98 protein-coding genes and 1 tRNA gene (1 of these 99 cut by a window edge) are annotated in these 98,886 nt (G+C 49.9%); 57 read left to right on the top strand and 42 right to left on the bottom strand.

Annotation, left to right across the window (positions count from 1 at the left end; translation table 11 throughout):
• The 5 genes from PsAD5_RS02350 to pdxR form a co-directional block, all read right to left on the bottom strand.
• Positions 1 to 613: the 5' portion of an SDR family oxidoreductase gene (locus PsAD5_RS02350; RefSeq protein ID WP_063290946.1), read on the bottom strand. The gene continues 257 nt to the left of window position 1, outside the view; only the first 613 of its 870 coding nucleotides appear in the window; its start codon is at positions 611 to 613; its stop codon lies beyond the left edge, outside the window.
• A gap of 327 nt (positions 614 to 940) precedes the next feature.
• Entirely contained in the window at positions 941 to 1,810 is an 870-nt protein-coding gene (locus PsAD5_RS02355) for an ABC transporter permease (protein ID WP_063290947.1), read from the bottom strand.
• Positions 1,811 to 1,819: 9 nt separating this feature from the next.
• The gene (locus PsAD5_RS02360) at positions 1,820 to 2,602 is read right to left on the bottom strand and encodes a taurine ABC transporter ATP-binding protein (protein WP_057464093.1); all 783 of its coding nucleotides are present in this window, start codon (positions 2,600 to 2,602) and stop codon (positions 1,820 to 1,822) included.
• Positions 2,603 to 2,725: 123 nt separating this feature from the next.
• Entirely contained in the window at positions 2,726 to 3,712 is a 987-nt protein-coding gene (locus PsAD5_RS02365; protein ID WP_063290948.1) for a taurine ABC transporter substrate-binding protein, read from the bottom strand.
• 292 nt (positions 3,713 to 4,004) lie between these two features.
• Positions 4,005 to 5,519 (bottom strand): MocR-like pyridoxine biosynthesis transcription factor PdxR, encoded by a 1,515-nt coding sequence (pdxR, locus tag PsAD5_RS02370; protein ID WP_063290949.1) that lies wholly within the window; start codon positions 5,517 to 5,519, stop codon positions 4,005 to 4,007.
• Between the two features lie 171 nt (positions 5,520 to 5,690).
• Here pdxR and PsAD5_RS02375 point away from each other — a divergent pair, with 171 nt between their 5' ends.
• Complete coding sequence (locus PsAD5_RS02375) at positions 5,691 to 7,028, top strand: aminotransferase class III-fold pyridoxal phosphate-dependent enzyme (RefSeq protein ID WP_063290950.1); 1,338 nt, start codon at positions 5,691 to 5,693, stop codon at positions 7,026 to 7,028.
• A gap of 79 nt (positions 7,029 to 7,107) precedes the next feature.
• Positions 7,108 to 9,582: a GcvT family protein gene (locus tag PsAD5_RS02380; RefSeq protein ID WP_063290951.1), complete on the top strand. Its 2,475-nt coding sequence runs from the start codon at positions 7,108 to 7,110 to the stop codon at positions 9,580 to 9,582.
• A gap of 174 nt (positions 9,583 to 9,756) precedes the next feature.
• On the opposite strand, the gene xsc is transcribed toward PsAD5_RS02380, so the two are convergent.
• From xsc to PsAD5_RS02410, 6 genes are all read right to left on the bottom strand, one after another.
• On the bottom strand, positions 9,757 to 11,535 hold the full coding sequence (xsc, locus tag PsAD5_RS02385) for a sulfoacetaldehyde acetyltransferase (protein WP_063290952.1): 1,779 nt from the start codon (positions 11,533 to 11,535) through the stop codon (positions 9,757 to 9,759).
• A 182-nt stretch (positions 11,536 to 11,717) separates the two neighbouring features.
• Positions 11,718 to 13,523, bottom strand: coding sequence for an aminodeoxychorismate synthase component I (gene pabB / locus PsAD5_RS02390; protein ID WP_063290953.1), 1,806 nt, complete (start codon positions 13,521 to 13,523; stop codon positions 11,718 to 11,720).
• 243 nt (positions 13,524 to 13,766) lie between these two features.
• Entirely contained in the window at positions 13,767 to 15,239 is a 1,473-nt protein-coding gene (locus tag PsAD5_RS02395) for a methyl-accepting chemotaxis protein (protein ID WP_063290954.1), read from the bottom strand.
• Between the two features lie 415 nt (positions 15,240 to 15,654).
• Positions 15,655 to 16,134: a MarR family winged helix-turn-helix transcriptional regulator gene (locus PsAD5_RS02400; RefSeq protein ID WP_063286691.1), complete on the bottom strand. Its 480-nt coding sequence runs from the start codon at positions 16,132 to 16,134 to the stop codon at positions 15,655 to 15,657.
• A 208-nt stretch (positions 16,135 to 16,342) separates the two neighbouring features.
• Positions 16,343 to 17,017 carry a peptide-methionine (S)-S-oxide reductase MsrA gene (gene msrA, locus PsAD5_RS02405; RefSeq protein ID WP_057464084.1) on the bottom strand — a complete coding sequence of 225 codons (675 nt, stop codon included), beginning with the start codon at positions 17,015 to 17,017 and terminating at the stop codon, positions 16,343 to 16,345.
• Positions 17,018 to 17,043: 26 nt separating this feature from the next.
• Entirely contained in the window at positions 17,044 to 17,361 is a 318-nt protein-coding gene (locus PsAD5_RS02410; protein ID WP_208860253.1) for a hypothetical protein, read from the bottom strand.
• A gap of 310 nt (positions 17,362 to 17,671) precedes the next feature.
• Between PsAD5_RS02410 and PsAD5_RS02415 the strand changes: the two genes are divergently transcribed.
• Both PsAD5_RS02415 and PsAD5_RS02420 read left to right on the top strand, forming a co-directional pair.
• Positions 17,672 to 17,761, top strand: a tRNA-Ser gene (locus PsAD5_RS02415).
• A 145-nt stretch (positions 17,762 to 17,906) separates the two neighbouring features.
• On the top strand, positions 17,907 to 19,205 hold the full coding sequence (locus PsAD5_RS02420; protein ID WP_063290955.1) for a DUF6538 domain-containing protein: 1,299 nt from the start codon (positions 17,907 to 17,909) through the stop codon (positions 19,203 to 19,205).
• Here the strand turns inward: PsAD5_RS02420 and PsAD5_RS02425 are convergent.
• From PsAD5_RS02425 to PsAD5_RS02470, 10 genes are all read right to left on the bottom strand, one after another.
• Positions 19,199 to 19,429: a hypothetical protein gene (locus tag PsAD5_RS02425; protein ID WP_063290956.1), complete on the bottom strand. Its 231-nt coding sequence runs from the start codon at positions 19,427 to 19,429 to the stop codon at positions 19,199 to 19,201. The two genes, PsAD5_RS02420 and PsAD5_RS02425, sit on opposite strands and share 7 nt — an antisense overlap.
• A 107-nt stretch (positions 19,430 to 19,536) precedes the next feature.
• Positions 19,537 to 19,830, bottom strand: a complete 294-nt coding sequence (locus PsAD5_RS02430; RefSeq protein ID WP_084405901.1) for a hypothetical protein — start codon at positions 19,828 to 19,830, stop codon at positions 19,537 to 19,539.
• Between the two features lie 148 nt (positions 19,831 to 19,978).
• Complete coding sequence (locus PsAD5_RS02435) at positions 19,979 to 20,182, bottom strand: hypothetical protein (RefSeq protein ID WP_063290958.1); 204 nt, start codon at positions 20,180 to 20,182, stop codon at positions 19,979 to 19,981.
• Positions 20,182 to 20,607, bottom strand: a complete 426-nt coding sequence (locus tag PsAD5_RS02440; RefSeq protein WP_063290959.1) for a DUF7694 domain-containing protein — start codon at positions 20,605 to 20,607, stop codon at positions 20,182 to 20,184. Before PsAD5_RS02440 ends, PsAD5_RS02435 begins: the two co-directional genes overlap by 1 nt.
• Positions 20,608 to 20,717: 110 nt before the next feature.
• Complete coding sequence (locus PsAD5_RS02445; protein ID WP_063290960.1) at positions 20,718 to 21,038, bottom strand: hypothetical protein; 321 nt, start codon at positions 21,036 to 21,038, stop codon at positions 20,718 to 20,720.
• A 109-nt stretch (positions 21,039 to 21,147) separates the two neighbouring features.
• On the bottom strand, positions 21,148 to 22,773 hold the full coding sequence (locus PsAD5_RS02450) for a DNA cytosine methyltransferase (RefSeq protein WP_063290961.1): 1,626 nt from the start codon (positions 22,771 to 22,773) through the stop codon (positions 21,148 to 21,150).
• A 1-nt stretch (position 22,774) separates the two neighbouring features.
• Positions 22,775 to 23,512, bottom strand: a complete 738-nt coding sequence (locus PsAD5_RS02455) for a hypothetical protein (protein ID WP_063290962.1) — start codon at positions 23,510 to 23,512, stop codon at positions 22,775 to 22,777.
• 15 nt (positions 23,513 to 23,527) lie between these two features.
• Entirely contained in the window at positions 23,528 to 23,746 is a 219-nt protein-coding gene (locus PsAD5_RS02460) for a hypothetical protein (RefSeq protein WP_063290963.1), read from the bottom strand.
• A 51-nt stretch (positions 23,747 to 23,797) separates the two neighbouring features.
• Positions 23,798 to 24,091 carry a hypothetical protein gene (locus tag PsAD5_RS02465; RefSeq protein ID WP_063290964.1) on the bottom strand — a complete coding sequence of 98 codons (294 nt, stop codon included), beginning with the start codon at positions 24,089 to 24,091 and terminating at the stop codon, positions 23,798 to 23,800.
• A gap of 535 nt (positions 24,092 to 24,626) precedes the next feature.
• On the bottom strand, positions 24,627 to 24,905 hold the full coding sequence (locus tag PsAD5_RS02470; protein ID WP_063290965.1) for a helix-turn-helix transcriptional regulator: 279 nt from the start codon (positions 24,903 to 24,905) through the stop codon (positions 24,627 to 24,629).
• Between the two features lie 86 nt (positions 24,906 to 24,991).
• Between PsAD5_RS02470 and PsAD5_RS02475 the strand changes: the two genes are divergently transcribed.
• Both PsAD5_RS02475 and PsAD5_RS02480 read left to right on the top strand, forming a co-directional pair.
• Complete coding sequence (locus PsAD5_RS02475; protein WP_063290966.1) at positions 24,992 to 25,234, top strand: hypothetical protein; 243 nt, start codon at positions 24,992 to 24,994, stop codon at positions 25,232 to 25,234.
• A 221-nt stretch (positions 25,235 to 25,455) separates the two neighbouring features.
• Positions 25,456 to 25,944: a hypothetical protein gene (locus PsAD5_RS02480; protein ID WP_063289135.1), complete on the top strand. Its 489-nt coding sequence runs from the start codon at positions 25,456 to 25,458 to the stop codon at positions 25,942 to 25,944.
• Between the two features lie 94 nt (positions 25,945 to 26,038).
• Here PsAD5_RS02480 and PsAD5_RS02485 read toward each other — a convergent pair whose 3' ends face one another.
• Entirely contained in the window at positions 26,039 to 26,596 is a 558-nt protein-coding gene (locus tag PsAD5_RS02485) for a hypothetical protein (RefSeq protein WP_153041327.1), read from the bottom strand.
• A gap of 48 nt (positions 26,597 to 26,644) precedes the next feature.
• On the opposite strand from PsAD5_RS02485, the gene PsAD5_RS02490 reads away from it, so the two are divergent.
• The 25 genes from PsAD5_RS02490 (at position 26,645) to PsAD5_RS02615 (ending at position 47,454) form a co-directional block, all read left to right on the top strand.
• Positions 26,645 to 27,787 carry a DNA-methyltransferase gene (locus PsAD5_RS02490; protein WP_063290968.1) on the top strand — a complete coding sequence of 381 codons (1,143 nt, stop codon included), beginning with the start codon at positions 26,645 to 26,647 and terminating at the stop codon, positions 27,785 to 27,787.
• A complete protein-coding gene (locus PsAD5_RS02495) occupies positions 27,780 to 28,088 on the top strand; it encodes a winged helix-turn-helix domain-containing protein (protein WP_063290969.1) in 309 nt (102 codons plus the stop codon). Before PsAD5_RS02490 ends, PsAD5_RS02495 begins: the two co-directional genes overlap by 8 nt.
• Positions 28,089 to 28,152: 64 nt before the next feature.
• Positions 28,153 to 29,049: a helix-turn-helix domain-containing protein gene (locus PsAD5_RS02500; protein ID WP_063289131.1), complete on the top strand. Its 897-nt coding sequence runs from the start codon at positions 28,153 to 28,155 to the stop codon at positions 29,047 to 29,049.
• Complete coding sequence (locus tag PsAD5_RS02505) at positions 29,046 to 29,738, top strand: hypothetical protein (protein ID WP_063290970.1); 693 nt, start codon at positions 29,046 to 29,048, stop codon at positions 29,736 to 29,738. The genes PsAD5_RS02500 and PsAD5_RS02505 overlap by 4 nt, the downstream gene beginning before the upstream one ends.
• Before the next feature lie 168 nt (positions 29,739 to 29,906).
• Positions 29,907 to 30,512: a transcription termination/antitermination NusG family protein gene (locus PsAD5_RS02515; RefSeq protein WP_063290971.1), complete on the top strand. Its 606-nt coding sequence runs from the start codon at positions 29,907 to 29,909 to the stop codon at positions 30,510 to 30,512.
• Between the two features lie 214 nt (positions 30,513 to 30,726).
• Positions 30,727 to 31,050, top strand: coding sequence for an HNH endonuclease (locus PsAD5_RS28430; protein WP_063290972.1), 324 nt, complete (start codon positions 30,727 to 30,729; stop codon positions 31,048 to 31,050).
• 176 nt (positions 31,051 to 31,226) lie between these two features.
• On the top strand, positions 31,227 to 31,703 hold the full coding sequence (locus PsAD5_RS02525) for a hypothetical protein (protein WP_063289126.1): 477 nt from the start codon (positions 31,227 to 31,229) through the stop codon (positions 31,701 to 31,703).
• Between the two features lie 13 nt (positions 31,704 to 31,716).
• Complete coding sequence (locus PsAD5_RS02530) at positions 31,717 to 33,432, top strand: terminase large subunit (protein ID WP_063290973.1); 1,716 nt, start codon at positions 31,717 to 31,719, stop codon at positions 33,430 to 33,432.
• On the top strand, positions 33,429 to 34,655 hold the full coding sequence (locus tag PsAD5_RS02535; RefSeq protein ID WP_063290974.1) for a phage portal protein: 1,227 nt from the start codon (positions 33,429 to 33,431) through the stop codon (positions 34,653 to 34,655). Before PsAD5_RS02530 ends, PsAD5_RS02535 begins: the two co-directional genes overlap by 4 nt.
• Positions 34,652 to 35,500 carry a head maturation protease, ClpP-related gene (locus PsAD5_RS02540; protein WP_063290975.1) on the top strand — a complete coding sequence of 283 codons (849 nt, stop codon included), beginning with the start codon at positions 34,652 to 34,654 and terminating at the stop codon, positions 35,498 to 35,500. The genes PsAD5_RS02535 and PsAD5_RS02540 overlap by 4 nt, the downstream gene beginning before the upstream one ends.
• Positions 35,501 to 35,514: 14 nt before the next feature.
• Positions 35,515 to 36,828: a phage major capsid protein gene (locus PsAD5_RS02545; RefSeq protein WP_063290976.1), complete on the top strand. Its 1,314-nt coding sequence runs from the start codon at positions 35,515 to 35,517 to the stop codon at positions 36,826 to 36,828.
• 70 nt (positions 36,829 to 36,898) lie between these two features.
• Positions 36,899 to 37,147: a hypothetical protein gene (locus tag PsAD5_RS02550; protein ID WP_063290977.1), complete on the top strand. Its 249-nt coding sequence runs from the start codon at positions 36,899 to 36,901 to the stop codon at positions 37,145 to 37,147.
• A gap of 2 nt (positions 37,148 to 37,149) precedes the next feature.
• Entirely contained in the window at positions 37,150 to 37,428 is a 279-nt protein-coding gene (locus PsAD5_RS02555; protein WP_063290978.1) for a head-tail connector protein, read from the top strand.
• Complete coding sequence (locus PsAD5_RS02560; RefSeq protein WP_063290979.1) at positions 37,425 to 37,763, top strand: head-tail adaptor protein; 339 nt, start codon at positions 37,425 to 37,427, stop codon at positions 37,761 to 37,763. The genes PsAD5_RS02555 and PsAD5_RS02560 overlap by 4 nt, the downstream gene beginning before the upstream one ends.
• A complete protein-coding gene (locus PsAD5_RS02565) occupies positions 37,756 to 38,199 on the top strand; it encodes an HK97-gp10 family putative phage morphogenesis protein (protein ID WP_153040015.1) in 444 nt (147 codons plus the stop codon). The genes PsAD5_RS02560 and PsAD5_RS02565 overlap by 8 nt, the downstream gene beginning before the upstream one ends.
• Positions 38,192 to 38,614: a DUF3168 domain-containing protein gene (locus PsAD5_RS02570; protein WP_193778127.1), complete on the top strand. Its 423-nt coding sequence runs from the start codon at positions 38,192 to 38,194 to the stop codon at positions 38,612 to 38,614. Before PsAD5_RS02565 ends, PsAD5_RS02570 begins: the two co-directional genes overlap by 8 nt.
• A 15-nt stretch (positions 38,615 to 38,629) precedes the next feature.
• The gene (locus PsAD5_RS02575; RefSeq protein ID WP_057462213.1) at positions 38,630 to 39,076 is read left to right on the top strand and encodes a phage tail tube protein; all 447 of its coding nucleotides are present in this window, start codon (positions 38,630 to 38,632) and stop codon (positions 39,074 to 39,076) included.
• 9 nt (positions 39,077 to 39,085) lie between these two features.
• Positions 39,086 to 39,472, top strand: a complete 387-nt coding sequence (locus PsAD5_RS02580) for a gene transfer agent family protein (RefSeq protein ID WP_063290981.1) — start codon at positions 39,086 to 39,088, stop codon at positions 39,470 to 39,472.
• A gap of 155 nt (positions 39,473 to 39,627) precedes the next feature.
• The gene (locus tag PsAD5_RS02585) at positions 39,628 to 41,874 is read left to right on the top strand and encodes a phage tail length tape measure family protein (protein ID WP_063290982.1); all 2,247 of its coding nucleotides are present in this window, start codon (positions 39,628 to 39,630) and stop codon (positions 41,872 to 41,874) included.
• Positions 41,867 to 42,580 (top strand): hypothetical protein, encoded by a 714-nt coding sequence (locus PsAD5_RS02590; protein ID WP_153041328.1) that lies wholly within the window; start codon positions 41,867 to 41,869, stop codon positions 42,578 to 42,580. The genes PsAD5_RS02585 and PsAD5_RS02590 overlap by 8 nt, the downstream gene beginning before the upstream one ends.
• The gene (locus PsAD5_RS02595) at positions 42,577 to 43,164 is read left to right on the top strand and encodes a hypothetical protein (RefSeq protein WP_063290984.1); all 588 of its coding nucleotides are present in this window, start codon (positions 42,577 to 42,579) and stop codon (positions 43,162 to 43,164) included. Before PsAD5_RS02590 ends, PsAD5_RS02595 begins: the two co-directional genes overlap by 4 nt.
• Positions 43,149 to 43,553 (top strand): DUF6950 family protein, encoded by a 405-nt coding sequence (locus tag PsAD5_RS02600; protein WP_063290985.1) that lies wholly within the window; start codon positions 43,149 to 43,151, stop codon positions 43,551 to 43,553. Before PsAD5_RS02595 ends, PsAD5_RS02600 begins: the two co-directional genes overlap by 16 nt.
• Positions 43,553 to 45,361, top strand: a complete 1,809-nt coding sequence (locus PsAD5_RS02605) for a fibronectin type III domain-containing protein (RefSeq protein ID WP_063290986.1) — start codon at positions 43,553 to 43,555, stop codon at positions 45,359 to 45,361. The genes PsAD5_RS02600 and PsAD5_RS02605 overlap by 1 nt, the downstream gene beginning before the upstream one ends.
• 24 nt (positions 45,362 to 45,385) lie before the next feature.
• Complete coding sequence (locus PsAD5_RS02610; RefSeq protein WP_063290987.1) at positions 45,386 to 46,708, top strand: hypothetical protein; 1,323 nt, start codon at positions 45,386 to 45,388, stop codon at positions 46,706 to 46,708.
• Between the two features lie 113 nt (positions 46,709 to 46,821).
• On the top strand, positions 46,822 to 47,454 hold the full coding sequence (locus tag PsAD5_RS02615) for an NlpC/P60 family protein (protein WP_063290988.1): 633 nt from the start codon (positions 46,822 to 46,824) through the stop codon (positions 47,452 to 47,454).
• A 478-nt stretch (positions 47,455 to 47,932) separates the two neighbouring features.
• Here PsAD5_RS02615 and PsAD5_RS02625 read toward each other — a convergent pair whose 3' ends face one another.
• Together PsAD5_RS02625 and PsAD5_RS02630 are read right to left on the bottom strand one after the other, a co-directional pair.
• Positions 47,933 to 50,617, bottom strand: coding sequence for a DEAD/DEAH box helicase (locus PsAD5_RS02625; RefSeq protein ID WP_063290990.1), 2,685 nt, complete (start codon positions 50,615 to 50,617; stop codon positions 47,933 to 47,935).
• Between the two features lie 3 nt (positions 50,618 to 50,620).
• Positions 50,621 to 52,240, bottom strand: coding sequence for a site-specific DNA-methyltransferase (locus PsAD5_RS02630; RefSeq protein WP_063290991.1), 1,620 nt, complete (start codon positions 52,238 to 52,240; stop codon positions 50,621 to 50,623).
• A 555-nt stretch (positions 52,241 to 52,795) separates the two neighbouring features.
• Here PsAD5_RS02630 and PsAD5_RS02635 point away from each other — a divergent pair.
• Positions 52,796 to 53,653: a hypothetical protein gene (locus PsAD5_RS02635; protein ID WP_063290992.1), complete on the top strand. Its 858-nt coding sequence runs from the start codon at positions 52,796 to 52,798 to the stop codon at positions 53,651 to 53,653.
• A gap of 104 nt (positions 53,654 to 53,757) precedes the next feature.
• On the opposite strand, the gene PsAD5_RS02640 is transcribed toward PsAD5_RS02635, so the two are convergent.
• Entirely contained in the window at positions 53,758 to 54,393 is a 636-nt protein-coding gene (locus PsAD5_RS02640) for a hypothetical protein (RefSeq protein WP_063290993.1), read from the bottom strand.
• Between the two features lie 585 nt (positions 54,394 to 54,978).
• Between PsAD5_RS02640 and PsAD5_RS02645 the strand changes: the two genes are divergently transcribed.
• A complete protein-coding gene (locus PsAD5_RS02645) occupies positions 54,979 to 55,779 on the top strand; it encodes a DNA adenine methylase (protein ID WP_063290994.1) in 801 nt (266 codons plus the stop codon).
• Between the two features lie 37 nt (positions 55,780 to 55,816).
• On the opposite strand, the gene PsAD5_RS02650 is transcribed toward PsAD5_RS02645, so the two are convergent.
• From PsAD5_RS02650 to PsAD5_RS02660, 3 genes are all read right to left on the bottom strand, one after another.
• The gene (locus tag PsAD5_RS02650; protein ID WP_063290995.1) at positions 55,817 to 56,164 is read right to left on the bottom strand and encodes a hypothetical protein; all 348 of its coding nucleotides are present in this window, start codon (positions 56,162 to 56,164) and stop codon (positions 55,817 to 55,819) included.
• 9 nt (positions 56,165 to 56,173) lie between these two features.
• Positions 56,174 to 56,839 carry a ParA family protein gene (locus PsAD5_RS02655; RefSeq protein WP_063290996.1) on the bottom strand — a complete coding sequence of 222 codons (666 nt, stop codon included), beginning with the start codon at positions 56,837 to 56,839 and terminating at the stop codon, positions 56,174 to 56,176.
• A 732-nt stretch (positions 56,840 to 57,571) separates the two neighbouring features.
• Positions 57,572 to 58,417: a LysR family transcriptional regulator gene (locus PsAD5_RS02660; protein ID WP_063290997.1), complete on the bottom strand. Its 846-nt coding sequence runs from the start codon at positions 58,415 to 58,417 to the stop codon at positions 57,572 to 57,574.
• Between the two features lie 92 nt (positions 58,418 to 58,509).
• On the opposite strand from PsAD5_RS02660, the gene PsAD5_RS27965 reads away from it, so the two are divergent.
• The 9 genes from PsAD5_RS27965 to pheT all read left to right on the top strand — a co-directional run bounded on the left by PsAD5_RS27965 (position 58,510) and on the right by pheT (position 70,783).
• On the top strand, positions 58,510 to 58,680 hold the full coding sequence (locus tag PsAD5_RS27965; protein WP_193758245.1) for a hypothetical protein: 171 nt from the start codon (positions 58,510 to 58,512) through the stop codon (positions 58,678 to 58,680).
• Between the two features lie 920 nt (positions 58,681 to 59,600).
• Positions 59,601 to 60,323, top strand: a complete 723-nt coding sequence (locus PsAD5_RS02665) for an IspD/TarI family cytidylyltransferase (protein ID WP_063290998.1) — start codon at positions 59,601 to 59,603, stop codon at positions 60,321 to 60,323.
• Positions 60,324 to 60,383: 60 nt separating this feature from the next.
• On the top strand, positions 60,384 to 61,679 hold the full coding sequence (locus PsAD5_RS02670; protein ID WP_063290999.1) for a CDP-glycerol glycerophosphotransferase family protein: 1,296 nt from the start codon (positions 60,384 to 60,386) through the stop codon (positions 61,677 to 61,679).
• Positions 61,676 to 62,713: a polysaccharide pyruvyl transferase family protein gene (locus PsAD5_RS02675; protein WP_063291000.1), complete on the top strand. Its 1,038-nt coding sequence runs from the start codon at positions 61,676 to 61,678 to the stop codon at positions 62,711 to 62,713. The genes PsAD5_RS02670 and PsAD5_RS02675 overlap by 4 nt, the downstream gene beginning before the upstream one ends.
• Positions 62,714 to 62,798: 85 nt before the next feature.
• Positions 62,799 to 64,112 carry a hypothetical protein gene (locus PsAD5_RS02680; RefSeq protein WP_153041329.1) on the top strand — a complete coding sequence of 438 codons (1,314 nt, stop codon included), beginning with the start codon at positions 62,799 to 62,801 and terminating at the stop codon, positions 64,110 to 64,112.
• Between the two features lie 128 nt (positions 64,113 to 64,240).
• Entirely contained in the window at positions 64,241 to 65,290 is a 1,050-nt protein-coding gene (locus PsAD5_RS02685) for an NAD-dependent epimerase/dehydratase family protein (protein ID WP_063291002.1), read from the top strand.
• 88 nt (positions 65,291 to 65,378) lie between these two features.
• Complete coding sequence (locus PsAD5_RS02690) at positions 65,379 to 66,518, top strand: hypothetical protein (protein WP_153040687.1); 1,140 nt, start codon at positions 65,379 to 65,381, stop codon at positions 66,516 to 66,518.
• Between the two features lie 730 nt (positions 66,519 to 67,248).
• On the top strand, positions 67,249 to 68,331 hold the full coding sequence (pheS, locus tag PsAD5_RS02700; protein ID WP_063291005.1) for a phenylalanine--tRNA ligase subunit alpha: 1,083 nt from the start codon (positions 67,249 to 67,251) through the stop codon (positions 68,329 to 68,331).
• A gap of 28 nt (positions 68,332 to 68,359) precedes the next feature.
• On the top strand, positions 68,360 to 70,783 hold the full coding sequence (gene pheT / locus PsAD5_RS02705) for a phenylalanine--tRNA ligase subunit beta (RefSeq protein ID WP_063291006.1): 2,424 nt from the start codon (positions 68,360 to 68,362) through the stop codon (positions 70,781 to 70,783).
• Positions 70,784 to 70,980: 197 nt separating this feature from the next.
• Here the strand turns inward: pheT and PsAD5_RS02710 are convergent, their stop codons facing one another.
• From PsAD5_RS02710 to PsAD5_RS02735, 5 genes are all read right to left on the bottom strand, one after another.
• Complete coding sequence (locus tag PsAD5_RS02710) at positions 70,981 to 71,418, bottom strand: DUF134 domain-containing protein (RefSeq protein ID WP_063291007.1); 438 nt, start codon at positions 71,416 to 71,418, stop codon at positions 70,981 to 70,983.
• A 297-nt stretch (positions 71,419 to 71,715) separates the two neighbouring features.
• Positions 71,716 to 72,105: an outer membrane protein assembly factor BamE domain-containing protein gene (gene bamE, locus PsAD5_RS02715; RefSeq protein ID WP_244271719.1), complete on the bottom strand. Its 390-nt coding sequence runs from the start codon at positions 72,103 to 72,105 to the stop codon at positions 71,716 to 71,718.
• Positions 72,106 to 72,609: 504 nt separating this feature from the next.
• On the bottom strand, positions 72,610 to 73,008 hold the full coding sequence (locus tag PsAD5_RS02725) for a hypothetical protein (protein WP_063291033.1): 399 nt from the start codon (positions 73,006 to 73,008) through the stop codon (positions 72,610 to 72,612).
• Positions 73,009 to 73,363: 355 nt separating this feature from the next.
• The gene (locus tag PsAD5_RS02730; protein ID WP_063291009.1) at positions 73,364 to 73,651 is read right to left on the bottom strand and encodes a GIY-YIG nuclease family protein; all 288 of its coding nucleotides are present in this window, start codon (positions 73,649 to 73,651) and stop codon (positions 73,364 to 73,366) included.
• 344 nt (positions 73,652 to 73,995) lie between these two features.
• Positions 73,996 to 74,844, bottom strand: a complete 849-nt coding sequence (locus tag PsAD5_RS02735; RefSeq protein WP_063291010.1) for a DUF4238 domain-containing protein — start codon at positions 74,842 to 74,844, stop codon at positions 73,996 to 73,998.
• A 455-nt stretch (positions 74,845 to 75,299) separates the two neighbouring features.
• Here PsAD5_RS02735 and PsAD5_RS02740 point away from each other — a divergent pair, with 455 nt between their 5' ends.
• The 10 genes from PsAD5_RS02740 to PsAD5_RS02785 all read left to right on the top strand — a co-directional run bounded on the left by PsAD5_RS02740 (position 75,300) and on the right by PsAD5_RS02785 (position 85,669).
• The gene (locus PsAD5_RS02740; protein WP_063291011.1) at positions 75,300 to 75,839 is read left to right on the top strand and encodes a hypothetical protein; all 540 of its coding nucleotides are present in this window, start codon (positions 75,300 to 75,302) and stop codon (positions 75,837 to 75,839) included.
• Between the two features lie 501 nt (positions 75,840 to 76,340).
• Positions 76,341 to 76,613, top strand: a complete 273-nt coding sequence (locus tag PsAD5_RS02745; protein ID WP_057463957.1) for a hypothetical protein — start codon at positions 76,341 to 76,343, stop codon at positions 76,611 to 76,613.
• Positions 76,614 to 77,919: 1,306 nt separating this feature from the next.
• Positions 77,920 to 79,296 carry a tyrosine phenol-lyase gene (locus tag PsAD5_RS02750; protein WP_063291012.1) on the top strand — a complete coding sequence of 459 codons (1,377 nt, stop codon included), beginning with the start codon at positions 77,920 to 77,922 and terminating at the stop codon, positions 79,294 to 79,296.
• A gap of 212 nt (positions 79,297 to 79,508) precedes the next feature.
• The gene (locus tag PsAD5_RS02755; protein WP_057464244.1) at positions 79,509 to 80,792 is read left to right on the top strand and encodes an amino acid permease; all 1,284 of its coding nucleotides are present in this window, start codon (positions 79,509 to 79,511) and stop codon (positions 80,790 to 80,792) included.
• A gap of 759 nt (positions 80,793 to 81,551) precedes the next feature.
• A complete protein-coding gene (locus PsAD5_RS02760; RefSeq protein WP_057464243.1) occupies positions 81,552 to 81,761 on the top strand; it encodes a cold-shock protein in 210 nt (69 codons plus the stop codon).
• A 58-nt stretch (positions 81,762 to 81,819) separates the two neighbouring features.
• Complete coding sequence (locus PsAD5_RS27775) at positions 81,820 to 82,002, top strand: hypothetical protein (protein ID WP_152986764.1); 183 nt, start codon at positions 81,820 to 81,822, stop codon at positions 82,000 to 82,002.
• Positions 82,003 to 82,290: 288 nt separating this feature from the next.
• Positions 82,291 to 82,500 carry a cold-shock protein gene (locus tag PsAD5_RS02765; protein WP_063291013.1) on the top strand — a complete coding sequence of 70 codons (210 nt, stop codon included), beginning with the start codon at positions 82,291 to 82,293 and terminating at the stop codon, positions 82,498 to 82,500.
• A 264-nt stretch (positions 82,501 to 82,764) separates the two neighbouring features.
• A complete protein-coding gene (locus PsAD5_RS02770; protein ID WP_193778128.1) occupies positions 82,765 to 83,907 on the top strand; it encodes a D-alanine--D-alanine ligase in 1,143 nt (380 codons plus the stop codon).
• Positions 83,908 to 84,401: 494 nt separating this feature from the next.
• A complete protein-coding gene (locus tag PsAD5_RS02780) occupies positions 84,402 to 84,773 on the top strand; it encodes a sulfatase-like hydrolase/transferase (RefSeq protein ID WP_063291016.1) in 372 nt (123 codons plus the stop codon).
• A 107-nt stretch (positions 84,774 to 84,880) separates the two neighbouring features.
• Positions 84,881 to 85,669 carry a hypothetical protein gene (locus tag PsAD5_RS02785; protein ID WP_063291017.1) on the top strand — a complete coding sequence of 263 codons (789 nt, stop codon included), beginning with the start codon at positions 84,881 to 84,883 and terminating at the stop codon, positions 85,667 to 85,669.
• A gap of 24 nt (positions 85,670 to 85,693) precedes the next feature.
• Here the strand turns inward: PsAD5_RS02785 and PsAD5_RS02790 are convergent, their stop codons facing one another.
• The 4 genes from PsAD5_RS02790 to PsAD5_RS02805 all read right to left on the bottom strand — a co-directional run bounded on the left by PsAD5_RS02790 (position 85,694) and on the right by PsAD5_RS02805 (position 88,683).
• Complete coding sequence (locus tag PsAD5_RS02790; protein ID WP_208988455.1) at positions 85,694 to 86,128, bottom strand: hypothetical protein; 435 nt, start codon at positions 86,126 to 86,128, stop codon at positions 85,694 to 85,696.
• 169 nt (positions 86,129 to 86,297) lie between these two features.
• Positions 86,298 to 86,786: a DUF2267 domain-containing protein gene (locus tag PsAD5_RS02795; RefSeq protein WP_063291018.1), complete on the bottom strand. Its 489-nt coding sequence runs from the start codon at positions 86,784 to 86,786 to the stop codon at positions 86,298 to 86,300.
• Between the two features lie 652 nt (positions 86,787 to 87,438).
• Positions 87,439 to 88,182, bottom strand: a complete 744-nt coding sequence (locus PsAD5_RS02800) for a VOC family protein (RefSeq protein WP_063291019.1) — start codon at positions 88,180 to 88,182, stop codon at positions 87,439 to 87,441.
• Positions 88,183 to 88,224: 42 nt separating this feature from the next.
• Positions 88,225 to 88,683, bottom strand: coding sequence for an SgcJ/EcaC family oxidoreductase (locus PsAD5_RS02805; protein WP_193778129.1), 459 nt, complete (start codon positions 88,681 to 88,683; stop codon positions 88,225 to 88,227).
• A 108-nt stretch (positions 88,684 to 88,791) separates the two neighbouring features.
• Here PsAD5_RS02805 and PsAD5_RS02810 point away from each other — a divergent pair, with 108 nt between their 5' ends.
• From PsAD5_RS02810 to PsAD5_RS02825, 4 genes are all read left to right on the top strand, one after another.
• Positions 88,792 to 89,697, top strand: a complete 906-nt coding sequence (locus tag PsAD5_RS02810) for a LysR family transcriptional regulator (protein WP_063291020.1) — start codon at positions 88,792 to 88,794, stop codon at positions 89,695 to 89,697.
• A 182-nt stretch (positions 89,698 to 89,879) separates the two neighbouring features.
• Complete coding sequence (locus PsAD5_RS02815) at positions 89,880 to 90,758, top strand: alpha/beta hydrolase family protein (RefSeq protein WP_063291021.1); 879 nt, start codon at positions 89,880 to 89,882, stop codon at positions 90,756 to 90,758.
• Positions 90,759 to 90,868: 110 nt separating this feature from the next.
• Positions 90,869 to 91,363 carry a DUF2165 domain-containing protein gene (locus tag PsAD5_RS02820; protein WP_063291022.1) on the top strand — a complete coding sequence of 165 codons (495 nt, stop codon included), beginning with the start codon at positions 90,869 to 90,871 and terminating at the stop codon, positions 91,361 to 91,363.
• Positions 91,364 to 91,500: 137 nt separating this feature from the next.
• Complete coding sequence (locus PsAD5_RS02825; RefSeq protein WP_063291023.1) at positions 91,501 to 92,160, top strand: hypothetical protein; 660 nt, start codon at positions 91,501 to 91,503, stop codon at positions 92,158 to 92,160.
• Between the two features lie 130 nt (positions 92,161 to 92,290).
• Here the strand turns inward: PsAD5_RS02825 and PsAD5_RS02830 are convergent, their stop codons facing one another.
• The 4 genes from PsAD5_RS02830 to PsAD5_RS02845 all read right to left on the bottom strand — a co-directional run bounded on the left by PsAD5_RS02830 (position 92,291) and on the right by PsAD5_RS02845 (position 96,588).
• Positions 92,291 to 92,869 (bottom strand): PhnA domain-containing protein, encoded by a 579-nt coding sequence (locus PsAD5_RS02830; protein WP_057464233.1) that lies wholly within the window; start codon positions 92,867 to 92,869, stop codon positions 92,291 to 92,293.
• Positions 92,870 to 92,967: 98 nt separating this feature from the next.
• Positions 92,968 to 94,773, bottom strand: a complete 1,806-nt coding sequence (gene lepA, locus PsAD5_RS02835; protein ID WP_063291024.1) for a translation elongation factor 4 — start codon at positions 94,771 to 94,773, stop codon at positions 92,968 to 92,970.
• A 129-nt stretch (positions 94,774 to 94,902) separates the two neighbouring features.
• Entirely contained in the window at positions 94,903 to 95,646 is a 744-nt protein-coding gene (locus tag PsAD5_RS02840) for an outer membrane protein (RefSeq protein WP_057464232.1), read from the bottom strand.
• Between the two features lie 240 nt (positions 95,647 to 95,886).
• Entirely contained in the window at positions 95,887 to 96,588 is a 702-nt protein-coding gene (locus PsAD5_RS02845; RefSeq protein WP_161831370.1) for an outer membrane protein, read from the bottom strand.
• Positions 96,589 to 97,021: 433 nt separating this feature from the next.
• Between PsAD5_RS02845 and PsAD5_RS02850 the strand changes: the two genes are divergently transcribed.
• Entirely contained in the window at positions 97,022 to 97,549 is a 528-nt protein-coding gene (locus PsAD5_RS02850) for a GNAT family N-acetyltransferase (protein ID WP_063291025.1), read from the top strand.
• A 67-nt stretch (positions 97,550 to 97,616) separates the two neighbouring features.
• On the opposite strand, the gene PsAD5_RS02855 is transcribed toward PsAD5_RS02850, so the two are convergent.
• Entirely contained in the window at positions 97,617 to 98,339 is a 723-nt protein-coding gene (locus tag PsAD5_RS02855) for a hypothetical protein (RefSeq protein WP_063291026.1), read from the bottom strand.
• Between the last annotated feature and the right edge of the window lie 547 nt (positions 98,340 to 98,886).

Genomic DNA, 98,886 nt, shown 5'->3' on the forward strand with positions numbered 1-98,886 from the left:
TCACCGGACCACCAACCTCGGCGTAGGCTTGGCCTTCCTCGATAATCTCAAAGCAAGCTGCGGCGAGGTCTGCCCCGTGGATCGGATTGATGCGAAAGTCTCCAGAACCAAACATGTAAACCCGGCCAGATTTCGCCATGCCCCGGAATTCCTCAATATCTGAGAAGTACCCGCTTGGAGAAATAACTGTACTTTTGATTGGAGCGGATTGAAGCACTTCAACAAAGTGCTGTTTGGCGCGCACGAGTTTCACATTCAGCAGTTTACTCGCGTTCAGCACATGGACATACGCAAAATGAGGGACGCTGTTTTCTACTGCGAGATCAAGCAGGTTTTTGTTGGCCTGATAATCCACGTCGTTGTAACTCAAGCCGTCTTTCTGGCGGGTAATACCAAGCGCAGAGACGACAAGGTCAACATCATCCATCAGCCCGATCAAGCTGTTTGGGTGAGTAACTTCCCCCTCAAAAAACTCACTGGCTTCAAGGCCTTTCGTGCGGGCTGCTTGCTCATTGCGCACAAGAGCACGAACGCACCAGCCCTGCCGCTGATAATAGGAGGTGAGATAAGAACCCAGATAGCCGGTTGCGCCTGCAATTACGACGGTCTTCATGACAATTCCTCAAACGATCAGGTGCCGCAAAAGGTCTGCTGCCAATGAAAATACGAGGCGCCGAGTACCTTTTGGGTATTCCGCCCCGGAAGTGCTTGCGTCGAGTAATGGCTCTTCAAAGGCGGGAGGTCTCTAAGTTTGTAGGGGATGAGGTCGCGCAGAAATTTGCTCAAGCAACGCTTATTCCCGCTTTCAAAAATGAGAGCTTCCGCGGATAAAATCAACCGCTATTTGTGCATAGTCAAGGTTTCAGGACAAAGTGGATAAACAAAAAGGGAAGAGCCTTTCAGCTCTCCCCTTCTGGTGTTGAGTGGCCTTTTACTGCAATCAGCCTTTGCCTTGCCATGGAATGAGCAAGCGTTCCAGATATCGCATACCAAGTTCAATGGTGTAACCAATAAGCCCGATGACCATGATTCCGATCACCACCGTATCTGTTTGCAAAAAGTTCTTTGCAATCATGATCATGGAACCGATGCCCTTGTCTGCAGCAACCAGCTCTGCAGCAACAACAGTACCCCAGCAAACACCCATGGCTGTTCTGAGGCCGGTGAAAATCTCCGGCAGTGCATTTGGCAAAATCACATGAAACAAGATCTGTGTGCGAGACGCTCCAAGTGAATAAGCGGCATGCACCTTGGTGATCTTGACGCTGTTCACGCCAGACCGCGCTGCAATGGTCATGATAAACAAGGACGCTAGGAACAGCAGGAAGATCTTTGCGGTCTCATCAATACCAAACCACAGGATAATCAGTGGTATCAGAGCAAGCGGCGGAATTGGGCGCATGAACTCCACGATTGGATCGAATAATCCGCGCGCAATTGAGGATAGGCCCATGGCTAACCCAAGTGGAATGCCAACAAGTGCCCCTAACAGCACGCCTCCAAGGACGCGGAACACCGAAATACCAATGTGATCCCAGAAGGCGACATTACGGAACCCTTCCGAAAGCAGCTTGCCCATCCGGGTAAGAGTTGCATTGACAGACGGCCAGTAGAAGCTCTCCAGCATGCCGAGTGCGCTGGCAATCCCCCAGGCAGATAGTAAAATGACAACAGTCAGGATCGAATAAAACCGACCTGAATTAACCGCGCTGGCATCGCCAAAGCGAACGGTCTTCTGCTGCGTGAAAACATTGTCTTTAAGCCCGAGCCAGACGGAGACTCCTGAAGGCGGTGTATGGTGTTTGCTCATGTTGGCCTCCTATGCTGGTTCAAGTGCTTGGTCGTTGCCCATAATCTCTTCTTCCATGCCCCAAATAAGGGACAGGACTTCCTCACGCGTCTCCACAAATTCATGGGAAGCTTTGATCTGGCGTGGGCTCTCCACCAATCCGCGGTCCGCAAACGGCAGCTCGTACTCACGTAAAATACGGCCTGGGCGAGGGGCCATCACAATAAGCCGCTCCCCAAGGAACAAGGCTTCTTCAACAGAGTGTGTGATGAGAATGATGGTTTTGCGGGTCTCTTTCCAAAGCTTCAACACAAGGCTCTGCATTTTCTCGCGGGTCAAAGCATCCAGCGCACCAAGAGGCTCATCCATCAGGATCACTTCCGGATCATTAGCAAGGCAACGGGCTAAAGCGACGCGTTGCTGCATGCCACCGGAGAGCTGATAGACTGGCTTTTTGCCAAAATCCTGCAAACCGACAATCTGCAAAAGCTCGTCCACTTTGCGTTTGGTCTCCGCCGCAGGTCGCCCTGCCATTTTTGGTCCGAATGCAATGTTTTTTTCAACCGTCATCCATTCAAACAAAGCGCCCTGCTGAAACACCATTCCGCGGTCAGAGCCAGGGCCAGTCACATCCACATTCTCACGGATGATTTTACCCGAGGTGGGGCGAAGAAAGCCTGCAATGATGTTGAGAAGAGTAGTTTTACCGCATCCCGATGGACCAAGAACGGAGACGATTTCACCGTCCTTCACATTCAAATTGACGTTGTTGAGAGCATGGACTTGATCACCGTTGGGAAGGGTGAACACCATAGAGATATTGTCGGCAACTATTCCACTCAAAGCGCTTCTCCCGGTTCTTTGGAAAATGCCTGGTTCGCCCGGTCTTTTTATTGGAAGAATGGCGGGACATTGCCCGCCATTTTCAAAAGTTTTTTATTTAAGATAGCTGGCGTCGACGAACTGGGAGTAATCATCCAGTGCTTCATCAAGCCCGCCAGCAGAAACCATGACATCCGCCACGCCTTTTGCTGCAGCCTGAATGCCACCGCCGAGCCAGTTCTCACTCAACTGCTCTTCATTGCTTGGAAAGCCAAAGTTCGCGATCATTCTCTTTGCAGGCTCAATGTCCATACCCGCAGCACGCGCAATCTTGTCGTACATGGCGTTAGGGTCTGTATTGTAAGCTGTGTTGGCCTGATTGGTGACTTCCATGAACTTCTTCACCAGCTCAGGATGTTCAGCTGCAAAGTCGCTGGTCACGTTCACTACATCAAAGGTATTGATGCCAACGGCCTCCTGCTCTGCACCAGTCATCAGCGGAGTGCCAACCGTTTTCATCCGGTCGAGCGCACCACCAAAGGCGCAGCCCATCGCCACATCACCACGCAAAACAGCAACTGCTGCATCAGCCGGGTTCATTTGCACAAGGTTCACCTTTGCGAGGTCAACGCCCAGATGGTCCAGCGTGCGGATCAGCTTGTAATGGGTGACGTTGCCAATCGGAGTGGCAACCTTCTTGCCTTCCAACTCCTTGGCATTTGCCTTGGTAATACCGGTGTCATTGCGCACAATGCAAAGGTCGTTCTCAGCATAAGTCACGGCGACGCCGACAAGTTTGATTGGAGCACCGGAGGAAACACCAACAACGAAAGGCACGAACCCATTGCTGTACGCAATTTGCACATCACCGGAAACCATGGCCTGAACCATCTCGTTTCCGTTGCCAAACGCCCGCCACTCAACTTCCAGACCCAGCGCTTCATCGTAGGTCTTGTCAATCTGGGCTTCTTGGTTCGCGGTGGGCCATTCCAGAAAATAGGCTACGGTGATTTTATCAAGCGCGTGAGCAGAGCTCATACCAAGGCTCACGACCATACCTGCTGCAAGAGCCAGTTTTCCTGCAAGCTTCTTCAATGCCATCTCTATTCCCCCTCTGCGGTGCTAAGTTCTTATTCCCTCGTTATTTTTACGCGTTCCCTATTCTTGGGACTTCCTTAAACCTAAGCTTTCAGCAATTGAGGACACTATGAAACCGCAGGTCCCGGTAGTGCCAGTTGGTGAAACCCGATGGAACCAGACAGTATTTCTCGACTCGTATTCATTTATAAGTGCCCAATCTGCCAATATTATTCTCTATATCTCTGCGGAAGATTGGGTCGGAGCTTCTCAATAACAGTGATTCTTCTGTATAAATAAACGAAGAATCCTATGTTCATGCTGATGTATATAAGCAATCGCTACTTTTTGTGCTGCGACGCAGCAATTTATCTGCGACCTCCGATAGTAATTCTATGCCCTTTGGAATTTTATCGGTGTGGATTGAAGAAAAGCCAAGACGGAAATAGTTTTTACCTTGGTTCGCATCTGCAAAGAACACGTTCCCCGGTTCAATCAATACGCCCTGCTTCAGCGCCTCTTGAGCAAGAACTGTCGCATCCAATTCAGGTGGCCCGCTCACCCAGAAGGACGATCCACCAAACGCAGAAACCTGCGCCCAGCCAGGAAAGTGCGTTTCCATAGCTTCGCTCAGCGCATTCCAGCGGCTTGAATAGGCATGGTGCAGCTTGCTGATCAACGCATCTTGTGAGCCCTGTGCCAGAAACAACGCAACACTGCGCTGGTTGTTGCCCGGCGGATGGCGGAGCATCAGCCGCCGCATGGCGCGGATTTCCTTGATCACCGGCTTCGGTGCCACAATAAACCCAATCCTCAACCCCGGCATGATGGACTTGGAAAGACTTCCCACATAAAGCACCCGCCCAGATGCATCGACAGACCGCAAAGCAGCGGTCGGTTGCCCGCGATAGTTGGTCTCGTACTCGTAATCATCTTCAATAATCAGAGCGTCGGACTGGGCCGCCCATTCCAGCACCTCGCGACGTCGTTTCATCGTCATCGTGGTGTTGGTGGGGAACTGATGGCTCGGCGTCATATACACCAGCTTTGCATCCCCAAGCATGTCGGCCCGTATGCCTTCCTCATCCACAGGAATGGCCCTAATGTCGGAGCTCCTGAGACGCATGATGTTTCGCACATCGGGATATCCGGGGTCTTCCACTGCAACAGGTGTATCCGGTTTCACAAACAAGTGCGCGATCAGAAACAGAGCATTTTGCGCACCCATCGTCACCAGAATCTCGTCAGATTCGGCAATCACACCGCGCCGGATCAAGATGCGCCGCTGGATCTGTTCAATCAGCATCGGATCATCAGCCGTAAAGCGATCGTCCGTCCAGGCATCCAGCCATTTGATGCTCATTGTCTGACGTACACAATCCCGCCACGCACTGATTGGAAACAGTGTTGGGTCCACCTGACCGTAGATGAACGGGTAGGGATAGCTGTGCCAGTTCTCGGTCTTCAAAATATTGAATTGAGTGGACGGTGTAAGCCGCAACTTAGAAGCCCAATCCACACGATCACCGGGAACTTGTTCCTTGGGCTGGACCCGATCAGGCAGCTGTCCCAGATTCTCAATCACCTCTGGCGACACATAAAACCCGGATCGTTCACGGGTAATCAGATACCCATCCGCCGCCAGTGCCTGATAGGCCAGCATGACCGTGTTACGCGAAACACTCAACCGCTTCGCCAACGCACGCGTTGAAGGAACCGGTGTGTTTTCAGCAAGTTGGCCGGAAAGAATAGCAGAGACGAGCATCTCCCTGATCTGGCTTTGCAGCGTCGTACTGTCATCCCGGTCAACGGAAAACAAGCTGTATCTCATGGCTGGCCCCTCCCTCCAAATCACGAGTGAAGTATCAGCATGAGTTCATCTGGCTCTATGGTCAAGAACAACTGGACCTATCTGACCTATTATTTCGGCGACAAGATATTTCTCACAGTACCTCTGGGGAACTGTTGGCGAATAACTCAGTGTTCTAGGAGAAAGATCGAGATGAGTGTCCTTGCAGAGCCGATTGAACAAGCGAAAACCAATTCTCTTGAGCAACACTGGATGCCGTTTTCCGCAAACAAAGAATTTAAAAGCGCACCGCGTCTCATCATCCGTTCAGAGGGAATGTACCTTTGGAACCAGCATGGTGACAGATTGGTCGATGGCTCTTCCGGGCTGTTCAACGTGCCTGCAGGCCATGCGCGCAAGTCGATTGCGGATGCCGTTCATGCGCAGATGATGCAGAACGGATACACAGCGCCCTTCCAGCTGGGCCAGCCGACATCCTTTGAGTTTGCGGCAAAACTCACCAAAATTATGCCAGAGCCCTTCAATCACGTTTTTTTTGTGAACTCGGGATCGGAGGCCATCGATACTGCGTTGAAAATGGTCATGGCCTATCATCGTGCAAACGGTGATGCACAGCGCACTCGTTTTGTCTCCCGTGAGCGGGCATACCACGGCGTGAATATGGGCGGTGTCTCTTTGGCTGGTATGGTCAAAAACCGCGAAACTTTCCCGGTTGTCATGCCAAACATCGTCATGATGCGCCATACGTGGAACGAGGAAAACGCCTTCACAAGAGGCCAGCCGGAAACCGGTGTGGAACTGGCAAATGATCTGCAACGCTTCTGTGAGACCTACGGCGGTTCCACAATCGCAGCTGTGTTCATTGAACCAGTTGCAGGCTCCACTGGCACGCTCGTCCCGCCAAAAGGTTATCTGGAGCGTGTGCGCCAGATCTGTGATGAGCACGGCATTCTGCTGGTGTTTGATGAAGTAATCACTGGCTTCGGTCGTCTTGGCAAACCGTTTGCAGTGGATGCGTTCAACGTGATGCCAGACATCATCACATTGGCAAAAGCACTCACTAACGGAGCAATCCCGATGGGTGCCGTTGCAGCCTCAGATCAGGTTTATGAAACGATTACGGAAGCAGCGCCAGAAAATGCCATCGAGTTCTTCCATGGCTACACATATTCGGCACACCCAGCAGCCTGTGCAGCAGGTTTGGCAACGTTGAAGATTTATGATGAAGAAGGCCTGTTTGATCGGGCAGCCGAACTGAGCGATTACTTCCTTGATGCGATCTGGTCCCTGCAGGATATCCCGATTGTGAAGGATATCCGAGGCTACGGGCTTATGGGCGGCGTAGAGGTTCACCCGCTTCCCGGCAAGCCGGGCATCCGCGGCAACGAGATGCAAAAGCGATTGTTCTGGAACGGCTGTCACGCCAAATGGACGGGGGACACAGCCATCCTGGCGCCAGCGTTTATTGCAGAGCGAAGTCATGTCGATGAGATCGTAGATGCAATGAGGAAAACGCTCATAGCTGAATAGATCGAAGAAAGTATTGTTTTGAGAAGAGCACATTTGTGCTCTTCTTTTGTTTTTCAAATTGGTTGAGGGGAGGCGATCAATGACGAAGTCTATTCCGCAAAATGCGCGTGTCGTGATCATTGGTGGCGGTATTGCCGGGTGTTCTGTTGCGTATCATCTGGCAAAGTTTGGCTGGCAGGACATCGTGCTGTTGGAGCGCAAGCAGCTCACGTGCGGCACCACCTGGCATGCCGCAGGGCTGATTGCCCAATTACGCGCATCCAAAAACATGACGCGCCTCGCCAAATACTCGCAGGAGCTCTATGGCGATCTGGAAGCAGAAACCGAAATCGCGACAGGTTTTCGCCGCAACGGATCAATCACAGTTGCCTTAACCGAAGAACGCCGCAGTGAAATCCTGCGATCAGCCGCAATGGCGCGGGCGTTTGGGGTGGAAGTGGAAGAGATCACCACCTCAGAACTGTTGGACCGCTACCCCTATGTAAATGCGCAGGATGTAACAGCAGCTGTCTACCTGCCAAAGGATGGGCAGGGTGACCCGGGCAACATTGCATTAGCTCTTGCCAAAGGCGCCCGTCAACGTGGAGCACAGGTGTTTGAAGGTGTCAAAGTCACAGGCATCGCTAAGAAAAATGGAGCGGTCTCGGGAGTCTCTTGGCAGCGAGATGGAAGTGATGAGCAAGGTCATATCGCAGCTGACTATGTGGTCAATTGTGCAGGCATGTGGGCGCATCAACTGGGCAAAATGGCTGGCGTCAACGTGCCGTTACATGCCTGTGAGCATTTCTATATGGTCACAGATAATATCGCTGGCCTCCCACAACTCCCCACGCTGCGCGTGCCGGATGAATGTGCCTACTACAAGGAAGATGCCGGCAAAATCCTGCTGGGCGCGTTTGAGCCAACCGCCAAACCTTGGGGCATGCAGGGCATCTCGGATGATTTCTGTTTTGACCAGTTGCCAGAAGATATCGAGCACTTCGAACCCATTCTGGAACAAGCGGTCAACCGTTTCCCCGAGCTGGCCGTAACTGGCATTCACACCTTCTTCAACGGCCCTGAAAGTTTCACACCGGATGATGCCTATCATCTGGGCGAAGCGCCGGAACTCAAGAACTTCTTTGTCTGTGCTGGCTTCAACTCCATCGGTATTCAATCCGCTGGTGGCGCAGGCATGGCGCTCGCCCATTGGATGGAGCATGGCCATCCACCCTTTGATATTTCCGATGTTGATATCAGGCGTATGCAGCCGTTCATGGGCAACAAAACGTTCCTCTATCAACGTTCGAAAGAAACGCTCGGCCTTCTCTATGCCGATCACTTCCCCTTCCGCCAGAAAGCCACGGCACGCGGTGTCCGTCGCTCTCCGTTGCATGAGCATCTCAAACAAGCTGGCGCAGTCTTCGGTGAAGTTGCAGGCTGGGAGCGCGCTAATTGGTTTGCAAAGCAGGGGCAGGACCCAACCTACAAATACTCTTGGAAGCGCCAAAACTGGTTTGAGAACTCCAAGCGTGAGCACCTCGCCATCCGCAACAATGTCGGCCTCTATGACATGTCCTCCTTCGGCAAAATCCGCGTTGAAGGCCCGGATGCGGAAAGCCTGCTCAATCATATGTGCGGCGGAGACATGTCTGTGCCTGTCGGCAAAATTGTCTACACGCAGTTCCTCAATGAACGTGGTGGTATTGAAGCCGATCTCACCGTCACGCGCCTCTCAGAGACTGCTTATCTACTCGTAACTCCAGCAGCCACTGTTATCCGGGAACTCAGCTGGCTCAATAAGCACAAGGCTGGCGCCAATGTGGTCATCACCGACATTACAGCAGGCGAGGCTACACTGGTGGTGATGGGGCCAAACTCGCGAGAGCTGCTCTCCAAAGTCTCCAATCACGACTGGTCCAACGAAAACCATCCATTCGGAACCATGCAGGAGATCGAACTCGGCATGGGCCTCGCTCGTGCACACCGTGTTTCCTATGTGGGAGAGCTTGGCTGGGAGCTGTACGTCTCAACCGACATGGCCGCCCATGCCTATGAGACACTCGTGGAAGGAGGCGCCGATATCGACCTGAAACTCTGCGGTCTCCACGCAATGGATTCCCTGCGCATCGAAAAAGGCTTCCGACATTTCGGTCACGATATCACCGAGGAAGATCACGTTGTTGAAGCTGGCCTCGGCTTTGCTGTCAGCACCAAAAAACCATCCTTCATCGGCAGAGATGCGGTCTTACGTAAGAAGGAAGAAGGCCTCTCATCCCGCATGCTGCAGTTCAAGCTGAAAGATTCAGAACCGCTTCTGCATCACAACGAACCAGTCCTGCGCGATGGTGAGATCGTCGGTTACCTCACCTCCGGCAACTACGGCCACACTCTGGGCGGTGCCATTGGCCTTGGCTACGTGCCGTGCAAAGGCGAAGCAATCAAAGACATGCTCGCCTCCAGCTACCAGATCGACGTGGAAGGCACCCTGTGCGACGCAGAAGCATCCTTCAAGCCAATGTACGACCCCAAAAGCCTCCGCATGCGGGGACTGGAAGAGCTGGAAGACGCATAATTTAAGCCAACACCTCGCACGGCCTGCGAGGTGTTGTTCTAATCTGATGTTTGTGACGCCATTTCCCTAATCAGCAGACGCTTTAAAAGAAAAAAGCCCGGGCAGCTTTGCACTGCGCGGGCTTTAAGGTTCATGCCCCTCTCAGAGGAGGCGAGACGGGCACTGCTGGGGGACTTATGCGAGTTCTTGTTCGCGCATATCTTCCGCGTTGATGCCAGCGACAGCAACAGGTGCTTTCATGGCGTCTCTGCGGAAAGGCTCACCAAGTTCCTGGTTGAGGATCACCTCAATGAATGTAGTCTCGTTACGCTCCATCTGGCCTTCAATGGCGTCATTCAGGGTCTTGGTCAGCTCATCGGTGCCGAACACCTGAATGCCCTTCAGACCGCAAGCCTCTGCAATCTTGGCGTATTGCACTTCCAGATTAAGCTCGGTGCCAACGAAATTATCATCGTACCACAGTGTCGTGTTGCGCTTCTCCGCACCCCACTGATAGTTGCGGAAGATCACCATGGTGATGGGTGGCCAGTCATCACGACCACAAGCAGTCATCTCGTTCATGGAGATACCAAAGGCACCGTCACCGGCAAATCCAACTACTGGCACGTCAGGACGCCCAATCTTCGCGCCCAAAATGGCAGGCAAACCGTAGCCGCAAGGCCCGAACAAACCCGGAGCAAGATACTTCCGTCCCTCATCAAAACTCGGATAAGCATTGCCAATGGCGCAGTTGTTGCCAATGTCAGAGGAGATGATCGCCTCTTTCGGAAGTGCCGCCTGAATAGCCCGCCATGCCATGCGTGGAGACATTTTCTGAGGTTCGCGAGTACGGGCGCGCTCGTTCCAGCTTGTGCCCGGATCATCATCCTCGTGATCCATGGAAGAGAGCTCCTGCAACCAGGCTGATTTCGCATGGTGCACCAGTGCTTCCCGGTCTTCACGCCCTTCATTACCTGCGTGATCCGCCAGTTCTTCAAGGATCTGCTCCGCCACAGCACGAGCATCTCCTTGAATGCCGACACTTACCTTCTTGGTCAGCCCGATCCGGTCAGAATTGATGTCCACCTGAATGACCTTGGCGTCCTTCGGCCAGTAATCCATGTCGTAGCAAGGCAGGGTAGAAAACGGATTGAGCCGCGTCCCAAGAGCCAGCACCACGTCCGCTTTCGAGATCATTTCCATACCCGCTTTTGAGCCGTTATAGCCAAGCGGACCGACGGAAAGCGGGTGATTGCCGGGGAATGCATCATTGTGCTGATAGCCACAACAGACCGGTGCGCTCAGCTTCTCCGCCAAAACAGCAGACGCCTGAATAGCGCCACTCAACACAACACCCGCACCGTTCAAAATGACAGGGAACTTTGCATCAGACAGCAGCTCAGCAGCCTTCTTGATGGACTGCACACCACCACGCGGCTTTTCCATGCGCACGATCTGCGGCAGCTCGATGTCGATCACCTGTGTCCAGAAATCACGCGGTATGTTGATCTGGGCCGGAGCGCACCCACGCCAGGCTTTCTCAATCACACGGTTCAGCACTTCCGCAATACGGGAAGGATCACGAACCTCTTCCTGATAGCAAACCATATCTTCAAACAGAGCCATCTGCTCTATTTCCTGAAAGCCACCTTGTCCGATGGTCTTGTTGGCTGCCTGCGGGGTAACAAGCAGCAGGGGTGTATGGTTCCAGTAGGCTGTCTTGATCGGTGTTACAAAATTGGTAATGCCTGGACCGTTCTGAGCAATCGCCATGCTCATCTTACCGGTTGCGCGGGAGTATCCATCCGCGCTCATGCCTGCGTTACACTCGTGGGCGCAATCCCAAAACTTGACACCTGCGGCAGGAAAGAGATCCGAAACTGGCATCATGGCAGAACCGATAATGCCAAAGGCGTTATCAATTCCGTGCATCTGAAGCACTTTTACAAAGGCCTCTTCGGTCGTCATTTTCATGGCACAAGTCCTCCCCATCACGTCACAGGCACGGCTGTGATCTGCACATTCTGATATGCAGTCAAACCTAGCCTGAGCCAGCGGAGGGGTTTAGGGCCAGATTCCGCTATAGCATTGGTCAGTTGTGTAGAAGGTATTGAAGATGCAACGGAATGCCACCGCCCATGTCAAGCAGAGAAGCGCTAGCTTACATCAACGCTAACGGAAACGAGGCTGGCATTCATCAATCCTCGCAGGGAGTTACCAACATAGACAGCATCTGCTGAGCGCAAATCATGCACAGTCAGATCCGCTTCCTCTGCATATCCATGTTCCAGCAAACCAGCGCGGAAAACTCCCGGCAATAACCCATGCGTAAGAGCAGGGGTAAGCAACTTGCCGTCCTTGCGGATAAACAGATTGGTGAAGCTGCCTTCTGTCAGATATCCAGCTTCATTGAGGAAAATGACCTCGGAACATCCATAGTTAGCAGCATACTCTGCGCGGGTTTGATCGTAAAATCCGCGCTGGCTGGTTTTGTGGAACAGGAACCGGTCCTGTGAATGCACGCGCTCGTCTGCAAGGCAGATCCGCCAATCATAACCGCTTGCTGCCGGCATTTCCTGTGCCGTCAGCATGAACTGTCCGTCTTCATAAAGGTCAAGCCGAACCCGCATATCGCGATCAAACACCGCTGCATGGTCTGAAAGCACGCTCAACGCCTGATCCAGATTCCAGTTGAAACCGAAGTAAGATGCGCTGTCGGCCATCCGTTGCAAATGACGTTCCAGCAACGTGTAGCCTTCGTCAGGTGTCCAGCCCATAGTTTCAAACAAGGTGAAACGCTCTTCTGACGCCTTCAGGAAGTTCAGTTTCAGCAGACATTCATCATATTCAGGTGACGCACCGGAATCGAATACAACACCCGAGCCTGTCCCCATTTCAGCAGCGCCATCCTCGTCAATCACCAGCGTACGGATCGCCACATTGAAGGTGAAATCGCCATTGGGCTCAATCATTCCAATGGAGCCGGTGTAAATCCCACGCGGGCTCTTTTCCAGCTCATCAATGATCTCCATAGCCCAAAGCTTCGGTGCTCCGGTGATAGAACCACACGGAAACAGCTCTTCAATAATCTCGGGCAATTCAGCTCCATCCACCAGCTCGCCAGTGGTGGTAGAAGTCATCTGGAACAGGCTACGGTATTGCTCAACCTCACAGTGAGAAGGTACACAAACACTGCCTGCTTTGGTGATGCGAGAGAGGTCATTGCGCATCAGATCAAGGATCATGGTGTTCTCGGCGCGTGATTTCACATCACTCTGCAGCCAGTCCCGAACACGCGCATCTTCTTCGCTCGTGCGTCCACGTTGAGCTGTGCCCTTCATCGGGCGTGTCGTCAGTTGCTTGCCCTTGCGCTCCAAAAACAGTTCCGGAGAAATCGAGAGAACTTTCTGATCACCCAGATGCAAAAGGGCAGCATATCCAACCGGTTGCTGGAACAGCAGATTGTCAAACAAAGCAGCTGCGCTTCCAGTCTGCTCAAGCTCAGCACGCATGGTCAGGTTGATCTGGTAAATGTCACCTTGTGCCAGATGCTGCTGTGTTTTGGCAAAAGCGCTCTCATAGTCACCTTTACTCATGTCAAACCGGTTGATGTGAATGGAAGGGGCGGCTTCATTGCCTGCAGCCTTAACCAGCCATCGGGCTTCTTCATCTCGGGTCAAAAGCTGAGGTGCATCGTAGACGCCGAACCAGGCAAGAGGCACATTGCCTGTGCCCTTGAAGCGCTGCTTCAGCTTCTCTTCAAACGCAAAACCAAATTCATAGGAGAAGAAGCCAGCCAGATAGTGACCCGCTTTGCGCTCTTGTTCCAGTTGCTGAAGAAACTGAGGGACCTCAGAAAGAGTTTGGCAGGTCAGCACGTGCTTTGGGGCTTGGAAGAGACGCGCAGGCTCATGACTAAGCCTGTCGACAAAAAGTACTGTTCCAAACGCAAACTGCGCCATACCTGTCCATTCTTATTTGGGTTACCCTTATTAAGAATGCTCAATACCAGCCCGTCAGACCAAGGCAATCATAAAATTGTCTCCAAGTCCGTTTCTTGAGTAATTTTGCGTAAATTGTGATCAATTTCAGCCCAAATATCCGAAAATTCCCCTCAAGGCGGCCGTTTCAAAAGAGCAGAAGCGTCGCTCAAACGCAAAACGGGCCACCAAGGTGCCCCGTTTCATCAGAATTTGTAGCGCAGATTAAGCAACGTCGTGGAAGAAGCGCTCCAGCGTATCGTGAACTTCATTGAGATCACCATCAACCTTATTGGCTTTCTCAGTGACTTCGAAGACGGAGCCTGTTGCCTCGTTCATGGCTTCACTCAGGCTGGCAATGCTCTGGGAAACTGCCATGGTGCCGTCAGCTGCAGCTGCAATATTAGCTGAAATCTCATTGGTCGCATCACCCTGCTGGGTTATTGCCTCCGCAATGGCACCAGTGTGGGCGTTCACGTCATCCATGGTCAACGTGATGGAGCCAATTGCATCCACAGCTTCCCGGGTTCTGCCCTGAATTGCGGACACCTGAGATGCGATCTCTTCAGTCGCTTTAGAGGTCTGGTTGGCCAGCTCTTTCACTTCCGCGGCGACAACTGCAAAGCCTTTGCCTGCTTCTCCGGCGCGGGCAGCTTCAATGGTGGCGTTAAGGGCCAGCAGATTGGTTTGTTCAGCAATCGCCTGAATGAGTGTTACAACTTCGCCAATGCGACTTGCTGCTTCTGCAAGGCTGCCAATGGTGTCGTTGGTCTCCTGCGCACCACGGGTTGCAGCTTCAACCATGTCGTTGGCCTGCGCAATCTGGCGTGCGATCTCGGAAATGGAGGAGGAAAGCTCTTCGGAAGCAGCAGAAACGGTCTGAACATTGCCAGATGCTGAATCAGAGGAGGAGACAACTTCAGTGGTATGACCAGAGCATTTATGCGTCGCGTTCTCCAGGCCTTTGGAAGCAGATACGATGCTATGCGTGTTTTGTGAAAGGCTCTTCAGCTGCCCATCCACCACGTCACGCAGCCCGGAAATGTGCTTTTCAAAGAATGCGATACGTTCGGATTGCTCTGCAATCTTCTGTTCGTTTTCCGCAACTTCAGCTGCAGACACTGCTGCTTGTGCGGAAGCAGCAGTGTCTGCCGCGTTAGAAGCTTCAGCATCGTCCTGACCGCTCAGGAAGGCCATCGTCACGCCAGCGAGAAGAACCAGAATGATGAGGTTGCCAGACATGGTGCTCTGATCACTCACGAGGAAGTTTGGCAAAACGAATAGGCTGCCAAGAAGATAAATTGCGGAAATTACAAGGAAACTGCCAAGCGCGCCGCCATTGCGAGAAGATCCCAAAACAACCAGCGGGGCGAAGAACAGGATGTTGAAGTCCACTTGCCAGCCTTCTGCATATCCACCAAGAGCAGCAGCAATGCTTGCAACCGCGGCCAAAATGGCGAGGCAAATGCCAGAAGCTAGGTCAGCTGCACCGGATTCCTTGTCTTTCAGCCACAATGCGGTTGGAATAGCAGCAAGAAGGAAAGCTGATCCCGAAAGAATGCTCATTGTGCCGGTATCACCAGCCCAGCTCATCCCAAAGCTCAGGAGAGCAAGAACCCAACCCAAGGCAATCGGCCAACTGGTTGAACCCGTGTCAGATTGGCATACCTCTTCTTCAAATCCGACTGCAGCACTCATTTCAGGTCTTCCCTTAATTGTATTGGTGCATGACACACCCAAATACATCCACCCAATTATTAAACGCATTCTGGATTTATAACTCTCTGATAACAAAGAGGAATGCGCACAACCTCAAGCAGCCAGACAGCACAATTGCAGCCGTAACCACTTGGTTGAATGAAAGAAGTAACACGCACGAAAGGGCGAAATCACACAGCAATCGCCTCTAAAAGAGGCGGCCCTCAAAATTGAATTGCGTAAATTACTCCATTCAAATCTTAGTTGTAATTTGTATAAGATTTATGCTTAAGAGAAGCTTAATGGAGCGGAAGGGAAGTGTAAAAAGCAAAGAACACCGAAGCGTTCACTTCGGTGTTTCTGCGTTGAAAATAAACTGAAATCAATAAAAAAACTAAACCAGTAAAATTAAGCCTTAGGCTGGTTCGTTCTCTTCAACCTGTTCATCTTCCATTGGATCATCATAGCAAAAGCGTGTGCAAGCAGAGCTTTCCACGTCATTCAGGATGAACTTGAGGAGAGAGGAGAGGTTGTCCAATTGGCTCTCATCGATGTCACCGAGCAGCGCATGAGCTGCTTTCCGGCGCGCTTCAGCCACTTCAACGGCTTTACGCTTACCACGAACGGTGAGTTCTACCATAACTTCCCGGCCTCTGCGGCGAAGACGTCGGACCAACCAGTCTTTCTCAAGACGGTCAATCAGGCGCACGGTGGCGGAATGGCTTAAACGAACTTCTTTCGCAACTGTACCGATGGAGATGGCCGGAGAGCGTCGCATAATAAGAAGAGCCGCGACGGCACTTGTTGAAAGATCTCCGTAAGCATCAACACTCGCATCTTCAAGTGCTGTACTTACCGCGGAAAGTTGGTCTGCAATATGATTGGTTCTCATCATAAATTAAATCTCTAAAATACTGTCCTGACGATTCTGACTTAGCGTCATTAGAGTTAATCCTAAAACTGCAATTTAACAAATGCAAGTTTAATAAAATTGAAAATAATAAGTATTTCGAAACCATGCAACCTGCAAAATCAATAAAAACCACCGATTTGGTCCCTGATTATTAGCAGGTTGCAATTATCCATAAATTATTTTTGATCACCTATTGCTTAGGGGATTGGGGCGAAACCGGCAGTGGGCAGGTCGCACCTGTGCCCGAAAGGCCACAGTATCCATCTGGATTCTTTGCCAAATATTGTTGGTGATATTCTTCAGCGTAATAGAATACGTCGAGAGGACCGATTTCCGTGGTAATCCCTGCGTTTTTGCCGATTTCCTTAAGGGCATCCTGATAAGACTTGGCTGTTTCTTTAGCCGTCTCAATATCTGCCTCACTCATCAAATAAAGCGCAGATCTATACTGTGTCCCCACATCGTTGCCCTGCCGCATTCCTTGCGTTGGGTCGTGACGCTCCCAAAATACCTTCAAAAGTTGTTCCAGAGAAATTTCTTCTGGATTGTAGACCACTTTTACAATTTCGGTGTGACCGGTCTGACCAGTACACGTTTCGTGGTAGGTCGGATTCTTTGTAGCGCCACCTGCAAAGCCAACAGCTGTTACATACACACCCGGCAGTTCCCAGAAGGCGCGTTCCGCACCCCAGTAACATCCCATGCCCACATAGAGCTCTTTCATCCCTTCAGGATATGGCCCATTCAGATCATGACCATTCACGAAGTGCTTTCCGGGAGTCATGATTGGTGTATCCCGGCCTGGCAGCGCTGTACCTGTATCCGGCATTTTAAACTTGTTTGAGAGCATTCTGAGAAACGACATATTCACTTACCTGTAAGAACTCTGCATCACAGCAGGGTTGTGCTGATGCGACGCCGCTTGTCGCCATACCATAGCATAATTAGTCCGAGAGGTCCGAATATAACCCACGGCGGCATGAGCAAAAGGCTTTGAATAATCGGATCCCAGAGAAGAGGGCTCACGTACCGCTGGATGGCCGCCTGGGATGCATTGAGCGTTTCTGGTGACAGATCAAACCAGATCAGTCCCAGTGGTGAAGAGGTCCAGCTGGAGGTCGCAATGCTCTTAGTGGCATCCACGACAAATGAGACCAGCGCTATGGCGACAAACCACACACCTATAAAACGCAGTAAAAATCCAACCACGTGTCTGCTTCCTTTTTCTGTCAGCTATCTTTTAAACTCGCAATGAGCCTGCGTGTATCCACAGTACCTCATGCAATCTAAGGTGCAACCTATCAGAACAAGCATGCCAGACGCTCTTAAATTCCAGTCAAAACTGCGTAATGGATTGTGATTGGTTGCCCGTAGACAGGCAGAAAAATGCCTTTGTTTTCATTCTGGTTCCACAGAGTGGGGATACATGGCAAAAAAATCGAAAAGACCTCTTGCGCCCCCCAATAGTTTTGCATATACCCCCTCTCACGCCGCCGGGCATACCCGGTGAGCGGAATGCGGAGAGGTGGCCGAGTGGTCGAAGGCGCACGCCTGGAAAGTGTGTAGGCGGGGAACCGTCTCCAGGGTTCGAATCCCTGTCTCTCCGCCATTACTATTTCTCCCCCAAACGAAAATCAATCAATTAAACCAATGGTTTATGCTGGATATTTAGAGGCAACTTGACTCTGAATCCCTTCACTGCATAACATTCTACATAACAAACTACATAACATTTGTGTTTGGTGGAGTGTGGAATGGGATACTCGTTAAGTCGCGGCGTCTACTATTTTGTGAAGCGTGTCCCTAAGAGATATGCTGCTGTTGAGCCTCGCACTCGTGTTCAACTTTCCCTGAAAACCAAAAGTCCTGATGTCGCTGAGAAGAAGTCTCTCATGGTTGAGGAGAGGCTGATTGCATATTGGGAAGCTCTTCTCGCGAACAATGAAGAAAGCGCTCAGGCGCATTATGATGCTGCTTTGAACTTCGCAGGAGCACACGGGTTTACCTACCTCTCGCTTGAGGATGTGGTTGTGTCTCCGATTAACGATCTGCTTGGCAGGGTGGACGTGATACCGGATTCAGAGGTGCCGAAGAAGAACTCAGCTGCAATTGCGGGTGTCTTAGGTTCTGCAAAGCCGAAGCAGAAACTCTCAAAGGTATATGAAGAGTACCTGGAACTTACACCTGATCTTCGAGTGGGCATGAGTGATGACCAGATCCGGAAATGGAAGAACCCAAAGTTCAAAGCAATAAACAACTTCATCGCGGTGGTCGGGGATAAGGATGTGCGGGAGATTGCCCGCGAAGACGGGTTGAAGCTGCGGCAATGGTGGATGGATCGTATTCTGGATGAGGGAAAGAAGCCTAGTACAGCGAACAAGGACTTCACCCACCTGTCTAAAATCTTCTCAACATGGTGCGATCTCAAGCAGGAGAAGCTAGAGAATCCATTCTTGCGATTGCGTCTGAAGGAAGATGATACCCAAGATGAGCGACCTCCGTTTTCTCGTGACTGGATCGAGACGAAGTTGTTGGCTCCGGATGCATTCGGCGCGACCAATGAGGAGGCAGTTCTCATCTTCAAGATCCTAATCAATACCGGATTGAGACCCTCAGAGGTGATCGGGGCAAAGCTGGAGCACTTCAAGATCACTCACAATGTGCCTCATATCAGCATTGAAGAGTATCGAGCTGAAGGCTTCATGAGGAAGCTGAAAACCAAGTGGTCTGCGCGTGAAGTGCCGCTCGTGGGTGTTTCTCTGGAAGCTGCGCGGCGACTGGTGGCGCTTGGCGGGGTGCAGAAATACTACCTCAAGTCAGATCAGTGGTCGGCTCTCATCAATAAGGAGTTGGATAAGCACAAGCTCAGGGAGACTGAACAACACACGGCTTACTCACTGCGACACTCGTTTGAAGATAGCTTGTTGGAGGTTGGGGTGGATCATCGACTTCGCGTGGAGCTGATGGGGCATTCTTACGAGCGGCCAAAGTATGGGGAAGGTGGAAGCTTGCAGCTCAAGCGTGAGCAGATCGAGAAGGTTGCGTTTTATTGAGCGGCGATCTTAAGGGCCAGCTGCAGGGCGTCTTCTTTTTGCTGGAACTCTTCGACTTCCTTGGTCAGGCGTTGGAAGATGGGCAGGTATTGCGGATTGCCTGCGGCGATGATCCGGGCCACTTTCTTTTGAGCACCAAGAAGGCGCTTCAGCGTCACCTCCTTATTGTGAGGTGCTGAAGCTGCCAACTGCGCTACAGGTTTTCTGCGCGGGGCAACGTTCATTGGATTACTTTACCTTTTCGTGTCTAGCTGGTGGTCAGATAAGCTGGAGAAGCAGGGCTTTAAGTAGGTCTAGTGTGAGCCATGTAAGGGCGATGGTCAGTGCCAGTTTAAGCTCCATCTTGAGACCCGCTCGGCACTTGCTGAGAGACGTTCCAAGCCTCAATCATTTTGGGTTTTTGCCCTTCGGCTAAGATGAGTTCGTGCATTAGCTCAGAGCATACATATGCCATTGCTGTGCTCTGATCTTTGAAGCTCAGCGTAGGTTTGTGCTCTTTGCCCTTGCGCTCATCATAGATTTCCCATTCACCGGGGCCGCCACGTAGGCGAAACAAGCGACCATCTTTAGAGCTAACGTCCCAGTGGCCTATGTTCCGTCTATAAACTTGGAAATGAGGAACCATTCCCGCCTCCTGTTTGTTGGATTTGGCTAGATTGGGTCTGGAGTTTCTTAAGCTTAAGGCTATGTGCTGCCAGACCTCCTCAACCTCTGCTGAGGGTTCGTAGGACTTGTCATCTGGAAGATGTGTTTTCACTTTCACCTCGTCAGTTTCAGATGGTTATTGCGATCAGTAGCTTTTCAAGAAAGTTGGATGTGCGGTCTTGGAGGCCTTCTGGCATGTGCTCTTTGACTTGCTCTACAAGCTCTGGAGGAGCATTTACAGCAACAGCAGTCAGGATCTCTGCCAAGGCCTCAGGCTTGGTTGTGAGCTTGATGCCGATGTGAATGGGGGTCATGCCGGGCTCCAGCTGCATCACTCACTCCTACGGTTATCGAAGAGAGAAAAGGGGAGAGAGGTAGTCATGACCCAGAGGTGATACATGTTGGCACCGTCAACGATTTCTGCCAGTGGAGGGTAAACCTCGACGGCGGTGGCGGTTGGTCCGGCAAGCTCATCTTTAATGCGTTGCATTTCGGGCCATGATGGGCGGACTTCAGAGAGGCACGTGATTGCAAGGTGGCGGATGCCGTTGGATAGTGTGCGGTCTAGAACGCTAAACACATCATTCTTATGCGCTCTGGTGAACTCTGCCGCCCATCCGTGCCCAACGGTCCCCTCGGAAAACTCTTTGATCTGCCATAGCCCCCAGTCCTCACGTGCTCGATTGATTTTCTCGCGCTTTATAAGCTTTTGTTGCTCTCTCTTAGAGAGACCGTATGGAGTCAGGTCGATTGTCATTGCGGTGCCTTCCAGTGTTGAGAGAAGGGGTAGCGGCTCAGGTGCGCCTTTCCTGAGCCGCTACTGCCGAGGCGACGCTTTCGCGCTTGGGAGGAGTAACCTCGGCAATGCTAATGGGCGTGGGTGACGTGCTGGAATGTAGCCAGCTTGCTCTCTTCCTCGGTTAGAGGCTTGTTGTGTGTCTGGTATGCGAAAATGATTTTTGCTGCATGCCAAGCCAGGTTGATTTGATTGTCTGGCGTGAGAACATCAAAGGGCTGTTGTTCGCTCACGGGCAGGGTAGACCAGTAGGCTCGTGTTGCAGTCTTCAAGGCAGACGGATTCAGGTCTTCAATTGGGAGTGAACCGGTTCCGTTGCAGCGTTCGCACTCGCTTAATGCAAGGTGGAAATAGTCATCGCGTCCTGTTCCTACGCAAGTTGGGCACTTCATTGCTCGTTCTCCTGCTCTAGGGCTGTTCCATAGCGAGCCGGCTCCATTCCGAACCAGTAGAGCTGCCACATGCGGAGGGTGTTCATTGTGAAGATGAGAGGAAGGAAGGTCATGCTGCCTCCTCCATTGCCATGAGTTCGGGAACATTGGCCTCCACGATAGCTTTGGCGACAGGTGGGCATACGCTGTTACCGCATTTTCTGATTTGCTCGGTCTTCGGGAATGGCTTGCCTTGGTAATCGAAGTTGATGCGGTAATCCTCTGGAAAGCCTTGGGCTTTGTAGAGTTCTGAGGATGTAAGCATGCGCATGCCAATGTCAGTGACGACATAGGGCTCACCCGCAATCTCAATGGTAACCAGACCAAAGCGATCTTTGGTTGTCACTGTGCCCATGGGAGCGTTAATGGGCTGACCAATGGAAGCGCCATAGTAGGAAGTGAGGAAGGAATGAACGGCCTTCCTATGGTCGCTACTGTGGCTGATGCCCTTAAGCTTCTGAAGATGGCTGGTTACAATGTTCTGCTGTGTTGCGCGTGTGGTGATGGTTGAAAGAGGAGTGTCGGCGGGTCTTCCAGCTACATCGAAGTTATGTTGTGCAAGGAAGGCAGCAACAAGAGCATGTTTCCCTCCACCAGCGATAACTGTGCCAAGTGGGGTATTGATATCTAAAGCTCTAGGGGCTTGTCCTTGACGCTCTCCATATCCGGTCTGAACGAGGGTTGGGGTGACTAGCGCAGACTTTCTGCAGCCCTCGGTAGTCACCGTTCCGAGAGGGTCTTGGATCGAGGCGCAGTTAGAGTTGGTGAATTGTCGATCGACAAACGGGACGACTAATGCTCTGCATCCGCCTTTTTCGGTCTTGATGGTAGTCATCGGCTTGGAGAGTGGCTCAAAGCTACCGCTATGGCTCATGTTCACGATGAAAGGCTCTTTGGCATCAATCACAAACTTCTGAATACCTGTTGCGATCCGCTTAAGGGTGTTCTCCGCAAGATCTTTCTTGCGTTCAAAGATGGATGGGCAGGGGATTGACCAATCAATGCACTCTGCTGCAGTGCGCCAAGGGCGCAAGCCTGAGTCTTCGAAGCCAGATGCTCTTGGGTCTCCGTGTGTTGGAGAAGGCCAGACGATTTTTCTTCCATCCCTGCGCATGATAACAAAGAGGCGTGTCCGGATTGTTGGTGTCCCATAATCTGAAGCCTTCATCTTGCGATACTCGATTTTGTATCCAAGCTTGCTCAGCGCAGCACACCACTCTTTGAAGGTTTCGCCAGCACGCTCCTTGATTGGTCGGCCTTCGTTGTCTAGTGGTCCCCAGCCTAAGAATTCGATGACGTTCTCTAGCGCGATCACGCGTGGTCGGTTCCTACCTAGGTTCTGACAAAACTTCACGATCGCCCAAGCAAGCATGCGTACCTGGGGAGACAGGATTTTCTTTCCACTTGCTCTGGAGAAGTGGCGGCAGTCTGGCGATGCCCAAAGGAAGCCGACGGGGCGTCCGTTTGTGTAGGCTGGCAGATCGACCTCGAAAACGCTCTGAGGCAGGTGGATGGTGTCCGGGTGGTTCTGTTCATGCATGGCGAGGGCTTTGTCGCAATGGTTGATCGCGATATCTGGTGATCTGCCTAGCGCCATTTCGATGCCTGTTGAGGCACCACCGCCACCTGCGAAGGCGTCAATGATGAGTTCGTGAGAGGTCCGGCTGGCGGAAAGATTGAAGAGTTCTGTCTGCATTTTAGAGGCTCAACTGTTGGGACCAATCAGGAAAGAGCTGTTCCAGCTCTGCGTAGTTCGCTTCAAAGCCGTTCCGAAAATCGGGGAAGGTTCCGGTCTTCTGCCAGTGTCCTCGGGTGGAGCCTCGTTCCATCCAATTCTTGCCCGCGTAAATAAATAGCGTCGGGCTCAACTCCAGTTCTTTGAAGGTTTTGCGGGTCACAAATCCGTTCTTTTCGAGCAGAATGGAAAGTTTGATCGCTTTGATCTTCCAGTCTGTGAGGCGAGTAGGGCAGGGTTTGCCAGCTTCTACAGTTGGAACAATCTCAGGCAATGGCATTCTGGAAAGAGGAAAGAACTCAGGAAAATACGTGAAATTGTATTGATCAAGAACGGGGAGCGATGGCGAGAACCATTCGTCGTATTTGGGGCTCTTCACTTCGTCGCGCACTTCGATGATTTGCAGATTGAGTAGTCCGCAAATGAAGGCCAGATCGTTTCTGTGGCCCTCGGGAATGAGGATCGCACGGCAATCTGGTCCCGGCTTGGTGATCTCATAGGCGCGTTCTGCAGCTTGAGTGACGACCTTGGCGTTTAAGCGCAGCTTGGCTTCTATGCCGATTTGAAAGCCATCGCAGTCGCGGACCAAAACAATGTCCCAATTGTTCCATTCCGGGTAAGCGGTCCAGCCTTCCGGCAAGTTCTTTAGGAACACTGAGCACATCTCGGCTTCAGTCTGGAATTTCGCTTTACGTTTCATAGGCGCATGAACCTTCTAGCGTTTGTTTAGGACGTCAAAAGAGGAAAGCTGGGTGCTGATGAACTCAGAGGAGATGCTCTGTTTTGCCTCGATCACGGTTTCATCGAGGGCAGGGGCGAGGAGCAGTAGAACGATGGCGAAGGCCACCAGAACAGCGAGCTTTGCGGCCTCGTTCGCATGGAACAGGATCTCGTGGCAGAGATTACGAAATACGATTTTATCAATGCTATTCATGGGACTGTTCCTCGTGAATGAGGGAAGCGGAAGGTTGAGGAGTTGGAGGCGCTAAAGAGTGCCTGCTGGGGCTGTGGTCTGCATTTCCTGCAGGAGCTTTACGAGCTGTAATTCGGCTTCTTTGAAGGTCTCGCGTAAGGCGAGGATGCGAGCCGAGATCTGTTTGCGGTCGTTAGGGGCTTGATTCAGTATGAGACGCAAGTCAGAGCGAAAGATGCAAATGTCCCCGTGCGCTTCACCTGTGCGGGCAAGGGCGTCTTCACCCACATCCTGTACGGATTTGGTGGGCGTTTGAGCTGGGCTCTGTTTGGTTGCAGGGAATTGAATGACTTGTGCACTGGGCATCTCTATCTCCAAAAACGAATAGCCGATGGAGATTGATTAAATGATACAAAATGTATATTGTCAATTGAAAAAGATACAAAATGTAGATTGATAGCTAATCGCCGTTCAGGGAGCTCTATGAGAGCCCTTTGGTTTTTGGTGATGAGAATTTGGGTGGGGGATTATGGGGATGTGTCTAGGAAAGTGACGACTTTTCCGAGGGTTGGGGCATTTTTAATTTGGGAGTGGGTATGTCAAATTTGAAAATCTATATCGTTTATCTATCAGAATATATTGGATTAATTCTCCAATATTGCTCCTCTGCATACGTCTCTGGATAAAGGGGCAAAGTCTGAAGCAATATATTGGGGGGCGTTATGTTCTCGGAAGTTAGACTTGAATTGTTGCTGAATACCGCGGTGCTGCTTGGTCTGCCGTTGGACTATCTTTGTGATCTGACTGTTGGTTTGTCAGACGAGGCAGCTGCGGTCGTATGTTTAAATTTATGCCGCATGTCCGAGCTCATGTGAGAGGTATTGGGTGAGGGGGTAGCCCCTCACTTCTTGGTCGTTGGCTTCGAAATTGTCTGAATGAATGACTGAGGTAGTCCCGCTTCTCTGCCGAGATAGATATAATCCAACGTGATGTCGTAGGTCTCGCGTATCTTGTAGGCACAATCTAGAGAAATCCGCCTAAGGCCAGTTTCCCAATGGTTATAGCGAGCGCGGTTGAAGCCGTGTTTCTCAGCAAATTCCTGCTGTGTGAGCCCGGTGTGGTCACGGATCAGCCTGAGTCTATTTCCGATGCTTTCATATTGTTTTGCAGCTTTTTCCATGTTTGTAATCTCGCATAAATCTACCTGATGTAGAAATCTCAATTTGTATCCTTGACAAAAGATACAAATTGTAGAATTTTATATACATGAATAAGCGGATCAAACAGACATTTGATGTAGTTGGTCGTACCACGCTCAAATCAAAGCTTGGTGTAAGCGATAAAGCTCTTTTTGCTGCTTGTGCTCGCGGCATCCCAGCGTCGTGGTTTGACGTTTTGGATGAGTTGGCGAAAGAGAAGGGCCTTCGTGTTCCTCGTTCTCTCTTCAATTGGAAGAGAGCGCAACCTACCACCGATCAGAGGAAGCCGTTTTATGACCCTTCTGATTGATGCTTTTCACCACGAATACCGTCTTGGGCATCGGCCTATGGAGAGTAGTTGCTTGCTGACGCATAGACCAGCTGCTCTCCTTTTTGTCTAACTGCTGAGAACTCAATGATTGCGAACAGGTGCGCTCAACTCGCCATCGCTGTCAAATCTTTGTTCTCGCCTATCAATCTATTGCCTGACCTTCATCGGGTCATTGGGCTTCTGGAAGGGATTGGGTACCTATGAGTTTTTCCAGAACGGACAACGGGCGCAAGGTCTGGATTTGCCGCCAAACCAAAGAGCTCATCAAAGCTTTCGGTGGTCAGGAATGTACTGCTTCTTTTCTGGATCTGGGCCTGACGACTGTCAAAAAATGGCCAGATGTAAACGAGGCTGGAAATATCACTCTGATGAGTTTGGTGAAGCTGGAAGAAGAGCTGGTCTCCATAGGCAGTGATCCGGTGTTTACGCTGGAACATTTGCGAACTCTGGGTTACATCGCCACCAAATTAGACGCGAAAACCAGCAAAACTCCAGCCGCTTGCGCCCTCGATATGGTTCAAGCGGCCTGTGACGCTATTAAAGCTGCCTCAGAGGCGGCGGCTGATTGGGAAATCACTCCGGCAGAACACCGCCGCATCGTCGGCATGTTTGAAGGCGCACAGAAAGAATATGCGAAGTACCTCTCCTCCTACAAAGCGTCAATTTCAGATGACGCGAAGGCGGAGTGATGGGTAGCTTTCAGTCCAAAAGAACTTGGCAAGACCTGGCTCCAGAGCTGCTTGGACTGTCAATACCTCCCTGTCACTTTTGCATAGCCTCAGACTACAGATGTGGCTTTATTGTTATGGTGATTTCGGGTTCTGGACACTTCCAGTTATCAAGTTGGGGTACTCGTTTAAGGTATTCGAGCAGGCTGACCCCAATATTTGCTCTAAGTTCTAGTAACTCTACATGGTCTATAAACTTCACATCGAAAAACTCTTTTACTTTATCTGTGTATTTATGCTTGTTTGGTGATGATAATATATTTTTTCTATTAGACACGGATAATCCGAAATACTCAGTTTCAACCTTTGTAAGCCGAACGATCTGGTTGAATGCCAATACGGTCCGACACTCTTCTTCAGATACTGCGTTAAACGCGTCTATTTCTTCGTTCAGGTTAAAGATTTTTGACATCAGCTGTATTGCTTTTTCATCTGCTTTTGCGAATGGCTCTACAAGCTTGATGATCTGCTGGGCAATTGGCGTTTCCATTGTTTCATCATCATCCATGCTGGCTGTTCCTTTCCTCGGGTTGCCAGTGTGCGCAGAGAGCTTTGCTATGTTGGCGCATCCGGCAAGGCTCTCTGCATCTTTTTGCGATGCTGATTGCAACACGCATTCGCCTAAGCGTCGATCTGCGGAATCCTTCGGGAGGGTTGCTGCATGAGCGTGCCTGAAACCCTCCGCATTGGTGATCTGCCATGCGAAATCCGGTTGGGTGATGTGCTCGACCGTTTGCGTGAGATGGCTGACAACTCAGTTGATTGCGTCGTCACGTCACCGCCCTATTGGGGGCTACGCGATTATGGCGTTGAGGGTCAGCTGGGGCTTGAGCCAACGCTGAAAGAACATCTCGATAAGATGGTTGAGGTGTTCGAGGAAATTCGGCGGGTGCTGAAACCAGAAGGTACTTGCTGGATCAATTACGGCGACTGCTACGCAACCAGTCCGGCAGGGCACAAGTCTGATGCAGACGGGCGGATCCGAACAGGAAAAGACGACCGGACATTCACCCAAAAACCGTTCTCAACCATTCAAGGCAGTTTGAAGCCCAAAGACCTTTGCATGGTGCCAAACCGGCTCGCAATTGCCTTGCAAGATGCGGGGTGGTGGGTACGCGGTGAGATCATTTGGGCAAAGCCTAATCCTATGCCGGAAAGCGTACGGGACAGACCAGCAGGGGCACATGAGAAGATCTGGCTTGTCACGAAGTCCCCACGCTACTTCTACGATGCTGCTGCGGTCCGGCAAGGACGCGTCGGTGTTGAGGATGCCAATGGATTCCGAGGTGGTTCCTACACGGCCAATTCTGCCGGGAAGCGCAAGAGCGTAGGAAACAAGCTTGTATCGGATAAGCAGCGCGGTCACAGGCAACGACATGCCGGATTTGATGGTCGCTGGGACAAGATGACCAAGCAGGAACAGCAGGCGAATGGGCGCAATCTTCGCAACTATGAGCCTGCTCCGCTTGAAGTTTGGAATGTGGCAACGCGCCCATTCCCTGGTGCTCATTTTGCGACTTTCCCACCAGAACTAGCTCAGCGCTGCATTGTGGCAGGTTGCCCGAAAGGCGGTGTTGTTCTGGACCCGTTTGGTGGTGCTGGCACGGCTGGCTTAGTCGCGCTGCGCCTTGGCCGGCAAGCGATCCTGATTGAGCTCAATCCAGAATATGCAGCGATTGCGCAAGAGCGCATCGAGCAAGACTGGATGGGTCCAGCAGAACGGAAATCCCACCAATCAGCGGCAGATGATGATGCAGGGCCGCTCTTTTCTCACCTAGAGCCAATGGAGGCTTGTAGTGCGTGAATTTCGGAACATTGAAGAGTGGCGGCGAGAGTTCTCCGTGTACCCCATGGACTCCGGTACCTGCTTGGTACTGCATACGATAAGCCTGTTTGCGACGGATATTAACGAGCCGTTTTCCGTGACAATTCACGACCTGGGTGAGCGTTGCAACCTGAGTAAGCCGAGTGTGATCAAGCATCTTAAGAAAGCTTGGCGTGAAGGATGGATCGGAGTGCGGCACTACGACGGGGTGGGAGCAAAGCTCATGCAAAAAGAGTACTTGCTCAAGTCTCCTGAAATGAACGTGGAGGGCTGGGTATGACCCCTTCAACTCATTTCGCCAGATGTGATTTTCCATGTTGCAAGCCTGAAGATGGAGGAACGTTATGACTGCGACTTTAGCCTCTGAAAACCAAGCAGATCGCCCACGTATTTCGTTTGTGCCTGCGGCTGTTTATGCGGATCAAACCCTGATGCCGCGTGACCGTGATGTGTTGGGCGTACTCTGCTCCTCTACCGATAAAAACGGTATTTGCTATCGCTCTCAGGTGAAGATTGCAGAGCTGCTTGGTGTGGCGCGCTCTACGGTGTATCGGGCAATCAGCAGGTTGATGGCATCAGGCTGGCTTCAGCGCAATGAGGGCAAACGTCCTGACGGCGGGCGCTGTTCGTATACCTACAGGGTCATCAATAAAGATATGCCGGTACCGGAGCAGATGGACTTGTTTGTTGCTGATATCGAAGATGGGCATGTGTGTGCAGGACGTAGCATAGACGGGCAGGGGATGCCCGCCCAGAAGGGCAGCTATAATAACTTGTCTTTAAAAACTTCTGATATTGATGACGAAGTGGCTGCGAGTAGGTCTGATGAGGCAAATTCTGTGCCTCCTGCTGCTGGAACCTTGCCGAATAGCGAGGCAGCTGGACGGTTTATGCGAGGTGTTGCTGCCTTGCTGAACTCGGTAGGGCTTGATGTTGAAGCGCTGCGGGGCGGCACTAATCCGGCCATTGGCTGGTTTGTTCGGGGTTGTGATCTGGAACAGGATGTGGCCACTGCCGTGCGCGAGGTGGCTGGACGGGCTCCCGGTATGATCCACTCGCTGAATTACTTCACTGGAGCGGTGTTTTCTGCACATAAGGCGCGGCTGGAAGTCTCGCAAATCTACGGCAAATATCAGCGTTTGGGCGATAAAGCAGCGCGGAAACGGGCGCGGCGGGAGGAGCTTGAGCGGGAGAGTTGCCGCGAGGCGATTGCTCAGCTTGAAGCGGAGTATGCCAGATGACAGAGCCTTGTGAAAAGTCCCTTGAAGACCGTTATGCAGATGTGATGCGGCTCTTTGTTAAGCCGCTTTCAGGCAAGTTCACCATGGTTCCCGGCGATGAAAAGAAACCCTACTTTGATATGCTGTGCAAACAGTTAGGCGGGTTCGAGGCAGATACGCTTGAGCTTGCTTCCACGAAGATTGCACGAGAGGTATCCGGGCGCAGATGGCCTGATTATGCGGTTGCTATAGCTGCGTGCAAAGCGGTGATGGGTGTGAAGCCTGCACGCAAACGTCAGGATGGTGAACGTTATAGCCTGCCCACCGATGCGGTGATGCGCATTCTCTTGGCTGACGGCAGGGAGCAGACGTTAGAGGCCTGCAATGGAGACTGGATCTCTGTCCTGTTTGATTTCGTCAAAGCCAAGCACAGGTACCCTTCTGATCGTGAGATTGAGGGATTGATCGTTGAAGTGCAGGCACGCGAAACCCGCTTGAAAGCGCAGCGAGTTGAAGCCTTGAAGGTGCTCTATGGCGAGAAGGGCAGCGCTGAGCGGGCTCTGCCTGATCGCCATCCTGTTCAAATGATGATTAATGCATTTGCCAAGCGGCGAATGGATCTATGTGACGCTGTGTTTTTAGAAGTTTACGGTTGCGATGTTGCAACGCTGGCTGCTGATGATGGAGGGCAAGCCTATGCTACTGCATAGATTGAATGAGGAATTTCGCAGGGAACGCGATGTGCTCTATTTGGCAAGCTCTCCTGATGCCGGGAGATCTGCTGTGTCAGCTCCAGTCGCCCACAGCGCTGAAATGCCTGTCGGGACAAAGACACGGGATTGGCTGTTTGTGGCGTCAAAGGCTGGCGGGGTTAGAGGATGAGGCAAGCTCCAAATGCAGGGAATAAGGCGCTAGAGCGGAACTACCAGTTTATGCGTTCGCTCATCAATAGTAGCTCTCTTGAGTGGGTTGTGGTTTGCACCAATCCGAACTGTGAGGATCGGGCTTTTGAAGGGATCAATGCAGCTGGTGTGACCGTCTATCAGCCGATGATGACTGAGTATCGGAGGTCAAAGACAAGGAAGGAAAAATTCGTGTTGGGTTGCTTGATGTTCCCTCGCTACCTGTTCGTTGGACTGAATGCGAATGCGGGTCAGACATGTGATTTGGTTCGAAAATGTGATGGTGTGGAAAAGATTCTTGCAACCAGGTCTGAAGCGGCACCACACCGAGTTCCATTGCGTGAGATGCTTCGAATAGTCGATACAGCATGTGAGGCAGAGGTTGGGTGCAAACATGTAAAGGGTCAGTTGCTTAGTATTGGTGACGGGGTTCTGCTTGTGGCAGGTAGTGGTGCCAGATTGAAGGGTGTTGTCCGCGAGATCAAACAGGGTGGTAAGTCGCTTGAAGTGGACCTGCAAGCCTTCGGGCGGACAACAAAAGCTGTGGTGCCAGTTGACAAGGTTGAACTCTGTTCGCCATGATGTGCGGCAGGACGATCACGTGGATCTCTTGGGGCCTGAGCGGCTGAAACCCGCTACAACAAACAGAGCGACCCAGACACGAGACCCAGTCAACATAAGACGCTGAGAAGCGGAGTTGGCGCGAAGAGTTTCTATGGAATTTCGATACGCATGCAGAGTGCGTCAACTGGTTCGCTGAGAGGCGGGCCTTTTTTCTGTTTGAAGGCAGCTTCCTTTGCCACTCAAATCCATCACACCACGCTTGAACACATTGGGCTCAACGCTGCGCAAAGCGCCGAAGGCGGTTGATCCGTTCTACCTCACGGCTGAATGGAAGGCTCTCGCCAAGTACATCAAGCAGCTGCGCGGCTATGTCTGCGAGATGTGCGGCAAGGACTTCTCGAAGCGGCAACACAAGCTCATCGCTGACCACATCGTCGAGCGCAAGGATGGCGGCGCTGACCTCGATCCGGGCAACATCCAGTGCCTTTGCACGTGGTGCCACAATCGGAAGACTGCGAAGGCGCGGCGGATGCGTTGCGAAGCCATTGATTTATAAGGTGAAATTCAGTTTGAGTGAGTTGCTCGGGAGCTGTTGAGCGCCTCTGAGGCGGCTGTGAAGGCTTTAGCGGCTGGACTGCCAAGTCATTGATTTTCAACGGAAAATGGGGGTGGGGTGAAAGTCCGGGGGCTGAATGGCCCTTACCCGCCCCATTATAACTGAGAGATTTTTTTTTGGCCGACTTCGAATTTGACCTGCTAGGCGATCCAATCCCTGAAGGATTTGGAAAACGAGGGCGTCCACCCCATGTGGTGAGCGACGAAAAGCGTAGACTTGTCATACAGTTACTGGCGTTCGGAAAAACTCAGGATGAAATTGCAGCAGCTTTAGGGATCACAGCTCCCACTTTGCGCAAGAATTATTTTCGTCAGCTCAAGGTCAAGGATGATGCTCGGGCGAGAGTGGAAGCCAAGCTGCTGGACAAGCTCATGGATATGGCTGAAGCCGGGAAGGTATCAGCGATCAAAGAAATCTTCGCACGCCTAGAGCGCTCTGATCGTGACAAGCTGGCTGATGCGATTGCTAACCGCGGAAAGAGTGTTCCTGCTGCATCTGAAAAAGCGCTCGGCAAAAAAGAAGAGCGCAAAAAAACGGCAGAAACCTATGACGGAAAGTTTGCACCTCCCCAAGCTCCCCAGCTGATCAACTGAAGAAAGAACTGTCTTGAAAGTTCAGCACTGGTCAACAGCCTGCGTGGATTGGGAACAACGCATTGTTCAAGGGAAATCTCTCATTCCCTTTGATCCGTTGTTCTCAGCAGAAGCAGAGGCAGCTTTGAATGTCTTCAAGTCGCTCAAGGTGGTTGATGTTCCGGGCATGCCGACATTTGGTGAGTGCTGTGACCAATGGGTGTTCGATTTTGTTGGTGCGATCTTTGGAGCTTATGACGCGGAACAAGGGCAGCGTTTGATTAGTGAGTTCCTTCTCCTGATCTCAAAGAAAAATGCCAAGTCCACCATTGCCGCCGGGATTATGGTGACGGCGCTCATTCGCAACTGGCGTCACCTCAATGAGTTGTTGCTGTTGGCTCCAACCATTGAGGTGGCCAACAACTGCTTTGATCCAGCTGCGGCGATGGTCTCCTACGATCCGGAACTCAAAAGCATTCTTAAGGTGATCTCGCACCAGCGGACAATCAGGCATGAGACCACAAACTCAAATCTCAAGATTGTGGCTGCTGACAGCGACACGCTCTCTGGCAAAAAAGCTGGTTTCGTTCTGGTCGATGAGTTGTGGTTGTTTGGCAAGAAGCCAAAGGCAGCGGCCATGCTGCAGGAGGCCACTGGCGGATTGATTGCGCGTCCTGAAGGGTTTGTCGTTTATCTGACCACGCATTCTGATGCGCCGCCAGCAGGGGTCTGGAAGAGCAAGCTTGAATATTACCGCGATGTACGTGACGGGAAAATTCACGATCCCGAGCGGCTTGGAGTTCTCTACGAATTCCCGAAAGCAATGCTCAAAAGCAAGGGTTATCTGAAGCCGGAAAACTATTACATCACCAATCCCAATCTAGGGCGTTCCGTTCGTAAGAGCTGGCTGGAATCCAAACTTCGCGAAGCCATGGATGGAACGGGTGAAGAAGACAAGCAGAGCTTCCTTGCCAAGCACTTGAATGTGCCGATTGGCATGAACCTGCGACGGGATCGGTGGGCTGGGGCTGATCATTGGCAGGCTGCTGAGTTCACTGTGATCCGTGATTTTGAAGAGTTTCTGGATCGATGTGAGGTCGTGACTGCTGGCGTTGATGGCGGCGGACTGGATGACCTTCTAGGGCTTTGTTTTATCGGACGCGAAAAAGAGAGCGAGACCGAGAAAAGCAGATGGCTACTTTGGACCTGTGCATGTTGCCATGAGAGTGCCTTAGACAAACGCAAGCAGATTGCGACGGCGCTTAGAGACTTCGAGAAGGATGGCGACTTGTTCATCTGTGAGAACATCGAAGACGATATTCCGATTGTTGCTGACTACATTGAGCAAGTTCTGGATCGTGGTCTGTTTCCGAAAGAACATGCCATTGGACTAGACCCAGTCGGAGTAGCCGCAATTGTTGATGAGCTGATGGAGCGGGAGGTCAAACAAGAGCAGCTTGTTGGTGTGCCTCAAGGCTACAAACTCTCAGGCGTAACCAAAGGCATGGCGCGAAAGCTAGCAGACAAATCTCTGGTTCATGGTGGCTCGCGGCTGATGGCTTGGTGTGTTTCTAACGCCAAAACCGAGAAACGCGGCAACGCTGACTATGTGACCAAGCAAGCATCCGGCTCCATGAAGATTGACCCGCTCACAGCAGCGTTCAACGCGTTCGATCTCATGAGCCGCCATCCAGAAGCAGAAGGCAATGGCCTGGACGACTTCCTCAGCAATCCGGTGATGGTTATATGATCAGATTTTTAAAGGCAGCAGCTCGCGGCATTAAGCAGGAGCTACGAGCAGGCGAGTCTGGATGGATCAACCTTAATGGGGGAGATGCATGGACTGGGGGCGGTCATTCTTCTGCGGCTGGCAAAACCGTGAATGCGTCCTCTGCTTTGGCGTTTTCTGCTGTTTGGGATTGTGTTCGCAAGACTTCACAGGTGATCTCAACACTGCCTCTCGCGCTTTATGAAAAGGGTGATGGAAACAGCAGGGTGAAGATTGAAGAAGAGCTTTCTGAGGTTCTTTGTAAAAGCCCTAACCGTGAGCAAACTGGGGTTGAGTTCTGGGAAGGCATGACGGCGCATACAACTTTGCGCGGCAATGCATGTGCCGAAAGACTCTTTGTGGGAGCAAGGCTGGTTGGGCTGCGCCCTCTGCTTAATGTCACTCCCAAGCGCAATCGTGATGGCAAGCTGGAATACAGCGTTTATGACCGAGGCAAACACAGCACGTTACCTGCTGACAAGGTGTTCCATCTACGCGGGTTCGGTGCTGGTGATGGGTTGGGCATGTCAGCCATCAAGTACGGGGCGAACTCAATCGGTGCGGCTTTGGCAGCTGATGAGACAGCAGGCAGTGTTTTTTCCAATGCGATGATGGCCGCAGGTGTTTTGACTTCTGATCAGAGCCTCAATGATGCGCAGCGGGCCCAGCTTCAGACCCTGCTGGAAAAGTTCATTGGATCGAGCAGGGCAGGTAAGACCCTGACGCTAGAATCTGGCCTTAAGTTCCAGCAGCTCCAACTCAACCCTGAGGATGCGCAGCTCTTAGAAACACGGCGCTTTAGCGTTGAAGATGTTTGCAGATGGTTCGGAGTTCCGCCGATTGTGATCGGCCATTCATCTGATGGCCAGACCATGTGGGGCAGCGGGGTTGAAGCGGTGATGTTGTCCTGGCTCTCGCTTGGTATCAATCCGCTGCTCGTCAAAAACGAAGCCCGTATCCTGAAAGATCTCATTCCCGTTGAAAAACGTGGGCGTTGGTACGTGGAATATAACCGCGAAGCCATGCTGCAAATGGACAGTAAGGCCAAAGGTGACTTCCTTCTTAAAATGCGTATGGGCGGCTTCATGTCCGGGGATGAGGGGCGTGACAAGCTCAATCTGCCTCGGCGTGGCGGCAACAGTGATGAGCTGGTGGTTCAAACCTCTATGGGACTGGTTGACTTGCTTGGAAAGGAAGACAAATGAGCATCCGCAATTTGCCAAATGTCCCGGTGCTGGCTGGGAAAGGTCTCCAAAGTGCGATTGCTGAAAGTGTACAGCAGCGCTGGAATCCCGATATCAAAGCAGCAGCTGGTGAGGACGGCGAGAATACCATTTCCATCCTCGATCCGATTGGCGAGAGCTGGATGTATGATGGGGTGACTGCCAAGCGAATTTCAGCGGCGCTGCGCAATATTGGTGAGAAGGATGTGGTCGTCTCGATCAACTCTCCCGGCGGCGACTTCTTCGAAGGTCTGGCGATCTACAATCTGCTGCGCGAGCACAAGGCAAAGGTAACTGTGAAGGTGCTGGGGTTAGCTGCATCGGCAGCTTCTGTCATTGCGATGGCGGCAGATGAAATTCAGATCGGGCGAGCAGCTTTCTTGATGATCCATAACACATGGGTTTGTGCATGCGGTGATCGCCATGCGTTCCTTGAGGTTGCCGATTGGCTAAAGCCGTTTGATGACGCGGCAGTCAGCATCTATCATGCCCGCACCAAGATCTCGGAAAAAGAGCTGAGCAATCAGCTCGACAAAGAGACATGGATCAATGGTGAGAGTGCAGTTGAGCAAGGGTTTGCTGATGCACTTCTTCCAAGTGATGAAGTTGAGCAGGCTCCAAGCCAAGCTTCCGATAAGCCCTCACCAAATGCTGCGCAGAAGGAGCTTGATATCCTCCTTGCGCGTCTCAACGTACCAAAATCAAAACGTCGCTCACTTTGTGCGGCTTTGAAAGGGAGCACGTCTGGCGCTGCTCCATCCGGCAAGTCTGGCGCTGCCGTTCGAGCAGGAGTGCAAAGCCTCCTCGATAAATTGGATTCCATGTAAATCGGAGAACATTCATGAGAACGAAATCACTCATGCCCGCCATTTGCTTGGCGGCACTCGCTCTTGCTCGCCCTGATGCTGTTGTCGGGTCGGTACGCAATGACAACATGTCTACAGAAGACCTGCTGAAAAAAGTTAGTCAGCAGCTGGATGATGTGACTGATAATGTTAAGGGCACGGCGGAAGAAGCTCTGAAGCAAGCGAAGCGCTCTGGCGAGGTTTCGCAGGAAACCAAAGATAAGGCCGACAAGCTTTTGACTGAGCAGACGGCTTTGAGCAACTCGGTCACTGAGCTGAAAAACTCACTGGAAGGCATCAAGAGTCAGGCGCTGGAAATCTCGCAGCAAGTGGCTGAGGGGATCGGCGGCGGTGGCTCTACTCCGGTGATGACACTTGGTCAGGCATTCGTGGCGGAAGATGACCGGATCAAGGCGTTTGCCGATGGTGGTGCACGAGGCAATCTGCGAATTACCGTCTCGAATGCAATCACCACTGCTGCAGGCTCGGCTGGTGGTTTGATCTACCATGAAGAGGAACGTGATCCGATCCGTATGCCTCGGCGTCGCTTGCTTATCCGGGATCTGCTGACCAAGGGCAAAACCAGTTCTGATCTGGTGAAGTACCGAAAGCAGACAATACGTGACAATAAGGCGGCGATGGTTGCCGAAGAGGGAACAATGCCGGAATCCAGCTTTGGTTGGGAGAAGGCCACCTCTGAAGTCAAAAAGATTGCCCACGTTACCAATATCACAGAGGAAGCTCTGGCAGATTCCGACTTCCTGCAAACGGAGATCGACTCCGAGCTTCGTTATGGTCTGGATCTGGAAGAAGAAAAGCAGATCCTTGCGGGTGATGGACAGGGTGAAAACCTGAAGGGGCTTTTGACTGAGGCTGTGGCATTTGCTGCGGCTGCTGGCCTACCCAATGCCACGCGGATTGATCGTCTGCGTCTTGCCATTTTGCAGGTCGCATTGGCGGATTACGTTTCAACATCCTTTGTGATGAACCCGACTGATTGGGCGGCAATTGACCTCCTGAAAGATAGTCAGGACCGATACATCTTCGGTAACCCAGGTTCAATGAGCACTCCAATGCTCTGGGGTAAGGATGTAGTGGAATCCAACACCATGTCTGCGGGCGAGTGGTTGACTGGCGATCTGGCGATGGCGGGAACTTATTATGACCGTCAAGAAACTGAAGTGCTCATTTCTTCCGAGCACGACACCAACTTCATTGAAGACATGCTGACCATGAAGGGTCGTAAACGGGTTGCTCTGGCGATCAAACGTGCTGCGGCGATGGTGAAGGGCAACTTCGTCTTCGCGTAACCCGAATAACCGAGGCCACCAACTGGCTCTGCGATCTTCTGATTGCAGAGCCTTTTTCAGGAGAATGAGCATGTACCTCAAAGTGAACTCAACACGCCATACGGTGCTTGGTACCTTCCGGTTTGGCTGTGTCTACAAGGTCAATGAAAAAGACGCCAAAACCCGAAAAGTCATCAAGCCATTGATGGAAGGTGATGATGCGCCTTTGAAGCGACTGACTGCCAAGCAAGTGCAGGCGGAAAGTATCAAGTATCTCGATCTGACTGGACCTGCGAATGAAGACGCAGGGGAAGAAGAATCCGAAGAGGATGGAGACTAACTTTGCCTTTGATCGAGCTGGAAGAGGCGAAGCGTCATCTGGCCATCTCGCATGGTCATGATGACGATCTCCTCCTGACGTTTATTCGCACGGCTGAGGTGTTTGCTGCGCAACATCTGCGGCGGGATCTCAAAGTCGATTTCCCCGATGGACTTCCTGAGCCGATCAAGACGTGTTTGAGCATGCATGTGTTTGCGCTCTACACCAGCCGGGGTGGTGATGCTCATCCACCTCCTGCTTATGAAGTCATGATGGCCCCTTATAGGAACCTTGCCGGATGACCAGTAAATTAATGCGGGAGGTCGTCTCGTTCGAGGCTTTGGTGTCGAAGTCTGATGGTTATGGCAACCACGTCTCTGATTACGAGCCGCGCTTTGAAGAGCGTGCGCACTTCAAGTTTCTACGCGGCGGTGAGCGTGTGATCGGTGCCCGCCTCGAAGGTATTCAGCCGACTGTGGTTACTATCTGGCGCTCTCCAGATACTGAGGCGATTCAAACCAGTTGGCGTATGAAAGATCTTCTCTCAGGTACCATCTACGCAATTCGCAGCAAGATCCCGACAGATGATCAGCTCTATTTTGAGCTGACCTGTGAGAGCGGTGATATCGATGGTTAAAGGCGAGCAGGAGTTTCGGCAGTTCATGCGCAAAATCTTGCCTGATGCCGTCAAAAACGCTGCTCGGCAAGCTATGGAGGAAGGGGCAGAGCGTATCGTCCAGTACATGCGCCTGCTGGTTCCCAAAGATGAGGGCGAACTGCTTGCAAGTATCGGTTGGACGTGGGGTAAACCACCTGAAGGTGCCATGGTGGTTGGGAAAGTGAAATCATCTGAGCGCGGTCTTCGCATTGTGATTTATGCAGGCAACGCCAGCACAATGGTCACCAACAAGCGCGGCATCAAATTCCAAAATGCTTTGATCCAAGAGTTTGGAACCAAAGATCGTAAATCCCATCCCTTCTTCTATCCCGTTTACCGCTCGCAGCGCCGTGCTGTGAAGTCCCTGATCACGCGGCGTATTAACAAAGCAATCAAGGTACTGAATGATGGCTAATCCAGATCTGGAGCTTCAGCAGGCAGTGATTGCTGCTTTGGCGGGAGACGTTGCGCTCATGGAGGTGGTGCACGGTGTTTATGACAGCACTAAAGCTTCCTCTGATGGAGCGCCTTGGGGGGATCAGCAAGGTTATGTGAGCCTTGGCCCTGAAGATGAAACTGAGGATCATCACGACTGCTTCACCATAGAAGAAATCACAGTTCAAATTGATTGCTGGTCAAAGAAACCCGGCAGAGTGCATGCAAAGCAGATTTTGCGAGCGGTGCGCAATGTACTCAGCGGTGCTGAGCTTCCTCTTCCTTCCTTTGGCAACGTGCTCACCGAGCTAGAGCTTCAGCGGATTGTTCCAGATCCAGAAGAGGGCGTAACGCACGGAATTTTGCAATTCACATTCGAAATCCAAGTTCACTAACGAAAGGGGTTTGTCATGACTAAGCCGACAACAGAGCGTTTTGAGGAGATGGTCCTTGAGGTCGATTTTGCGGAAGATGGTAACTACGCCAGAGTTTGCGGCCTTAAGGGTGTTACGATCCAGCGGCAGGCGAATGTTGATGAGACCGAGGTCGTGGATTGCGATGATGAGAGCAAGCCTAATGAGATCTTGAGTGATGTGCGTTCTGTGAAGGTTTCGGTTTCGGCAGAAGGAACCTGGGCGCAGGAGTCTCACGGCAAGATGATGAACTGGTTTTATTCTGCAAAACACCTTCCGGTACGTCTTGGGAACAAAAAAGCGGCATCTGGCGATCCTGAATGGGAGAAGGCTCCGGCAATTTTGTCTCAGCTCTCTCAGGCGCGTTCTGATGGTAAGGGGCGCGTCACGAAAACTATTGAGATCAATATGGTCGGCACTCCTGAAATCGAAAACAAAGCCTGAGCCTGATCTATGGAAGCCAAAAACATTGAATGGATCGGTGGTCAGCACGAGTTTGTGCTGAACATCGGTCAGCTTCGTGCGTTGCAGAAGAACTGCAATGCTGGCCCTGAAGTCATCCTCATGCGCATCACGACAGGGACTTGGTTTATTGACGATCTGATTGAGACCATTCGCCAAGGCTTGATCGGTGCTGGGATGCCAAACAAAGAGGCGGGGCCCATGGTTCTGCATCTGTTTGAATTGCATGGGGTGCTTGAGTTCAAACCTGTTGCGATTGAGATCCTGACCAATGCACTCGTGGGCGAGGATGATGATCCCGTGGGGGAGCAGGCAGGGGTGAGGCAACAGGAGAACTCTGGCAGTTCTCCAAGTTTTACAAACGAGGAGCCGCAATAGGCTTCACTCCACGAGAAATCGATCAGATGAGCCTATGGGAATATGTGGCCTGCGTAGAGGGTTACAATGAGGTCCATGGTAGCAAATCTGGGAACCCCAGCGGTGAATTTTCAGATGAAGAGCTTCGGGAACTGGGCATTGAAGGGTTTTGATTGATGGGAAAGAATTCTGGCCTGACTATCCCTCTTGAGGTCACCTATAAGAAGTTCCACGATCAGATGTCTCGTTCCGCGGCTGCTGCGGTTAAGTCATCTAATCGGATGGCTGCGGAGAACAAAAAGCTTCAGAAGCAACTGGAGCAAACGCAACAGAAATTCGCGAAACTTCAGGCATCTGCTGGCGGGATGAACGATAATTTTGGCAAGATCGGGAAAGCCTCTCAAGGTGCTGGTAAGGAGATGCAAGGCTTCATCAATGTCTCCAAAGGTGGGCGCTTTGCCATCCAGAACACGTCAAATCAGGTTGCTGATATGGCGGTGCAGTTCGAGATGGGCACTGATCCCATGCGGATCATGGGGCAGCAGATTCCGCAGCTGATTGCTGGTTTTGGTGCTTTGACCGGTACTGTCGGCTTGTTAATGCCTGTCTTGGGTGTGATTGCTGGGATTGGTTTCCCTCTTGCAGGTGTCCTCTTGAGCATGGGCGACAATGCAGAAGGCGCCAGCAAGAAAGTTGATGCCTTCACCAAGGCGTTCAATGAAGCTGAGAGTGCGATCTCAAGAGCTAACAGCTCCATTGCTGACTACTCAAAGAATGGGTTGGAGAACATCAGAGACAAGTACGGCGAGGTTACAAGCGCTGTGCTCAATCTGGTGGCTGCGTTAGCAGAGCTGGATTCCAAGGCTGCACAGACAAAAACTGATACGGCTCTGGACACTTTCTTTGATGATTTTCTGGGTGGTAACAATGCGTTTGCTGAGCTGGATCTCAAGCTTAAGAAGTATCAGGCTATTCAACATCGCATTGCGCAGCTGAGTGATCCTCTCAGTCAGTCCCGGTCAATTGACGCTATTGGACTTGAGGGTGTCGAGCAGACGCTAAAAGACCTCAATCAGGAGCTGGAAGCTTCTTCAGATCTCGTGAAAATCTGGGCTGCTGAAATGGCTGTTCTTGAAGATGCAAGAGCAAGCGGGAATATGGAGCGCGTCTCTGAAGCGCTTGCAAAAATGCGTGAGATCCTGACCAGGCTTCCTGATGAGAAGCTGGCAGAGGTAGGCAAGGAACTGGCGCGGGTGGAAAGCATTGCTCGCCAGTCGGTCAGTACAACCAAGCGTTTGAAAACGGCGACTGATGGGGTGGAGCTTAAAGGTCTCTCAGCTGATGCCACCACAATGGCCAATGAAATCAGCCGTGCTGCTGATGCGATGGAGGCCATGAAACGCAATGGTTTGACTTCGCTGGAAGATGCTCAGGTACGCTTAAAATACAAAGATGATCCGGTGTCTCGGGCTGGCGCTTTGGCCGCTCTGGAATTTGATCGCACTGTCAATCCGCTTGCACAGCAGGTCGGGCCAACAGGTGGAACTCAGCTTGCTAAAGAGCGCGAAGAGTACATCCGCATGGCTCGTGAACAGGCTCGGCTGCAGGAGGCTGCACGGCCTATCACCAACAAGGGGCCGGATGTTCTTGGGCTGGGTGATCAGGATGTCACGGCGCTTGAGCGCAGAATTGAGATGTTTGGCCGTACCCGCGAGGAAGTTGCAGCGCTTACCACAAAATATAAACTGCTTGATCTGGCAAAGCAGCAGGGCCTTGATCTTGATGAGCGCTCCGTGAAAACCGGCCTGACGCTTCGTGACGAAATCGAGGCGCGGTCGAAATCGGTCTCCCAGTTAACAGGCAAGATTGAAGAACAGACGCGGCATAGCCGCATGATGGCAAGCGTCAATCAATCCATCACCAACTCACTAACAGATGTCATCTTTGAAGGTGAGCGGTTTGTTGATGTGCTTGGGAATATGGGCAAGGGGATTGCCAAGATGCTGCTGCAGTCTTCTGTGTCCAGCATGACCAGCTCAGTTGGCGGTGGCGGTAACATTGGTGGGATTATTTCAACCTTGCTCTCCAGCTTTGGTGGTTTTTTTGCCGAAGGGGGCAACCTGGGGGCTGGTAAGTGGGGCATTGCTGGTGAGCGCGGTGTCCCTGAGCTGATTGAGGGGCCGGCAACAATCACTCCGTTCCACAAGCTTCCTCAATCTGGCGGTGGGGGCGGTGAGATGATTTCTCGTGTGATCCTTGAAGTTACACCTGATCTGGAAGCTCGGATCGAGAGTGTGGCCGGGAATGTGGTCAAGGAAGCTGCGCCTATGATTGTTGATGCAGCCACCCAGAAAAGCCGTGAGCATATGATTGGCGATTACAACATGCACGCGCAAAACCGGGGAGGTGGCTTCCGTGACTAATGTGATCCACTGGCCTCATTCTTTGTTCGCAAGCCAAGGCAAGCCTACTTTTCAGAAACGGCCATTTAGCAGATCTGGTGGAATGACGCTTGGCGGGCGTGAGTTGGTAACACAGACGGATTTAGGATTCTGGAGAGCCAGAATTCCAAACATTGTGTTGCGCAGGCGAGACCTGCGCCACGAAGAGGCCTGGAACGCGATTGAAGTTGCCTTGCACGGGCAAGTGGGGCTGGTGATCGTTTCTGTCTCTCATGTGGGCTCACAAGTACAAAAGCTTGCAAAGCAAGCGCGATCCTATGTTCCCCATGCTGATGAGACTGGGTTTAGCGATGGCACCTTTTACGCCAGTGAGCCTGCTCTGGTTCAATTGGAGGAACAGGCGACACTGGGCTCAACGGTGCTCAAACTGCGTGGTCTGCAGAGCGGGCTGAGGTTGAGCGGGATACATTTCAGTTATCTGCATGCGCTCTATAACACCGGGCCAATTATTGAGACTGAAGGTGATGTGGTGCGGGTTCCAATTTTCCCTGCGATCCGGGCACCCATTCCAGCAGGGACATTGCTGAATGTGACAGAGCCCAGCTGCCTCATGAAACTTGCCAGTGACAATGAAATGAATCTGGATTTTGGCAGTTCAAGCTTTACCAGAAAGACTGTGAACTTTGTCGAGGCTATTGATTATTGGGACAAGGTATCTGCACCATGACCCTTCGTAATATTATGATCCTTGTGGCGATGCATTTCCCAACTGGAACTGCTCGTTTCTGGTTTGGTTCTCATCCCTATGTTGACAAGGATGGAAACCACTGGCGACCTGCTGGAGTGCTTCCAACCTCTGCCTTAACCACCATTCAATATGCATTTTCTGGCGAGGCAACCACGATGGATATGGGACTTTCCGGTGTCGATCAGGAGATTGCCGATCTTGCCTATGAGGAGACACAGGAGAGCGATGTCATCGGCTCAAAGGTGCAGGTTCTCTTGCAAACTTGTGACGAAAATTTCCAGCCTTTGCCTCCAGGTCCCATCGTCAAGTTCACGGGTAGGGTCATTGATCTGAAGTTTCGCAAGCGGGCAGTGAGTGACCCGGATAAGCCGCAAATCCTGCATGATGTAACCTTGGTTGTGGGCAATGCTTTTCATGCTCGCAAATCCCGGCGCAATGCAGTGCTGTCGGATGCTGACCAGCGAGCCTACTCGCTCAAGGTCAATCCTGATCTGCCTCCCGATCTGTCGTGTGAACGCATTACCTTGATGAGTGAACAGACAATCACATGGCCGCGATCATAGATCTTTTAAGGACCTGGCTGGCAGATCGGCAAACCCTGACTTTTGATCCGGGCAGGGCTGATTGTTGTTTGGTTCTTGCCGATTGGGTGAGTGCCAACGGGTATCCTGACGGGGCCGTTCATCTGCGCGGAACCTACTCAACACAAGAGCAGATGAAACAGCTGATTATTGAAGCTGGCGGTGCTTTAGAGCTGGTTGGCAGATGTGCCGATATTGCGGGCCTGAATGAGGTCCAAACCAGAAAGACTGGCGACATTGGCGTGATCGGTAGTCTTCATTCCCCTCTTAGACAGTGGGGCGCGATCTGGGATGGTGAGCACTGGCAAGTTCACTGGAACTCGGGCTTTGAAGCCATTCACGCGCCTGCCTTAAAAATCTGGAGTGTCTAATGCCTGCTACTGCTGCGCTCGGAATTGCATTTGTTCTGTCGAATGGTGCGGCCTTTGTTGGGGCCTCTGTTGCAACGCAAGCAATCCTCGCGGGGGCTGCTGTTTCTTCACTTAGTGTTGGGATCATTGGAGTTGGCATTTCCGCTGGTGTTGGGCTGGGTGTAAATGCGCTGCTTGGAAGCCAGCAGCGAAAAGACAATGCAGCGCCTATTCCAAGTGCTGCGGATGGCAAGGTGGTGCAAAAGCAAAATGTGCCGTCGCGCTCCTATCAATATGGCATCGTGCGTGTTGCCGGCGATATGACGTTTTTGGAAGAACGCAGCGGCACAGCCTATATGCTGATTGCTTATGCCTCCCATGAGATCGATGGTTTTGTGGAGCACTTCCTCAGTGATGATCCGGTTGAGATTGATGCAGATGGCGATGTCACCAAATCTTTGAGCAATGATGAGGATGCATCCAAGTATTATCGTCTTGGTGGTGATGCCAAGGTGATGCTCATTGAGCGTGTTGGGATGCAGGTCGGTGTTCCCTATTCGCAGCTGGTGAGTAAGTTTGATGATATCTGGAGCGAGGATCATCGCGGTGACAATGTCGCCAGTGTCCTGATGATGTGTAAGAGCGTGAGTGCCCGGCGTCATCGAACAGTCTTCCCGCAAGGCTACCCAACGCTCTCCTCCACCATTCGTGGAAAGAAGATTTTCGATCCCAGAGACGGACAGGTCAGGTTTAGCGAGAACCTTGCTCTTATACGGCTTGATTATCTGCTGGCTCCCTATGGCAGTGCTCTTGATATTTCCCAGATTGATCTAGAAAGCTGGGCTCATGCTGCGGACGTTTGTGATCAACAAGTTGAGAACATCAAGGGGGAAATGGAGCCGCGCTATCATGGCGGATTCCGTGGCCGCGAAAACAACGATCCAACCCAGATTGGCCGGATGATTGATGAGGCAGGCGAGCTGCTTCTTTTCACTGATGTGCAAGGACAGATTGCGGTTCATGCCGGGGAGTGGGCCGAGCCTGATATTCACCTGAAAACAGACGATATCATTGATATTGAGTTCTTGCCGAACCGCAATGCAGCTTCCAGCGTCAAGTCAGTGCGCGGGCTTTGGGTCAATCCTGAGCTGCACTATGTGGAAGACGATGCGGTTATTGAAGGCGATCCGTATGTTCAGGAAGATGATCCCAGATCGCGCACTGTCGATAATGATTGCGTACAGCGTCACAACCATATGCGGCGCTTGCAAGCGCTCAAGGCTATTCGGGTGAACGCACCTCGTGTGCGTGTAAAGTGCGACTACTTCTCATCCCAGAATGTACCACTTAGAAGGTTCATCAAGATCAGCGACCCGCCACACCTTGTTGATGCTTATCTTGAGCTGGATGGCACTCCCACACTGGATCTGACAACATTCCAGCATGTGTTCGAGGCGCTGGTTATTCCGCGAGACCCATTTGCCTATGAGCCTGAAGATGAGGGCGAAAAGGGCGATCCTCCCAAGCGCATTGCAGCTGAAGCCATCCCGAGTGTCGATAGTTTTACAATTGAGATCCAGCAGCAAGGGCAGAGCGTTATCGCGGTAGCAAGTTTTACACGGCTCTCTGAGGCGCTCACCTATGAGCTGGAATATGTAAAAACCAGTGGCGGTGCTGCCAAATATGTGCAGGCCAATGACGGTGAAGAGACCATTGAAACCGACAGCCTCACATCGGGTGTTGAATATCGCTTCCGCATGCGCACGCGCTCGGTATTTGGGCAAAACAGCGATTGGTCCGGCCCAACGGTTGTTGTGGCTGCGGTTTAAGTTCCCCTCAAAATGGAGTTGGCTATGAACTTCCTTACCAAGGAATACGTTTGGCGTGCACGCGAGACCCTCGGACTTGAGAGCACAGATCCGCACAAACCCAAAAAGGAAGAAATCATTGCTTACATGGGGCAGGTGGAAATTGCAGCAACGCTTGGTGCGGTGATCGTAAAGACCAAGGCTGAGCTGGATACGGTTACAGACAAGCCAGACTACACGCCTGCTATCGTTGGAGCTGACTCCAACCATGCCTTAAGCGGTTACTATCAGTGGCTGGGTGGTACCTGGAACTATGTGCGCGATCTTGCTGATAGCATCACGAGACTGGTTGAGATTGACGGGACGGGTAATGCGATCAGAGCGAAGCTTCGATTGGGCGTCAGCCTCTCGGCGGTTGAGTTTGCAGTCTTCGTTCCCATTGACAACAACTCGGGCGCAGTGACCATCAAGGTTGATGATGTGCTGTTGCCAATTCGAAATGGCCTTGGCAATGAGCTTGGTCCTGATGACTTGCAAACAGGATATCCGGCGATGCTTGCAGTGATTGAGGGGCAGGAGGGCTATGTGCTTCTCAACCCGGCAAATGTTGAAGCGGTGGTTCTTGCGGCCAAAGCTGCTGCAATAGCTGCTCGCAATCAGGCGCAAACAGCACAAGGCAAAGCAGAGGATGCTTTGAACCAGTTGGAGGCAGCTGTCGAGCAAGCCTCTGATCTGGCGTTCAAACGCTTCAACAAACTCTATCTGGGTGCTTTTGATGATGACCCGGACACTGACAATGAGGGCAACGCGTTAGAGGATGGGGCGCTTTACTTCAACTCACCTGATAAAAAGCTGAAGGTCTATTCGGTCGATGAGGATGGGTGGATTCTTGCCACTCCTGAAACAAGCGACTTTCTCAGCAAGTCGAATAACCTAAGCGACCTTGAGAACAAGTCTCAGTCCAGGGCTAATCTTGGTCTCGGTGGACTTGCGACTTCTAATAGCGTTGGGACCGCTGATCTCAGCAACAAGGCAGTGACGGATGCGAAGCTTAACTCAGCAAAACTGAATGCGCTGAATGGGCTCCCGAAGATTGTCGCTGCTTATTCAGATCTGAAGGGCTCAGCGTCTTATAGGCTCACTCGTTCAGGCAATACATTTACATTCGAAAACGAGCAGCCGGATACAGATTACATTGTTCAAATTGTAGGTGGGACGTTGATACAAGGCTCGCTCACCACCGTGGACAATATCGGTATCAGAGACAAGACCGAACAAACTTTTCAAATAGGTGGTCTGGGCTTGCGAAGTTCTGGAGGTGTGGTTGGTGCAACTGGCAAAGTAGACGTCGTTGTCTACCGGGTTTGAGTTTAACGCAGTGATGCATCGTAGATGATCATCTTTGTGCGCGTCCTGCTGACATGCATTGAAGTTGATCTGACAACACGGCTCCCATGGGGAGCCTTTTTTGTGAGGTGATCATGGGACGGATACCAGACTTTGAATCTCAGGAAATGTTGCAGGATCTCGGGTTCAATCCCGGCAAACCCGATGGAGATTGGGGCAGGCTATCTGAAGCTGCTTATCAGGATTGGCTTAGCTCCAAAATCAAGGCGGTCAAAAGTGATGAGCCACCATGGCTGGTTGAGGCGCGTCGACTGCTGGGAACCAAGGAGATCTCGGGACCAACGCACAATCCAAGGATCATGGGCTGGGCGAGCAAATTAGGTATCTCCTACCAAACCGATGAAACCCCATGGTGCGGCCTGTTCGTTGCCCATTGCATGAGCCTTGTATCTGATACCCAGCCCACCAACCCTTTAGGATCTCGCCAATGGGCTAAATACGGCAGGCGTTTAGATAAACCAGTACCAGGTTCCATCCTCGTGTTCTGGCGTGGAAGTCCTCGCGGCTGGAAAGGGCATGTCGGGTTTTATGTCTCCGAGAGTGCAGGTCACTATCACGTGCTTGGTGGGAACCAGTCCAACGCAGTCACAATCACGAAAGTCTCAAAGCGGCGGCTCTTGGATATCCGGTGGCCGGAAAGCTATCCTGTGCAGGGGGAGCGTGTGTTGGCGCAGCGTGAGGGTGCTGTCTCGACCAACGAAGCTTAAGGCGTTCGAGTTTGGAGTTGTGATTGCAGTCTACTCACCAGCAGATCCATATCCTTGAATGAGGCTAAGATGCAGAAATCAGAGACAGGCACAGCATTGACCTTTCTAGCAGCTTGGATCGCCCAAAACTGGGCCAATTTTTTAGAACCGCTCTTTCAGGCACTGCTTATTATCTTGACTGTAATTGCTGCGTTTTTCATGGCCTGGAACAGGGTTCTGGACAACCGCATGAAACGAAAGCAACTGCGAGACTATGAACGCGGCAGGTCCTGTGCTGATTGATCTGCTAGATCAGGGCTCGTTTATGTGGGCCAACTGCTGCCATTCGAGCGGCTCAATCGTAAGTTTAACGAGCTAGGCGCACCCACTTAGTTGATCCAATTCAGCCTGTCGGTGACTCGAATGTTTTCCGGGTCACCGTTGGGTACGGAAATGTTCTTGGTAAATGGCGTCACACTATCATTTGCCTCAGGATGTGTTAGTGAGCCATCTTAAAAGTTTTTTGTGCTTTCACCGTTTCTGTAATCAACTCGAATTTCCGTTTTGTCGGCATGCAGAATAGACATTGGCCATTACTCGCCTCGGCCCAGACTCTGCCAATTTGCCGTTTCACTTCTGCGTCCGTGTAGTGCTGTTCGCCTTTATATTCGACAGCTAGCACACGACCATCATGAAGCAGTGCCATGAAGTCAGGATAAAACTTGTCCTTGGGAAGCTGGAGCCAGAATGAGTTTTGCTTTCGGTCTACATTCCTAATCCAGTACTTCACTTCATCCATCTGGTCGAGGTATGCCGCGCAATCAAATTCCTCTCCCTTGAGGTCCAGATCTCCAATGATACGGGTGTAATGCTTGTTAAACTTGGTCGCTCCAGCATAGGGCTGGTTGTAAGCGTACCGCTGTTCATCAAAAATCATCGGGTGCTCAACGGTCGTCAGAAACTGGTCAACATGTGCTGCAAACAGGGCGTCATAGCTTGTGTTTTGGCGATCAGTGCGCAAATCATTGATCAACTGAGTTAGTGCCTTACGCAGTTCATATTTGTGGCGTGCAAGCTCAGAAAGCTCAAAGCCAGCCTTCCCAAGCGCTTTGAGGGCGTTGGAAATGAACACGACTGCACTGGGCTTGGTTACATCAGGGTGTTGGATACCAGAGTCTATCCAATTGGCTAAGCGGGGCAAAGTCCAGTTTGGTTCTTGTATAACGGCTGCCAACTCACCTTGTAATTTCTTCGCAAAATTGATTTCCACCTTACCTTTATCGGTAATATCAATCTGGCCTGTCTGGGATGCATCAACAATGCGGAAACGATCTACGATATCCGAGGCATTACATTCATCCAACGGCCAGGGCAGATCGAGGAAGTGTTCTTTGCTGAAGAGTTCCAGCACGCCTTGCTTATTCAATGCCAGCATGGGTACGATAAACGGCGGCTTGTCTTCCTCTTCTGCTGCAGATGTTTGTATGTTGTTGGATTTTGCGAAGAGCCTGTCGATCTTCCCTGCAGCTGAAGGCGCTTTAGCAAAGGCAAGGTGTATATGATTTCGCGCTTCCTTCGTCATCGGCCCTCTGAAGACCAATGCCCCGCTTTCTGGCTTATAGCTCAGGCGTGTGCGTACAGCAGCCGGCAGCTTTTGGATGGTTTCCTCAACTTCCAAAGCAGGCAACTCGTCCTCGGCAAAACCAGTAGCCTCATGCTCAGTCTCGTGCGCGTTAATATCATAGCCAAGGTCTGGCTGAATTTTAACTAGATCATCTACTTCAATCTTATTGAAACCTGCACCGTCCACCAGCCCGTCTTTTAACCGTTGTGCCGTTTCATGAAAGCTGTTTGAAGCGACAAATGCGTATGCTTCATTCAATGCAGGCCGATTTTTGAGAGTTGCCTTGGGCATGCGTAAAATACGGCCCAAAATCTGTTCAATGGCTGTTGCAGAAGTCTGTTCAGCAACGGAACACAACACATAGGCAAACGGGCAGTCCCACCCTTCTTTCAGCTTTTGCACTGTTATGATGTAACGTACTCGGCACTCCGCATCCTTAATAATATGATCATCTAGATCTTTACGCGAACCAGAATGCACAGCGATCTGATCTTCTGGGATACCTTTGTCAACCTTCAGGAATTCCTCGACCTTATCATAGGTAATTCGGCCAGGATCAATCTTGCTGGCAGCTTGTGCCTGAAACAGAATAATGGGCCGGATGTATTCACCGGTTTGCGCCTGTTCTGCTTTTGCAGCTTCTTCCAGTGCTGCTTGGCAATCCAGTGCTGCCCCAACGGTCTTTTGCCAATCCCGATCTGTGGTCAGTTTAATCGGCATTTTGATCATCTGCTCAGCTTTTAGTTCCGCCGCTGATACAGAATACAAGATGTTGGAAGGGTATAGGTCTTTCTCTGGCTTATGTTCGCTCTGTGGTGTTGCTGTCAGTTCCAGTATCAACGAAGGATCAAAGCGAGCCAGTGTATCAAATGACAGCGAGGTGCGGGCATTGTGCGCTTCATCCACGATCACCATAGGTCTGTGAAGTCTAAGAAGGTTCGCCAGAGATGCAATTGGCCGGTTAGTGCCTTCTACCTTATCAAGTCGTTCTTCTTGTTCCTGTGACAGACCGGAGAAGTGATCCATCAAGGCCCCTGCGTCCTGATAGACCTTCAGTCCTTCTTTATCTTCCACACCCTTGTCGTTTTCGCGGCGGAAAGATTGAATGGTCGAAACGATAATACAGGCACCACCTTCTGCATCAGCACGGGACATAGAAAGCGCTTCTGCTTTGGTTAGGATTGAAACATTCCGGCCAAAGTCTTTCGCAAGGGCAGCTCTGTAGGGGTGCTCTAAGTTTTTGAGTGCAGAGACCGTCTGTTCCAGAATTGGTGTTGAGGGCACCAGCCACAGCACCATCGGATTGCCTGCCTGCAAGAAAGTTTTTGCAGCTATACCGATGGAATGAGCGGCCATAACCGTTTTGCCGCCGCCGGTGGGGATACGCAGACAGACATAAGGCGTGCCCTGCGTAATCATTGGAGCATCAATATAAGCTAGGTTAGTTGCTTTGTAGAACGCAACAGAGGCACCATCACTGGTGCAATTGCGCAGGTATTGCCGAAAACGCTTTAATGACGCGCACTGGTATTCTTTCAGTTCAAAATTCGTCGCAGCCATCTGTTAGTGCCCCTCAATCTGGTAAGGGATTTGCTTAAAGATGACTCCAAGGGCTTTTAACCGCTCTGGTGTAACCGTACAGCCCTCTGCATAAACAATGCGTTTGCCTTCAGAACCATCAGGAACAGCTGGCAAGCTCGCCAAGGTATCTGGCGTTAGCACGTTGCCAGCAGCTTCACGGGCAAAACCCTGTTCACTTGCAGAAAACAGCAGATAAACGCATTTATCTTGGTAATTGCCAATCAACGGGGTTGAGCCATCAACCCTCTTAGGTATTGGAATACCCGTTTCGGAAAAGAAAACATGAGCCGCTAGATCTGAGAAGATCACGGCTTCTTCCACATCACCAAATTCATTAAACAGCGGTGTTCCAAGGCGACAATAGCGAAAGCCACCACCAAGTCCTTCTACGGGCTTGGCTGCGTCACCGCCCTTGTCATAACCATTGATCACACGACGCAGACGCTCGCTGGTAATCTCTGGCGCAATCTTCTCATCCATTTCCACCAGAATGAATTTGCGGTTACCGTTGTCTTGCTTATTGAGATCAAGTACCGCATGCCCCGAGGTGCCGGAACCAGAAAAAGAATCCATCACGATCTCTCCAGGGGATACAACCTGATAAATTAAGCGGGAAATCAATGCAGAAGGTTTCGGAAATGCGAAAACGTCAGATCCAAATATTTCTCGTAGTTCCTTTGTTCCATTCGCGGTAAAAATGTCATCAATTATTGAAGGGAAATTGATTGTCTTTCCCTCCAAACGTGAGGAAAAAACTTTCTCGCGGGGACGTCCGTTTTTTTTCTTCGGAAATATTATCTCATTATTAGAGATTTTATCTTCCATCGTTTCTTTTGAATAGCGCCAGCCTGTATTTTCTGGTGGGGAGAACTCCCATTCGGTCTGAGGATCAAAGAAGGTATAGTGAAGGTTGGGCCGTGCATTTGAATCTGCCAGCCCCAAAATACTGCGACTCATCCATGGACCACGTGGATCTTGGTCTGGATTTGAGAACTTTTCCATCGAGCGTGGTAGGCCTTTGAATGGTTGGGCACTTTGTGTTTTTCCAAATACTAAGATTCTTTCGTGATCTTTTGATATCCCAGTCAAGGACCTCGCGTCATTAAATTGCCTTGCTTTCCAAACGATGTCAGCCATAAAATTTCTTGGCCCAAAAACCTCCTCTAGTAGTACTCTGAGACGATGCTCTTCTATCTCATCAATACTAACTATAATGACACCGTCTTCCTGCAAGAACTCTCTTAAGAGCCGCAAACGTGGGTACATCATGCAGAGCCATTTGTCGTGACGGGACAGGTCTTCCGCTTCCTTCCCGACAACTTTACCCAGCCACTGCTTGATCTCAAGTGAGTTGACGTTATCGTTGTAGACCCAGCCTTCGTTACCCGTGTTGTAAGGTGGGTCGATATAGATGCATTTTACCTTTCCAGCATAGTAAGGGAGCAAGGCTTTCAGTGCTTCCAAATTATCACCCTGTACCAGCAAGTTGCCAGAGTTGTTATCTCCAGCTGATAAATCGCTATCACAATGGATCAACCGGTAAGGAGTTTCACGATGATGGTTGACGACGGCTTTTTTACCGATCCAATCCAAAACGGGCATGATGCAATTCTCTTCTAAAAATGGCCTCCGGCGGGCCGGTAAAAAGTTGGAATATTGGTATCTTACCCCTTTGGTTGGGTGCAATAATCAAATGAATATGAGTTGTGCAGAAACTGATTGTGTGATTGCCAGCTATTGCTCTGAGGTGAGGTTCCGCTTTCTATCGTGAGCTTAGAGAGATCGACCTATGGTTGAAGCCTCGCTCTTACTGGGAATGCCTCGGACAAGCGCGAATGACAGCTTTTGCTCAAAGCAATTTGCTGCACTTTCGAAGCCCTGTGTTCCGGTCAAAGTTCGCAGTGGCCGCTTCGGTATGAATCTTTAATACTCAAAAAGCTGTTGTAGTGAGAACATGTGTTGCGACCAGTATGCAACTCTATTTTTTTGATGGGTCGCTCGTTTCGGCTGATTTTTTCCGCTTGGAGTGCTTGTCAGTATGATAGTTTATTGTTCTCCCACACCAATGCACATCGCAACGAGAAACTGCCCGCAATGACTTTGGGTAGGCGGAGAATCGTATTATTCAACTATGAATTTTATTTTGAGGTATGCGTTATGGAAACTGAAGAAGGCGCGCGGGTTGCAAACCGGAGCCACGAGTTCTGGGCAAAGACAGCTATTTTTATAGTCCTAGCATGTTGGGTGATTACTGCTGTTGTGGGCTTTTTTCTTCCAGGAGACCAGCGTGGTACATTCGGAGACCAGTTTGGTGCAGTGAATGCCCTTTTTTCAGGGTTGGCACTTGCCGGTCTTGTTTATGGCATCTTGCAGCAACAGGCTGCTCTGAAGATGGCTCGAGCTGAGCTGAACCTCGCAAGAGAAGATGCCCGAAAGACCAAAGAGATGCTTGATGAACAGACCAAAGCTTTAGATGAGCAAAATCAAGCAAATCGACGGCAGGCATTTGAAACTCATTTTTTTGAATTGCTCAAGACACATAGAGAAATTCGAGAAGATCTAAGGCACTCAAATTCCAGTGGCAAAAAGATTTTTGCTAGTGTTATTGCCGACTTCACTAATAATCGGAGTTCTAAAACTCGAGCGGGTATCGATAATACCATAGAAAATATCTATCTGTTCAATCGAGGTATTCTTTCTACTTATCTCTGGCAACTCGGAAGCGTCTATGAGTTCCTCGACAGTGCCGACTATGTGAACATGGGTTACTCGGATAAGATGCAAGGAGTGGCCAAGTATCAGAGTATTTTACATACTCAGATGGAAGAAGAAGAACATATTGTTTGGTATGTTTGCTTGAAAAACGAGAACCTAAAAGAACTAAGAAAATATCAAATAATAAGTGATGGGCCAAGATTTGCTAGTATCAAGCAAATTGCGATAAGTCGGTTGGGCAAAGAATTTGCAGATAGCCTCGATCTCCCAGATCTTGAAAATCAATCAGAGCCTGCTTAGAGCATTACAACGCATTAGCAAACGGATGCATGATCCTTGTTGATCAGAGGGGCCTACTCTGAAGGTACTTCCGGCCTTCACGCGCTTCTTATATTCTAGTTTAACTAATTAAACATCTGCCAGATCTTAGCGCGATCTGCATAGGTTAGGATGAGTGTGGCTATCCCACTTAACAATGTGATTAAATAAACGCAGCCGGAAATTACGCGCCCTATGCGAGATTGCTGAACAACGTTCAAGTCTTTTCCAAACCAATCAGCAAACCAGGTTATCGGTAAGTGAGCTATCCAAGTCAGTAAAAAGTTTAGGTAAAATAATGGGTTGATTGTGCGAATGAAAGCAGATTTCTTATTGCCCTCATAAATACCTTCTGCTCTGATCAGATAATCTCTAAGTAATCTTTGGTTGTGCCTGTTTAGTATGGTGAAGTAGTGCAGGAGATTGGCACCCATTAATGTTGCGTGATTTGTTTGAACAGTACCAACAGTATTCACGTTCACAGCAAGAAGAATGGACCTAAGCTTTTGTAGGTCACGATTTAGGTCATCTCGCAACTCGCTTGAATTGTCGGTTTCTACGGGAAAGTCTGCGAATCTTGGATACTCTAATTGATCAAAATAACGCTCAAAAAGCTGACGGCATTGAGCGAGGTATTTAATCCGTTTTTCGTTTTCAAACCACCAAATCTTATTGAACTGAAGCATGTTGCGTGACCATCTATGAAACAACTCTACAGACATAAGAGTATGTCTTATCAACCAGGTTGCGCCACACCTATTTTGCTCTCAGTATATATTTTGATGCCTGTCTTTCGTTGGTTCGTCTGAAACTCTTCAAGAAGATTTTATCCTTTTTTCGTGTCACGCGAAGAACAGAAGTGGCTCGGTTTGCTTGGACAAGTTGAGCGCCGTTTCTAAATAGATCGGTTGTGGTCAGCTCGCAATTTGCATTAAGTGTAACAAACCAGTCCCGTAGCTTGTCATGCATCTGTCCACACGTTGATAAACGCCTTGTCAGGAGACAAATTTTACTAATGCAACAGAAGACCAACCTAAAGTTGGATCCTCACTCTAGCAGATAGTTTGCCAAGACAGGTCGAATGGCAGGTAATGGTCACGAGCTACTACTTCCCATGATCCCTCCCTTTTCGATACCCGTCAGTGTGATGGTGGGAAGAAAGACGTGCGTTGACACGTCAATCCACGGGCATTGTCAAACCAGTCCGTGAGAGCGTTAAGCAAGCTGAAAGGCTCATTCCCACCAAGCCATACATTGTTAATTGTATGGTTGGGAAATCTTGCCATAGCTTGAGAGTAAACTTCAAGATGAACTTGTTTGGAGAAATCGCTCCGGTCAATGCTGAACCGGTGGCACCCTATCTTGGTGGCAAAAGCCAGCTTGCTGCTCGTATTGTCAGTAAGATCAATCAGGCATCACACCAGAGTTTTGTGGATGTGTTCTGTGGAATGGGCGGGGTGTTTTTCAAGAGAAGCTCTGTCACCAAATGTGAAGTGATCAACGACATCAATAGTGAGCTTGTCACGTTCTTTCGTGTTCTGCGCTCACACAAGGCTGAGTTCTTGCGAAGCCTGGAATACATGTTTGCCTCACGTGAGGAATTTGAATCCTTGAAAGGCAGTGGATTGGATCATCTGACTGACATTCAAAGGGCTGTTCGCTTCTACTACCTCCAACGGCTTGCCTTCGGTGGTAAGTCTGTGGGGCAGTCTTTTGGGACAGCGGTAGAGCGTCCATCCCGCTTTAACGTACAGCGTGTGCAGAGCAACATAGAGAAGGTCGCAGACAGGTTGTCTGCAGTAACCATAGAGAACCTGGACTGGCGTGCTTGCATCGAGCGTTACGATGGAGAGCAGACACTGTTCTATCTGGATCCGCCTTACTGGGGTGGTGAGACAGATTACGGCAAAGGGGTATTTGAACGCTCCGACTTTGCAGAGATGGCAGAACGGCTTTCCGCGATTGGAGGTCGTTTCATTCTCTCGCTGAATGATAGAGATGAAACGCGGCAGACCTTTGATGGCTTTCAGCAGGATGTTGTCAGCCTGAACTATTCCATTGCGAAAGGTGCGGGTAAGCAGGTCTCTGAGCTGATCATCTCCAACTAGCTTAACAATCCAATATGAGAAACCTTGACGCTCGCAATCATCTCCGATTGCGGGCGTCAAGTTCTTTTAGGGAAGGCACTGGTAAGCCATCGTTTCGCAGTAAATGGTAAAAGTACTCCTTCTTACCAAGTCCTAGCTCTTCGCATCGGGCTTCCATCATTTTAATGATAGGGGTAGGAACCAGCGTATAAGAAACGCTTCCTCTCTCAGATCGGCGCAGAGCGGTTAGCATCGCCTCGTGCTCGCTTGGTCGATCTTCAACGAGCTGAGAAACTATCTCTTGAATGGAACGGCTCTCAGTGGCTTCTTCAGCCGGTTCTGAAGGTTGATCTTCCTTTGGGGTTGTTCGGCTGATCAGGCGACGTTTTTCTTTATAGTCTCCCATGGCTCACCTTTATGCCGCTGCTTTGCGAATGATGGCTGGTGGGATTAGATCCTTTGCTCTCAGCTCGCGTACGAGTTCTTGAGTGTAGATCTTGGCGCGTGCTTTGATTGGTTCCCCGGTGTTCATAGCTGTTTTGAATGTTGTGGTGTGCCAAAGGACGGCATCCAAAACTTGTAGATCTGGTTCGTTGGAAAGCTCGTTTGTGATGTCTTCGACATTGCGAGTGCCGCGATCAAAGTCCATTCGCACCACGGCGCTCTTGATTGGCTTTCCTATCTTGTCGCTGAGCTTCGAGAGAAAACGCTGGGTGTCTATCGCGCCAGCAATATCGGAGATCGTTGTAGTGCAAGGGATAAGCACCAAATCACTCTCAACGGCGATGAAGCCAGCGATACGGGAGTTGAAGCCTGCGGTGTCTACAAGAGTGTAATCGTAGGTGCTTCTGACCTCTTGCAATAGGCTGGTGATCGCGTTGTCGTTTGTCTCGCGGAGATAATCAATACTGCCACGACCTGAGATTTCCTGCTGTGCCCAAAGTGAGGAAGAGTGCAGCGTGTCGGTGTCTGGAATGATGACGCTGTGTCCTTCACCGGCAAGAATGCTCGCTAAAGAGATGATTAAAGTAGACTTTCCGCAGCCACCTTTTTTCTGAATAACTGAAATTGTGCGTGTCATGTTGTGCCCTCAACAAATGCTTGATGCCGGACAACAGTATTTAGCCACTAGATAACAGACAATCCGTAATAATTAACGGGGAACAGAGAGCGAATAACCAAAAACAGCAAACGCCAGACAGCAAACAGGTAACAGTTTACTAATGCAGATTACAGCAGATCAGCGGCTTTGCTCGCCGGGATGTTGCGGCACCATGTGCTGGTAGCAGGGGCGGGTCACAATGTTAGTAGATCCACAACGCGAGCATCTCAGTCTTCGTGCAATATGAATTACGATTGTGTGCTCAGGCATTCCCTCAGTCGAGACGTAAGCAGTTTTTTGGCAGTTGTCGCAGTAAGCGCGAACCGGGGCGTTGAGTTCCTTCAGGTCTGCCAAAGTGACGGGGCGTTCTTCCATTGTTCGCTCTATTTGTTGAGTGTGCTTCCTGAAGCTAATATCTGTACTTCATGGGCTGGATCAAGTAGCCTTATCTGGTGGCCTATGAGTAACGCATAATTACATAACAAACTACATAACATTTCTTGGATTGCTCGATAGAGTGTGGGCGGTTTTATTTACTGTAAGATATTGTAATTAAATAGATAAATTGAATGAGTGGGTGTCTCGTTTTATTGCTCAAGGAATCCCTGTCTCTCCGCCATAACTTCCCTTGAAAAGCAGATCACATTAACGCCAACCGGCGCCGATTTTCTGCGATTATCTTCCTTACATCCATACCTTTTCCGTGCTCAACTAGCGCCCGCGATGCTGTTCTATCACCTTCACGATCCGGTCGGTCATCATCCGCACCTCGGGCAAGTGCCGCCGGTCGTCATGCATTGTCACCCATTGGTGCTTGGTCAGTTCCTCAATCACCGGCCCGCATCGCCGTAACTGAGGCGACGTATCCCCCAGAAAGCTTGGCAGAATGGAAGTGCCAGCGCCTGCGCACAGCATGTCCAGCAGAGTGTGTTGAGAGCTCACTTGCATCACCATCTCACTGCCATGCTGCTCCAGCAACCAGCGTGAGGACTTTGTCGTGGCGTACTCCGGCGCGATGCCGAGCCACCGCTGCTGCACCGCCGCATCAGCTCCCGCCGCCACATAGGGCGCGAACTCCACGGGCGGCAGACGCTTGCTCGCCAGCCCGATCTCCGCAGGTGCTGAGCTGCGCAGGCCAATGTCGATCTCGCGCTTTTTGATGTTCAGCCGGTCCTCGCTGGTAATGAACACCACCTCAAACCCGTCCTCCGGCTTGCACAGCGCGCCAATATGCATGCTGAGAAACTTCATGGTCCAGCTTCCGGCAGAAACCCGAACCTGCGGCTTGCGAGACTTCGCGCTCAGCCACTGCTCAAACCCGGCATAGGCACACTGAAACGGCTCCAGCTGCTCCAGCACATCCCGCCCGTCCTCGGTCAGCGCATACCCGGCCTGCACCCGGTCAAACAGCTTCAGCCCCACATCTTCTTCCAGCTGCTGCATACGGCGGCTGAGCGTGGCAGGACTACACGACAGCCTCTGCGCGGCTTCACTCAGCGTACCGCAAGCCGCAAGCACGAGGAATGCATTGAGATTATCCAGCAATCGAACCTTCATTTTTGAAAACTGCTTTTGAAATTTGGCCGCTATCCGGCAGAAAGAACACAGGGAAAGATAGGCTTAGTTCTCCTCAAAGAAAAGAAGCCAGAATGTTGATTTTCCCACTTCGTGAACCTGACAGGCACCCACCAAACCCAACGCCGCGGCAGTTGGAAGATTATTACACCAACTACGCCAGCGCCTGCGCACGGCCCTATTACATCGCGTTGGCCTCTATCATCGCGGTCGTCTTCACGCTGTTCTGCATTTTTACGCCATAACACCAGCACAAAGCTCTGGCCTGCGGAGCGCGTTACTCACCGCAGACCAGCAGGGTGCATGCGCTTGCGAATGCCGGTCGCGGGCAAACAACAAGCGAGAGGGCGGCAGACAAAGCGTGGTGAGGCTCCGCCCACGGCGAAACGCCACTTTGCACCGGCGCAGTGAAAAGGCACACCTCATGTATCGAGTAGAGTGACGAGAAGAGGCGACCCAACGCAGCCGAACAGGGCAGGGGGCTTAGCGCCCCGCGCCCAACCCGTTACTCAAGAAGCGTCAATGTTGTACTGACCGGTTGTGGGTCGACGACCTGCTGTAGAACCCCACAGGTCTTTCTCAACGCTTCTATGCGGTCTTGCAAGGCATAATGCAAAGTGAACAAAGCATCCCGCTCACTCAGCATAAGTTGCTGAAGATAAGTGATATTTTCAAGATTAAAACAACGATTATAATTAAATATACTTAATTTTACAAAAATACATAGTAGAAGTCAATGTTCAATGGCATTTTCTGTAAAAGCACGCTAATTATATAAAATATTAGTATAATATCTGTGTAATATGAGTTTTGTTTAGGGTGTGATGTAAACATAAGGTAAAACTAATAAACGTTTGGTAAAAATAAAATATATTACTAATTTTGTGTCGAAATATTAATAATATGTACTGAGCAATATGCGTGTGAGTGATGATAGAGCTTCTCTTGTTCTATGTTTATGTGAGGAGTCACGAGTGGGGGGTGTTTTGTGCTTTAGTTTACTCGTTGGTGAGATAAGTGTTTTCTTCTAAGATTCTGCCTTGGCGGCACAACGTCTTAATAACGTCATAAAAGTGTATGCATGGCCTTGACGCCTGAGTTGAGAAGGCGCAAAGAAAAACCACGTTTGAATCTTTCATGATAGTGTGGTGCGGAGTTTTCCCAATTGAGCGTTGCGATTATTTTCGGTGGTGGGGTCGGAGCTAGATTTTCAAAGAGCGGTACCCCAAAACAGTTCGTAGAACTTTATGGGAAGCCCATTATTGTTTATACGCTAGAGCATTTCTCCAATAATCCTCATATCGAGGAAATTGTCATTCCCTGCGTTGCCGGGTGGGCTGATTTCTTAAAGGATCTAATCGAGCGTTTTAATATTCGAAAGCGATGTCATATTATTTCCGGGGGTGCAACTTCTCATGAATCCAGGCTAAATGCACTGGATTACATAAAGAAGAATATTCCGAGCACTGAGACGGTGGTAATGCATGATGCTGTTCGTCCAATCATTACGCAGGATATAATCACAAATGTCGTTAAGGGCGCGACAGAGCACGGCGCAGCTGCCTCATATGTTTCCTTAACGGAGACGCCTGCGGAGACAGACGATTTTCAGAAAATATCAACCGTCCACAATCGCAGTAGCTATATCATAGTTAAAGCACCTCAGGCCTTCAATTTTATTGAGGCTTACAGGCTTCATATAAATGGAAAGGATTTGCCGGAGGATGCTTTGGTAGATAGTTGTACTCTCATGTCACATTATGGGAAAAATATACATCTAGTAGAGACAAGTTATGATAATATAAAAATTACGACAGCTAAAGATTACTTCATCTTTAAAGCATTAGTCGATGCAAGTCACTATGAATCTATTTTCGGATTGCCTTAAGGTAGAAGTAAGTTGTTTAATAAGTTGAAGAAAAAATATCGTAGCTTTCAGAAGTCTCTAGTGTCAAGCTCATTAAAGTTGGTGCAACGGCTGATTTTTGCGTGCGTGAAGATCGATAAGAATAAAGTCGTTTTTGATCATTTTAATGGTTTAGATGTTGGATGTAATCCAGGTTACATAGCAAGAAAAGTGTCTACAAGGCATGCGGATTTGAAGACTGTTTGGTTGTTGTCTAACAACCGCAAAGGCTATAATGGCGACTGGATTACTTATGGAGGTGGCGGTTTCGTTGGGAAATGTATTGCGCTAGCTTCAGCTAAGGTGGTTGTTTTCAATACATTGAATTCGATGAGTGATTGGCCCAAAAAGAAAGGACAAATCTGGATTCAAACTGGACACGGATCATTTGGAATCAAGAAGGTTGGCCTCGATTTAGGCAATAAACGAAAGCAAAAAATTATAAGAGAAGCCAAGAGGACAAATGTTTTTCTCTCAAACTCGGTATTTGAGACTAAAGTGTTTTCCAATGGTTTTCGTTTTAAGTCGAAGCAAATTATCGAGATTGGCCATGCGCGAAGTGATGTGTTTTTTGATGATTTATTGAAGTTCTCTCTGAAAAAAGAAATTTGTAAAAAATATGATTACGAGGGTAAGAAGCTAGTCTTATTTGCTCCAACTCACAGCGAATTTGATGTCGATTTCGTTAAAAAGATTGATGTTGAAAGCATATTGAGGGCCTTTCAAGATAGATTTAATGGGGAATGGGTGTTTGGTTTGCGTTTGCATCCGAGGACACGCAATAAGATCCTAAAAAATGGATTGTCATTGAAAAGTCTAAATGGCAAAAATGTAGTTGATCTATCCGAACATTCAGATATGCAGGAGCTTTTAGTTGCTTCGGACGCGATGATTACAGACTTTTCTAGTGGTATTTTTGATTTTCTACTTACCAAACGACCGTGCTTTTTTCATTTGGAAGAGCTGATGCGGGAAAGTTTGCAAGGAACTTTGTATTTTGATTTTTTAGAAACCCCTATTCCGACGTCCTTTGACTCGAGCGTTCTGACCGAAAATATTAGAAAGTTTGATGAAATGCGTTTCCTCGGCCAAGTGGATAGTTTTTTAGAGCAAGCTGGATCGTATGAAAATGGGCGTGCTGCCGATAATGCGGCTGATATTATAAAGGCGCTTACAAAAGGTGTAAGTGTCGCGCGATTACGCCTGCAATATAAGAATATTAGTGATCTGGAAGGGATTTCGTCTTCTGAGATTGCCAGAAAAGAAAAGGCTGGAGGCGCTCAATTGCTGCAGAACAAAGCGCAATCCGGAAAAGGGCATGTTGAGGTTGCTGAATGAAAACTGTAAATGACTCCGAACACAAGTTTGGGCTGCTGAGCTACTCTTCAATGAATATTGGAGATGAGATTCAAAGTATTGCTGCGCTGAGATTTTTGCCGAGTATTGATACTTTAGTGCATCGCGAGCAAACCGCTTCCTTTAAGTCTAAGGTCGATACTAAGTTAATTATGAATGCTTGGTGGATGTGGAAGCCAGAGAGTTTTCCTCCTAGTGACTCTATCGCGCCGTTGCCAATCTCAATGTACATTCGCGATGAGCTTCGTGACACTCTTAACAAAAAATCTATTGATTATTTGAAGAAAGTGGGACCAATTGGCTGTCGCGATCTGAGCACTCGAGATTATATGGAGTCAAAAGGAATTGATGCATATTTCTCTGGTTGTCTTACTTTAACATTGAAGAGGAATCCTGATGTTCCACGCGGGGACTTCATTCTTGCGATAGATCTACCGGATGCTGTTGTTAAGAAGATTAGACAGACAACGAAAAGACGCGTTTTTAGGATGTCTGCTATAATGACACCGTCTTTTACTCAAAATCAAAGATTTGATTTGGCAAGAACGGTGCTTTATCTGCTTTCTAGAGCTCATTGTGTGGTAACAACAAGATTACATGCAGCTTTACCTTGTCTTGCCCTGGAAACGCCAGTTCTGAGGGTGGATTTGGCAAAAGACAATAACAATATTCAATCGAGATTTTCTGGTTATGAAGGTTGTTTGCATGTAACTCATGAGAACAAGAAGGAAGAGATTTTTTCAGATTTCGACCTAGATAACCCTCCGTCGAATTCAGATAAATATATGGTAATTCGAGAAGATTTAATAAAGAGAACAAAAGCATTCACTGGTCATGATGGTGAGGCGCCATGCTACGGATATACTGATGATATCGAAGCTCTCATGCGTCTTACGCAAAACCTAAAATATGACAGGCGTGTTATGAAGAAAACTTTGTGGTGGGGCCGGAGTAATGATTTGTTTAAGGTGTGGTACCAGAAGACCTTCTTAAAAAAAACCAAGAATGATCGATAGCTCCCTGAGGGAAGTTTGAAGAGGAACTGAAATTTTGGGGCGGCAGAGGGGTGTTACAAACTGGCCATTAGGTGATATTTCTCCTATGAAATATGATGAAGCCAAAGCGCATGCTATTAAGCTTCGACGACATCTCTTAGCCGCCGCCCCTCAATGTCTTGATTTAGATTTGTGGAATGGTGATCTCTCAAAACAGCGTATTAACATGAGTAAAGATGGATTAACCATAGAGTGTTTTGGTGTTTGCTCTCGAGAAAGTAAGTTGTTTGTATTTTTAAGTTCAGGTCGTAGTAGGAAGGGTGAAAATGCTACGCGCTTTGAGAGAGTTAGCTGGTACCCGTGGTTTAACGGGGTGTGTTTATTTATAGAAGACCCCACTCGAAAGTCGATTTCTTCCAACATTACTGCGGGTTGGTATTTTGGTTCTGAAAAGATACACGCACTTCCGATTGTTGCTGCAATTGTCAGGAAGGTTCAAAGTAAATATGGAATCGCAAATGAAGATACTCATTTTATCGGAAGTTCTTCGGGAGGCTTTGCCGCGCTCTGGTTGGCAGATTTTGTAGTTGGCGCAATCGGATTTGCTGGAAACCCTCAATATTATGTAGCCAGATGGCCAGATTCTAAGCGATTTGCGATGGAGCAAATTGACTTAACAAATCCAGAGTTTGAGAAGAGAGTAAGCTTAGAGCACTTGTCTCAAAATCATCGGTCTCGTTTTTTTAGCCAAATCAACGCCAAGTCAAAGAATGATTATGAAGATCAATTAGTTCCACTTCTGGAGAGTTGGGGACTTTCTCCTGTAAGCTATGGATTAAATAATTATGGAAATTTTAGTGTCTATTGCCGGTCAATTGGAAACGATGGAGCTAACTCCACACATCATGCCTTTGATAATGTACAAGAGTTCAGGCTCATATTCAATGCTATCAAATTTGAATATTCTATAGATGCTAGAGCAGATGCACTTAATATCGTGCATGAAATGCAGTCGGAGCGTTTATCTTTACAGGATAGGATTTTATACTCGAAAGTCTGGACTGTTTTCTTTTCGAAAATACGACTTCCGATAGTTGTTCCATGGGATGCCCTTGATGGGAAAGCTGCTAAGTTTACTTTAAGAAATTCGAATCGTAGGCTGTATTATCATGTAGTTTGGGGCGGGCAGGCGAAACATGCTTTTATTTCCCTAAGAGCCAAGCAGAGAGACAGGGAGCTTGCACCTGTTTTTGAGGAGTTAGCAACAGCTGGTTACGGCAGGCATTTTTGCAAAAATGGTACTCGCATACTTACTATTGGAAAATCTAACTATGAAGTTGCTCGTGTTAGATTTACTTCATTTGTAAAACAGACAACGCCATTTCTGTATGCGGCTCTGGACCTTCATGAGATGAAATAATAAGAACCCATTGGCCTTCGGCTTTTTGATGTCAGAAGAAGACGCTGATTAAGATCAGCGTTTAGAGTAATTATAGCAAGCTGAAATGACGGTTTGCCAATTCAAATGAAGTAGAATGTGAGAATTGCATGTTTAGTTCCAAGGCGGAAGTAATAAAGCAGGATATTTTTGAGTTCGGTAGCAAAATTGATGCTAATGAGCTGCTCTTTTTATCAGACGCGAAAATACTGGTAACTGGATCTACAGGACTGATTGGTTTTTACATAGTTGCAGCGATGAAGTACCTTAATGAAAAACATAACTTGGGTATTTCTCTGTATTGTTCTAGTCGAGATATCACGGCGGCCATGAAGTTATTTTCCGGTTATTTCGAATGTTCTGGAATAGAAGTTGTTGAATACGGAAAAGAAAATATTTCTGGCCCCTATGATCTTATCTTCCATACGGCAAGTTCAACAAATCCTGTAGAATTGGCTAAGCGTCCGCTGAATGTTATTGAAACTAATGTACAGTACACGAATGACTTACTAAAGTTGCTGAAGGAAAAAACAGGTAACTTTGTCTTTTTTTCTACTCGGGAAATCTATGGTAAGAAAGTGGACCTGACTAAGAAGTATGTCAGCGAAACCGACTACGGTGTACTCGATCCTCTAGAAATACGTTCTGCTTATCCGGAAAGTAAGCGGCTCGGTGAGAATATGGTAGCCTCCTATGGGATGCAGTTTGGAAATCCATATCGTGTAGTTAGAATTTCCCACACTTATGGTCCCGGCATCAAGCTAAACGATGGTCGGGTTTTGAGCGATATCATTGGTGCCATGGTAAGTAATGATGATATCAATCTTAAATCTGATGGTACGCATCAGATTTCCCCGACATACGTTGCTGATGTTGTGGCTGGGCTGCTTGTAAGTCTGATACGTGGAGAAGACGGGTGTTACAATATCTCCAATCATAAAGAGATATACTCGGTATATGACATCGCTAAGATTGCTGCTGACAATAGTCCTGATGCTGAGGTGACGCGGAAGATAACTCCGGAGAAGTCATCTCTATATCTAAAACATGATACTGGTATTTTATTGTCAAATAAAATTATGGATTTAGGTTGGGATTTTAGTGTTTCTCTGGAGGATGGTTTGGGTCGAGTTTACTCACATTATAAACTTAGTGCATAAAGAACAAAGCTTGCGATCAAGATCGCAGAGTTGATAAAAGGGGACCTTAAAGTCCTCTTTTAAATGTGTATAGAAGGTTTGCTTAGCTTTGCAGAATTATTTCTTTATAGATTCAAAAGGAAAGTCGAGCGCAAGCCAATACACTTTTGCTTTTGAAAATGGTTTATTTTCGCCTGAAGATATTGAAGTAATAATAAGATTTCGCTTTCGTAGTTTTTTGAGTAATATTCGGGCCTGGCTTAAGTATAAATATAAAATTCGGTTTGTAATTAGAACTAGGGAGAACTGTGTTTCTTCTCAGTGCGGTAATGTATTCTATTTTTTTAACTCAGTAGAAAATATTAGACTCCTGAAAAATAGAAATGTAAATCATTTTTTTTTGGGACACGGTGAGAGTAATAAGCGAGCTTCTTTGCATCCGATGTACCGTGTTTATGATTATTTGTTAGTGGCTGGCCCATTTGCAAGCCATAGATTACAACAATATGGAGTTATGAATCAAGAAACCGCTGCACAGCGAGTTTTGGACATTGGGAGCTCTGGAGTTGCAAATATCGATTTTGATGATTTGAGAGTGATTGGAGAGAATAAGTTAAATTCTGAGGCGCGTGGATTATTATATATGCCTACTTGGGAAGGTGGGACTGAATCGGAAAACTCTTCGACATTGTGTTTTCCACGATTACTGGAATTTTTAATTGAATCTTTGAAAATAAATAATGCCAATTTTATATTTTTCAGGCCGCATCCTAATATTGGCAGTAGAAATTCAAAGTATAAAGATGCGTATTTTTCTCTATTGAAGCAACTCAAGCGGGAAAACGTGCAGATCGTCGTAGGCAAAAAAGGTTTTGAAACGCTTTCAGTATGGCAGCGAGCTCTTTTAGGAGTTCGCAAAATGGCTGTTGAAGAGAAGAGTTTAAATTTTTGCTATGCTCTTGTTGATGTTTCCGCAGCCGAGACAATGGCTGCAAAATTAGGCATACCTTCGATAATACTCACTACAGACAAAAGCGATATTTTTGCTCCAAAGGCATATCTAGAATTAAAGGGATCCGCAGTAATTCAACTAGATAGGTGGAGTTCAATGCAAGAATGCTCTGAATATGCAAAGTTGCAGACTGTACAGACGTTTCAAGGTGAGTTTATTAGCTATTTTCGCGAAGATGGTAATGCTAAGTTAAGGCATGTATTATCGGGATTTGGTATGCTAGGTAAAGCTATATAGTAGCTATTGTATAGCTACAGTTTTGTGAATTCTCAATTCTTTCATTTAGAAAAGCGTTGTTCTCTCTCATGAGAGGAGCTGGTTTGGTTCTAGTATTTATATTTTATTTCATTTTGGGACTGGCGTACCTCGTCTTTATTAATGTTGAAGCGGGCCGTACCATTTCGATAGCTGTTAGGCGTTCAGTTCATAATGTACCTTGTAATTGTTACTAGCGTGAAGATCCAACAACGCATTTCTTGAACGATCCCAATCTGGCTCCCCTTCCCATCCTCCGCCATTTCCGCTACCCTCCGCACACCACCACCAATCCTCAAAGGATTCCCAATGCCGTTGCGCATGCACATCGCCGAAAAAATCACCACCCGTGTCCATGATGGTCCGGCGTGTGGGCGATTTATGTGCTTGGCTTGAGGCTCGCTATGCAAGAGTGAGAACCGCACCGCAGAGCCCTTGTGCTCGCCTGTTTGTGCGTCTTCATTCAGGCAAGAGCGTTTAGGCAGCGGGGCAGGGCGTGCCATTCCACGAGCAGCCCCAGCGGGTGTTTTCATCGCAAATCCTGAAGTTTCCGCTGAAAAACGGGAGTATTGAGGAAATCTAAGAGGCTGAAACTCAATCAGCCCCTTTATTGCGCTGCCAGCATTCGCTAAAAGACCTCCACGAATTTTATTTGCCCGGCTGGGACTCAGGTCCCAATCAGCTGCTGGCACATCCAAACCCTTGAGGGATTATGTCCGACCTCGAAACACTCGAAGCCGAGATTAACACCGCGATTGCCGGTGCTGACTCCGAAGCCGCACTGGAAGACGTGCGCGTTGCCGCCCTTGGCAAAAAGGGCAGCGTTTCTGAAAAAATGAAAACGCTTGGCAAAATGAGCCCGGAAGAGCGCAAGGAAATGGGTCCTGCGCTCAACGGCCTGAAAAACCGCGTTGGTGAGGCTATCACCGCTCGTAAAGACGTGTTGAAGGTTGAGGCACTCAACGCGCGCCTCGCCTCTGAAACCGTTGATGTGAGCCAGCCACTGCGCACCACTCCGGCAGAAGAAGGCCGCATTCACCCGATTTCTCAGGTGACTGACGAGCTGATCGCCATCTTCGCTGACATGGGCTTCTCCGTTGCTGAAGGCCCGGACATCGAGACTGATGAGCTGAACTTCACCGCGCTCAACTTCCCGGAAGGCCACCCGGCCCGCGAAATGCACGACACCTTCTTCTTCAACGAGAAGGAAGAGGGCGAGCGCATGTTGCTTCGTACGCACACATCCCCAGTGCAGATCCGCGCAATGAAATCTCAGGAGCCACCGCTGCGCCTGATCATGCCGGGCCGCACATACCGTTGTGACAGCGACCAGACCCACACACCAATGTTCCACCAGCTGGAAGGCCTCGTGATCGACAAGACCACGCATATTGGCCACCTGAAGGGCACATTGGAAGAGTTCCTCAAAGCCTTCTTCGAAGTGGATGATGTAGAGCTGCGCTTCCGCCCAAGCTTCTTCCCGTTCACCGAGCCATCCATGGAAGTTGACGTGAAGTGCGACCGCTCCGGCGCTGAAGTGAAAATCGGGACTGGCAACGACTGGATGGAAATCCTCGGCTGCGGCATGGTGCACTCCAACGTTCTGCGCAACTGTGGTCTTGACCCGGATGTGTACCAGGGCTTTGCATGGGGCATCGGCATCGACCGTCTGGCCATGCTGAAATACGGCATGAACGATCTGCGCGCCTTCTTTGATGCAGACGTCCGCTGGCTCAAGCACTACGGCTTCCGTCCGCTGGATATGCCAGCGCTGGTCTCCGGTCTTTCCAAGTAATTTGGTCCAAACGTAAAGAGCTAATAAAATGAAATTCACCCTTTCCTGGCTCAAGGACCATCTTGAGACCGATGCAAGCCTTGATGAAATTGTAGAGCGCCTGACGCTGATCGGGCTGGAAGTGGAAGAAATCTCCAATCCAGCTGATCGCCTTGGCACGTTCAAAATTGCCCGCGTTCTGGAAGCCGAGCAGCATCCGAATGCAGATCGTCTGCGCGTGCTGAAAGTGGACACCGGCGAAGGTGAGCCCCTGCAGGTTGTCTGCGGTGCACCAAACGCCCGCAAAGGCCTGATTGGCGTCTTCGCAAAACCGGGTGATTACATCCCCGGCCTCGACGTAACATTGTCCGTTGGTAAAATCCGCGACGTGGAAAGCCACGGCATGATGGCCTCCGAGCGCGAGCTGGAGTTATCCGACGAACACGACGGTGTCATCGACCTGCCGGAAGACGCACCAGTTGGCACTCCGTTTGTTGCATATGCTGGTCTGGACGATCCGGTCATCGAAATCGGCCTGACCCCAAACCGCTCCGACTGTGCAAGCGTGTTTGGAATTGCGCGTGATTTGGCTGCTTCCGGCTTAGGAACGCTAAAAACCCCGCAAAAAACGCAAGTGAACGCACATAGCAACGCAAACGACCTAAAAATCCTTTTAAATCTAGGGGATAGCCCGGAACACTGCCCTGCATTCGGCTACCGTGTGGTCCGTGGCATCAAAAACGGCCCGTCTCCTAAATGGATGCAGAAGCGTCTGGTTGCTATCGGTCTACGCCCGATTAATGCCCTCGTGGACATCACCAACTACATGACCTTCGATCAGGGCCGCCCGCTGCATGTCTTTGATGCAGATAAGGTTTCCGGCAACCTGACCGTTCGTCACGGTAAAGCAGGTGAAGAACTTGTTGGCCTCGACGGAAAAACTTATGCCGTTGACGAAACCGTCGTTGTCATTGCTGATGACAACGGTCTGGAATCCCTCGGCGGAATTATGGGTGGAGAATCAACAGGTTGCGACGAAAATGCCACAAACGTGGTGATTGAAAGCGCACTCTGGGATCCGCTCAACATCGCCCGCACAGGTCGTAAACTGGGAGTATCTACCGACGCCCGCTACCGTTTTGAGCGTGGTGTGGACCCGGCGTACATGGTGGAAGGCCTTGAAGTTGCTACAAAATTGGTCATGGACCTGTGTGGCGGCGGCGAAGCTTCCGACGCGCACGTTGTAGGAGAAGTGCCACAGGAAGAGCGCATCATCGACTTCCCACTCAGCGAAGTCAAACGCCTCTCCGGTCTGGAAGTATCCCACAGTGAGATCAAAGCTATCCTCTCCCTGCTCGGCTTCTGGGTCGCTGGCAATGGCGATGTGGTCAAGGTTTCTCCCCCAAGCTGGCGTCCGGACATCCATGGAAAAGCTGATTTGGTAGAAGAGGTTATGCGCATTGTCGGCATCGACAAAGTACCAACTGCTACCCTGCCGCGCATGGAGCCAATCTCCCAGAAGGTTCTGACTGTTAGCCAGATCCGCCGCTCTAATGCCCGCCGCGCACTCGCAACACGCGGCATGGACGAGGCCGTTCTGTGGTCCTTCATTCCAAAAGCCCACGCAGAGCACTTCGGCGGTGGTAACCCACTGCTATCATTGGCAAATCCGATATCAGCAGACATGTCCGACATGCGTCCGTCCCTGCTGCCTGGCCTGCTCACCGCAGCACAGCGCAACGCAGACCGCGGCTACGCCGACGTTGCTCTCTTCGAAGTTGGCCAAGTCTTTGAAATCGATAGCGAAAAAGGGCAGAAGATAGTCATCGCCGGCATCCGCCGCGGTACCGCCAAACCAACCGGTTCTGGTCGCCACTGGTCCGGAAACGCTGAAAACATTGATGTTTTCGACGCGAAGGCCGATGCGGGTGCGGTACTGCAGTCCATTGGTGCGCAGGTAAACAACCTGATGGTCTTCACCGACGCTCCGGATTACTACCACCCAGGCCGCTCCGGCGCCCTCAAAATGGGCCCGAAAAACACCCTGGCGTACTTCGGTGAGATCCACCCTAAGACCTTGGAAGCATTGGACATTGAAGGCCCGCTCGTGGCGTTCGAAGTCTTCATCGACGCTGTTCCTCAGCCGAAGAAGAAAGCGACCAAATCCAAGGGTGCGTTGAATGCTGCGGATCTTATGCCGGTAAAACGGGACTTTGCGTTCCTGGTAGACAGCTCTATCCCGGTTGAGAAGCTGTTGAAGGCCGCAAAAGGCGCGGATAAGGCGTTGATCACAAACGTGAATCTCTTCGATATCTACGAAGGGCAGGGCGTGCCGGAAGGCCAGCGCTCTCTCGCGATTGATGTAACCCTGCAGCCGACCAAGAAGACCCTCACCGATGAGGATATCGAGGCGGTCTCAAACAAAATTGTTGCGTCCGTTCAAAAGGCTACCGGCGGTACCCTGCGCGGATAACTCCCGCTGAACAGCGCTGACGAAACACAAAAACGCGGATTCCGGAAAATTTCGGAATCCGCGTTTTTTAATGCGAAATCGGCGAAGTTCGACCCGTCAGCAGGGGCATAACCTCACCCGCCCACGGGGATATCCAGCCCGTCAAGCACAGCCCAGCCCAGCCCCAGCACCACAAACCACAACCACCCAGCGCCGGCCTAAACCGCACCCTCGTGCCCGTCCGCCTCATCCAGCTGCACAGGCTCAGAGATCACACTCGCCCGCCCGCAGAACCCGCGCCGCCGACGCCGCTGCATACGCTGGCAGTCCTCGTCACTCAACTCCGCTTCGGGCAGGCAGGAGTCGTCCGCCGCAACGGCACCACCCTCAATCTTCAGCGCAAGCCCCTCCGTCAGCGCCGTCGCAACCACCGTGCGGGCGTGGGAGACAAGGCGGGAGAACGTAGGCCGTGAAATCCCCATCAGATCAGCTGCAGCCGTATGTTCCAGCCCTTCCGCATCGGCCAGACGCAACGCCTCCATCCCGTCCTGCGATAAAACCGCCGCCTGAAGCGTGCGCAGCGGCACGCCCTGCGGCTTGAAAAAGCGCACTCCTGCAGTTCCATGAATTCGGCGTGGTTTTCTTGGACGTGGCATAACAAACACTCCTTTCACAGCCTCTCCCATAAGAACCATCAGTGATTTAGGCAGGGGAGACGCACAGCAACATAAACCTAGAGCAGGGGGCGTGAGGAAAAGAGAACGCGGCCAGCCCTAATGAGCATATGTTCATTATATTGCGCCTCTTATCAGTCACTGACAAGCTAGGAAAAGAACATATGCTCATAATGCCACCTCACCACAACGGGCATAACCAGCAGCACACAGGGGCATAAACAGCAAAACCGCCCGAAGCTTCCACCCCGAGCGCGCCAACCCATCTAAAATTCTATGCTACATGTTCGCGGTGATAAGTCCGGTGCGAACCTCGTCCTCCACCTCAATCATGGAGTAGTTCCTCAGCAAACCGTCCTGATCAAAAAACAGGGCCACTTCCTTGGTGGTCACATCCTGCCCGCTGGCAAGCAAATCAACCACAGGAATGAAGTTCTCAACCTTCGCCTGCGTCCGTACATGTCTGTATTTCCAAATCTCATTGCCGCTATCGGTAAAATCAGTGGTGTTCGGATCACCCAACGCAACGCGCACATCTTCCTTGGTTGTCTTGCCGTTCTCCAACTGGCTTTCCAGCCCTTCACGCGTCAAATGCCGAAGGCTCTCATTGCCAACAGAAGCGCAGCCAGCCACAACCAGCCCAAGCCCCAGAGCGAGGATAACGTGCACAATTCGCAAATCTATGCCCCTTTGCGTTGTTTTGCGTTGCTCCGTAAATGCAACGCACAGCGAGTTCTTCTTAACTGGGAATAGAACTTCGTTCTCTTAGCCGAGCGTGCCGCCAGAGCGCAGCCCTGTAAACCTGAGATAAGACTCGTGTAAGAACTGTCAGGGGGCAATAGAAAGAGGAAATTGCAAAATTAAATCAAAGCGCTAGAGGGCGCCTCAGTGTGCGCCAAACACCAAAGCCGGCAAAAAAGCCTGCACACTTCATGTGGAAGAAACCGCCACACGCCCGCGCGCACCAACGGGCATAACCCGGTAAACATCATTTTGCGTTGCTATGCGCAACTTTGTGTTTTTCTGCGTTCCTATGAAATTCGGGAGATCAACGAACCTGAGCGCACCACTAAACCCGAAATCTACGGTAAAAAAGGAGAATAAGTCCCAAGCAAAAAGCTCTGGGCAGCGCATCAAGCACACCGCCCAAAACCCAATCTATCCCCGCAACCTTTAAAGGTTGGAGTTGATCAAACCAGTGCGAACTTCACTCTTGGTTTCCAGCATGGAGTAGTTTTTCAAAACGCCACGGTTGCTGAAGAACAGAGCCAGTTCTTTCTTGTTCAGGTCCTGGCCACCAGCCAGCAGGCCAACAACAGGAATGAAGTTTTCAGCTTTCACGTTGGCGCGAATGTGCTGGTACTTCCAGATCTCATTACCGCTGTCGCTAAAGTCCAGGCTATCAGGGTCACCAAGCAGAGCGCGCACCTGCGCCTTGGTGGTTTTGCCCTTGGTCAGCTTGGTAGAAAGGCTGGCAGAAGTTTCATGACGAAGGTTTTCGTTGCCTGCAGAAGCACAAGCAGCAAGACCCGCTGCAAGCGCAACGGAAATGATGATTTTAGTGAAACGCAAAATAGTCCCCATCAGGCTTGGCCTCAGGCTAGCCTGTATTCCAAAACGGCCCCAACACAAACCGGAAACCGCAATTTATAATGGGAATTTCACTAGCAGATATGCAGGGCACATGCCAATATTTTTAATCAATGAGCCAGTAAAACTTAATGCCAAGTATTCTGCCGATCATCGATAGTTTTTCGCCACTTTCCGCCCGCTCCATCAAGCCATTGCCACTCACAACACTCGTCCTTAACTTGGCCCTATTGGAAGCTGGAGTACATCCCGCGGCAAACCCCCATCACCGTCATCCCACACACCTCCCTCTCGTCATCCCGCACTTGATGCGGGACCTAGAGCCAAGCCCAGAAGTCTATCGAACCAACTCCAGATACAAGTCCCGCCAGGTCGGATTAACACCCTCAATCAAATCAAGCTTCCACGCCCGCCGCCAGCGCTTCAGTTTCTTCTCTCGAGCAATTGCATCCCCAACTCGCTCAAATTCTTCGAAGTAAACCAACCGCGACACGTCATACTGAGCCGTAAACGACACCGCCACTTTCTCCCGATGCTCATGAACCCGCCGCGCCAAGTCATTGGTCACGCCAGTGTATAGGGTCCCGTTTCTCTTGCTGGCTGTCATGTACACGTAATAGGCCATACCTCACTCTGCGCTGAAGCAAGTGCGGTCGCAACATCATGAAATAGCCAGCTCGTTATCAGAGGTAATTTCCAGCTGGGTCCCGCATCAAGTGCGGGATGACGTCCTTTGGGGCTCTCGCCTCAATCGCTGCTGCAGCCGTTTCACATACTCTCCAGCTGAATCTCACGCCTTGCCGATCCCTCACCATCCCCTTGCACTCACAGCGCTTCCCTCCACCGTCATCCCGCACAAGCGCAGCGCGATGCGGGACCCAGAGCGAGAAGGCAAAGAGGTTGCGTTTAAGGATGCAACAACTCCCTCGCCTGAAATCTGTGAGTGCACAGCAGGGGGCTGCATCGCGTTCAGGGTGATGTTTGAGGCAGTAAGCCCTCGATGATTGATCTTTGCTTGCTGGCTATAATGTTGCTCTGCTCAAAAATGGTAGAGTTAATTAAGTGAACCTGTGAGGACGTTAGCTCGATAAGTTTTCTGTCTAAGTTCTTACCGTAAGGTGAGATCGCAACTTTTGGGGATATTGGAAACCAAAGTTCCGTTGCTGGATTCTTTAAATTTCCTGTTCCTTGAAGTCTAACAAATGGATGGTCACCAATTATAAACTCGTCAGATTGATTTCGAATTATCCCATATGCAAGACCACGGCGGTCAAGTATTTGAAGTACTTCGTGCCCGAGATTTTTTCGTGCTAGAACGCTAGTATTTTGTTTAAATTTGCCAAAGTTTGCGGGGTCTTTTACTCGCTTTAGCTCTTCTGGATCGACTCTTATATTATTTTGCCCTGCATATTTTTCAAAATTTTCTGTTTCTCGCGCCCATACTTCGTCGAAGTCAGAATTGATGCCAAGTTTTAGAAATGAATCTGGAGCTCGACTATGCTGGTGGAAAAAGAAAACATTCCAAGTGTATTTCTCATTTTCAGAGATATTCGGATAAATATTTTTTTCTGTAAACTCGATTATCTTCTTGGTAATGGGTGCTGTATCAGATTCAATTTGTGAGTATTTCTTTTCTAGCTCCCTTTCTTTGTTTCCTTTTTTATCGATGAATGTGTTGAGCTCTTTTTTTACAAAGACATTATTGATCCCTGTTTGAAAAATTTTCCCCTGCCTTCGTACCCAAAGCAAATCTGAGCTATTAACGAACTTACCGAGAATAAAGCGAGGCATGTAATGGTGACGTATTGGGTCTGACATTTAAACTGAAATCTCATTGAATTCTTTGGCTTACTTATTTGCGATCGTAACCTGAAACACACTCTCCACAAAATCCCATAGCTACCCCAACACCATCGCGCACCCTACTCTCTGACAAATGTACCCAGCAAGATCGACTGGGTAGCGATACAAAGTTGTCGATTGACAACTTAACCGACGAGGGACTAGGCTTTTGGGGAGAAGGCGGCATGCCAAGAAGGAGGTTGAGGCGGTCCTTTGCGAGCTGGAAGAGCTTGGATGGACGGTTAGGCTTCGCAATGGCAAAGGCCATGCTTGGGGGTTGCTGTTGTGCCCCTTTAATGATGAGCAATGCCGCTGCGGTGAGTTCTGTCAAATGTCGATCAGTTCAACACCACAAAATCCGTCAACGCATGCAGCCAAACTCAAGAAGAAGGCACTGAGCTGCATTTACCTGAACCAGAAGGAGGCTGAGGATGTCGAACCTGTTTGAATTCGATCTCGTGTTTGCTCTGGGGGAAGGGGAGCATGACGTGTTTGAGCTAGCTGATGCTGTCTATGCGGTGGGTTTTGATGATGCTGTTGTCGGAACAGGGCAAGCGGGCCTGCTCGCCGTTGCGCTGGAGGTTGAAGGTGAACAACCTGATCAGGTCATTTTGGAGGCCGCACGCTCCATTCTCCCGCATCTTCCAAAAGGAAGTACTTTGAGAGAAGTGCGGCCTGATCTGGTGAGTCTGGCTGATGTTGCTAAAAAACTCAGTGTGCAACGGCAAGCCTTGCAAAAGCGCAAGATTCCACAACCTGCAGTGCAAGGCCTCTATCGGGTAACTGAACTGGCAAAATCGCTTGAACAGCAAGTTGAGCAATCCACAGCAGGCGCGCGCCGCCCTCGGTTTTCTATGGACGCAGCAAAGCCTTGGCTCGCAGCTGGTGCTGGAGCGCAAACGGTGAATGCCCGGATGGCTTTGGGTGAGCTGGATCCACAGTCGCTACAACCACGCAAGCGCTCTACCTAAACCGTCACTGCACTTCCCCCACCGCCGTCATCCCGGACAAGCGCAGCGCGATGCGGGACCCAGAGCGAAAAGGCAGAGCGGTCGAACTGGAGGTGCAACAACACCTCGTTCTTGGAAGTTGGGAACATCCAGCTGGGTCCCGCATCTAGTGCGGGATGACGGCAAGTGGCTCGCCTCCCACCGTCTCCCCTCCGTCACACAACGCATGCTTGTAAACGTTGGCCATTGACACCGCATGCATCTGGTTGCATGCTCTTGGGTGAGGCCCAAAACCTCTCCAAACAGCGGTACCCGCTCCCGTTAACTAGCGGATTTTTTGTGCCTTTTTTCCAAAAGTGCGCAAACCCTTCGTTATGAGCGGGAGGGCGGTGAATACAATACCTTCTTCGGAGGGGAATAAACCCGCCTGTCTGTTTGCAGGTTTTTGGCCTCCCGCTCGCCAGCGAGTCCCAAAAGCTCTTTGTCGTGCGGCCTTCAACACCCTAAACAGAGGGATTGAATATGGTCGACTCCGCATGCGCATGCAGCGCCACAAACACTCTTCAAAATGAAATTGACGAAGTCCAGATCGTCGTCTCTGATCTTCAGAACCTCGCGTACATGCAACAGCTTGTACTCAGCGAGCGCGTGAAGAACAGTTGCGAGCGGGATGCTTTGCTCACTTTGCACCACGCTTTATGTGACCGCCTGGAGGCACTGAAAAAGTCCTGCGGATTATTGGAGCGGGTCGCCCTTCCGCAGCCGGTCAACACCAATGTTGTGTCTCTGGATTAACGCACTGTGACAGGTGCTCGGGCGGTGTCACACGCACCCCGTGTTCACTGCCACAGGGAAGCCTCCACACCAAGGCCTCCAACCTCAGGTGAAAGGCACAACCCCGCAAATGAGCACCCTGCTGGTCTGCGGCCGGGCAACAAGCGCCCGCAGGCCAGCATCCCAAAGGGCAGGGGATGCACTCCAATCTGATCAAACGCAGCGCAATTAGGCTCTCTGAGCGTGAAAGTGATTCATGCTAATCAATCAAAAAATAATGGCAGGAGTTGCTAATATATAAGTTTATTGTGGAATAAATAGGATGTTTTGACGAATCGTGAAGCCGGCCAAACCGGGTGATATACACCCCGTAAAACCCAAAAACCCTTGGTATTTCAGGGAGCTTGTAACGGCAGTTGTGTCGCGCCGCGGCAAGGCACCCCCGTCAAGCCACTGTCTCTAAGTAGTTTTTCCTTTTGACTTTCAGGCCAATTCGCCCAAACTCCGTTGTGTGTAATCAATTAGGTCTTGAAGTTACATTGGGACTAGGAAAATGCGCTGGTATCAGCTGTATTTGAATATCTTAAAGAGAGATAAGCTGCCTTGGCACATCGAAGATGTTTCCATGGCCAATAATCTGCATCTCGTCTGACGACCTCCGCCTGCAGTGGAGTCGCTCCTGCTGCACGGCCGCATGTAAGCTAGCCTCCTGCCTCCTATAGTCCACCAAAGATGCAGAGTGTAGAGGCCAGCCAAACATGCAACACCCCCAAAACAAGTAATATTAGGCACTCATTCCAACACTGCATCCCCTACGCAGCAGAAGAACTGTGCTTTGATATTGGCAATACCATCGGCACCTCCGGTTTGCGCTGCAGGTGTGTCGTGATTGCTTCAGATAATGACGTTTGTCTTTGCTCCTGTCTCCCAAGTGTTGAGCGCGCTTGGGGCAGAAGAACGGCACCGCCATGCCTGAGACTTGCAGCGGGGAAATATACAGATCACAGCACAGCCAAGATTATGCAGGCAATAACTCTGCATGATCAAGTAATACTCATGTAAAAATCAGCGCCTTGTGTATTGCATAAAGGTACATGTGTCTGTGATCTGTATATATAAACGATTATTTATTCACATATCCATATTGTTACTTATTGTGATGATCGAATATTTGGATAATTAATGAATACGAAGATTGGGAAGCGAAATTGTTTTCGATTCGTAAGTAAATAAACTTCGAAATCGATAATTTCTTCACTCCTTGAGAATTCGGAGAGACATGGTCCCTCCGCCCTATTGGTAAAGAAGCAAGTAAGAGGACGTTCTTATGACTAAGTTTATGCCAGAGCCGTTCAAGATTAAATCTGTTGAACCAATGTACTTCATTTCTGACGAGCGTCGCGAAGCGGCAATCCAGGAAGCTGGCTTCAACACATTCCTGCTGAAGTCCAAAGATTGCTACATCGATCTGCTGACCGACTCCGGTACATCCGCGATGTCCGACAAGCAGTGGGCTGGCCTGATGGTTGGTGACGAAGCTTACGCTGGCTCCGAAAACTTCTACCACCTTGAAGAAGTTGTTAAAGAGCACTTCGGCTTCAAACACCTCATCCCTACTCACCAGGGCCGCGGCGCAGAAAACATCCTGTCCACGCTCACAATCAAGCCAGGCGACTACGTTCCAGGCAACATGTACTTCACCACAACACGTTTCCACCAGGAACGTAACGGTGCAACATTTGTTGACGTAATCTGCGACGAAGCCCACAACCCTGACCTGGCTGACGTGCCATTCAAAGGCAACGTGGACCTTGCAAAACTGCAGAAGCTCATCGACGAAGTTGGTGGCGAAAAGATCCCTTACATCTGTCTTGCTGTAACCGTGAACCTGGCTGGTGGTCAGCCTGTTTCCATGGGCAACATCAAAGCAGTAAGCGAACTCTGCCACAAGCACGGCATCAAAGTGATGTACGATGCAACCCGTTGTGTAGAAAACGCGTTCTTCATCAAAGACCGTGAAGCTGGCTTCGAAGACAAGACAATCAAGGCAATCCTCCTTGAAATGTTCTCCTACGGCGACGGCTGCACCATGTCCGGCAAAAAAGACTGCCTGACAAACAACGGCGGTTTCCTCTGCATGAACGACGACGACCTGTTTGCTGAAGCAAAAGGTATGGTTGTTCAGTTCGAAGGCATGCCTTCCTACGGTGGTCTCGCAGGCCGCGACATGGAAGCAATGGCAATCGGCATCAAGGAATCCGTTGAATACGACTACATCTCACACCGCGTAAACCAGATCCGCTACCTCGGCGAACGTCTGGAAGCTGCTGGCGTGCCAATGGTTAAACCTTACGGCGGTCACGCAATCTTCCTCGATGCACGCGCATTCCTGCCACACCTTGACCAGCAGCAGCTCCCTGCACAGGCACTTGCCGCAGCGATCTACCGCACCTCCGGTGTACGCACCATGGAACGCGGCATCGTATCCGCAGGCCGCGACGTTAAGACCGGTGAGAACCACGTTCCTAAGCTCGAAACAGTTCGTCTGACTATCCCACGTCGCGTATACACATACGCACACATGGATTACGTCGCAGATGCGATCATCGAGCTCTACAAAAACCGCGAAAGCATCAAGGGTCTCGAGTTCGTATTCGAACCTAAGGTACTTCGCTTCTTCACTGGCCGTTTCGAAGAAATCTAAGAACTAAGCCATTGAAGTGACTAGCAATAGTCAAAGACTAAACTGCATTGGAGGAGAGCCCGTGTGCTCTCCTCTGTTGTTATCAAAGCACAAATCTTACCCATCGTAAGTCTATGTGCGCTTTTCGGGAAAGCTCTGCCACGGGGCACTTACAAAATCGGCAGGTGTTTTCTCAATTGGTCACGGCAAATGCCGGAGTTGGGAGGCTCAACATGACCATTGCTTCTGAGCAGGTTCCTACTGCAGAGACAGTTGAACCAAAATCTACCAAGAAAAGCCAGGGCACAATCTTAGGCGCCAGTGTGATCGCTGCTGGCACCGCCGTCGGCGCGGGCATGTTCTCGCTCCCTGTTGCAAACAGTGGCGTATGGTTCTCTGTTTGTCTGGTTCTGATGATCGTTGTTGGTTACATCATGCACACTGCATCGTTGTACATCATGGAAATCACGCTTCATTTCCCTGAAGGGTCCAACTACGACAGCCTTGCCAAGGGCACCATTGGTAACGTGGGCCGTGTGGTCAACGGTCTGTCCGTTGCCTTCCTGTGCTACGTTCTCACCTACGCCTACATCTCAGGTGGTAGTTCGATCATCACATACTCGCTGTCGATTTTTGGTGACGTCAACATGTCATCAGGGGTGGCGAGTTTGATCTTCGCAGTCGTGCTACTATCGATTGTGATGATGGGGACCCGAGCTGTTGACCGTGTGAACACTGTTCTCATCGGCGGCATGATCATCACGTTCATGATCAGCTTGAGTTCATTGATCGGCAACTCATCTACAACGAACCTGTTCCCAGAGATCTCTCTCGGCGATCGCATGCCATATGCGTTCTACACCATCTCCTTCTTGGTGGCGAGTTTTGGTCTTCAGATTACAGTTCCAACTGTAACCAACTACCTGGGTCTGGATGCGAAGCGGACAAGCAAAGCGCTGCTGATCGCGATTTTCCTTGCAGGCTTCTTCTACTTCCTCTGGATGTTTGCAGTATTCGGAAACATCTCCCGTGATGACTTCCCTGCGATCATCGCTGAAGGTGGCAACATCGGTAACATCATCGGTGCTCTGAGTAAGTCTGGTATCAGTGAAAACATCTCTGTAATCCTGCAGATCTTTGGCAACATGGCTGTTGCAACATCCTTCCTGGGTGTCTCTCTCAGCCTGTATGATTACATCTCCGACTTGTTCAAGTTCGATACAGCTACCGTTGCTGGCAAAGCAAAGACTGTAGGCATCGCTTTTGTACCAACCATCATCCTTGCTATCCTGTACCCACACGGGTTCATCGCAGCAATCGGTTATGCTGGTGTGGTTCTGGTGATCTTCTCCTTGCTGGCGCCAATCGTAATGGTTCGCATCTGTCGTGAGCGGAACCCGGACATGTACCAGGTCCCAGGCGGCAACGCCCGTCAGGCAATGGTATTCGGTTTCGGTATCCTGGTGTTCATCATCACTGCATTCGAACTGACCGGTAACCTGCCAATCTTCGGCTAATCCGTTTGAAGAGAAAGCAATAAAGACGACTATTCAGTCGGGGCAAAACCTGATTGCGAGGCAAACCACAAGCCCCCGCAATCAAACCAACTGACCCTCAAATGTCAGCAAAAGACTTGCCGCAGCCCTTCCCGCTGCGGCAAGTTTTGTCTATTCCAACAATGACTGATCAGGTGTAGTCGAAAGTAAAACCGCGCTCTAAGAGGACGACTGTTTGCCCTCAGGCAACCTCTCACCAAAAACGCAAAGCAACACCGAGTGCCAAATATCAGATCGGCAATTCAGGCGGGGTAGCTGTCCATTGTTGCATTTGCAAAGTACCGCGCCAATAACAAGGTCAGAGCTGGAGTGTCGGGCCAGAGTGGACATTCGATAGCGTCAATCAAGGCTTGAGATCGTACTACCTCAATATTATAAAATACACGCCTCCGGTATTTTCTTCGAAAATAAATATTCACGCAGTCGAAGCACTAAATGATCATGGTGTAGGGTTGAAGGAGAACGAGTTTTTCTTGCTTTCAGGACCGATCAGAGTAGCAAGAATTGTAGATTGTTTAGCATATCTTACATAGCCTCTTGAAAAGAGAGCTGAGAATAACTACATAAACAAAGCGCGTTTACAGCCATCATTGGCTATCTTTTCTTCCGGCTTGCCGGTTTGCTAGGTTCCCCCTGATTTTGAGAATGTTGCACCCCATGTACATATCGAACATGGGAAATACGCCCGCTTAGCCCGGGTAAAGTTACAAGGTATCAACCATGACACACGGCACTGTAAAATTCTTCAATTCCACAAAAGGTTTCGGCTTTATTTCTCCTGAAGATGGCGGAAAGGATGCATTTGTTCATATTTCTGCTGTTGAGCGGGCAGGACTTATGGGTCTCGAAGAAGGTCAAAAAGTTGCTTATGAACTAGAAAGCGGCCGCGATGGCAAAGCTTCAGCTGTGAATTTGCAGCTGGTTGACTAATAAAAGATCAGGGCTGCGCCTGTTGCGTAGCCCTAGTCCTTATAGAAGGAACCAAAATATGCCTAATATTTCAATGTCATGTGCAAAAGATCGATTTGCTGCGATTGAAAAAAACAAAAAAAAAGAACTCACCGATGAAGAGGAACGGGCTCTGCAATTAAGTGAAAAAACGTCTCGCCTAAAAGAACTCCGTCTTGCTAAAGAAGCTACCGATAAAAAGCCTCGCCCTTTGATAAAATAGTCTACCAAGTGATTGGCAATCAGCGAGTGCACAAGATATCGCTAAATATCTTGGGCTAAGATCTATTCTTTGATCTAGTAGATATAAAGTTCAAGAAACTATCTTTCTCTAAGATTTACTTATACTAGCCAAATAAATCCGTATTAAAATTTAAATTGATTGAACCAGTGCGATAAGATGTGCAATATGTACATAATGGAATATTGCTTTTGGGGAAGTAGTATTCTCTGGCCAAGCGACTGTACATAAGTACTAAAGCGTTTTTGGTCATCACAGATTGTATCCTAAATGATCAATGGTTCCGTGAAATTCTTCAATTCTGAGCAAGGCTTTGGCTACATTCAGGAGGAAGGTACAAATTCACAGTTTCGCGTCCTTCGTGCGTCCTTAAATCGTGCTGGTATTAAGAAATTGGCTGAACGCCAAAAAGTACGTTTCGATACGCTTACAAATCCTGCAAACGGGAAAATAGAAGTCAACAATATCGAAGTTGCCTAACAAAAGACGGTCCCTAGACACGTAACTTTCTTACTCATGACAGTGGTGTTTATCAGACTTGCAGCTGGTCATATACACTACCTCACAGCTGCTCCCCCTATTCCTACAAGATCTTAGTGCCGTGAATACAGCCATCCTCACCCGGCACTGTGTGAGTTAAATCCACGTTTTACCGGTCAATTATCCTCGCCACTTCCCGTGCTCTAAACAAAGGGCCGGCAATTTGCTTGTCAACTGATGACTGAGCAACGAAAGAATGGTCCAATGACAGAACGAACTGATCTTGCTAAAATTGGCTTAACCGCAGAATTAATTGGTCCTCTCCAGTTTCCCAATCCAATTGCAAACAATAACCATCGGCAAGATTTGCAGGAACACTCCTCAAAATTGAAGAGCCACATTGCAGTTGTAGCGACCAATACACATGATTTGAAAGAAACCGGATTTGGATCGATTGAGACATGTCGCTTCTTTTACGATGCTCTAAAAGAAAAATATCAAACAGTTACGTTTCACGAGATTTCTTCGATATCCAGTTTGAATGATATTGTTACGTCTAGACCAGATCTTGTTGTCCTTTGCAGTAAATACTTCCTGGATGTAAGTAATAATACAAAAACTTGGTTTTCAGATTACTTTTCTAAGCATGCAATTGCTTTTACCGGATCTGATCGTAACAGCCTGGAGTTCGATTCCAATAAAGGAAAGGCTAAGACGGCTATACAAAACCACGGTATTGCTACTGCAAAGTTTTTCCAAGCCTGCCCTGGCCAGTTCGAAACAGAAGACAAACTCCCTCTTTTTCTTCCTCTTTTCGTTAAACCAATAGATGCTGCTAATGGAAATGGAATTGATGAAAACTCGATAGTTCGCGACTTCGAAAGTTATCAAAGTAAAGTCAAAGAACTTTTCGAAAGCTATGGCGCAGATGTTCTGGTCGAGGAGGTGCTACCGGGACGAGAGTTTACCGTTGCAATCTTTGACGACCCGGAAACCAATTCAAGATCTATTATGCCTGTAGAAATCATAGTTCCCAAGAATGAAAAGGGTGATCGAATATTGGGATGTGCTGCAAAGCAGCAAAATCATGAGTTACTCAGAACTATTACCGAACCCACTTTGAGCGCTGTTTCCGAGCTTGCAGGCAGTGCTTTTACGGCATTAGGAGTTAAGAGTTTTGGTCGGATTGACATCAAGCTTGATGCAGAAGGAAACCCCAATTTTCTTGAAGCAAACCTAGTGCCGGGTATGACGCCCGATTCAAGTTACTTCCCGAGGGCTTGTTCATTACAAACTGGGTCAAAATCGAAGACGAACAGGCCGTCAGCGATGACGCATTCTGAGGTTGCCTTGAAGATCGTTGAACTCGGCCTCAATCGCATCAACACATTACAGCAAGTGGGCTAATTACAATCGTTTGCTACAGCGTATCTCCGAAAGGTGGAAATCGGCCTTCGGATAAAGATACGCAAAAACAAAGGCTAAAGCAGTTCATGTGTTTCAACTTAATTGCGAATTGATTTAGGTAGTTCTTGGCCTGAGGTGAAGTAGGTTATTTCTCAGTAAAGCCTACTTCCTACTCTTTACGTGTTGCCGAATTAGACCCAGATAAGGTTCAATTATCACTCTCGCAGGGAGTGCTTTGTTTTAGAAAGAAAGTCGGGTAGGCTAACTGACTATCACGCTGTTCCAACCGCTCCTCACGCAAATATCTCCCCCAATATTTCAAGATGAAAACACGTAACAACTTTATGTTGTGATTCATGTTTCTGTCATACAACTTTCCCACCCGCTTCTCAGAGCTCTTCAGCTTTATATCTGCGTCGGTCACTCAGATTTACTTGAGTACATACATTCCAGCGAACGATGTCCAAAACGAACAAAAACGATAAGGACACAGCATGAAAATTAACGGCGAGCCGCTCAATTTTTTGATTATCACGACGGATGATGAGCGCTTTCCGCCGGTCTATGAAAATGACAGTGCTAAGCAGTACCGGTTGCAGAATAGTGTTGCGCTTGGAAAAATGCGCCAACACGGGTTGGAGTTTCTCAACCACCACACTGCAACCACAGCCTGTGCTCCCCGCCGAACCAGCATTTACACTGGCCAGTACCCATCATTACCCGGTGTCAGCCAAACGCCGGGTATTGGTAATGACATCCGTCACGCACTGGAACAGGTGCCGGTTGAACAGCGCCTGAAGAAACGTCTGCTTCCCCATACATTGAACAATGAAGACAGTTTCAGCCCCGCACCTTTGCGGCGCTGATGGACACTCTGACACCGCGACATCGCGACACCATAAGCAAGCAGATAAGCATCCCTGACTGTTAGCCCAAAAGACGGCAACCGTTCAGCGCAAAAAGGAGATAACAAATGCCGCTGAAATCAGCTTCACGATTAGCAACGCTATGGCTCGTACTCGCGTTCCCGCTGCTCAGTATAGGTGCAGCCAACGCTGAAACCGGCACAGATGCGAGCACAGACCTAAGTCTTTTCAAGGAATGCCCGGTATCTCAGGATGATCCCAACACATTCGCTCTGTGCGCCACAGCCAAATGCTGGACAGTCGACACTGTCGCCTACTGCAAATGCGATGTGATGAACGAACAGAGCATTTCTCTCCCGTTTCATTATAAAGAGGGTGACGAGAAAAAGGATGTCTGTGATCTGTTAAAGGCCGGCATTGATAACGGTTTCACGGTAAGCACCTATGCCACACCGCGCCAGATGGAAACCGATTACGATCCCGATACGGAAAAGCTGGGGCCACCCATGGCGACGTACAGCTGCCCTAACACCGAGAGCGCACCCGCTGGCTACTCTGCTCAATGTGATGGCGGCTTCTGTTTTAACAGCACGCAGGGGAAAGACTTCCCCGGCATCGGAGCGGTCAAGGAAGACGAGATCATCTGTTCCTGTCCCGCAGTGCCCAGCCCATCTGCAGGCTTTCAGATGGCTGGCCCCTGGTTATGCGCACCCGGCGATCGCAACACCGATGGCACGTGCTGCGATAAGTCGTTCCACGACAAGCTTTGTTCAGTCAAATCAGTCAATTCCACTGGCACTGAGCTTATGGTAGGTGCGCCTCTGGGAGTAGCTAAATTGCTCTCGAAAAAGTTGGACGGTAAGGATCCGGCCATCAACCGCTGCGTTTTTAAATAGGCAGCAAGTGCATCAGGCTGGCGCTTAGCAGCCAGCCAGCACTACGATGATGTTGTCATGATCCTTCCACCTGAAGCCATCAATGACGTTGATTTCAGGGTCGTAACCGTAATATGAGCAGCCGGGCGAGAGCTCGATCGCTGTCTCTGCTAATTTCAATCTCTCATTCACAGACAAGCTTGGCGAGGCGATGGGCGCACGGGTCTCAGGATCAAGTTCAGTAAACGTCACAGCGACCAGGCTTAGCGTGCTGCCAGTTTGCTCCTGAAATGAAGGCCTTTCTTGCCAGGAAACGCTCATATCACCGATGGCAACATGGTGCGGCTGTGTAGAGACAACCATATTCTGAGCTGAGGTGGTTGAGGCAGCGTCATAAACAGGGCTTGCAGCGTCTTCTGCATTGCTGGCAGTGGCCAACACACAAGCAGCAAAACACAGTCCGAAACGCTTCATAAACATGGCTGAAATTTCCTTCGCAACTTTCCGCCCTGCAACACTCTGAATATGAGTGGGTAATGAGAGATGAGCGCCTGGCCTCTGGAAAGTTAAAGGAGAGGAGGCGAGATCTTTCCCTCCCTGCCTGAGCCACCCCTTACAGTCAACGGATCTACTGAAGAAACTAAAGGTTTTACAAAGTCTCAGTCTGTGAGGGAGTGCATTCTGATAAATCTCTCTTCGCCTCTGCATCAGCCGAAACTTCAAATCCCCAAAACCGTAAAGCGTCAGGGCCGATCTGGCGCAACACCTGCTCAAAGCGGGGAAGGTCAACGCGGCTGCGCAAAACCTCAACCACACGTGCAGGCGTCTTATCATCCGCAAAGTTGTGATGTGCCCTGAGAGCTTTCACCTCAGCAGCCCAATCGTGTTCAGCGCCAAAGTCCGCAGTGTAGTCGCTGCTGCTCCAGCCTGACGTGAAAATCGCCCGAAGAACCGCTGGCAGCGTATCAGCAAAGGACAGAACCTGCTCAGCGTCCAGTCTCCGGCGGAACACCAGCAAAACAGCCTGGACGCATGTGTAGGTCTGATTACGAGTGGTCAGGCCAAGCGCGTCCTGAGCATCAGCAAGGAAAGATTCGTACTGCTGAGAGGCCAGCTGATACTCCTGAGGCATAGGCATGAAGGTAACTCCGAAAATACGGGTGATCGCTCTATGTACGACCTTAGCTCAGGTTTTCGCGCTGCAAAAGTGACTGATTTTCAGCTGACTCTTAAATCGATTTAACTTAGGTAATCTACGTATATGTACCATAGCTGCGAGTAAAGGTGAGGTCAGTGCTAGAAAGTTTGTGATCAAGAATAATAAAAGAAATAATTATACTAAGTTGTGCAGTGCGAAATGAAATGATGAAGAAATATCGCTTCTGACCATGAGTAAATTTCACATTAGTCAAATTATAAATTCATATTGACATAGGTCAAAATGCTATCTACGCTTTAAATGTCATTGAAGTGGAGGCACTATGACTTTCGGCTTGATACTATTCATTTGCGTATTCTTGGCGATCCTTGGGATGGTTGTGATTTCAGAGTTTTCTTCACGGAATAAAACTGCAGATCGCATGATCGCGGGTTTAGACGCTGATCTCAGCAAAGAATAACTCGGACAGAGATTCAGTCGAAGTGTGAGGCGCTGACTTTAAAGGACGGTTTGAAGGCGGCATCACCTCATAACGATAAGGCGGCTAGAGCTAGGGTATAGGGGGACTCTAGCTCTGCCGCCTTCTTCGTTTTCAGCCAACCCGCACGTGGGGGCGGGGGATGACGCAGTCTCAATATGCCGTAATCATCAGCCGCTCAGAATGAATAGGCGCACCGGCTGAGCCAAATATCAGGCCGCCATAACCTGCTGCACCAACCTCCGGCAAACTCTCCGTCTTCACTGCAGAAACATGCTGAATTTCCAGCACCGTATAAGGCCGCTGATAGGTCCAGGTCCGGTTCTCAACTCCGGTGAGATCAGGGTTTGGAGGCTGTTCAGTCGTGAAGGCGTAAAAGTAAAGCGTGAAACCAAAAGGCTCGACAGGCTGAACAGAGAGCGGCGTCATACCCCAACTGAGAATATCGGGCTCAATTGCCGTAATGTCGCCAGCGCGCAAGGTCACAAGGCTGAGATGCGGACCTCCACCTAGTCGGCTCTCATCAAACTCCAGATCAGGCCGATCGCCTTCAAACCAATGGTCAATCAGCTCAATCACAAAACCTTCCGGATCTGTGAGTTTGGCAAGATACCCAACATCCCGAAACTGCTGCGGTCCTGTAACATAGACACCGCGCGCCTGAAGCTGGGCACAAGCCAGCTCGATATTGGGAACTGAGAGTGCAATTTTCCAATAAAGATCGGTAGCTTGCGGCGTGTAAGGCGCCTCCGCCTCAGTGAACAGAAGTGCCGTCTCTTCCGCACAATATCCGACCCGCCCGTCACCCTGATCGGACATACCCAGGACATCGCAATAAAATCGCTTTTGAGCCGCCACATCACGGACGCGCAAACGAAGAGTATCAAGCTTTGTCATAACGGGCTGTCCTTTATCAGGGCACAAGGCAAATACGCGTGTTTATTGAGCGATCTCGAAGTGGTCCTCACGCAGCAAAACACGGCCATCCGGCTGCAAAACCCAAAGCTCATTGGTGATAACGCCATGGGCGTTGTTCATCTTCCAGTTGGCTGCAACGCGGGCAGAGGTCTGGTCCAGAACAGTGGTGACGGTACTGCTGTAAACCACATCATCAAATCCCTTGGAGATGATGTCTGTCCAAAAGCCTTCAATCGCTTCGCGTCCTTTAAATGTACCAAATGGCTTCACAACCATCACGGCATCATCCTCATAAAGCGCAGCCGCACCCGCTGCATCACCTGCGTTGAACGCATCACGCCAGGCACGGCTTGCAGTGGCAACAGCGGTGTTGAGCTTGTATTCACCTTCTGCCAGTTTTCCTGCTTCGTCAGCGATGGCTTGTCCGCTCAATCCAACTGCGACAGTAGCAGCGAGAGCGATAGATTTAATGAAAGTCATCACGTGATCTCCGTTCAGATGCGATGTTGATGACTGTCTTTTGCCGCACTTGCATTGTTTGAAAAACACTCTATTTCTGAAATCACTATTCATATGAAGAGAACAATCATGCTCTCAACGCTTCCGCTCTCCTTCGTCACAATTGTCGAGACCGGCTCAATCACACGCGCAGCCGATGAGCTGAACATCGCCAAATCCGCCGTTAGTCAAAATCTGAAACGGCTGGAAGAACAGCTGGATGTAAAACTCGCCATCCGCACCACGCGCCACCTCTCTCTGACCCCGGCAGGGGAGCGCTACTACCAGCGCTGCAAGGAAATCCTCGCGCTCTCACGGCAGGCGGAAACCGAGATGGAGAGTTTCGGAGCGGTCCCGTCTGGCCCGATCATTATCACAGCCCCCCACGCTTTCATCACGCCCGTCATCGCACCGGCCCTGGCAGTTGTGAAAGATAAGTTCCCGAACCTTCAGCCTTCAGTAATAGCGGAGGACAAGCGCCTCAATCTGATCACTGAGGGGATTGATGTTGCGATCAGTGTCGGCCAACTGCCAGACAGCACGCTTCAGGCGCGCCGTATAGGGACCCTGCGCGATATTCTGTGTGCCGCGCCCACTGTTATGGACAAGGCACCTTCCGCTGATGACCCGCTCTACTGGCAATGGGTGCAATCCCTGCCATACATCGCTCATACACGAGAGCCTGCTGTGGTGCGGCATCGCCTCCCGGTTCAGGAAAGTTCAAAGAGCATTGAGGTGAGCTTCAGATCTGCCGTCAAAGCCAACACCATTGAAGCCATCGCAGCTTTTGCTCGAAATGGCCTGGGCGTTGCGCTCCTGCCGGATATCGCGATTGCGCAGGACCTGAAGACTGGAACCCTCCAGCCTCTCCTTACTCTGTCAGAGCCAGAACCAACACCAATTTATGCCGTGCACAGCTATGATACTTTGCCACCCAAATCGGTGCAGGAGACAATCACGGCAATTCAGCAGGCCTTGGCGAAAGCGCTGCAATAAGGCAGGTCTCATCTGATCTCCATCTCAGACAAAACACACAACATGCTCTGAAATCAGAGTGTTTCCGAGAATGAACTCATGAAACCTTCTCTTAAAAGCGAGCGGTATATTTTACCTTCTGACTTTACCTATACGTTAATATGTGGTCCTATGCGGCTATCGTAAGTTGAAAAGATACCGCTATGAAGCAACTGGAAGAAATGATGGCTGAAAGTGAGCAGCGCGTGGAAACAATCACAATTCCCAGCGAGGGGGCCACACTGATTGGCAAAGCCTACTGGCCAGTGGGTGACCCAAAATCCTCAGTCATTATTCACGGCGCAACCGGTGTGCCGCAGTTGTTTTATGCCAAGTTTGCCCGCTGGGTCGCAGAGCAGGGCCATCTCTGCCTCACCTATGACTATCGCGACTTTGGTGCCTCTAAACAGATACATCCACGCAACTCTTCCGCCACGATGTCTGATTGGGGCCTGTATGATCAGCAAGCTGCCTTTGATGCGCTGCTGCAACTGGCTGATACACCCAGCACTCACGTGATTGGTCACTCTCTTGGCGGCTTCATGTTGCCATTCCATCGAAATCTGGACATGGTCGATAAGGTCACGACAGTTGCCTGCGGTCAGGTTTATTGGCGTGACCACCATATGCCATATTTCCTGACTGTTGTTGCCTTCTGGTATTTGCTTGGACCAGCTGTGACACGTATGAAAGGTTATTTGCCCGGTAAGGCACTTGGGATCGGCGCAGATATTCCTGCTGGTGTTTATTGGCAATGGCGTAAATGGTGCACTTCTCCAACCTTCTTCAAGGATGACATCGGTAGTGCTTTACCTTCCATGAACCCGAAGCCCTTCACTGGTCCGATCAAAATCATGTCGTTCACCGATGATGATCTTGCCCCGAATGCCTCCGTTGAACGCCTTCCACCTCTCTACAAAGATGCGCAGGTCACGCGACAAATCCTTAATCCGGCAGACTTCGAGCTCAAGGAAGTTGGGCATCTGAAGGCCTTCGCCAAGCAAAACGCGGTCTTGTGGCCTGAAATTCTGGATATTGCTTGAGGCAGGCCGCTCCACTAACAAAGGGCAAATGAAAAAGACCAGAGCTGACGAGAGCACCTAACCACGCATTAGCGTCAATCTGCTTTACTGGCGGAAAAGCGGATAGTCCTATGCTTCTTCGACTGATCAAAGTTCTGGTCTCCTTGGCGTTCGGCGGTTTTGCTGCTCTGGTTTGCTTCAACAACTATCAGGATACACCGGCAAATCTGGCGTATATTGAAACCGTCATTTCCATGGTGGACACTTTCCCAACCAGCCCCAAGTTCCGGGCTGTGTTTCCTCTGGAAACCGCACCAACCTTCCTCACTATTATCCTGGCCATAGAAGGCTTCATTGCTCTCCTGCTGGTTCTGGGAAGCTTGCGCATGCTGGCCAGCATTCATCGGTCAGCGGCCTCATTCAATCGCTCCAAGTCCACCGTCTCCTTCGGCTTTTGCATCGCCATTCTGCTTTGGTTTGGCATCTTTGTTACAGGAGCAGGAGAGTGGTTCCTTGCATGGCAATCTCCACTCGGGAGAGGGGCCATAGACACCTCCTACAACATCAGCATCATCGCATTTTTGGCGCTGATCTTCGTGAACCAGAAAGAGGAAGACCACGGCTGAGACGAAAGGAAAACCCTGAGATCCACCCAATTAGATGTAACCTAAGACTATCCATCTGAGGCATTTGAAGGACTGCTTTTGCCTAGGAATTGTTCCACGTTTGAAACATCGACCACTTGTGGTGACGGGGAACAGAGATGGATATCAGGTTTGGGAGGAATGTGTTTTCAGGTCAGCCAGCCGCTTCAAACAGGAAGTCGCATAAATCCATACCTGCGCGCTTTCTTGATGATGACTACTTGATTGGCCTTGGCCTGGCCCTGCAGAAGAAAAGGCGGGGCGAGTATCTGACAGGAAGTGGCAATACCGTCCAACGCTATATCGCCAATCAACCGCAGCGGGTGACACTCCAGTACACCAACAAATCCTTCTATTTCTCCTCCATTTGTGATGGCGCCATCGTGGTGTTTGATTATCTGCGGCATAATGAAAGCATGGCACACTTCAACGAGTACGCCCATGTCGGCAAGCGCTTCGCTACCATCAAAAAACCGCAGATCTGCGAAGTCCACCGCGTCGCTGAAGAAACCAACGCCGCCAACGCCATAGACCTGCTCCTCGCCGACTACCCCGGCAACCTCACTATGCTGCACCCGCTCAAGACCAACAAATGGTTCAACAAAGACCGCATAGATTGGTACGCCCGCCAAGGCGGCCGCCACTACCGCATCGAAACCTCAAACCTTGGTTCAAGCCTCTATCAATGGAAAGACAACCAAATCCTCCTGCGCTTAACCCCCGAGCAGATCTTGATGCACACGCAGGTCCGCCTGCAGCGTAATGGCGGAGAGAACTAGCCTAACGGCGCCTTATGCAAACGTGCTCTGGTGATTTTGAGCAGATCAGCCGTTTAAACGAGGAGTCTGCGTCATAAAAAAAGCGACCATTTAGGCCGCTTTCTACGTCTCGGGTTTTTAGTGCTAATCCTCAGGACTTCTTCACGAATTCCGTCAGAATAACAATACGTTGGTCGTTGACACGGCCTTCGATGTGCTCTGCATTATCCTGCACCAGAGTAATGTTCCGCACCGCTGTGCCGCGCTTGGCAGTGAAGCCCGCGCCTTTGACTTTGAGGTCTTTGACCAGCGTCACGGTGTCCCCAGCAGAAAGCACAGCGCCGTGCGTATCCTTGTGCACGATAGCGTCTTCATCCTCTGCCGCTGGCATACCGGACTGAGCCCACTCAAGCGTTTCCTCATCCAGATACAGCGTATCCAGTAGGTCTCGTGCCCAGGCCTCACTGGAGAGGCGGCCAAGCAGACGCCATGCGCTCACCTGAACCGCTGGCTCAGTGCTCCATGCGCTCTCATTCAGGCAGCGCAAATGGTTCACATCCAGCTCAGCTTCACTTTCCAACTGTGCGGAGCAAGTGCCACAAACCAAAATGGATTTCTCTGCATTGCCATCGCTATCCGGACCAACTGCGACTGCAGCAAGATCCTCTGTCACACCGCAAAGCTCGCATTTATCGTCTGCGCGGCTGCGCAGGTCATTCTCAAGGGACATATCTACGTACCTTTTCATAGTCGCATTTGCCAAAAACAAAGACCGGCCTCACATGGGCCGGTCTTGAATCTTAGTATTACTGCAGCTCTAATCGGTGCTCAGTCATCCATCTTCAGCGCTTGAATGAACGCTTCCTGAGGGATTTCAACCTTACCGAACTGGCGCATCTTCTTCTTACCCGCCTTCTGCTTGTCCAGCAGCTTGCGTTTACGAGAAGCATCACCGCCATAACATTTCGCGGTCACATCCTTACGCAGGGCAGAAAGGGTCTCACGTGCAATCACGCGGCCACCAAGCGCTGCCTGAATAGGGATTTTGAACATGTGCCGAGGGATCAGCTCTTTCAGAACCTCACACATCGCACGACCGCGTTTGTCCGCCTGTGAGCGGTGCACCAGCACAGAGAGCGCATCAACCGGCTCGTCGTTCACCAGAATGGACATCCTGGCCAAATCACCAGCACGGTATTCGCTGATTGTATAATCAAACGAAGCGTAGCCCTTGGAGATGGACTTCAAGCGGTCATAAAAGTCAAAGACCACTTCGTTGAGCGGCAAGTCATAAGTGACCATTGCACGAGACCCAACGTAGGAAAGGTCAACCTGCACACCACGGCGATCCTGACACAGCTTCAAGATGGCACCGAGGTACTCATCTGGTGTCATAATGTTCGCACGGATCCATGGCTCGCGGATTTCTTTGATCTTCACAACATCCGGCATATCAGCAGGGTTGTGCATCTCAAACTGAGAACCGTCTGTCATCTCCATCTCATAAACAACAGATGGCGCTGTTGCGATCAGATCAAGGTTGAACTCACGGGACAGGCGTTCCTGAATAATCTCAAGGTGCAGCAGACCAAGGAAGCCACAGCGGAAACCAAAACCAAGCGCAGCCGATGTTTCCATCTCATAGGAAAATGACGCATCATTGAGGCGCAGCTTGCCCATAGCAGAGCGTAGGTCTTCAAAGTCGTTGGCATCAACCGGGAAGAGACCACAGAACACAACAGGCTGAGCAGGCTTAAAGCCCGGCAGTGCTTCGGTGCAGCCCTTTTTATCCGTAGTTATGGTGTCGCCCACACGGGTATCAGCAACTTCCTTGATGGAAGCTGTCAGAACACCAATTTCACCCGGTCCAAGGCGGTCCGTTGCAACGAAAGCTGGGGTCATCACACCAACGCGGTCAACTGGATAAACAGCGCCAGTGCCCATCATCTTGATGGAGTCGCCTTTTTTCAGTTCACCGTCGATGATGCGAACCAGAACCATCACACCAAGATACGTATCGTACCAGCTGTCCACCAACATAGCTTTTAACGGGCCATCCGGATTGCCTTTTGGTGCAGGAAGCTGTTTGACGATTGCTTCCAATACATCAGGAATACCAAGTCCGGTCTTCGCTGAAATCATCACGGAGTCAGACGTATCAAGGCCGATCACATCTTCGATCTGCTCTTTGATGCGATCCGGCTCAGCAGCAGGCAGGTCAACCTTGTTGAGAACGGTCACGATATCGTGGTCGTTGTCGATCGCCTGATAGACGTTCGCAAGCGTCTGCGCTTCCACACCTTGGGAGGCATCAACCACCAGCAGGGAGCCTTCCACCGCAGCAAGAGAGCGAGAAACTTCATAGGCAAAGTCCACGTGACCTGGGGTATCAATCAGGTTCAGCGTGTACTCTTCACCGTTATCTGCCTTGTAGATCAGGCGAACGGTTTGAGCCTTAATGGTAATGCCGCGCTCCTTCTCGATATCCATGGAATCGAGAACCTGCTCCGTCATCTCACGATCAGTGAGAGTGCCGGTAGACTGGATGAGGCGATCGGCCAGGGTGGACTTACCGTGGTCGATGTGCGCGACAATCGAGAAATTGCGAATATTGGACAAAGTTTTGGTCGTCATGGGCGCTCAATTACCACTGCTTTGCTCTATGGCAAAGCACATAATAAGCGCCCACGCGCTTTTTTGCCGTTTTCCAGCCAATAAAGTGAATAGCAATTGGCTTTCTCTCAGATTCTCGCTGCTATCTGGCTAAAAGTGATACTCAAAGCCAAGACCAAACAAATGAGCTGACATATCGGTCGACGCGTTGCCGGAGCCGGAGATATTGTCCGTTGTGCTCAGTGAGAAATCCGCGGTCTGGAAGAACCCGTATTCGAGTGTTGCTCCAAGTTTGGGGTTAATCGCTATGGTTACACCCCCGCGAGCCAACAAGGCCCCAACCGTCGACTGGCTGCCTTTGATTGTGAACTGATCCCCGTTAATTGTGCCATTGATAGTCCCGATGACAGGAAATGCAGCCCCAATGCTGATCCCGGCAAACGGAATGACCTTTTTGGTGAGGGGAGAAAGGGGAGCAGAAAGAATAACGCCGCCCATCACATAGGCGGCGGCCACAGTTCCACTTCCGCCGTCCACCCCGGAAAGGTTAGAAACGCTATTGCTGATGTAACCAGTATCCAGCTGCAGTTTGACAAAGTCCCCAGCCGTTACACCGCCAAACGCGGCGGCATTCCAGCCGATATTGTATTCGAAAAATTTTGTCCGCCCAGTCCCGGGTGTATAAAAATCACCATCAGGTGCGTAAGAAACAAAGGCCTTAGCACCTGCATAAGGTTTGAGTGGAAACATGCCCATCGCCGCTTTTTCAGCCGCTGCCGCAGCTGCTTCTTGCGCAGCCGCCGCCAAATCCGCAGCATAGGAACGGGCAGAGAGTGCTCCTGTCGCCAATAACGCAGAAACTAACATGATCACAGTAGAGGAAAACTTTCCCATTGCGCACTATCTCCTGAAGTCCTGAAAGGGAGATTCGCGCAAATAGACAAGTCTTACCAAATAATTAATGATGTAATTCACAGAACATGTAAAATATAGGTATCAATTACAATGATATAACTTGTCTGATCTCTATGAGGTCTGATGATATTACCAGTAGTCGCTATGCATAAAACAAGGCGGCAACCTGCCGCCTCTGTCAATAGTGAAAATTAGCGAAGTACTTACGTTTGTTACCCGCTAAAAATCATAGCGAAGACCAACGCCGATAAGGTGAGAACTTAGATCTGACTCCAGTGTGTTTTCTACTGAAACGCCGCTTTGGGTTGTTTTTTGCTTGATGTCAAAATCGGCCGTTTGGAAGTAAGTATAATCTGCAAAAAGGTGAGTGTTTTCATACGCCTCATAAGAAAGGCCGCCAGTGAGTTTCCATGCAAAAACATATTGATCTTCGATCTCGATTTGCCGTGTCTGACCCAAGAGCGCATTTGAGAGGATTGTTTTATCCATATCTGGCTTTGCAATGCCAATACCACCTCCCGCGAAGGCCGACAGCTGATCTGTAAGAGCAAAATCAGCAAGTATGTTTGCCATAGTGTATCTGGCAAAGATTTTTCCTCTTGAGCTGTAATCGATTGGAATGGTGTCACTGCTCATATCTTTGACCGAGTTGACAAGATATCCTAGTTCACCTTCAAGACGAAGATACTCATTCAACCTATATCCAAGGCTAGTGCTTGCCGACCATTCGCTTTTATAGTCAAAATCATAGCTATCAGTTGGCACACCTCCGATTGGGTCAAAGGTGCTACGAAGTGAAAATGCCTTTGCGCCTTTGAGCGAGATATACATGCCACTGTCTTGAGCCTGCGCAGCGGATGCTCCGGCAATTATTAATCCAACGCCCGCAATAAGGGTGGAAATACACAGAACCTGTTTCACTTCAAATACTCCAGATATGAAAGTGTAAGCAGATTGATATTCAAGGAGTGAGATAATTGCTGCTGAGTAACGTGTTCACTCTCTGTTAAGTAACGACTACCCGTAGGTGCAGTAATTAATTGATAACCTTAAAATCAACCATTGAAATTTGATGTAATGATCAAAAATTATGGTTAAATTTACGTAAAATAATCTGATAATTAGTAAATTTCAGCTATCTGATGTCCGCCCGGTTTTAACTCCAGATCCCAGACTATCCTGCAATAAACTCAAGTGTTTGCGCGCGGTGTGTTCTTGAGGCCTGTCGTAAAATATGACAATTCTGCTGAAAGTTCAGGCGTATCTATCAAAACTAGGCAAAAGTAGATTTACGGGGCAACACGCATACCTTCGCTCTAGCGTTTTTTGGCCCGGGTATTTTAAAGGGGCTTCCATGAAACTGCGTCATGCAACCAAATCTGATCTTCCTGTCATCCTGGAAATTCACAATGATGCAGTCAAAACTTTAGCTGCAATCTGGACGGATGCTTTAGAGACATTGGAAGACCGTAAGAACTGGTTCGAAAACCGGATTGCTGGTGGGTTTCCGATCATTGTGGCTGAAGACGACAACGGTGATGTGCTGGGATACGGCAGTTACGGCCCGTTCCGTGAGAAGCCTGGCTATAACAAAACCATGGAACATTCAGTTTATGTAACGCCGCAATCTCGTGGAAAAGGGGCAGGATCCGTATTGCTCGAAAAACTGATCGAACTTGCAAAACAAGATCAGAAACACGTCTTAATCGGTGCCATCGACAGCGACAACAAAGGCTCAATCCGATTGCACGAACGCTACGGCTTCAAAGTCAGCGGAGAGCTCCCCCAAGTCGGGTTCAAATTCGGTCGCTGGCTGGACCTGACCCTGATGACGCTCATCTTAAACGAGGATGATGCTCCAGCAGCTTACTCACATGATTGAGATAAGGGGAGCATCACTACTCCCCTTTGCACAAGGCAATCTAAAGGACTAGAGTTAATTTAGGAGGTTACGGCCAAGTAAAGTAGAAAGCGAGGTTCTTTGCAATTTGAACATAGTACGCATTGTGGCCGGTCTTTTTATCGAAGGAGCGTCCTTCTTCATCCATGAAGGTCAGATCTTCAAACAACTCATTTGCATTAGAGTAATCGCCGACATGTGTAATTGAGGAAGTCCCAAACACATACTCTCCATCAGGATTCAAATAAACGATGTAATTGGATTTTGTTTCGAAGCCATAGTCTGCCATATCTTCGATATTGAGTGTACCATCCTTCATCGCTTGCAGCATTTCTTTAGCGATAGGGTCTCCAGTCTTAGCACTGGCATAGATACCCTTCATCAGCTCCTGATACACAGCCGAACTGTTCGGATTAGTCCATTCTTTTGAGATGTCGAAGAACTTTTGGATTGCTGCAGCTTGTCGGCTGCGTTGTGCCAGATAAGAGTGAACTGCGCCTTGCATTTTATCGGTATCGAGGCCGATTAGTACCTCGAATATTTTGCTGATCGCTTTTTTAGTCGGATCATTACTTTGCTCAGCTTCACTCTTTGCATTTTGCCCTTGCTGGCGTAGTTCATTGCCCTGACGTAATTCATTGTCGGGGGTGAAGCGCACAACATCTTCAAGCAAACTAACAGCTACTTCATCCTGAGACATAATCGGTGCAGGATCATAATTACCAGCAAAATTGGTGAATGAAAAAGAAAGACGGACGCCACTAACATCCATAATGTATACCTCTACAGAATATCAATAAATTGCTATTGAAATCAGCATGCGCACTGAAACAACAGACATCATATCTGTAGGTAGCAAAATCTAGCTCTTACATGAGCTGAGAAATAAGTAAACGTGTTTGTATGTGGAGTCAAATACTTGAATTTATTTGATTTTACTACAATTTTAATGTTGTAAGCGTGTTGGGTGTATTTTAGCAGGTTGGGCGCTGTTTACGTATTCATATAGAGCTTACTATGAATGATCATAATTCATCTATGTCATGATGCGTTGATTATGAATACTCTGTCAGTTGGCTAGCTCGACGAATACCGGTTTCTGCCGACACCGCTTGTCTAAAAAATGCAAATCTGTACTGAGCAACCACTCATCTCCTAAGATGGTGGAGTAAAAGAACTCAGTAGTTTGTTTTGTTCCCCATCGAAGCCTTATGGACAGATCGGTTAATTTGAATAAGGGAGTGTTTTGGCTCATGATCATGAGATTAGGAGTGAACAATGGGGCACAACACACGGACCGCCAGCGCTGCAGCTGAGAA

It is taken from the genome of Pseudovibrio sp. Ad5, assembly GCF_001623095.1.
Lineage (GTDB): Bacteria > Pseudomonadota > Alphaproteobacteria > Rhizobiales > Stappiaceae > Pseudovibrio.

What these genes read in the sequence shown, in the direction of transcription:
- PsAD5_RS02355 (WP_063290947.1), bottom strand. Translation starts at nt 1,810, where the DNA reads ATGAGCAAACACCATACACCGCCTTCAGGAGTCTCCGTCTGGCTCGGG.
- PsAD5_RS02360 (WP_057464093.1), bottom strand. Translation starts at nt 2,602, where the DNA reads ATGGTGTTCACCCTTCCCAACGGTGATCAAGTCCATGCTCTCAACAAC.
- PsAD5_RS02365 (WP_063290948.1), bottom strand. Translation starts at nt 3,712, where the DNA reads ATGGCATTGAAGAAGCTTGCAGGAAAACTGGCTCTTGCAGCAGGTATG.
- pdxR (WP_063290949.1), bottom strand. Translation starts at nt 5,519, where the DNA reads ATGAGATACAGCTTGTTTTCCGTTGACCGGGATGACAGTACGACGCTG.
- PsAD5_RS02375 (WP_063290950.1), top strand. Translation starts at nt 5,691, where the DNA reads ATGAGTGTCCTTGCAGAGCCGATTGAACAAGCGAAAACCAATTCTCTT.
- PsAD5_RS02380 (WP_063290951.1), top strand. Translation starts at nt 7,108, where the DNA reads ATGACGAAGTCTATTCCGCAAAATGCGCGTGTCGTGATCATTGGTGGC.
- xsc (WP_063290952.1), bottom strand. Translation starts at nt 11,535, where the DNA reads ATGAAAATGACGACCGAAGAGGCCTTTGTAAAAGTGCTTCAGATGCAC.
- pabB (WP_063290953.1), bottom strand. Translation starts at nt 13,523, where the DNA reads ATGGCGCAGTTTGCGTTTGGAACAGTACTTTTTGTCGACAGGCTTAGT.
- PsAD5_RS02395 (WP_063290954.1), bottom strand. Translation starts at nt 15,239, where the DNA reads ATGAGTGCTGCAGTCGGATTTGAAGAAGAGGTATGCCAATCTGACACG.
- PsAD5_RS02400 (WP_063286691.1), bottom strand. Translation starts at nt 16,134, where the DNA reads ATGATGAGAACCAATCATATTGCAGACCAACTTTCCGCGGTAAGTACA.
- msrA (WP_057464084.1), bottom strand. Translation starts at nt 17,017, where the DNA reads ATGTCGTTTCTCAGAATGCTCTCAAACAAGTTTAAAATGCCGGATACA.
- PsAD5_RS02420 (WP_063290955.1), top strand. Translation starts at nt 17,907, where the DNA reads ATGGGATACTCGTTAAGTCGCGGCGTCTACTATTTTGTGAAGCGTGTC.
- PsAD5_RS02425 (WP_063290956.1), bottom strand. Translation starts at nt 19,429, where the DNA reads ATGAACGTTGCCCCGCGCAGAAAACCTGTAGCGCAGTTGGCAGCTTCA.
- PsAD5_RS02430 (WP_084405901.1), bottom strand. Translation starts at nt 19,830, where the DNA reads ATGGTTCCTCATTTCCAAGTTTATAGACGGAACATAGGCCACTGGGAC.
- PsAD5_RS02435 (WP_063290958.1), bottom strand. Translation starts at nt 20,182, where the DNA reads ATGCAGCTGGAGCCCGGCATGACCCCCATTCACATCGGCATCAAGCTC.
- PsAD5_RS02440 (WP_063290959.1), bottom strand. Translation starts at nt 20,607, where the DNA reads ATGACAATCGACCTGACTCCATACGGTCTCTCTAAGAGAGAGCAACAA.
- PsAD5_RS02445 (WP_063290960.1), bottom strand. Translation starts at nt 21,038, where the DNA reads ATGAAGTGCCCAACTTGCGTAGGAACAGGACGCGATGACTATTTCCAC.
- PsAD5_RS02450 (WP_063290961.1), bottom strand. Translation starts at nt 22,773, where the DNA reads ATGCAGACAGAACTCTTCAATCTTTCCGCCAGCCGGACCTCTCACGAA.
- PsAD5_RS02455 (WP_063290962.1), bottom strand. Translation starts at nt 23,512, where the DNA reads ATGAAACGTAAAGCGAAATTCCAGACTGAAGCCGAGATGTGCTCAGTG.
- PsAD5_RS02460 (WP_063290963.1), bottom strand. Translation starts at nt 23,746, where the DNA reads ATGAATAGCATTGATAAAATCGTATTTCGTAATCTCTGCCACGAGATC.
- PsAD5_RS02465 (WP_063290964.1), bottom strand. Translation starts at nt 24,091, where the DNA reads ATGCCCAGTGCACAAGTCATTCAATTCCCTGCAACCAAACAGAGCCCA.
- PsAD5_RS02470 (WP_063290965.1), bottom strand. Translation starts at nt 24,905, where the DNA reads ATGGAAAAAGCTGCAAAACAATATGAAAGCATCGGAAATAGACTCAGG.
- PsAD5_RS02475 (WP_063290966.1), top strand. Translation starts at nt 24,992, where the DNA reads ATGAATAAGCGGATCAAACAGACATTTGATGTAGTTGGTCGTACCACG.
- PsAD5_RS02480 (WP_063289135.1), top strand. Translation starts at nt 25,456, where the DNA reads ATGAGTTTTTCCAGAACGGACAACGGGCGCAAGGTCTGGATTTGCCGC.
- PsAD5_RS02490 (WP_063290968.1), top strand. Translation starts at nt 26,645, where the DNA reads ATGAGCGTGCCTGAAACCCTCCGCATTGGTGATCTGCCATGCGAAATC.
- PsAD5_RS02500 (WP_063289131.1), top strand. Translation starts at nt 28,153, where the DNA reads ATGACTGCGACTTTAGCCTCTGAAAACCAAGCAGATCGCCCACGTATT.
- PsAD5_RS02505 (WP_063290970.1), top strand. Translation starts at nt 29,046, where the DNA reads ATGACAGAGCCTTGTGAAAAGTCCCTTGAAGACCGTTATGCAGATGTG.
- PsAD5_RS02515 (WP_063290971.1), top strand. Translation starts at nt 29,907, where the DNA reads ATGAGGCAAGCTCCAAATGCAGGGAATAAGGCGCTAGAGCGGAACTAC.
- PsAD5_RS02535 (WP_063290974.1), top strand. Translation starts at nt 33,429, where the DNA reads ATGATCAGATTTTTAAAGGCAGCAGCTCGCGGCATTAAGCAGGAGCTA.
- PsAD5_RS02540 (WP_063290975.1), top strand. Translation starts at nt 34,652, where the DNA reads ATGAGCATCCGCAATTTGCCAAATGTCCCGGTGCTGGCTGGGAAAGGT.
- PsAD5_RS02545 (WP_063290976.1), top strand. Translation starts at nt 35,515, where the DNA reads ATGAGAACGAAATCACTCATGCCCGCCATTTGCTTGGCGGCACTCGCT.
- PsAD5_RS02550 (WP_063290977.1), top strand. Translation starts at nt 36,899, where the DNA reads ATGTACCTCAAAGTGAACTCAACACGCCATACGGTGCTTGGTACCTTC.
- PsAD5_RS02560 (WP_063290979.1), top strand. Translation starts at nt 37,425, where the DNA reads ATGACCAGTAAATTAATGCGGGAGGTCGTCTCGTTCGAGGCTTTGGTG.
- PsAD5_RS02565 (WP_153040015.1), top strand. Translation starts at nt 37,756, where the DNA reads ATGGTTAAAGGCGAGCAGGAGTTTCGGCAGTTCATGCGCAAAATCTTG.
- PsAD5_RS02570 (WP_193778127.1), top strand. Translation starts at nt 38,192, where the DNA reads ATGGCTAATCCAGATCTGGAGCTTCAGCAGGCAGTGATTGCTGCTTTG.
- PsAD5_RS02575 (WP_057462213.1), top strand. Translation starts at nt 38,630, where the DNA reads ATGACTAAGCCGACAACAGAGCGTTTTGAGGAGATGGTCCTTGAGGTC.
- PsAD5_RS02580 (WP_063290981.1), top strand. Translation starts at nt 39,086, where the DNA reads ATGGAAGCCAAAAACATTGAATGGATCGGTGGTCAGCACGAGTTTGTG.
- PsAD5_RS02585 (WP_063290982.1), top strand. Translation starts at nt 39,628, where the DNA reads ATGGGAAAGAATTCTGGCCTGACTATCCCTCTTGAGGTCACCTATAAG.
- PsAD5_RS02595 (WP_063290984.1), top strand. Translation starts at nt 42,577, where the DNA reads ATGACCCTTCGTAATATTATGATCCTTGTGGCGATGCATTTCCCAACT.
- PsAD5_RS02600 (WP_063290985.1), top strand. Translation starts at nt 43,149, where the DNA reads ATGGCCGCGATCATAGATCTTTTAAGGACCTGGCTGGCAGATCGGCAA.
- PsAD5_RS02605 (WP_063290986.1), top strand. Translation starts at nt 43,553, where the DNA reads ATGCCTGCTACTGCTGCGCTCGGAATTGCATTTGTTCTGTCGAATGGT.
- PsAD5_RS02610 (WP_063290987.1), top strand. Translation starts at nt 45,386, where the DNA reads ATGAACTTCCTTACCAAGGAATACGTTTGGCGTGCACGCGAGACCCTC.
- PsAD5_RS02615 (WP_063290988.1), top strand. Translation starts at nt 46,822, where the DNA reads ATGGGACGGATACCAGACTTTGAATCTCAGGAAATGTTGCAGGATCTC.
- PsAD5_RS02625 (WP_063290990.1), bottom strand. Translation starts at nt 50,617, where the DNA reads ATGGCTGCGACGAATTTTGAACTGAAAGAATACCAGTGCGCGTCATTA.
- PsAD5_RS02630 (WP_063290991.1), bottom strand. Translation starts at nt 52,240, where the DNA reads ATGCCCGTTTTGGATTGGATCGGTAAAAAAGCCGTCGTCAACCATCAT.
- PsAD5_RS02635 (WP_063290992.1), top strand. Translation starts at nt 52,796, where the DNA reads ATGGAAACTGAAGAAGGCGCGCGGGTTGCAAACCGGAGCCACGAGTTC.
- PsAD5_RS02640 (WP_063290993.1), bottom strand. Translation starts at nt 54,393, where the DNA reads ATGTCTGTAGAGTTGTTTCATAGATGGTCACGCAACATGCTTCAGTTC.
- PsAD5_RS02645 (WP_063290994.1), top strand. Translation starts at nt 54,979, where the DNA reads ATGAACTTGTTTGGAGAAATCGCTCCGGTCAATGCTGAACCGGTGGCA.
- PsAD5_RS02650 (WP_063290995.1), bottom strand. Translation starts at nt 56,164, where the DNA reads ATGGGAGACTATAAAGAAAAACGTCGCCTGATCAGCCGAACAACCCCA.
- PsAD5_RS02655 (WP_063290996.1), bottom strand. Translation starts at nt 56,839, where the DNA reads ATGACACGCACAATTTCAGTTATTCAGAAAAAAGGTGGCTGCGGAAAG.
- PsAD5_RS02660 (WP_063290997.1), bottom strand. Translation starts at nt 58,417, where the DNA reads ATGAAGGTTCGATTGCTGGATAATCTCAATGCATTCCTCGTGCTTGCG.
- PsAD5_RS27965 (WP_193758245.1), top strand. Translation starts at nt 58,510, where the DNA reads ATGTTGATTTTCCCACTTCGTGAACCTGACAGGCACCCACCAAACCCA.
- PsAD5_RS02675 (WP_063291000.1), top strand. Translation starts at nt 61,676, where the DNA reads ATGAAAACTGTAAATGACTCCGAACACAAGTTTGGGCTGCTGAGCTAC.
- PsAD5_RS02680 (WP_153041329.1), top strand. Translation starts at nt 62,799, where the DNA reads ATGAAATATGATGAAGCCAAAGCGCATGCTATTAAGCTTCGACGACAT.
- PsAD5_RS02685 (WP_063291002.1), top strand. Translation starts at nt 64,241, where the DNA reads ATGTTTAGTTCCAAGGCGGAAGTAATAAAGCAGGATATTTTTGAGTTC.
- pheS (WP_063291005.1), top strand. Translation starts at nt 67,249, where the DNA reads ATGTCCGACCTCGAAACACTCGAAGCCGAGATTAACACCGCGATTGCC.
- pheT (WP_063291006.1), top strand. Translation starts at nt 68,360, where the DNA reads ATGAAATTCACCCTTTCCTGGCTCAAGGACCATCTTGAGACCGATGCA.
- PsAD5_RS02710 (WP_063291007.1), bottom strand. Translation starts at nt 71,418, where the DNA reads ATGCCACGTCCAAGAAAACCACGCCGAATTCATGGAACTGCAGGAGTG.
- PsAD5_RS02730 (WP_063291009.1), bottom strand. Translation starts at nt 73,651, where the DNA reads ATGGCCTATTACGTGTACATGACAGCCAGCAAGAGAAACGGGACCCTA.
- PsAD5_RS02735 (WP_063291010.1), bottom strand. Translation starts at nt 74,844, where the DNA reads ATGTCAGACCCAATACGTCACCATTACATGCCTCGCTTTATTCTCGGT.
- PsAD5_RS02740 (WP_063291011.1), top strand. Translation starts at nt 75,300, where the DNA reads ATGTCGAACCTGTTTGAATTCGATCTCGTGTTTGCTCTGGGGGAAGGG.
- PsAD5_RS02745 (WP_057463957.1), top strand. Translation starts at nt 76,341, where the DNA reads ATGGTCGACTCCGCATGCGCATGCAGCGCCACAAACACTCTTCAAAAT.
- PsAD5_RS02750 (WP_063291012.1), top strand. Translation starts at nt 77,920, where the DNA reads ATGACTAAGTTTATGCCAGAGCCGTTCAAGATTAAATCTGTTGAACCA.
- PsAD5_RS02755 (WP_057464244.1), top strand. Translation starts at nt 79,509, where the DNA reads ATGACCATTGCTTCTGAGCAGGTTCCTACTGCAGAGACAGTTGAACCA.
- PsAD5_RS02760 (WP_057464243.1), top strand. Translation starts at nt 81,552, where the DNA reads ATGACACACGGCACTGTAAAATTCTTCAATTCCACAAAAGGTTTCGGC.
- PsAD5_RS27775 (WP_152986764.1), top strand. Translation starts at nt 81,820, where the DNA reads ATGCCTAATATTTCAATGTCATGTGCAAAAGATCGATTTGCTGCGATT.
- PsAD5_RS02765 (WP_063291013.1), top strand. Translation starts at nt 82,291, where the DNA reads ATGATCAATGGTTCCGTGAAATTCTTCAATTCTGAGCAAGGCTTTGGC.
- PsAD5_RS02770 (WP_193778128.1), top strand. Translation starts at nt 82,765, where the DNA reads ATGACAGAACGAACTGATCTTGCTAAAATTGGCTTAACCGCAGAATTA.
- PsAD5_RS02780 (WP_063291016.1), top strand. Translation starts at nt 84,402, where the DNA reads ATGAAAATTAACGGCGAGCCGCTCAATTTTTTGATTATCACGACGGAT.
- PsAD5_RS02785 (WP_063291017.1), top strand. Translation starts at nt 84,881, where the DNA reads ATGCCGCTGAAATCAGCTTCACGATTAGCAACGCTATGGCTCGTACTC.
- PsAD5_RS02790 (WP_208988455.1), bottom strand. Translation starts at nt 86,128, where the DNA reads ATGTTTATGAAGCGTTTCGGACTGTGTTTTGCTGCTTGTGTGTTGGCC.
- PsAD5_RS02795 (WP_063291018.1), bottom strand. Translation starts at nt 86,786, where the DNA reads ATGCCTATGCCTCAGGAGTATCAGCTGGCCTCTCAGCAGTACGAATCT.
- PsAD5_RS02800 (WP_063291019.1), bottom strand. Translation starts at nt 88,182, where the DNA reads ATGACAAAGCTTGATACTCTTCGTTTGCGCGTCCGTGATGTGGCGGCT.
- PsAD5_RS02805 (WP_193778129.1), bottom strand. Translation starts at nt 88,683, where the DNA reads ATGACTTTCATTAAATCTATCGCTCTCGCTGCTACTGTCGCAGTTGGA.
- PsAD5_RS02810 (WP_063291020.1), top strand. Translation starts at nt 88,792, where the DNA reads ATGCTCTCAACGCTTCCGCTCTCCTTCGTCACAATTGTCGAGACCGGC.
- PsAD5_RS02815 (WP_063291021.1), top strand. Translation starts at nt 89,880, where the DNA reads ATGAAGCAACTGGAAGAAATGATGGCTGAAAGTGAGCAGCGCGTGGAA.
- PsAD5_RS02820 (WP_063291022.1), top strand. Translation starts at nt 90,869, where the DNA reads ATGCTTCTTCGACTGATCAAAGTTCTGGTCTCCTTGGCGTTCGGCGGT.
- PsAD5_RS02825 (WP_063291023.1), top strand. Translation starts at nt 91,501, where the DNA reads ATGGATATCAGGTTTGGGAGGAATGTGTTTTCAGGTCAGCCAGCCGCT.
- PsAD5_RS02830 (WP_057464233.1), bottom strand. Translation starts at nt 92,869, where the DNA reads ATGTCCCTTGAGAATGACCTGCGCAGCCGCGCAGACGATAAATGCGAG.
- lepA (WP_063291024.1), bottom strand. Translation starts at nt 94,773, where the DNA reads ATGACGACCAAAACTTTGTCCAATATTCGCAATTTCTCGATTGTCGCG.
- PsAD5_RS02840 (WP_057464232.1), bottom strand. Translation starts at nt 95,646, where the DNA reads ATGGGAAAGTTTTCCTCTACTGTGATCATGTTAGTTTCTGCGTTATTG.
- PsAD5_RS02850 (WP_063291025.1), top strand. Translation starts at nt 97,022, where the DNA reads ATGAAACTGCGTCATGCAACCAAATCTGATCTTCCTGTCATCCTGGAA.
- PsAD5_RS02855 (WP_063291026.1), bottom strand. Translation starts at nt 98,339, where the DNA reads ATGGATGTTAGTGGCGTCCGTCTTTCTTTTTCATTCACCAATTTTGCT.